Source organism: Pseudomonas sp. 7-41, assembly GCF_021233075.1.
Lineage (GTDB): Bacteria > Pseudomonadota > Gammaproteobacteria > Pseudomonadales > Pseudomonadaceae > Aquipseudomonas > Aquipseudomonas veronii.
Genome location: NZ_CP089551.1, coordinates 3678319 through 3792064, shown reverse-complemented (window position 1 = coordinate 3792064; position 113746 = coordinate 3678319). Strand labels below are relative to the sequence as shown.

Annotated in this window: 105 protein-coding genes, 1 tRNA gene and 2 pseudogenes (2 of these 108 running past the window's edge); 47 read left to right on the top strand and 61 right to left on the bottom strand. The window is 61.0% G+C overall.

Translation table 11 applies throughout. The annotated features are described in order from the left end of the window. The 4 genes from LQ249_RS16905 to LQ249_RS16890 all read right to left on the bottom strand — a co-directional run. Positions 1–670 carry the 5' portion of an SEL1-like repeat protein gene (locus tag LQ249_RS16905; protein WP_332840615.1) on the bottom strand. 527 nt of this gene lie to the left of the window's left edge, so only the first 670 of its 1197 coding nucleotides appear in the window; it begins with the start codon at positions 668–670; its stop codon lies off the left edge, out of view. A 195-nt stretch (positions 671–865) separates the two neighbouring features. Continuing rightward, positions 866–2149, bottom strand: a complete 1284-nt coding sequence (locus tag LQ249_RS16900) for an SEL1-like repeat protein (protein ID WP_232565692.1) — start codon at positions 2147–2149, stop codon at positions 866–868. After that, positions 2149–4050, bottom strand: a complete 1902-nt coding sequence (locus LQ249_RS16895) for a phospholipase D-like domain-containing protein (RefSeq protein WP_232565691.1) — start codon at positions 4048–4050, stop codon at positions 2149–2151. The genes LQ249_RS16900 and LQ249_RS16895 overlap by 1 nt, the downstream gene beginning before the upstream one ends. Further along, on the bottom strand, positions 4047–6755 hold the full coding sequence (locus LQ249_RS16890; protein ID WP_232565690.1) for a type VI secretion system Vgr family protein: 2709 nt from the start codon (positions 6753–6755) through the stop codon (positions 4047–4049). The genes LQ249_RS16895 and LQ249_RS16890 overlap by 4 nt, the downstream gene beginning before the upstream one ends. 352 nt (positions 6756–7107) lie before the next feature. Here LQ249_RS16890 and LQ249_RS16885 point away from each other — a divergent pair, with 352 nt between their 5' ends. Then, positions 7108–8511 (top strand): MFS transporter, encoded by a 1404-nt coding sequence (locus LQ249_RS16885; RefSeq protein WP_108524230.1) that lies wholly within the window; start codon positions 7108–7110, stop codon positions 8509–8511. Between the two features lie 33 nt (positions 8512–8544). Here the strand turns inward: LQ249_RS16885 and LQ249_RS16880 are convergent, their stop codons facing one another. Together LQ249_RS16880 and LQ249_RS16875 are read right to left on the bottom strand one after the other, a co-directional pair. After that, the gene (locus tag LQ249_RS16880; RefSeq protein WP_017846427.1) at positions 8545–9465 is read right to left on the bottom strand and encodes a bifunctional helix-turn-helix transcriptional regulator/GNAT family N-acetyltransferase; all 921 of its coding nucleotides are present in this window, start codon (positions 9463–9465) and stop codon (positions 8545–8547) included. A gap of 70 nt (positions 9466–9535) precedes the next feature. Continuing rightward, positions 9536–10372 (bottom strand): alpha/beta fold hydrolase, encoded by an 837-nt coding sequence (locus tag LQ249_RS16875; RefSeq protein WP_232565689.1) that lies wholly within the window; start codon positions 10370–10372, stop codon positions 9536–9538. 177 nt (positions 10373–10549) lie between these two features. Between LQ249_RS16875 and LQ249_RS16870 the strand changes: the two genes are divergently transcribed. Both LQ249_RS16870 and LQ249_RS16865 read left to right on the top strand, forming a co-directional pair. Next, a complete protein-coding gene (locus tag LQ249_RS16870) occupies positions 10550–11458 on the top strand; it encodes a LysR substrate-binding domain-containing protein (RefSeq protein WP_232565688.1) in 909 nt (302 codons plus the stop codon). Between the two features lie 94 nt (positions 11459–11552). After that, positions 11553–12032: an AAA family ATPase gene (locus LQ249_RS16865; RefSeq protein ID WP_046383619.1), complete on the top strand. Its 480-nt coding sequence runs from the start codon at positions 11553–11555 to the stop codon at positions 12030–12032. Between the two features lie 81 nt (positions 12033–12113). Here LQ249_RS16865 and LQ249_RS16860 read toward each other — a convergent pair whose 3' ends face one another. Then, a complete protein-coding gene (locus LQ249_RS16860; RefSeq protein ID WP_232565687.1) occupies positions 12114–16169 on the bottom strand; it encodes a bifunctional nitrate reductase/sulfite reductase flavoprotein subunit alpha in 4056 nt (1351 codons plus the stop codon). Positions 16170–16686: 517 nt separating this feature from the next. Between LQ249_RS16860 and nirB the strand changes: the two genes are divergently transcribed. Both nirB and nirD read left to right on the top strand, forming a co-directional pair. After that, positions 16687–19248: a nitrite reductase large subunit NirB gene (gene nirB, locus LQ249_RS16855; protein WP_017846423.1), complete on the top strand. Its 2562-nt coding sequence runs from the start codon at positions 16687–16689 to the stop codon at positions 19246–19248. Then, positions 19248–19610 (top strand): nitrite reductase small subunit NirD, encoded by a 363-nt coding sequence (gene nirD / locus LQ249_RS16850; protein WP_017846422.1) that lies wholly within the window; start codon positions 19248–19250, stop codon positions 19608–19610. Before nirB ends, nirD begins: the two co-directional genes overlap by 1 nt. 74 nt (positions 19611–19684) lie before the next feature. On the opposite strand, the gene LQ249_RS16845 is transcribed toward nirD, so the two are convergent. Both LQ249_RS16845 and LQ249_RS31810 read right to left on the bottom strand, forming a co-directional pair. After that, positions 19685–20725, bottom strand: coding sequence for a methyl-accepting chemotaxis protein (locus LQ249_RS16845; RefSeq protein WP_411221045.1), 1041 nt, complete (start codon positions 20723–20725; stop codon positions 19685–19687). A gap of 252 nt (positions 20726–20977) precedes the next feature. Beyond that, positions 20978–21166 (bottom strand): annotated as a pseudogene (locus LQ249_RS31810) (PAS domain-containing protein); the annotation flags it as partial. Between the two features lie 297 nt (positions 21167–21463). On the opposite strand from LQ249_RS31810, the gene LQ249_RS16840 reads away from it, so the two are divergent. Beyond that, positions 21464–23662: an OsmC domain/YcaO domain-containing protein gene (locus LQ249_RS16840; protein ID WP_126588531.1), complete on the top strand. Its 2199-nt coding sequence runs from the start codon at positions 21464–21466 to the stop codon at positions 23660–23662. Positions 23663–23702: 40 nt separating this feature from the next. Here LQ249_RS16840 and LQ249_RS16835 read toward each other — a convergent pair whose 3' ends face one another. Beyond that, the gene (locus tag LQ249_RS16835) at positions 23703–24869 is read right to left on the bottom strand and encodes a cystathionine gamma-synthase (RefSeq protein WP_057004614.1); all 1167 of its coding nucleotides are present in this window, start codon (positions 24867–24869) and stop codon (positions 23703–23705) included. After that, entirely contained in the window at positions 24866–26242 is a 1377-nt protein-coding gene (locus LQ249_RS16830) for a pyridoxal-phosphate dependent enzyme (protein WP_057004613.1), read from the bottom strand. The genes LQ249_RS16835 and LQ249_RS16830 overlap by 4 nt, the downstream gene beginning before the upstream one ends. A gap of 256 nt (positions 26243–26498) precedes the next feature. Here LQ249_RS16830 and atzF point away from each other — a divergent pair, with 256 nt between their 5' ends. Together atzF and LQ249_RS16820 are read left to right on the top strand one after the other, a co-directional pair. Then, complete coding sequence (gene atzF / locus LQ249_RS16825) at positions 26499–28295, top strand: allophanate hydrolase (protein ID WP_079443982.1); 1797 nt, start codon at positions 26499–26501, stop codon at positions 28293–28295. Positions 28296–28297: 2 nt separating this feature from the next. Then, positions 28298–29032 (top strand): GntR family transcriptional regulator, encoded by a 735-nt coding sequence (locus tag LQ249_RS16820; RefSeq protein ID WP_057004611.1) that lies wholly within the window; start codon positions 28298–28300, stop codon positions 29030–29032. On the opposite strand, the gene dapA is transcribed toward LQ249_RS16820, so the two are convergent. The 3 genes from dapA to LQ249_RS16805 all read right to left on the bottom strand — a co-directional run bounded on the left by dapA (position 29007) and on the right by LQ249_RS16805 (position 31843). Continuing rightward, positions 29007–29858, bottom strand: coding sequence for a 4-hydroxy-tetrahydrodipicolinate synthase (dapA, locus tag LQ249_RS16815; RefSeq protein WP_232565686.1), 852 nt, complete (start codon positions 29856–29858; stop codon positions 29007–29009). The genes LQ249_RS16820 and dapA overlap by 26 nt on opposite strands. 363 nt (positions 29859–30221) lie before the next feature. Further along, on the bottom strand, positions 30222–30704 hold the full coding sequence (locus LQ249_RS16810) for a VOC family protein (protein WP_017846413.1): 483 nt from the start codon (positions 30702–30704) through the stop codon (positions 30222–30224). A gap of 212 nt (positions 30705–30916) precedes the next feature. Next, on the bottom strand, positions 30917–31843 hold the full coding sequence (locus LQ249_RS16805; protein WP_232565685.1) for a LysR family transcriptional regulator: 927 nt from the start codon (positions 31841–31843) through the stop codon (positions 30917–30919). A gap of 143 nt (positions 31844–31986) precedes the next feature. On the opposite strand from LQ249_RS16805, the gene LQ249_RS16800 reads away from it, so the two are divergent. Further along, complete coding sequence (locus tag LQ249_RS16800) at positions 31987–32391, top strand: RidA family protein (protein WP_079443979.1); 405 nt, start codon at positions 31987–31989, stop codon at positions 32389–32391. Positions 32392–32467: 76 nt separating this feature from the next. Here LQ249_RS16800 and LQ249_RS16795 read toward each other — a convergent pair whose 3' ends face one another. After that, positions 32468–33634: an MFS transporter gene (locus tag LQ249_RS16795; RefSeq protein WP_017846410.1), complete on the bottom strand. Its 1167-nt coding sequence runs from the start codon at positions 33632–33634 to the stop codon at positions 32468–32470. A gap of 94 nt (positions 33635–33728) precedes the next feature. Here LQ249_RS16795 and LQ249_RS16790 point away from each other — a divergent pair, with 94 nt between their 5' ends. Further along, positions 33729–34622: a LysR family transcriptional regulator gene (locus LQ249_RS16790; protein WP_169865290.1), complete on the top strand. Its 894-nt coding sequence runs from the start codon at positions 33729–33731 to the stop codon at positions 34620–34622. 224 nt (positions 34623–34846) lie between these two features. On the opposite strand, the gene LQ249_RS16785 is transcribed toward LQ249_RS16790, so the two are convergent. From LQ249_RS16785 to LQ249_RS16770, 4 genes are all read right to left on the bottom strand, one after another. Beyond that, on the bottom strand, positions 34847–35230 hold the full coding sequence (locus LQ249_RS16785) for a hypothetical protein (protein ID WP_046486046.1): 384 nt from the start codon (positions 35228–35230) through the stop codon (positions 34847–34849). Further along, positions 35227–35439, bottom strand: coding sequence for a hypothetical protein (locus LQ249_RS16780; RefSeq protein WP_046486048.1), 213 nt, complete (start codon positions 35437–35439; stop codon positions 35227–35229). Before LQ249_RS16780 ends, LQ249_RS16785 begins: the two co-directional genes overlap by 4 nt. Before the next feature lie 364 nt (positions 35440–35803). Further along, positions 35804–37270, bottom strand: a complete 1467-nt coding sequence (locus LQ249_RS16775) for a DUF726 domain-containing protein (protein WP_057004607.1) — start codon at positions 37268–37270, stop codon at positions 35804–35806. 214 nt (positions 37271–37484) lie between these two features. After that, the gene (locus tag LQ249_RS16770) at positions 37485–38105 is read right to left on the bottom strand and encodes a LysE family translocator (RefSeq protein WP_046383605.1); all 621 of its coding nucleotides are present in this window, start codon (positions 38103–38105) and stop codon (positions 37485–37487) included. Positions 38106–38234: 129 nt separating this feature from the next. Between LQ249_RS16770 and LQ249_RS16765 the strand changes: the two genes are divergently transcribed. After that, positions 38235–38678 carry a hypothetical protein gene (locus LQ249_RS16765; protein WP_046383604.1) on the top strand — a complete coding sequence of 148 codons (444 nt, stop codon included), beginning with the start codon at positions 38235–38237 and terminating at the stop codon, positions 38676–38678. Between the two features lie 36 nt (positions 38679–38714). On the opposite strand, the gene LQ249_RS16760 is transcribed toward LQ249_RS16765, so the two are convergent. The 24 genes and pseudogenes from LQ249_RS16760 to LQ249_RS31530 form a co-directional block, all read right to left on the bottom strand. Continuing rightward, positions 38715–40871 (bottom strand): TonB-dependent siderophore receptor, encoded by a 2157-nt coding sequence (locus tag LQ249_RS16760; RefSeq protein WP_232565684.1) that lies wholly within the window; start codon positions 40869–40871, stop codon positions 38715–38717. A gap of 241 nt (positions 40872–41112) precedes the next feature. Beyond that, a complete protein-coding gene (locus LQ249_RS16755; RefSeq protein ID WP_232565683.1) occupies positions 41113–43671 on the bottom strand; it encodes an autotransporter family protein in 2559 nt (852 codons plus the stop codon). 244 nt (positions 43672–43915) lie between these two features. Then, entirely contained in the window at positions 43916–44677 is a 762-nt protein-coding gene (locus LQ249_RS16750) for a PIG-L deacetylase family protein (RefSeq protein WP_057004602.1), read from the bottom strand. A 203-nt stretch (positions 44678–44880) separates the two neighbouring features. Beyond that, positions 44881–45480 carry an SAM-dependent methyltransferase gene (locus tag LQ249_RS16745; protein WP_057004601.1) on the bottom strand — a complete coding sequence of 200 codons (600 nt, stop codon included), beginning with the start codon at positions 45478–45480 and terminating at the stop codon, positions 44881–44883. Next, positions 45477–46235 carry a PIG-L deacetylase family protein gene (locus LQ249_RS16740; RefSeq protein WP_017846399.1) on the bottom strand — a complete coding sequence of 253 codons (759 nt, stop codon included), beginning with the start codon at positions 46233–46235 and terminating at the stop codon, positions 45477–45479. The genes LQ249_RS16745 and LQ249_RS16740 overlap by 4 nt, the downstream gene beginning before the upstream one ends. Then, positions 46232–47230, bottom strand: coding sequence for a hypothetical protein (locus tag LQ249_RS16735; RefSeq protein WP_057004600.1), 999 nt, complete (start codon positions 47228–47230; stop codon positions 46232–46234). The genes LQ249_RS16740 and LQ249_RS16735 overlap by 4 nt, the downstream gene beginning before the upstream one ends. A 1-nt stretch (position 47231) precedes the next feature. After that, complete coding sequence (gene glgX / locus LQ249_RS16730) at positions 47232–49391, bottom strand: glycogen debranching protein GlgX (protein WP_046383598.1); 2160 nt, start codon at positions 49389–49391, stop codon at positions 47232–47234. 129 nt (positions 49392–49520) lie between these two features. Continuing rightward, positions 49521–49790: a DUF2934 domain-containing protein gene (locus tag LQ249_RS16725; protein ID WP_017846396.1), complete on the bottom strand. Its 270-nt coding sequence runs from the start codon at positions 49788–49790 to the stop codon at positions 49521–49523. A 23-nt stretch (positions 49791–49813) separates the two neighbouring features. Next, complete coding sequence (locus LQ249_RS16720; RefSeq protein ID WP_057004599.1) at positions 49814–52582, bottom strand: malto-oligosyltrehalose synthase; 2769 nt, start codon at positions 52580–52582, stop codon at positions 49814–49816. Continuing rightward, entirely contained in the window at positions 52579–54663 is a 2085-nt protein-coding gene (gene malQ / locus LQ249_RS16715; RefSeq protein ID WP_057004598.1) for a 4-alpha-glucanotransferase, read from the bottom strand. Before malQ ends, LQ249_RS16720 begins: the two co-directional genes overlap by 4 nt. Further along, positions 54660–56405 (bottom strand): malto-oligosyltrehalose trehalohydrolase, encoded by a 1746-nt coding sequence (treZ, locus tag LQ249_RS16710; RefSeq protein ID WP_046383594.1) that lies wholly within the window; start codon positions 56403–56405, stop codon positions 54660–54662. The genes malQ and treZ overlap by 4 nt, the downstream gene beginning before the upstream one ends. Before the next feature lie 19 nt (positions 56406–56424). Next, complete coding sequence (gene glgA, locus LQ249_RS16705) at positions 56425–57981, bottom strand: glycogen synthase GlgA (RefSeq protein WP_079443969.1); 1557 nt, start codon at positions 57979–57981, stop codon at positions 56425–56427. Between the two features lie 481 nt (positions 57982–58462). Then, positions 58463–59416, bottom strand: a complete 954-nt coding sequence (locus LQ249_RS16700; RefSeq protein WP_232565682.1) for a D-2-hydroxyacid dehydrogenase family protein — start codon at positions 59414–59416, stop codon at positions 58463–58465. Positions 59417–59442: 26 nt separating this feature from the next. Beyond that, positions 59443–60456, bottom strand: coding sequence for an alpha/beta fold hydrolase (locus LQ249_RS16695; RefSeq protein ID WP_108524214.1), 1014 nt, complete (start codon positions 60454–60456; stop codon positions 59443–59445). Positions 60457–60499: 43 nt separating this feature from the next. After that, complete coding sequence (locus LQ249_RS16690) at positions 60500–60943, bottom strand: YqaA family protein (protein WP_169865279.1); 444 nt, start codon at positions 60941–60943, stop codon at positions 60500–60502. Between the two features lie 3 nt (positions 60944–60946). Next, positions 60947–61393 carry a DUF411 domain-containing protein gene (locus LQ249_RS16685; RefSeq protein WP_126585608.1) on the bottom strand — a complete coding sequence of 149 codons (447 nt, stop codon included), beginning with the start codon at positions 61391–61393 and terminating at the stop codon, positions 60947–60949. Positions 61394–61500: 107 nt separating this feature from the next. Beyond that, the gene (locus LQ249_RS16680; protein ID WP_057004596.1) at positions 61501–62754 is read right to left on the bottom strand and encodes a ferredoxin reductase family protein; all 1254 of its coding nucleotides are present in this window, start codon (positions 62752–62754) and stop codon (positions 61501–61503) included. A gap of 151 nt (positions 62755–62905) precedes the next feature. Beyond that, a complete protein-coding gene (locus tag LQ249_RS16675; protein WP_232565681.1) occupies positions 62906–64231 on the bottom strand; it encodes an MFS transporter in 1326 nt (441 codons plus the stop codon). 82 nt (positions 64232–64313) lie between these two features. Beyond that, positions 64314–65507 carry an L-2-hydroxyglutarate oxidase gene (gene lhgO, locus LQ249_RS16670; protein WP_232565680.1) on the bottom strand — a complete coding sequence of 398 codons (1194 nt, stop codon included), beginning with the start codon at positions 65505–65507 and terminating at the stop codon, positions 64314–64316. A 112-nt stretch (positions 65508–65619) separates the two neighbouring features. After that, complete coding sequence (locus tag LQ249_RS16665) at positions 65620–66330, bottom strand: FadR/GntR family transcriptional regulator (RefSeq protein ID WP_232565679.1); 711 nt, start codon at positions 66328–66330, stop codon at positions 65620–65622. Positions 66331–66494: 164 nt separating this feature from the next. Continuing rightward, on the bottom strand, positions 66495–66956 hold the full coding sequence (locus LQ249_RS16660; protein WP_017846383.1) for an SRPBCC family protein: 462 nt from the start codon (positions 66954–66956) through the stop codon (positions 66495–66497). A gap of 90 nt (positions 66957–67046) precedes the next feature. Further along, a pseudogene (locus LQ249_RS16655) lies at positions 67047–67259 on the bottom strand (methyl-accepting chemotaxis protein); the annotation flags it as partial. 22 nt (positions 67260–67281) lie between these two features. Then, the gene (locus LQ249_RS16650) at positions 67282–69042 is read right to left on the bottom strand and encodes a M91 family zinc metallopeptidase (protein ID WP_232565678.1); all 1761 of its coding nucleotides are present in this window, start codon (positions 69040–69042) and stop codon (positions 67282–67284) included. A 6-nt stretch (positions 69043–69048) separates the two neighbouring features. Further along, positions 69049–69183: a hypothetical protein gene (locus LQ249_RS31530; RefSeq protein WP_017846380.1), complete on the bottom strand. Its 135-nt coding sequence runs from the start codon at positions 69181–69183 to the stop codon at positions 69049–69051. 172 nt (positions 69184–69355) lie between these two features. Between LQ249_RS31530 and LQ249_RS16645 the strand changes: the two genes are divergently transcribed. Further along, a complete protein-coding gene (locus tag LQ249_RS16645) occupies positions 69356–69550 on the top strand; it encodes a hypothetical protein (RefSeq protein WP_017846379.1) in 195 nt (64 codons plus the stop codon). Between the two features lie 14 nt (positions 69551–69564). Here the strand turns inward: LQ249_RS16645 and LQ249_RS16640 are convergent, their stop codons facing one another. Both LQ249_RS16640 and LQ249_RS16635 read right to left on the bottom strand, forming a co-directional pair. Next, entirely contained in the window at positions 69565–69945 is a 381-nt protein-coding gene (locus LQ249_RS16640) for a hypothetical protein (RefSeq protein ID WP_017846378.1), read from the bottom strand. Between the two features lie 166 nt (positions 69946–70111). Further along, a complete protein-coding gene (locus LQ249_RS16635; RefSeq protein WP_232565677.1) occupies positions 70112–73693 on the bottom strand; it encodes a membrane-targeted effector domain-containing toxin in 3582 nt (1193 codons plus the stop codon). 278 nt (positions 73694–73971) lie between these two features. On the opposite strand from LQ249_RS16635, the gene pvdQ reads away from it, so the two are divergent. Together pvdQ and LQ249_RS16625 are read left to right on the top strand one after the other, a co-directional pair. Beyond that, entirely contained in the window at positions 73972–76260 is a 2289-nt protein-coding gene (gene pvdQ / locus LQ249_RS16630; RefSeq protein ID WP_057004592.1) for a bifunctional acylase PvdQ, read from the top strand. A 214-nt stretch (positions 76261–76474) separates the two neighbouring features. After that, positions 76475–76548: transfer RNA gene (locus LQ249_RS16625), tRNA-Cys, on the top strand. Positions 76549–76704: 156 nt separating this feature from the next. Here LQ249_RS16625 and LQ249_RS16620 read toward each other — a convergent pair. The 15 genes from LQ249_RS16620 to LQ249_RS16550 all read right to left on the bottom strand — a co-directional run bounded on the left by LQ249_RS16620 (position 76705) and on the right by LQ249_RS16550 (position 86480). Then, on the bottom strand, positions 76705–77769 hold the full coding sequence (locus LQ249_RS16620) for a tyrosine-type recombinase/integrase (RefSeq protein WP_232565676.1): 1065 nt from the start codon (positions 77767–77769) through the stop codon (positions 76705–76707). Between the two features lie 3 nt (positions 77770–77772). Continuing rightward, positions 77773–78009 (bottom strand): DUF4224 domain-containing protein, encoded by a 237-nt coding sequence (locus LQ249_RS16615; protein WP_130138087.1) that lies wholly within the window; start codon positions 78007–78009, stop codon positions 77773–77775. Then, positions 78009–78863 carry a DNA adenine methylase gene (locus LQ249_RS16610; RefSeq protein ID WP_232565675.1) on the bottom strand — a complete coding sequence of 285 codons (855 nt, stop codon included), beginning with the start codon at positions 78861–78863 and terminating at the stop codon, positions 78009–78011. The genes LQ249_RS16615 and LQ249_RS16610 overlap by 1 nt, the downstream gene beginning before the upstream one ends. Continuing rightward, positions 78860–80941, bottom strand: coding sequence for a DNA cytosine methyltransferase (locus LQ249_RS16605; RefSeq protein ID WP_232565674.1), 2082 nt, complete (start codon positions 80939–80941; stop codon positions 78860–78862). The genes LQ249_RS16610 and LQ249_RS16605 overlap by 4 nt, the downstream gene beginning before the upstream one ends. After that, the gene (locus tag LQ249_RS16600; RefSeq protein WP_232565673.1) at positions 80938–81483 is read right to left on the bottom strand and encodes a phosphohydrolase; all 546 of its coding nucleotides are present in this window, start codon (positions 81481–81483) and stop codon (positions 80938–80940) included. Before LQ249_RS16600 ends, LQ249_RS16605 begins: the two co-directional genes overlap by 4 nt. Next, on the bottom strand, positions 81480–82415 hold the full coding sequence (locus LQ249_RS16595; protein ID WP_232565672.1) for a phosphohydrolase: 936 nt from the start codon (positions 82413–82415) through the stop codon (positions 81480–81482). Before LQ249_RS16595 ends, LQ249_RS16600 begins: the two co-directional genes overlap by 4 nt. Beyond that, the gene (locus LQ249_RS16590) at positions 82412–82762 is read right to left on the bottom strand and encodes a hypothetical protein (RefSeq protein ID WP_232565671.1); all 351 of its coding nucleotides are present in this window, start codon (positions 82760–82762) and stop codon (positions 82412–82414) included. The genes LQ249_RS16595 and LQ249_RS16590 overlap by 4 nt, the downstream gene beginning before the upstream one ends. A gap of 73 nt (positions 82763–82835) precedes the next feature. Beyond that, positions 82836–83645 (bottom strand): DUF2303 family protein, encoded by an 810-nt coding sequence (locus LQ249_RS16585; RefSeq protein WP_232565670.1) that lies wholly within the window; start codon positions 83643–83645, stop codon positions 82836–82838. 47 nt (positions 83646–83692) lie between these two features. After that, positions 83693–84040 (bottom strand): hypothetical protein, encoded by a 348-nt coding sequence (locus LQ249_RS16580; protein ID WP_170060867.1) that lies wholly within the window; start codon positions 84038–84040, stop codon positions 83693–83695. Positions 84041–84100: 60 nt separating this feature from the next. After that, positions 84101–84343 (bottom strand): pyocin activator PrtN family protein, encoded by a 243-nt coding sequence (locus LQ249_RS16575; protein ID WP_032888577.1) that lies wholly within the window; start codon positions 84341–84343, stop codon positions 84101–84103. Beyond that, positions 84340–84717: a hypothetical protein gene (locus tag LQ249_RS16570; RefSeq protein ID WP_232565669.1), complete on the bottom strand. Its 378-nt coding sequence runs from the start codon at positions 84715–84717 to the stop codon at positions 84340–84342. Before LQ249_RS16570 ends, LQ249_RS16575 begins: the two co-directional genes overlap by 4 nt. Beyond that, on the bottom strand, positions 84714–84989 hold the full coding sequence (locus LQ249_RS16565; protein WP_170060869.1) for a hypothetical protein: 276 nt from the start codon (positions 84987–84989) through the stop codon (positions 84714–84716). The genes LQ249_RS16570 and LQ249_RS16565 overlap by 4 nt, the downstream gene beginning before the upstream one ends. 11 nt (positions 84990–85000) lie before the next feature. Continuing rightward, positions 85001–85582: a deoxynucleotide monophosphate kinase family protein gene (locus tag LQ249_RS16560; protein ID WP_170060870.1), complete on the bottom strand. Its 582-nt coding sequence runs from the start codon at positions 85580–85582 to the stop codon at positions 85001–85003. Then, positions 85579–85779, bottom strand: a complete 201-nt coding sequence (locus tag LQ249_RS16555) for a hypothetical protein (protein ID WP_170060871.1) — start codon at positions 85777–85779, stop codon at positions 85579–85581. Before LQ249_RS16555 ends, LQ249_RS16560 begins: the two co-directional genes overlap by 4 nt. A 200-nt stretch (positions 85780–85979) precedes the next feature. Continuing rightward, positions 85980–86480 carry a helix-turn-helix domain-containing protein gene (locus tag LQ249_RS16550; protein ID WP_170060872.1) on the bottom strand — a complete coding sequence of 167 codons (501 nt, stop codon included), beginning with the start codon at positions 86478–86480 and terminating at the stop codon, positions 85980–85982. A 96-nt stretch (positions 86481–86576) separates the two neighbouring features. Here LQ249_RS16550 and LQ249_RS16545 point away from each other — a divergent pair, with 96 nt between their 5' ends. The 33 genes from LQ249_RS16545 to LQ249_RS16385 all read left to right on the top strand — a co-directional run bounded on the left by LQ249_RS16545 (position 86577) and on the right by LQ249_RS16385 (position 113345). After that, complete coding sequence (locus tag LQ249_RS16545; RefSeq protein ID WP_232565668.1) at positions 86577–86771, top strand: hypothetical protein; 195 nt, start codon at positions 86577–86579, stop codon at positions 86769–86771. A gap of 138 nt (positions 86772–86909) precedes the next feature. Continuing rightward, a complete protein-coding gene (locus LQ249_RS16540) occupies positions 86910–87398 on the top strand; it encodes a phage regulatory CII family protein (protein WP_167417083.1) in 489 nt (162 codons plus the stop codon). After that, entirely contained in the window at positions 87391–87594 is a 204-nt protein-coding gene (locus LQ249_RS16535; protein ID WP_232565667.1) for a TraR/DksA C4-type zinc finger protein, read from the top strand. Before LQ249_RS16540 ends, LQ249_RS16535 begins: the two co-directional genes overlap by 8 nt. Beyond that, positions 87591–90281 carry a bifunctional DNA primase/polymerase gene (locus LQ249_RS16530; RefSeq protein WP_232565666.1) on the top strand — a complete coding sequence of 897 codons (2691 nt, stop codon included), beginning with the start codon at positions 87591–87593 and terminating at the stop codon, positions 90279–90281. Before LQ249_RS16535 ends, LQ249_RS16530 begins: the two co-directional genes overlap by 4 nt. A gap of 328 nt (positions 90282–90609) precedes the next feature. Beyond that, a complete protein-coding gene (locus LQ249_RS16525; protein WP_232565665.1) occupies positions 90610–91098 on the top strand; it encodes a hypothetical protein in 489 nt (162 codons plus the stop codon). 259 nt (positions 91099–91357) lie between these two features. Then, positions 91358–91723: a putative holin gene (locus tag LQ249_RS16520; protein WP_056783444.1), complete on the top strand. Its 366-nt coding sequence runs from the start codon at positions 91358–91360 to the stop codon at positions 91721–91723. Further along, a complete protein-coding gene (locus LQ249_RS16515; RefSeq protein ID WP_170060878.1) occupies positions 91716–92006 on the top strand; it encodes a phage holin family protein in 291 nt (96 codons plus the stop codon). Before LQ249_RS16520 ends, LQ249_RS16515 begins: the two co-directional genes overlap by 8 nt. Continuing rightward, complete coding sequence (locus tag LQ249_RS16510) at positions 92006–92374, top strand: HNH endonuclease (RefSeq protein ID WP_232565664.1); 369 nt, start codon at positions 92006–92008, stop codon at positions 92372–92374. The genes LQ249_RS16515 and LQ249_RS16510 overlap by 1 nt, the downstream gene beginning before the upstream one ends. A gap of 152 nt (positions 92375–92526) precedes the next feature. Further along, a complete protein-coding gene (locus tag LQ249_RS16505) occupies positions 92527–93060 on the top strand; it encodes a phage terminase small subunit P27 family (RefSeq protein ID WP_232565663.1) in 534 nt (177 codons plus the stop codon). Beyond that, the gene (locus LQ249_RS16500; protein WP_232565662.1) at positions 93023–94846 is read left to right on the top strand and encodes a terminase large subunit; all 1824 of its coding nucleotides are present in this window, start codon (positions 93023–93025) and stop codon (positions 94844–94846) included. Before LQ249_RS16505 ends, LQ249_RS16500 begins: the two co-directional genes overlap by 38 nt. A 172-nt stretch (positions 94847–95018) precedes the next feature. Beyond that, positions 95019–96290 carry a phage portal protein gene (locus LQ249_RS16495; RefSeq protein ID WP_079443939.1) on the top strand — a complete coding sequence of 424 codons (1272 nt, stop codon included), beginning with the start codon at positions 95019–95021 and terminating at the stop codon, positions 96288–96290. After that, a complete protein-coding gene (locus LQ249_RS16490) occupies positions 96287–97231 on the top strand; it encodes a S49 family peptidase (RefSeq protein ID WP_232565661.1) in 945 nt (314 codons plus the stop codon). Before LQ249_RS16495 ends, LQ249_RS16490 begins: the two co-directional genes overlap by 4 nt. Positions 97232–97293: 62 nt before the next feature. Further along, positions 97294–98604 carry a phage major capsid protein gene (locus LQ249_RS16485; RefSeq protein ID WP_232565660.1) on the top strand — a complete coding sequence of 437 codons (1311 nt, stop codon included), beginning with the start codon at positions 97294–97296 and terminating at the stop codon, positions 98602–98604. A gap of 49 nt (positions 98605–98653) precedes the next feature. Next, complete coding sequence (locus tag LQ249_RS16480; RefSeq protein WP_232565659.1) at positions 98654–98977, top strand: hypothetical protein; 324 nt, start codon at positions 98654–98656, stop codon at positions 98975–98977. 3 nt (positions 98978–98980) lie between these two features. Then, the gene (locus LQ249_RS16475) at positions 98981–99532 is read left to right on the top strand and encodes a hypothetical protein (RefSeq protein ID WP_232565658.1); all 552 of its coding nucleotides are present in this window, start codon (positions 98981–98983) and stop codon (positions 99530–99532) included. Between the two features lie 2 nt (positions 99533–99534). Next, on the top strand, positions 99535–99897 hold the full coding sequence (locus LQ249_RS16470) for a phage head closure protein (RefSeq protein ID WP_126585634.1): 363 nt from the start codon (positions 99535–99537) through the stop codon (positions 99895–99897). Beyond that, positions 99890–100411: a hypothetical protein gene (locus tag LQ249_RS16465; RefSeq protein ID WP_232565657.1), complete on the top strand. Its 522-nt coding sequence runs from the start codon at positions 99890–99892 to the stop codon at positions 100409–100411. The genes LQ249_RS16470 and LQ249_RS16465 overlap by 8 nt, the downstream gene beginning before the upstream one ends. 57 nt (positions 100412–100468) lie before the next feature. Beyond that, positions 100469–101059, top strand: a complete 591-nt coding sequence (locus tag LQ249_RS16460) for a phage tail terminator protein (RefSeq protein ID WP_232565656.1) — start codon at positions 100469–100471, stop codon at positions 101057–101059. Then, complete coding sequence (locus LQ249_RS16455; RefSeq protein ID WP_232565655.1) at positions 101056–101238, top strand: DUF2635 domain-containing protein; 183 nt, start codon at positions 101056–101058, stop codon at positions 101236–101238. The genes LQ249_RS16460 and LQ249_RS16455 overlap by 4 nt, the downstream gene beginning before the upstream one ends. Beyond that, positions 101238–102734 carry a phage tail sheath subtilisin-like domain-containing protein gene (locus LQ249_RS16450; protein ID WP_232565654.1) on the top strand — a complete coding sequence of 499 codons (1497 nt, stop codon included), beginning with the start codon at positions 101238–101240 and terminating at the stop codon, positions 102732–102734. Before LQ249_RS16455 ends, LQ249_RS16450 begins: the two co-directional genes overlap by 1 nt. Before the next feature lie 59 nt (positions 102735–102793). Continuing rightward, positions 102794–103141: a phage tail tube protein gene (locus LQ249_RS16445; protein WP_079443929.1), complete on the top strand. Its 348-nt coding sequence runs from the start codon at positions 102794–102796 to the stop codon at positions 103139–103141. After that, a complete protein-coding gene (locus LQ249_RS16440; protein ID WP_079443928.1) occupies positions 103138–103434 on the top strand; it encodes a phage tail assembly protein in 297 nt (98 codons plus the stop codon). Before LQ249_RS16445 ends, LQ249_RS16440 begins: the two co-directional genes overlap by 4 nt. A gap of 130 nt (positions 103435–103564) precedes the next feature. Beyond that, the gene (locus LQ249_RS16435) at positions 103565–105688 is read left to right on the top strand and encodes a phage tail tape measure protein (RefSeq protein WP_232565653.1); all 2124 of its coding nucleotides are present in this window, start codon (positions 103565–103567) and stop codon (positions 105686–105688) included. Continuing rightward, positions 105685–106995 carry a DNA circularization protein gene (locus tag LQ249_RS16430; protein ID WP_232565652.1) on the top strand — a complete coding sequence of 437 codons (1311 nt, stop codon included), beginning with the start codon at positions 105685–105687 and terminating at the stop codon, positions 106993–106995. Before LQ249_RS16435 ends, LQ249_RS16430 begins: the two co-directional genes overlap by 4 nt. 3 nt (positions 106996–106998) lie before the next feature. Continuing rightward, the gene (locus LQ249_RS16425) at positions 106999–108114 is read left to right on the top strand and encodes a phage baseplate assembly protein (RefSeq protein WP_232565651.1); all 1116 of its coding nucleotides are present in this window, start codon (positions 106999–107001) and stop codon (positions 108112–108114) included. Beyond that, on the top strand, positions 108111–108623 hold the full coding sequence (locus LQ249_RS16420) for a phage baseplate assembly protein V (RefSeq protein WP_232565650.1): 513 nt from the start codon (positions 108111–108113) through the stop codon (positions 108621–108623). Before LQ249_RS16425 ends, LQ249_RS16420 begins: the two co-directional genes overlap by 4 nt. Continuing rightward, on the top strand, positions 108620–109018 hold the full coding sequence (locus LQ249_RS16415; RefSeq protein WP_232565649.1) for a phage GP46 family protein: 399 nt from the start codon (positions 108620–108622) through the stop codon (positions 109016–109018). Before LQ249_RS16420 ends, LQ249_RS16415 begins: the two co-directional genes overlap by 4 nt. Further along, positions 109008–110048, top strand: a complete 1041-nt coding sequence (locus LQ249_RS16410) for a baseplate J/gp47 family protein (RefSeq protein WP_232565648.1) — start codon at positions 109008–109010, stop codon at positions 110046–110048. The genes LQ249_RS16415 and LQ249_RS16410 overlap by 11 nt, the downstream gene beginning before the upstream one ends. Beyond that, positions 110036–110644, top strand: a complete 609-nt coding sequence (locus LQ249_RS16405; RefSeq protein ID WP_232565647.1) for a YmfQ family protein — start codon at positions 110036–110038, stop codon at positions 110642–110644. Before LQ249_RS16410 ends, LQ249_RS16405 begins: the two co-directional genes overlap by 13 nt. Then, positions 110644–111951 (top strand): hypothetical protein, encoded by a 1308-nt coding sequence (locus tag LQ249_RS16400; protein WP_232565646.1) that lies wholly within the window; start codon positions 110644–110646, stop codon positions 111949–111951. Before LQ249_RS16405 ends, LQ249_RS16400 begins: the two co-directional genes overlap by 1 nt. Continuing rightward, the gene (locus tag LQ249_RS16395) at positions 111951–112355 is read left to right on the top strand and encodes a tail fiber assembly protein (protein ID WP_232565645.1); all 405 of its coding nucleotides are present in this window, start codon (positions 111951–111953) and stop codon (positions 112353–112355) included. The genes LQ249_RS16400 and LQ249_RS16395 overlap by 1 nt, the downstream gene beginning before the upstream one ends. Before the next feature lie 58 nt (positions 112356–112413). Beyond that, complete coding sequence (locus LQ249_RS16390; protein WP_232565644.1) at positions 112414–112839, top strand: cell wall hydrolase; 426 nt, start codon at positions 112414–112416, stop codon at positions 112837–112839. Beyond that, on the top strand, positions 112839–113345 hold the full coding sequence (locus tag LQ249_RS16385) for a lysis system i-spanin subunit Rz (protein WP_232565643.1): 507 nt from the start codon (positions 112839–112841) through the stop codon (positions 113343–113345). The genes LQ249_RS16390 and LQ249_RS16385 overlap by 1 nt, the downstream gene beginning before the upstream one ends. Before the next feature lie 10 nt (positions 113346–113355). Here LQ249_RS16385 and LQ249_RS16380 read toward each other — a convergent pair whose 3' ends face one another. Further along, positions 113356–113746 carry the end of a hypothetical protein gene (locus tag LQ249_RS16380; RefSeq protein ID WP_232565642.1) on the bottom strand. The gene runs 425 nt beyond the window's last position, so 391 of the gene's 816 nt are visible here — the last part of the coding sequence; the start codon falls outside the window, past its right edge; the stop codon is at positions 113356–113358.

The following is a 113746-nucleotide window of genomic DNA, read 5'->3' as shown; positions in this document are numbered from 1 at the left end:
AGTACAGTCCATCGGTAGAAGGAGGACCAAGGAAGCCTTTACTCAAAAAAGATGCCGAGGTGTCATCTCCCGCAGCCACTCCCAATTGGAATGCCTCAAGTGCGCTCTGGTACTGGCCCAGTCCTTGAAGATTGACACCCAGGTCGGAAGCCGCATCACCATGTCCCTGCTCGGCGGCGCAACGGCGCATCTGGCGGGCGACCTCTGGGGCCATGTCGCTCGGTGCCAGCTTGTCACCCACAGAGTACTGAGCGTGGGCACTGCCCTGATCGGCCGCCTTGCGAAAATAGCGCAATGACATAGCCGTATCCTGCTTCAGTCCGGCAGAACCGTTCTTCAGGAAAACGCCGATAAAGTAATATCCCGTTGCCACGTTCACGTCGATCAGTTGCTGACTCAGGCGCAGGTGTTCGGCACCACTGAGCGTGAAGTGGCCGCGCATGGTGCCGTTTTGCAGGTTGATGTTGGCTTTGTAATGGCCATTCTCGGCAGCAATCCGGTACAGGCGCTCGATCTCGGCGTCGACGCTTTTGTCCTGCTTGAGCAGGTTGTTTTTCTGGAGCCAGCGAGCGTATTGAAACAGCTCATCGGCCTCGGCGGACGGCGAAGGAATTTGCTCGTGTACACAGGTAAAGGTCAGCTTGGTTTTGATCTCGGTCAGTGGGTTCACGGCAGGGTCCTGAGTAGGGTGAGTAGGGGCGCTGCCGTTATCGCAGGCAGCCAGCAGCAGGCTTGTCAGCAATAGGCGTCTGCGCATCAGTCAAGGTCCTTCACGATCTTTCCACCCTAATAATGTCGACGCGACCGATAGAGCCGTACCGCCGCCGGTTGTCTTGTCGCCGACGCGAAAGATGCCTTGCATGCCTCACCCCAACAGCCGCCATTCGATGCTTTCCTCATTGACTGTGATGATGTCGGGCAGCAAAAAACGCGGCTTGTGACTCTCAATCTGCAGGGTGGGCATGATCTCGTTCTTCTCGAAACGGCGGATCACGCCATCGCTGAGCCGCGCATAAACATCGCGACTCAGGCTGAATGCCCGCCAATAGCCAGTCTGGGGGCAGGCCTGGCCGCTGGTGCAGGTCGGTTCGGGGTAGCTGGCCTTGATGAACGCGGGGGAGTCGGGTGTGGGTCTGCCGGTTGCAGGTTCAAGGAGTTTGGCTTTGGCCAACTGCTGGATCAGCGCTTCGCTGGGCTTTTTTGGCGGAACATTAGCCAGGCGTGCTTCCAGCCATTGCAGTTTGCCGTCCCAGGTGGGGAGTTTGGCGGGGGGTAGGGGGAGGATGTCGTTGATTTCGGGGACTTTGGGGGCGGCATAGGAGTAGTTTGCGAGAATTCGCCAGATTTTCTCATAGCGTTCGGCGCGCTCAAGGTCCTCCTGCTGGCCGAGGTAGTCCAATTTATCGGAGGGAGGAGGACCACGGAAGCCATCTTCCAACCAACCCGCAGAGGTTTCATCACCCGCCATCACGCCCAATTGAAATGCCTCAAGTGCCTCCTGGTACTGATCATTGCTTTGAAGGTTTACGCCCAGAGCGCCAGCGGCCTTACCATTGCCCTGTTCTGCTGCACAGCGGCGCATTTGCCGAGCAACGTCCGGCGCGATGTCAATCGGCGCCAGTATGTCCCCCACTTCGTATTGGGCTTGCGCGCTGCCCTGATCGGCGGCCTTACGAAAGTAACGCAATGACATGGCCGTATCCTGCTTCAGCCCAGCCGAGCCGCTTTTCAGAAAGAGGCCGATAAAGTAGTACCCCGTCGCCACATTCGCGTCGATCAGTTGCTGACTCAGGCGCAGGTGTTCGTCGCCACTGAGCGTGAAGTGGCCGCGCATGGTGCCGTTTTGCAGGTTGATGTTGGCTTTGTAATGGCCATTCTCGGCAGCAATCCGGTACAGGCGCTCGATCTCGGCGTCGACGCTTTTGTCCTGCTTGAGCAGGTTGTTTTTCTGGAGCCAGCGAGCGTATTGGAACAGCTCATCGGCCTCGGCGGACGGCGAAGGAATTTGCTCGTGTACACAGGTAAAGGCCAGCTTGGCTTTGATCTCGGTCAGTGGGTTCACGAAAGTGTCCTGGGTCGGGTGAGTAGGGGCGCTGCCGTTATCGCAGGCGGCCAGCAGCAGGCTTGTCAGCAATAGGAATCCGCGCATCAGTCGAGGTCCTGAAGGGTCTTTTCGTCGTAGTAAAACTCGACGATCGGAGCGTATGGCGTCAGTTTTTGCGATTGGCGATCTTTGTTCTTATTGATGATCTTCTGCCAAGCCTTGAATGCTTTCGCGACATCATCCTGCGCCCCCCTCCCATCCGTATGCAGATCCCACAACCGTCGCCGCAACGCCCGCGTCACACTCATCCACTCATGCGCAATGTTCAGCTCGCTATCCACCTGCATGCTGCGCGTGTTGATATTCGCCGAGCCGTGGGTGGTGAACACGTCATTGACGATCATCAGCTTGGAATGGATGTACACCGGCATCCACTGCTGCCCCGCCGGCGAATCAGGCGCGACCAGTGAGCACACGTGGATTTTCAGGCCTGGGCGCGACTCTGGTTCAAGCGTGCTTTGCTCAATCGCCGCGATCTGGGCTTTGAGAGCTATCTGTCGAGACGCATTGTTTCTGGCGGCGTCCCGTTGGGCTTCACGGGCCTTATCGCTTATCTCGCCACCCCCCAGTGCGTCGGTCAGGCTGGTCAACGTGAGCAAGGCTTGTCGCTCAAGCAGTTCAGCCAAGGTCGGCGTCTGCGCGTTGGCTTGGGCTTTGGCCTGTTCAATGCGCTGCAACTTGGTGATTTCAGGAATGGTATCGCCGCGTCCGAGGCTTTCGAGCATGCGCTGGGTGTTCAAGCTCCCCGGCCCCACGCCGTCTGGGCTGGCATTGGTGATTACAAACAGGTGTAAATTTCCATGCAGGCCCGGATCACGCCCAGCGCCGGTTTGGACTTCGGCCGCCGCTTTGATGGCCTCGGCCAATGGCGGCCAGCGAAAGTACTGGTTCTCGATGTAGATGAATTGGGTCGCGTTGTTGACCGCCTTCAGGTAGATCTTTTCGATATCGCGCTTGCCGTCTTGTGCCTGGGTACGCACGATTTGGGCCAGCTGGCGGGTGACGCCGGGGGCGCATTGCAGTTGGGGTGCCACCGCCATCGCTTTGCGCGATGCGAGCAGGTCTTCGCCGGTTTCCTTGCGCCAGGCGGTGGCGAAGTTATGGTGCAGGTGCTCCAGAATCGGCCCGCTGATCTGGCTGGAAATATCCTGGCGTGGTGTGTTGCCACGCGGCCCGCGATTGGGTGCAGGCTTGCTGCCCTCGGTGCGGTTCAGTGCTGAGTGCTTGTCGGTGTCCCAGTACTCGTCGAGCATGTTGTGGCCCATGACAAAACCAACGGCGCGGTCTGTCTGTTCATAGTCGATCAGGACGGTCTTCTGATGGTGGGTCGCAGTGCTGGCCAGCACGCCCAACGTGCTGAGGCTGAGCTGTGGGTCGAGGCTTTTGTATTTGGCCTGATAGGCAATTTCAGCCCGTTCATACATGCTGAAACCGCGGCCGACAAACACCGGCACATTACGAGCCACTCGGATCGCGGGCGCTAAGTGATCGGCGAATGCACATCGGGAAAACCATTTCCGATCTTCGGTATATTGGTCAGCGGTGGAGCTCTGCATCGCCCGATCCTTGATACGAAGCGGTCCTTTACCGGGAAGGTTGGCCTCGCCCCCTGCGCCCGCAGCATTGAACGGCATCTCCCAACCGAGCACCCGAACCTCGATCCCTTTCCCGGCTTTGGTCATCAGCAGTTCGCCAATGCTTGGGGCACTGCCATCGCGGATAAAGTACATCGACGGTTGAAACCCCCAGCAGATGATGTCGATGGTTTTAGTGGCTTGGGCGATAGCCAGATGCACGGCCTCGAAGGCTTCTTCACCGTTGATCAGCGGCTTATAGGTGGCTTTCGCAGGAGGGTACTCGGTGTTCGGCACGTACCAGGGCGCGGAGCAGGTCACCTGCTGTGTGTGTTGCAGGGCGACGGGGGCGACGATATCGGGTTCAGTCATGAAGTTTTCCCTTCCTGGTCATTGATCACGGCGGCATACAGGGCACGGTGATCCGTGTGCGATGTGGGTTGGCTCACCTCGGTGTCGGCTCGCGAGAGGTGGTTGTGCATGCCGCCATTGGCCAGGTGTGCTTGTTCGGCATTGCGATAGTCAGTAGGCACCGGGATCTGGTAGCTCACCCCGTTGGCTAACACCATTCGGTACTGCTGCGTCACGACCGCGTGGTCGATCGACACTTGCCCGGACTTGTCCAATACGCCGTGATTGAGCACTGCACCATCGGCGTAGAGCGTGTAGGGCATGCCTGCCCAGCCTTGATCAGGGGCATTGGGGGTTTGCGGCACGTTGAACCGCAGCGCTTGTTTGAACAGGCTTTGTGGGTACTCCGGATCTGCGGCTTTCTGGCTGGCTGGACCGAGGGCTTCGAAGTACGCCGATTTGATCAGGTAGTCGCCCAGGGTCCCTGACTCGATGCTGCTCGCATCGAGGGTGATGTAGCTGCCGCCGGCATTCAGGGTGATTTTCTGCTTCGCGACGATACGGATTTCATCTTCGCTGCTGATGATCTCCAAACCATGGCGGGCCATCAGTTGCAGCGCGTCGTTTTGTGCCTGGATCTTTACCGGGCCCTGGTTGGCGATCAATTGGATGCCCAGCTTGCGCACGAACAGGCTTACCCCTTGTCCCACGCCGATGAACAGGCGCTTGACCACACTGATATCCGCCTCGGCTCCGGCGTTGATCATCAGGTTGTCCTGAGCGGCCAATTGCAGGTGCTGGCCGCTGGTTACGGCAACGCCTTGGGGGGCGCTGAGCAATACGACCGAGGCCTTGAGTTGATCGAGCTGGTCTCGCATCAATTTTAGTTGCGCTTGCACATCCGCTGGACCTGCGTTGGCGGCCTGGGCATCGGTCGATAATCCTTCCAACTGGTCACTCGCCTGTTGCAACCGGCCCAGCGAGGCGCTCATTTCCAGCATGTGTCCCTGAGCCTTGGGTTGTGCGTCGGCACTGATCAAGATCCCACTGCCGGCACGAATGGCGGCATGCCCATCAGTCCGCAACTCCGCGCCCTGGCCTCGCGGTTGGCGCTTGGCATCAACCAAATGCCCCAGGTTGAGCTGGCTCTTACCACTGTGCTCAGTACTGAGCTTCACGTGTTCTTGCCCTCGCGTGTCGTCCATGCGCAATTTGTTATTGGCGGGGGTGCGCAAGACGTTGCGTTTGTAGTTGCGCAAGGTCACATGGTCAGGATGCTGGCTGTCGTGCAGGGCATGGGCGATGTAGGGCCGGTCGGGGTCGCCTTGTTCAAAGGCGATCGCCACTTCGGTGCCGGGGATCAACGGCAGGTGCAAGCCGTGGGTGTCGCCGGCGTAGGGCCTGGCCAGGCGCAGCCAGAGGCTTTCTTCGCCGGGTTTCCAGGTGTCGCGGTCGAACAGGAAATTGACCTTGTAGCGGCCTTCGATGTCGATGTGGCCGTAGGGGTCGTGCTCCTGCGGGCTGGTGACGCGGGCCGGGACGGTGCCGGCGATCCGAGGTTTTGGCGGCAGTGCTGGGCGAAAGCACACGGTTTCCGAGTAGGGAATGGCTTCAAAGTTGATTTCAAAACTGCGATCGCGGGCGGCGTGGGTGGTCAGTTGCGTGATCACCGCGCCGGGAGCGAAGGCCTGCGGCGCGCCGCCGGAGATGTTCAGGACCTGGCCGGGCGCCAGGGCGGCGCTACTGCTGACGCCGCTGAGTCGGGTCTGGCCGTTGAGGTAACGCTCGTGACGCAGGCGAGCATAGAAGTAGCCACTTTCGCTTTGCAGGTCTTCGTCATGGGCGTATCGGTCGCCCATCCCCGTGTACGCTTCGGCGTAGTGATAAGCCTCGCCGTAGGTACCGCTGGCGCCACGCGTTTGGTCGATCTCGCCATTCAGGTGAGCGTTGGCCACGCGGTGATGGTAGGTGCGGATGTTGACGCGTTTTTCCACCACGTGGTGGCTCGATTGCAGGCCCCACGTGCTGTCTTTTCCGCTGCTGCTGAGCCCGGATTGCGGACGGTAGGCCAGCTCGACATCGAACGTGTAATGACGCTGGTCGTCGTGAAATTCCACCACGTCGATGTTCAACCGCTCATCGTGGGTGAAGCGATACCAGATGCCCACATCGGCCAATAAGCGCGAGATAAAGGCCAGGTCGCTTTCGCCATATTGCATGACCTGTTCGCGCCTGGGGTATTCGCGCACCAGCTTGAAGAGGAAGTCCTGGCCTTCAAAGTCGTGGCGGCTGCGCAGGATGCTTTCGACGATCTGCGGGACAGATTGGTGTTGATAAATGCGGAACTGGCGGCCTCGCCCAAGCAGGGCCAGGCGCGGTTGCAGAGTGATTTCGTAGCGGGCTTCATCAACGGAGCCGGACAGGCGTTTGAAGCCGGTGACCACGCCGTGCAAGACACGCAGCGGTTCGCTCGAGGGCACGCTCAGGCCGCGAAAGGGCGGAGGCTGCGGCGCCCCGTACAGACTGAAGCAGGCGTTTTGGCCGAGCATCTTTTCAGCGGCAATGTCGCCGTCGGTGCTGGTGAATTCCACAGCATAGTTGAACGGTTGGCTCAGGCCTTCTGTGCCCTCGAAGGCCAGGACGTCGAGCGGCTCGTCAACATCGCGGACAGTGAGCGTGTGCCGACGATGGTCGAAGAAAACGCTCGGTAATACGCTGGAAGCCATTCCTTTTACTCCTAGGCGCGAAAGCCCGAAGAGTAAAGATTTGGTCTCGGTGATTAATGTCGGAAGATTCGCCTTTACGAGACAGCCACTTCCTGAACGTGTTTTTGCGCTCCCGCTCACACAGGGAATGCGGCGTGCTCGACGATGTCCTCAGTGAGGCGCCGAACTTGGCGATTTGGCGTGTCATCCTACAACCATGGTTTTCATGGTCAGCGCTGTATCCGCAGAACACCAAGATAAACGGCAATCTTTCAGATTGACAGCGCAGAGGTCGCCCGCTATAAAAGTCACAGTTGTACGACGACATATGACGTTACATATGTCTTATCTAACAAAAATAAAAAGTGATGCCATGAACTTGAACGAGCCCATCAACGCCCATCGCGTGGGCCAAGCGGTAGGCAACTATCGCTGGACCATCTGCGCGATGCTGTTCTTCGCCACCACCGTCAACTACCTCGACCGCCAGGTGCTCAGCCTGTTGGCGCCACAGTTGTCCACGCAATTTGGCTGGAGCAACACCGATTACGCGAACATTGCGGCGGTGTTCCAGTTTGTCTATGCGATTTCCATGCTGTTCGCCGGGCGGTTCGTCGACAAGATCGGCACCAAGGCGGCCTATGTCGTGGCAATCGGCATCTGGTCCACCGGCGCCATCATGCATGCGTTCGCGGTGCCGATGGGCGAGGGGATCGCGGCCGTGAGCGGCGCGATTGGCCTGGCGGTGATTCCGGTGTCGATCGCGGGCTTTATGCTGGCCCGTGCGGTACTGGCGATCGGCGAGGCGGGCAACTTCCCGATTGCGATCAAGGCCACCGCCGAGTACTTCCCCAAGAAAGAACGCTCGCTGGCCACCGGCATTTTCAACTCGGGCGCCAACGTCGGCGCGATCCTGGCGCCGATCTGTGTGCCGCTGATCGCCGGGGTGTGGGGCTGGGAAGCGGCGTTCATGATCATCGGCATGCTCGGCTTCATCTGGGTCGCGGTGTGGGCCGCGCTGTATGAAAAGCCCGATCAGCAAAAACGCCTGTCGGCCGAGGAACTGGCCTACATCCGCAGCGATCAGACGGTCCAGCCGTTCACCGCGCAGGCTGCAGGCGCGGCGTCGCAAAAAGTCTCATGGTTCAAGCTGCTGACCTATCGCCAGACCTGGGCCTTTGCCTTCGGCAAGTTCATGACTGACGGCGTGTGGTGGTTTTTCCTGTTCTGGCTGCCGACTTATCTGTCGGCGCAGTACGGCATGAAAGGCGCCGATATCGTCATGCCGCTGGCGGTGCTGTACAGCATGACCATGGTCGGCAGCATCGGCGGCGGCTGGTTCCCCAGCTACTTCATGGCGCGTGGTGATGCGCCCTACGACGGCCGCATGAAAGCCATGTTGGTCATCGCGCTGTTCCCGCTGGTGGTGCTGCTGGCGCAACCGTTGGGCTACATCAGCTTCTGGGTGCCGGTGTTGCTGATCGGCGTGGGAGCGTCGGCGCACCAGGCGTGGTCGTGCAATATCTTCACTACCGTGTCCGACATGTTCCCGCAGAAAACCGTGGCCTCGGTGGTCGGTATCGGCGGCATGGCCGGTGGCCTGGGCGGGGTGGTGATGACCAAGGTCGGCGGCTGGGTGTTTGACTACTACAAGTCCATCGGCGATATCCACACCGGCTACATGATCATGTTCGCGATCTGTGCGCTGGCGTACCTGGTGGCCTGGAGCGTGATGAAGACGCTCGTGCCGCGCCACAAAGAAATCACCGATCTGTAAACCGGGCGGGGCTTGAGTCGCGCCAGCCCCGCATCACAACGCACGCGCCCAGGTCTGGCTGACCAATGGCTTGCCGAAACTGAGGGTGGGCTCTTCTTCAACCAGCTCAAAACCGGCTTTCTGGTAGAGCCTGCGTGCGTCGGTGAGGGCGCTCATGGTCCACAGCATCATGCGCGTGTACCCGGCATGTCGGGCAAAGCGCAGGCATTCGTCCACCAGGCGCTGGCCGATGCCCAGGCCCCGCGCACTCGCGTCGACGTAGAGCATGCGCAACTTAGCGGTGCTGTCGTCATGGCGCACGACGAACACTGAGCCCACCACCGCGCCGTCTTTCTCCGCGATCCAGCAGCGCTCACGGGTCGGGTCGAACTCGCGCAGGTACTTGGCGACAATCTCCGCCACCAACGCTTCGAACTCCCAATTCCATTGGTATTCTCGCGCATACAGTGCCGATTGCTGCTGCACCACCAGGCCCATATCGCCAGGTTGGGGGTCGCGCAACACGTAGTTCGGCGTGCTGCCTTGCAGCAACGTCTGAATGCGCTGCATGGCTGCGGTCAATTGCTGTTGTTGCGGCTCGGGCAAGGCACTCAATAAGGCCATGACTTCTTGCTGGGTTTTCTCTTCCAGCGGAGCCAGGACTGACCGGCCGAGGTCGCTGAGGTGCAGTTGCACCGCGCGCGCATCGGTGATCGAGCGGACTTTCTGGATCAAGCCCTTCTTCTCTAGCCCGCTTATCAACCGGCTCAAATAACCCGCGTCGAGACTGAGCATCTGACACAAGTCGGCGCTGGTCAGGTCGCCACGCGAGGACAGTTCGTACATCACCCGGATTTCGGTGAGGGAGAAGTCGCTTTGCAGCAGGTGTTCCTGCAGCACGCCGATCTGGTGCGTATAGAAACGGTTGAAGCCGCGCACGATACCGGCGCGCTGCACAAGCAGGGGAGTGGACATGATGTGCGCTCTAATAGTTGCCTTGGGCAATTATATTGTTGCCTTAGGCAATCATGTCAATATGTTTAATTCAGCCGAACAGCACCTTCATCAGCGCGGCAACGATGGCTTCCGGTGCGTCTTCCTGCACCAGATGCCCCGCGTGCGGGACGCGAATGCAGGTCGGCTCCGCCAGCCGGCTCGCGAGTGCATCGCCTTGCGCCACGGCGAGCCACTGATCTTCCTCGCCCCACAGCAGCGTCACCGGGCAGCGGATCTCGGCGAGTCGCTGTTCGATCGCGTCGGTGTAGCGTTGATCCATCTGTGCGATCTGTCGATAAAAGGCCATCTGGCCTGTTTCGCCGGTCCACGGTGCGACATAGGTTTGCAGTACGTCGGCCGGCAGTGGCTTGAAGGCGGCACCTTGGATGTAGGCGCGCACAATTGCCTCGTGGATATATGCCGGTGCTTCGCTGAACGCCGATTCGTGCAGGCGCACGTGCTGGATCAACGGGGAGCCCCAGGGCGCCATCGCGACGGGATCGACCAAGGTCAGGCTGGCGTAGTTGTAGCCATCCAGCAGATGGGCGCGCAGCGCCGTGGCACCGCCGAAGTCGTGGGCGAGCATGTGCGGGCGGTCCAGTTGCCAATGCTTGAGCAGCGCCGTGAGCAGGGTGTTTTGCATGCCGAGGGAGACGTCCTGGCCGGAGGCTTTTTCCGACTGGCCGTAGCCGAGCAGGTCGTAATAGAACACGCGACACCGTTGGGCGAACAACGGCGCAATACGCCGCCAGACCTGGGACGAGAAGGGCGTGCCGTGAACCATCACCAGCGCCGGTCCCGCCGTGCCGATGTGCCCCCAGCGCACGGCCTGGCCGTGGAAATCAAAGGTGTCGGGTAATGCAATGGCGTCACGCGCGATGGTCATCGATGAATCTCCTGTGAGGATGATGCGAACGGTTATGAACACGCCGCCCTACACCGGCGAATGTTGAGGAGTGCGCAGCGGTCATCAGGCTTATCCATGAGGCCGTGCCTGCATGGTGCATAACCCCGATGCTGTGCTACAAACGAGTTCTCGGCCCTGAATGCATAACTTCAAATTATGAATATGTTCGGCAAAACCTTACCGCCGCTCGCCAGCTTGTTGCCCTTCGAGGCGGCGGCGCGCCTGGAGAGTTTCTCCAGGGCCGCCGATGAGCTGCACATCACCCAGGCCGCCGTCAGCCGGCAGATCCGCGGGCTTGAGGACAACGTCGGGGTGAAGCTGTTCTGCCGGCGCAATCGCGCGGTGTTTCTCACGCAAGAGGGGCGTGAACTGGCGCAGGTGGTCAGCCAGGCACTGCTCAGCATCAGCGAGAAGGCCGCCGCTCTGCGTGCGACGCCCCAGCGCAACCGTGTGGTCCTGCTCTGTCAGTTGTGCGAAGCGTTTTACTGGCTGATGCCGCGCCTGTCGAGCTTCCACCAGCAATACCCGGCCATCGAAATCCAAGTGGTGACGTCCACCCGGCCACTCGCCGAATTCAATGACCACTTCGATGTGGCCCTGCAAAGTACGCGGCGCGCCAGCGGGCCGCATGCGTTGATGTTCTCTGCCGCCGACGAGGTGTTCCCGGTGTGCAGCCCGGCCTACCTGAGTGCGGAACGACCGCTGCACCTCAGCGAGCTGCAGCCCTGTACGTTTTTGCACCACAGCTCCGAGCCGCCCCATTTGATGGAGTGGAACAGCTGGTTGCAGGTGTTCGGTCAGACGTTGGCCAGCGACGCGCGCAGCGCCACGTTCGACAGCTACCCGCTAATGCTCCAGGCCGCTGTCGAAGGGCATGGGATCGCCATGGGCTGGCGGCGCACCGCGAGCCGGCTGATTGAAAGCGGGGCGCTGGTAAGGCCGTGTGTCGAGAGCGTGCATTTACCGCAGGCGCTCTCGGTCTACCGACAGCAGGGCGGCGGCAACCGCCCCGAGGTGATGGCGCTGTTGGCCTGGCTTGAGGCGCAGTTGCAGAATCAGGGCTGACGGGAGCGAAACCGCTTGCGCCAACCATGTGGCAATGTAAGCGTTCTACGCGTATTTCAAACATCCTTCGACAGCGAAAACGGAGCCTTTCCTTATGCCCACCCTGCACCTGCTGTGCGGCAAGATCGCCTCGGGCAAGTCGACGCTTGCCAAGGCGCTCGTCAGTGAACACGCCGCCATCTTGCTCAGCGAAGACCTGTGGCTGGCACAACTCTATCCCGGTGAAATACTCGCGGTGGCCGATTACGTGCGCTGCGCCCAACGCATTCGCGGGGTCCTGGGGCCGCTGGTGATCGATCTGCTGCAGTCGGGCGTCAACGTGGTGCTGGACTTCCCGGCGAACACCCTGGCCAGTCGCGAGTGGTTGCGTGGCCTGGCCCAGGCCGCACAGGTGGAACATCGCCTGCACTATCTGGAGCTGGATGACGACACCTGCCGCAGCCGCCTGCATGCTCGCAATGCCCAGGGTGAGCATGACTTTGCCGCGACCGATGCCGAGTTCGAACTGATCACCCGCCACTTCTGTGTGCCGAGTGAGGACGAGGGCTTGGTCATTGAGGTCCATCGCCCATGAGCATGGAATGGCCAGCGGGATTTCAGCGCTGATGTCATCGGTCACGCCGACACTGACGCGGCGTGACCGTTCTGTCACGGCTCAGTAGACATCGCGCAAGTAACGCTTCTGCTCACTCATCCGCCGCCAGTAATCGACGGCGCTCTCGACGCCCAGCCCGCCGTGGCGATGGGCAACCTGGCGCAGCGCCTGGTCGACATCCTTGGCCATGTGGCTGGCATCCCCGCAGATATACAACTGCGCGCCTTCCTGCAGCCAGCGCCACAGCTCGGCGCCGTGTTCGCGGATGCGATCCTGCACGTAGATCTTCTGCGCCTGGTCGCGGGAAAACGCCAGACTCAGGTGGCTGAGCAAACCGTCGCGCTGCATGCCCTGCAGTTCATCCTGGTAGTAAAAATCGCTCGCCGCATGTTGCTCACCGAAAAACAGCCAGTTGCGGCCCTGATGCCCCAGGGCCCGACGTTCCTGCAAAAACGCGCGGAAGGGCGCCACGCCGGTGCCGGGGCCGATCATGATGATCGGCACATCGCCGTCGGCGGGAAGCCGGAAGTGCTTGGAGGGCTGCACGAACACCGGCACTTCGCCGTTGCCGGCACGGTCGGCGAGGAAGGTGGACGACACCCCCTTGCGCTTGCCGTAGCGCACGGCCGCCACGGTGAGGTGGACTTCACGCGGGTACGCCTTGGCGCTGGACGCGATCGAATACAAGCGCGGTTGCAGGCGCTTGAGCGTGCCGAGCAGTTCGTCCGCCGAGCAGTCGACGGGGTATTCGTGCAGCACGTCCGCCAGTTGCCGGCCCCACAGCCAATCTTTCAGTTCGGCTTTGCGCTCAGGTTCGAGCAGGTGTTTCAGGCCTGGCTTGGCGCTGCGTGCGGCAATGAAGGCCAGGGTCTCGCTGTTGGGCCGGGCAATTTCAAAGTGCTCGGTCAGGGCCTGGTGCAGCGGCACGTCGCCGAGTCTGTCGATGTTTACGCAGGTACTGGAACCCAGGCGCGTCAGCTCGAGCAGCTCGCTGACCAGTTCCGGGCAGTTGCGTGGCATCACTCCCAGGGCGTCGCCGGCTTCGTAGGTCAGCGCGGAGTCCGCCAGGTCCAGGGAGAACTGGCGGGTTTCCTTGTGCGGGCTTTGCTGGTTCAGGTGCAGGTTGAGCAGCAACCGTGACGCATGAGGCTTGGATTTGCCGCTCGGCGTGGCGAGCGCGACGGGCGTTGCCGGGCTGAGGGTGTGTAGGAACTGTGTGAACCAGGCATCGGCGCGCTCTTCGAATTCGGTATCGCAGTCGACGCGCTCCAGCAGGCGCGTGGCGCCCAATTCGAGCAGGCGCCGGTCGAGTTGTTTGCCGTGCTGGCAGAACTGGTCGTAGTTGGGATCGCCCAACGCCAGTACCGCGAAGCGCAGCGACTCCAGGCGGGTTTCGGCGAGGGTCAGGCTGTGCCAGAAACCTTCGCCGTTGTCCGGCGGGTCGCCGTCGCCGAAGGTGCTGCTGATCAGCGCGAGGTTCTGCGTGTGCGCCAGTTTGCTCGCGGGGAAGTCCGCCATCGCGCTCAGCTCCACCGCGATGCCGCCGGCGCGCAGGCGTTGGGCAAAGCGCTCGGCCAAGGCTTCGGCGTTGCCGGTTTGCGAGGCCCACAGCAAGGTGACGGCCGGGGTGTCGGCAGCGGGCGCCGGTGCCACGGCGCTGGCCTCGGTGCGGCTGAACAAGCCGCCCAACAGGCCGTCCAGCCACAGCCGCGCGTCCCTGGCCACGGGCGCATTCGCCGGCAGTGTCGGAACACCGCTGGCCTGGCGCGCAGCACTGGATTGCAGGCCACTGAGAAAACCGGCGAGGTAGGTACGCTCATTGTCGCTCAATGACGGCGACGGCAGGTTGCGGATGCCGACCAGGTCGGCGAAGGCGTCGAGGCGCGACATGGCGAGTTCCTCTGTTAAGGGGGAAACGGGGTGGGCGGCCGGTGCCGATACATCGAGGAACTGGTGCTCGATCAGCTCGACCCGTTGCAGGGCGACCGCACAGAACTTGAACTCGGGCTGCAACGAAATCGGGTCGACCGCGTCATGGGTCACGGCGTTGATCGCCAGGTTGTCGCCGAACACATCGTTCCAGTGAAACGGCGCAAAACAGTTGCCCGCCCGCACACGGTCGCTGATCACCGCAGGCAGCACGGCGCGGCCGCGTCGTGAGCGTACCTCGACCGGGTCTTTGTGCTTGATGCCCAGGCTGGCGGCGTCGTCGGGGTGGATTTCCACGAAAGGGCCGGGGTTGAGTTTGTTCAGCGTGGCGACCTTGCCGGTCTTGGTCAGGGTGTGCCACTGGTGTTGCAGGCGGCCGGTGTTGAGCACGAACGGGAACGCTTCATCGGGCATTTCCGCCGGGGACAGGTGCGGGCGCGGGAAAAACCGGGCTTTGCCGTGTTCGGTGGCGAAAACGATCGTCGGCTGGCGGCCGTCGGCGTCGGTCTTGAGGGGCTGGTTGATGCCGTTGTTCAAGTAGCGGATCGGGTTGCGCTCTGCGGCCTCAATCGACGCGCACGGCCATTGCAGCGGTCGTTCGCGCAGGCGCGCATAGCTGGCGCCGCGAATGTCGTAGCCGGTGGCGGGGTTCCAGGCGCGCTTGATCTCGTCGAACACCTCGGCGGCGGACGCATACGTGAAGGCGTCGGCGAAGCCCATTTCGCACGCGACCCTGGCGATGATCTGCCAGTCGGCCAGCGACTCGCCGGGTGGCTCCACGGCTTTTTGCATCAGGGTCAGGTTGCGCTCGGAGTTGATCATCACCCCTTCGGCTTCGGCCCACAGCGCGCCGGGCAAGAGGATGTCGGCGTAGCGATTGGTCTCGGTATCGAGGAACGCATCCTGGGTGATCACCAGTTCGGCGCTTTGCAGCGCTTCGATCACGGTCTGGCGATTGGGCGCGCTGGCCACCGGGTTGGTGCAGATGATCCAGCAGGCTTTGATCTGCCCGGCCGCTATTTGTTCGAACATGCCCACGGTGCCACTGCCGGCCTGGCGCGGCAGGCTGTCGGCGGGCAGGTTCCACAGTGCTTCGATAAATGCGCGGTCGGCGTCGACCAGCACCGAGCGCTGCCCAGGCAGGCCGGGGCCCATGTAGCCCATTTCACGACCGCCCATGGCGTTGGGTTGCCCGGTCAGGGAGAACGGCCCGCTGCCGGGGCGGCAGATCGCGCCGGTGGCCAGGTGCAGGTTGCACAGCGCGTTGGTGTTCCAGGTGCCGTGGGTGCTTTGGTTGAGGCCCATGGTCCAGCAGCTCATCCACTCGGCGGCCTGGCCGATCCAGTCGGCGGCTTGGCGGATGTCGGCTTCGGCCAGTCCGGTCAGTTCGGCGACCCGCTGCGGCGGGTAGTCTTCCAGAAAGCCGGGCATGGCCTCCCAGCCTTCGGTGAACGCGGCGATAAAGGCCGGGTCGGTGTGCCCGTTTTTCACCAGCAGGTGCAGCAAACCGTTGAGCAGCGCGAGGTCGGTGCCCGGCTTGATCGGCAGGAACAGGTTGGCCTTGTCGGCCGTGGCGCTGCGCCGCGGGTCGACCACGATCAGTCTGGCGCCGGCCTTGACCCGGTCCATCATGCGCAGGAACAGGATCGGGTGACAGTCGGCCATGTTGGCGCCGATCACGAAGAACAGGTCGGCGCGGTCGAAGTCTTCATACGAGCCGGGCGGCCCGTCGGCACCGAGGGAGAGTTTGTAGCCGCTGCCGGCGCTGGCCATGCACAGGCGTGAGTTGGATTCGATATGCGCGGTCCGCACAAAGCCCTTGGCCAATTTGTTGATCAGGTACTGGGCTTCCAGCGACATCTGCCCGGACACGTAGAACGCCAGGGCGTCCGGGCCATCGCGGTCGAGGATGGCGCGCAAGCGGCCGGCGGTCTCGCTGATGGCCTTGTCCATGCCGATCCGCACCGGGTCATGCTCCCGCGCCTGGCGCAGGTAGGCGTTTTCCATGCGGCCGGACTCGGCGATGGCTTGCCCGCAGGTGGTGCCTTTGGTGCAGAGCCGGCCGGCGTTGGTGGGGTGGGCCTTGTCGCCGATCACCTTGACCACGCGGTTGTGCTCGACCTGCATGACGATGCCGCAGCCCACGCCACAATAAGGACACACGCTGCGTACACTTTGGTTTGCCATCGGTAACCCTCGGATCATTTCTGCCACCCATAAAAAAACGCCCTGCAACCCTCCGTTGGAAACGGGGATTACACGGCGCCTTTGTCGTGAGTGGCAGTCTGCGTTGACTGCTTGGTATGCGTATTCCTAGCAAGTCACGCGCCAGGTTTTTCACAAGCCGCTGTGACGGGCCTGGTTGCCCCCAGCGCGGGCCCGTCACGCGCAGAAATGCACTTTTATGACGCCGGAGCGCACCAGTTGGAGGCACAACCAGCGGTGTCTGGCAGGGTTGAGCACCGTTTGCAGCCTTTGCGACGGGCATGGCGGCTGGTTGGCACAGAGCCTGCAAGCACACTGTACAACCCACCTCGGTCAACGACGATCGACAGGCCATACAGGTCATGGGCACCAGCGGTAGAACCGGCGAAGACGTCCGGATCGACCCCGCATCAGAACAGGCAAAGGCGCCTGGAACCGCAAGGTTTCAGGCGTTTTTTTTTGCTTTTTAAACCGTGATGAGCTTTGTCGGGTGCTTGATATGAATTCCACTCTCGCCAGTCTGAAACAGCTGAAAACCCTGATCGTCGTCGGCAATGGCATGGTCGGCCATCATTGTGTGGCGCAACTGATCGAGCGCGGCGCCCTGGAGCACTATCGCCTGCATGTGTTCAGCGAAGAGCCGATGCGTGCCTATGACCGCGTGCATTTGTCCGAATACTTCACTGGCCGTGATGCCGAGTCGCTGGCGTTGTCGCACGCTTCGCTGTACCAGACGCCGGGCGTGACCCTGCACCTGGGGGCGCCGGTACTGGAAATCGACCGCGCCCGCCGTGAGGTGATCACCGCCACAGGCAGCGTGGCGTATGACAAATTGGTCCTGGCGACCGGCTCTTATCCGTTTGTGCCGCCGATCGACGGCGCGCAAGGCGATTCGCGGCTGGTCTACCGCACCCTTGAAGACCTCGATGCCATCCGTGGCGCCGCCGCGAATGCGCGGCGTGGCGTGGTGGTCGGCGGTGGCCTGCTCGGCCTGGAAGCCGCCAACGCCCTGAAAAGCCTGGGCCTTGAAGCCCATGTGGTGGAGTTCGCGCCGCGCTTGATGCCGGTGCAACTGGATGACTTCGGCGGGCTGGCGCTCAAGGCGCAGATCGAGCGCCTGGGCGTGGGCGTGCATTTGTCTCGCGCCACCCAATCGATCAGCGCGGGCGAGCAGTACCGCTATCGCATGAACTTTGCCAATGACGAGTTTCTGGAAACCGACCTGATCGTGTTCTCCGCCGGCATCCGCGCCCAGGACGCACTGGCCCGCCAGGCCGGCCTGGAGATCGGCCCGCGCGGCGGGGTGGTGATCAATGATGAATGCCTGAGCAGCGACCCGGACATCTACGCGATCGGCGAGTGTGCGTCGTGGAACGGCAGCCTGTTCGGCCTGGTCGCGCCGGGTTATCAGATGGCCCGAGGGGTGGCCGCCCTGTTGTGCGGGCAGACCGCCGAGCCCTTTGTCGGCGCGGACATGTCGACCAAACTCAAACTGCTGGGGGTGGACGTGGGTTCCATCGGCGACGCCCATGCACACACCCCCGGTGCGCGCAGCTACCAGTTCATCGACGAGGCCAGCGCCAGCTACCGGCGCCTGGTGGTGGACGCCAGCGGCAAGCAGGTGATCGGCGCGGTGCTGGTCGGCGACAACAGCTACTACGACACCTTGCTGCAGTACATGCAGAACGGCATTGCGTTGCCATCCGAACCGGCCGGCCTGATCTTGCCGTCGTCCGCCGGCGCACCGAGCCTCGGCCCTGGCGCGTTGCCGGAGTCGGCCACCGTCTGCTCCTGCCATAACGTCACCAAAGGTTCGATTTGCGCGGCCATCGACAGCGGTTGCGCCGACCTTGGCCTGCTCAAGGCGCAGACCAAGGCCTGCACCGGTTGCGGCGGCTGCGCCGGTTTGCTCAAGCAGGTGTTCGAGCATGAACTGGTCGCCCGTGGCGTCAGCGTCGACAAGAGCTTGTGCGAACACTTCGCCTACACCCGCCAGGAGTTGTATGCCCTGGTACGCGTGGAAGGGGTGATCACCTTCGAAGAGTTGCTGGCCAAGCACGGCCGTGGCCACACCGGTTGCGATGTATGCAAACCGGCGGTGGGCTCGATCCTCGCATCGTGCTGGAACCAACCGATCATGGACGCCTCGCTGGTGCCGTTGCAGGACACCAACGACACGTTCATGGCCAATATGCAGAAGAACGGCACCTATTCGGTGGTGCCGCGTATTCCGGGCGGCGAAATCACCGCAGAAAAACTCATCGCCATCGGTGTGGTCGCGCAGAAATACCAGCTCTACACCAAGATCACCGGCGGCCAGCGTATCGACCTGTTTGGCGCGCAATTGCATGAGTTGCCGGACATCTGGGCCGAGCTGATCGACGCCGGGTTTGAAACCGGGCACGCCTACGGCAAATCCACGCGCACGGTGAAGTCGTGCGTCGGCAGCACCTGGTGCCGCTACGGTGTGCAGGACAGCGTGAAAATGGCGCTGCTGATCGAGGACCGCTACAAGGGCCTGCGTTCGCCGCACAAGCTCAAGTTCGCGGTGTCCGGCTGCACCCGCGAATGCGCCGAAGCGCAAAGCAAAGACGTCGGTGTGATCGCCACCGAGAAGGGCTGGAACCTCTACATCGCCGGTAACGGCGGCATGCGCCCACGCCACGCCGAGCTGTTCGCGACCGACCTGGATGACGCCACGCTGATCCGCTACATCGACCGCTTCCTGATGTTCTACATCCGCACGGCCGACAAATTGCAACGCACCTCGGTGTGGCGTGAAAGCCTGGAAGGCGGCCTGGATTTCCTCAAGGACGTGATCCTCGACGACAGCCTGGGCCTGGGCGCCGAACTCGAAGCGCAAATGCAACTGGTGGTCGACCGGTACGAATGCGAATGGGCCAATGCCCTCAAAGACCCGGAAAAACTCAAACGCTTCCGCACCTTCGTCAACGACAAACGCCCGGATCCGGACATCCATTTTGTCCACGAACGCGGCCAGCGCCGGCCGATCATGGCCGCCGAACTCAACCTGATTCCCGTCATCGAGGAGCTTGCCTGATGAGCCAGTCCAACACTTTGCGTAACCTTGCCACCTGGAAAAGCGTGTGCAGCGAAAGCGACCTGGTGAACAATTCCGGCGTGGTGGTGTGGTACGACGGCGCACAAGTCGCGCTGTTCTACCTGCCGGACGCGCCGGACCAGACCCTCTACGCCATCGACAACCATGACCCGGAATCCGGCGCGAACGTGATCGGCCGCGGGCTGGTCGGCAGTATCAAGGGCGATCTGGTGGTGGCTGCGCCGATCTACAAACAGCATTACCGTCTGGCGGACGGCCAATGCCTGGAGGCACCGCAGCAGCGCTTGCGGGTATGGCCGGTGCGGTTGAATGCGGGGGTGGTGGAGTTGGGGGTGAGTTGAGGCGAGGTCGGCCGAAGGCGCCCATCCTCCAGCTGCCTGCGGCATGTGGAGAATGGGCGCGTGCATATCCGCCGTCAGCGGTTGAAACGTTCAACCAGTGCGTATTGGGTGGACGCGGTGTGGGTCAGTTCCTTGCTCAGGTCCGCGGATTGATGGGCCTGGACCGACGTCTGGTCGGCCAGTTCGGCGATGGTGGTGATGTTGCGGCTGATCTCTTCGGCCACCGCGCTTTGTTCTTCGGTGGCGGCGGCGATCTGGGTGGTCATCTCGGTGATGTGGGACACCGCTTCGCTGATGCCGACCAGCGCCTGGTCGGCCTCAAGCACCCGGGCCACGCCTTCCTGCGCCTGGCGCTGGCCGTGTTCCATGCTTTGTACAGCGTTGCTGGACGATGCCTGGAGCTTGGTGATCAAGTCATGGATCTGGGTGGTGGAGTGCGACGTGCGTTGCGCCAATTGGCGGACTTCGTCGGCGACTACGGCAAAGCCGCGGCCCATATCCCCGGCACGCGCCGCCTCGATCGCGGCGTTGAGGGCCAGCAGGTTGGTCTGGTCGGCGATGCCTTTGATCACGTCGACGACAGTGCCGATTTCGTCGCTGTCGCGGGCCAACTGCGCCACGGTGACACCGGTTTCGCCGACCACGGCGGAGAGGCGCTCGATGGCTTCGCGGGTATCGCGGGCCACCTCGCGGCCACGCCCGGTCAGCACGTTGGCTTGCTGGGTAGCATCCGCGGTGCGCTGCACATGGCTGGCGACTTCCTGGGTGGTTGCGGCCATCTGGTTGACGGCGGCCGAGACCTGCTCGGTTTCGACGCGTTGACGGTCAAGGCCGGTCGAGCTGGCCGTGGCCAGTCGGTTGGATTGCCCGGCCAGCGCGTTGAGCTGCTCGGCACTGTCCTGCAGGCGGGTGAGGCAGGTCTTCAACCGGGCGTTCTGGCTGAGGAACGCGGTTTCCAGGCGACCCTGGGGGCCGTGTTCATCGCTGTACATCTGCGCAATCAGCGCATCCGAGGTCGACGGTTCGACGCCCGAAAGCAAGCGTAACGTTGCACGCCGACGCACCTGCGCGCCGATCATGCTCACGGGCACCGCAACGGCTACCGCCACGGCCATGGCCAGCGGCGCACTGAGGAACAGCCCGCCCACGGCACCGGCAAGCCCGGTGGCGACGTAGGGCACGCTGTCGAATAACGTCGACAGCCAACTGTCCCGGCGCGAAACCGCCGATTTGTCCTGGCTCAAACGCCGGTAAAGCGCCTGGGCACGTCGGATCTCATCGGCGCTCGGCTTGACCCGTACCGACTCGAAGCCCACCACGCGGCTGCCTTCGAAGATCGGTGTGACGTAAGCATTGACCCAATAATGGTCGCCGTTTTTCGAGCGATTCTTGACGATACCCATCCACGGCAGGCCTTGCTTGAGCGCGCACCACATATGGGAAAAAACGGCTGACGGGACGTCGGGATGGCGCACGATATTCTGCGGGGCGCCGATCAACTCGGCGCGTTCAAAACCGCTGATATCGACAAAAGCATCGTTGCAGTAAGTGATCATCCCTTTAACATCGGTTGCGGAGATGAGCTTCTGCGAAGGCGCGAGCGAAATCTCGCGCTGTGTCACGGGTTGGTTATTGCGCATTCGACTACTCCCAGAATTGCCTGTAGGACATCGGCACCCGTTCAGATAAGTTGAAGACTGTTTGTCTGACAATCTCAAACAGCAACATTGCAGCGGTCGAAATCAGGTATTCAGCCCTGTCAGTTGGCGGCCGAAACGCGAAAGCACAAGACTTCAAACGCAAATGCCGGATAATGGCGGCCAATTTGAAGTTCGCTATTTTGGTAATCCCGTATGGAAATTAAGGTTAACTTTCTCGACAACCTTCGACTTGAAGCCAAGTTCGATGACTTCACGGTGATCGCCGATCAACCGATTCGCTATAAAGGCGACGGGTCGGCGCCGGGGCCATTCGATTACTTCCTGGCTTCGTCGGCATTGTGTGCGGCGTACTTCGTGAAGTTGTACTGCGAGACACGCAATATCCCCACGGACAATATCCGGTTGTCGCAGAACAACATTGTCGACCCGGAAAACCGCTACAACCAGATTTTCAAGATCCAGGTGGAGTTGCCGGCAGATATCTCCGACAAGGATCGCCAAGGCATCCTGCGCTCCATTGACCGTTGCACGGTGAAGAAAGTGGTACAGGCCGGCCCTGAGTTCGTGATCGAAGAGGTGGAAAACCTCGACGCCGACGCCCAGGCCCTGTTGATGCCCAATTCCACTTCCGAGGCGGGCACCTACATCGTGGGCAAGGACCTGCCGCTGGAGCAGACCATCGCCAACATGTCGGGCATCCTGGCCGGCCTGGGCATGAAGATCGAGATCGCCTCGTGGCGCAATATCGTGCCGAACGTGTGGTCGCTGCATATCCGCGATGCCCATTCGCCGATGTGCTTCACCAACGGCAAGGGCGCGACCAAGGAAAGCGCTTTGGCCTCGGCGTTGGGCGAGTTCATCGAGCGCCTCAACTGCAACTTCTTCTATAACGATCAGTTCTGGGGCGAAGAACTGGCCAATGCGCCGTTCGTGCATTACCCGGACGAGCGCTGGTTCCAGCCTGGGCGCAAGGATGAACTGCCAGCGGAAATCCTCGACGCCTACTGCCTGAACATCTACAACCGCGACGGCGAGTTGCGTGGCTCGCACCTGTTCGACACCAACTCGGGCAATGAAGACCGCGGGATTGTGGCACTGCCGTTTGTGCGCCAGTCGGACGGCGAGGTGGTGTATTTCCCGTCCAACCTGATCGAAAACCTGTACCTGAGCAACGGCATGAGCGCCGGCAACACCCTGGCCGAAGCCCAGGTGCAGTGCCTGTCGGAGATCTTCGAGCGGGCGGTCAAGCGTGAAATCATCGAAGGTGAATTTGCCCTGCCGGATGTGCCGGCTGACGTGCTGGCCAAGTACCCGAGTATTCTGGCCGGGATCCAGGGGCTGGAAGCCCAGGGCTTCCCGGTGCTGGTCAAGGATGCCTCGCTGGGCGGCGAGTTCCCGGTGATGTGCGTGACCTTGATGAACCCGCGTACCGGCGGTGTGTTTGCCTCGTTCGGCGCGCACCCGAGCCTGGAAGTGGCACTGGAACGCAGCCTGACTGAATTACTCCAAGGCCGCAGTTTCGAAGGCCTGAACGATCTGCCGCAGCCGACGTTCGAAGGTCACGCGGTGACCGAGCCGAACAACTTCGTCGAGCACTTTATCGACTCCAGCGGCGTGGTCTCGTGGCGCTTCTTCAGTGCCCGCTCGGATTACGAATTCGTCGAGTGGGACTTCTCCGGCCAGGGCGAAAACTCCAACGCCGAAGAAGCCGCGACGCTGTTCGGCATTCTCGAGAACATGGGCAAGGAATCGTACATGGCGGTGTATGAGCACCTCGGTGCCACCGCCTGCCGCATCCTGGTGCCGGACTACTCGGAAATCTATCCGGTGGACGACCTGATCTGGGACAACACCAACAAAGCCCTGTTTTTCCGCGCCGACATCCTCAACCTGCATCGCCTGGATGACGCGCAACTCAAGGCCCTGGCCGAACGCCTGGTGGAAAGCGAACTGGACGACTACACCGATATCACTACCTTGATCGGCATCGAGTTCGACGACAACACCGCCTGGGGCCAACTGACCATCCTCGAATTGAAGCTGCTGATCTACCTCGCCCTGCAACAGTACGAGGAAGCGAAGGAAGCGGTGGAAATGTTCCTGCAGTACAACGACAACACCGTCGAGCGCGGCCTGTTCTACCAGGCGGTGAACGCGGTGCTGGAGATGGAACTGGATGAAGACCTGGAATTGGCGGACTACGAGGCCAACTTCCGGCGGATGTTCGGTAACGAGCGGATGGATGCGGTGATCGGCTCGGTCAACGGCAGCGTGCGCTTTTATGGGTTGACGCCGACCAGCATGAAGCTGGAAGGGCTGGACCGGCATCTGCGCTTGATCGAGAGCTATAAAAAACTGCACAGCGCGCGGGCCAACGTCACCCTGGCCTGACGCGGTACCCAGTGTGGGAGGGGGCAAGCCCCCTCCCACATTAGATATAGGCCAAGGCTTGCGCGAGGTCTGCGCGCAAGTCCTCCACATCTTCAACCCCCACCGACAACCGCACCAACCCATCGCCAATGCCCAATTGCGCCCGCGTCGCTGCCGGGATGCTGGCATGGGTCATGATCGCCGGGTGTTCGATCAGGCTTTCCACGCCGCCAAGGCTTTCGGCCAGGGCGAAGAGTTTGACGTGTTCCAGGAAACGCCTGGCGCCGGCCAGGTCGCTGTTCAATACCACCGAAATCATCCCGCCAAACCCGCGCATCTGCCGACGTGCCAGGGCGTGCTGGGGGTGCGAGACCAGGCCCGGGTAGTGAACCCGCGCCACCTGCGGTTGGTGTTCGAGCCAGCTCGCCAGGTCCAGTGCATTGCTGCAATGGCGCTCCATGCGCAGGGCCAGGGTTTTCACGCCGCGCAGGGTCAGGAAGGCGTCGAACGGCCCGGCGATGGCGCCGACCGAGTTCTGCAGGAAGCCCAGGCGCTCGGCCAGTTCGGGGTTGTCACCGACAATTGCGATGCCGCCGATCACGTCGGAGTGGCCATTGAGGTATTTGGTGGTGGAATGCACCACGATGTCGCAACCCAGCTCCAGCGGGCGCTGGATCCACGGGCTGGCGAAGGTGTTGTCGGCCACGCAGAGGATGCCGCGGGCGCGGCAGATGCGCGCGATGGCGCTGAGGTCGGTCAGGCTCAGCAGCGGGTTGCTGGGCGTCTCGACCCAGACCATGCGCGTGTCGTCCTGCAACGCGGCTTCAAACGCTTGCACATCGCTCAAGTCGACATAACTGAAACGATGCCCGGCGCTGCGTTGGCGCACCTTGTCGAACAGGCGGAAGGTGCCGCCATACAGGTCGTTGCCGGAGACGACATGGCTGCCGGCATCCAGCAACTCCAGCACGGTGGAAATCGCCGCCAGCCCCGAGGCAAAGGCAAACGCCTGGCGGCCGCCTTCCAGGTCGGCCACGCAGCGCTCCAGGGCGAACCGCGTGGGGTTGTGGGAGCGGCCATAGTCGAAGCCCTTGTGTACGCCGGGGCTGTCTTGCCGGTAGGTGGAATTGGCGTAGATCGGCGGCATCAGCGCGCCGGTGGTCGGGTCGGGGGATTGCCCGGCGTGGATCACACGGGTGGCAAACGCGCTTTTATCGGGCTGACTCATGCAAGGGATCTCCGCAGGTGATTGAGCAGGTCGACACGGGTGATCAGGCCATGGAAGCCCGACGCGTCGGCGATGATGGCGACCAGGCCGCGATCCAGCTCCGCCTGCAACTCGGCGAGGCTGGCGCTGGGGTCGAGGGTGTGCAGGGTTTCGGTCATGGCGCTGGCGACGATCATGGAAAAGTCCGCGGCGTCGTGGTGCAGGCCCAGCAGGATGTCGGATTCGTCGATCACACCCACCAGTGCCTGGCCATTCACCAGCACCGGCAATTGCGAGACATCGGCCAGGCGCATGCGCTGGAAGGCGGTGAGCAGGGTGTCGTCGGGGCTGACGCTGATCACGCGGCCGTCTTCAAAGCGCCGGGCGATCAGGTCGCGCAGGTCGCCGTAGTGCTTGTAGTGCAGCAAGCCCGCGTCGCTCATCCATTGGTCGTTGTAGACCTTCGACAGGTAGCGCGTGCCGGTGTCGCAGACGAAGCTGACCACGCGCTTGGGCGCGGTCTGTGCGCGGCAGTAGCGCAAGGCTGCGGCGAGCAGGGTGCCGGTGGACGAGCCGCCGAGAATGCCTTCGGCCTTGAGCAACTGGCGGGCGTGGTCGAAGCTCTCTTCATCGCTGATGGAATAGGCGTGGCGCACGCTGGACAGGTCGGCAATCGAGGGGACGAAGTCTTCGCCGATGCCTTCCACGGCCCAGGAACCCGGGGTGACCAGGGTGCCACTGCGGCTGTACTCGGCCATCACCGAACCGACGGGGTCGGCCAGCACCATCTCCAGCGCCGGCTGCACCCGCTTGAAGAAGCGCGTCAGCCCGGTGAGCGTGCCGGCCGAACCGACACCGACCACAATCGCGTCGAGGTCATGCTCGGTCTGCGCCCAGAGCTCCGGCGCGGTGCTGGTTTCGTGGGCGAGCGGGTTGGCCGGGTTATTGAACTGGTCGGCGAAGAACGAGCCCGGGATGTCCTTGGCCAGGCGCGCGGCCACGTCCTGATAGTACTCGGGGTGGCCCTTGCCGACATCGGAGCGGGTGATATGCACTTCGGCGCCCATGGCCTTGAGGTGCAGCACCTTTTCGGTGGACATCTTGTCGGGCACCACCAGCACCACCCGGTAGCCTTTCGCCCGGCCCACCAGCGCCAGGCCCAGCCCGGTGTTGCCGGCGGTGGCTTCGACAATCGTGCCGCCGACGCGCAGACGGCCGTCGCGCTCGGCGGCGTCGATCATGGCCAGGCCGATGCGATCCTTGATCGAGCCGCCGGGGTTTTGCGATTCGAGCTTGAGAAACAGCGTGCAGGGGCCGGTGTCGAAGCGGCTGATCCGCACCAGCGGAGTGTTGCCGATCAGTTCAAGCACGGCGGGGCGGGCAAGCGTGGGCATGTCGTCACCTGGGTGTAGGGTGGGGGGACAGCAAACGGCAAAGCGTGGCTTGGAACATAGGCCGCTATTGCACGGGTCGCAACTGCGCGGTCGGCCGGCTGTCTTTTTTTGGCGCATGAGCGAAGGCTCGGTGCGCCATCGGTGGGCAGTCTTGCCGCGCCGCCTGGGCGCGAACCCGCGCAATCGTTGGGTGTGCGCAGCTGGCCTGGGGTTTGCTAGAAACAAATCCAAACTTGGATACAAGATGGAGACCCTTATGCAGAGTGTTATCGGCTGGACCCTCGGCGAATGGCGTGAGGCCTATCGCAACGGGACGATCACCCCGGACATCGTGCTGACCCTGGCCGCGCAACACGCCGCCGCCGACAACGCCTGGATCGCGCGCGCGCGGCCTGAACAACTGACGGCGCAGTTGGCGCAATTGAGCGAGCGGCTGGCGGCGGTCGGTGGCGATATGACCCAGTTGCCGTTGTATGGCGTGCCGTTTGCGATCAAGGACAACATCGACGCGGCCGGTTGGGAGACCACGGCGGCGTGTCCGGAATTTGCCTACGCCCCGGCGTCGGATGCGAGCGTCGTCGCCAAGCTGCGTGCGGCCGGTGCGATCCTGATGGGCAAGACCAACCTCGATCAGTTCGCCACCGGCCTGGTGGGCACCCGCTCGCCGTATGGCGCGGTGGCCAACAGCTTCAATCCGGCGTATGTCAGCGGCGGTTCCAGCTCCGGTTCCGCTTCGGTGGTCGCCCGGGGTTTGGTGGCGTTCTCCCTGGGCACCGACACCGCCGGCTCCGGTCGGGTGCCGGCGGGGTTCAACAACATCGTCGGGTTAAAACCCAGCAAAGGCCGCCTGTCCAATACCGGCCTGGTGCCTGCGTGCCGCACGGTGGATTGCATCTCGGTGTTTGCCCTGACCGTGGAAGACGCTGAATCCGTGGCGCAAGTGGCCGAAGGCTACGACGCGAGCGACGCCTATTCCCGCGCCAACCCCCATACCGCGCCGGTGGCGGTGGGGCGTGCGATCAAACTCGCCATTCCGGCGACCCTGGAGTTCTTCGGCGATACCCAGAACCAGGCCGTATTCGAGCAGGCCGTCGAGCGCTTCAAGGCGTTGGGTGCGCAGATCACCCCGGTGGATTTCAGCCCGTTCAAGGCGCTGGCGGACCAGTTGTATTTCGGCCCATGGGTCGCCGAGCGCACGGTCGCCCTGCACAGCATGCTTGAACAGCAGCCGGACGCGATCAACCCGGTGGTGCGGGGCATCGTCGAAAACGGGCTTGAGTACAGCGCCTGCGACGCCTACAAAGCCGAATACCTGCGCGCCGACCTGAGCCGGCGCATCAACGACACGCTGGCGGGCTTCGACGCATTGCTGGTGCCGACCTCGCCGACGATTCGCACCCAGGCCGAGATGGCGCTGGAGCCGGTGCGCTACAACTCGCAATTCGGCTATTACACCAACTTCACCAACCTGGCGGACCTGTGCGCGCTGGCGCTGCCCGCCGGCTTGCGCGCAGATGGCTTGCCCAGCGGCATCACCTTGTTGGCGCCGGCCTGGCACGACACGGCCCTGGCCCACTTGGGCAAGCGCTGGCAAGCCGGCCTCGGCCTGCCGCTGGGCGCCACTGCGCGCGAGTTGCCCGCACCGGCCGCACCAACCCCCGCGCCCGGCAGCGTGCGCCTGGCGGTGGTCGGCGCACACCTGAGCGGCATGCCGCTGAATTTCCAACTGACCACGCGCAATGCGGTGCTGGTGGAGCAAACGCTGACCGCCGACAGCTATCGACTCTACGCGCTACCGGGCACCGTGCCGCCCAAGCCTGGGCTGGCCAGGGCGGACAGTGGCCGCTCGATCATCGTCGAGCTGTGGGACATGCCCATCGCCCGCTTTGGCGAGTTCGTCGCCGAAGTCCCCGCACCGCTGGGCATTGGCAACCTGAGCCTGACCGACGGGCGCAGCGTCAAAGGCTTTATCTGCGAACCCTGGGCCCTGGCCGATGCGCTCGACATCACCGAATTCGGCGGCTGGCGCGCCTTTATCGCGAGCCGGGGCTAAGCATGCCGGGCTCAACCCTGAAAAATCCCAAGGCGCGCCCCGACAGCCTGGCCGAACGCATCTACGCGCAGCTCAAGGCGGATATCTTCGACTTTCGCCTGCTGCCGGGCGACCGCTTCAGCGAAGGCGAAGTGGCCGAGCGCATGAACGTCAGTCGCACCCCGGTGCGTCAGGCGCTCTATCGTCTGGAGAAGGAAGGTTACCTGGAGGTGTACTTCCGCAGTGGCTGGCAGGTGAAACCGTTCGACTTCACCTACTTCGAAGAGCTGTATGACCTGCGGATCATTCTGGAACTGGCGGCGGTCAACCGTTTATGCCTGATGGATGAACCGCGCCCTGCGCTGTTGCAAGGGTTACAGGCGATCTGGCAGGTGGAGGAGGGCGAACGCCAGCAGGACACCCAGGAGGTGTCCGCGCTGGACGAGCGCTTTCACTGCGCCCTGGTGGAAGCCACCGGCAACCGCGAAATGGCGCGCATGCACTACGCCATTACGGAAAAAATCCGCATCATCCGCCGGCTCGACTTTACCCAGGCATCGCGGATCGCAGCGACCTACGAAGAACACGCGCAGATACTCGACGCTATCCTGCAACGGCGCGGTGAAGAGGCGCAGCAGCTGCTCAAGCGGCATATTGAACTGAGCAAGCAGCAGGTGCGCAACATCACGTTGCACCGGTTGCAGGTGGCGCGGGACACTCAATCAACCGGCTTCACAGCAACGCTTGCAGACGGCTGACGGTGGCATCGCCGGCCCGCTGCATCGGTGCGCGCAATTCACTGCCGATCAGCCCCTGCAAGGCCAGCGCCGCCTTGACCGGTGCCGGGTTGGGCTCCATAAACAACGTATCGATCAACGGCAGCAACTGGAAAAACGTCTGCCGCGCCTCGCTCAACTGGTTATCCCGCACCTGCTGCCACAGCGCCACGAACTGCTCGGTGTGTACATGTGCCGACGCTGCGATCGCCCCAGTGGCGCCAAGGCACAACGCGTTAAAGATCTGGATGTCCTCGCCACACAGCACATCCACCGCCCCACTGGCCAGCAGCGCCAGGGTATTGCCCAGGTTGCCGCCACAGTCCTTGACCGCGACGATGCGCGGATGGGCGACGATGTTCAGCAGCGTCGCCTGTTCGAAGGTCGCGCCGGTGCGATAGGGAATGTCATAGAGAATGATCGGCACACCGGAGGCATCGGCCACCGTGCGGAAGAACGCTTCAAGGCCGCTCTGGGACGGACGGATATAGCTGGGCGCCGGCACCAACAGCCCGGCCACCGGGCGTTTGAGGATTTCGCCCTGGAACTGCAACAGTTCAATCTGGTTATATCCCGCCAGGCCCATCACCACGCGGTGCGCCGGCATCCACTGCAACACCGCATCCAGCACCGCCAGTTGTTCCTGGCGGCTCAACGCTGCGGCTTCGCCCGTGGTGGTGCAGACCATGATCCCGGCCACGTGCTTTTCCAGCAGATGCTCAACCAGCCGGCGCAAGCCGATAAAGTCGATGGCGCCGTCCTGAAACGGCGTGACCACGGGAACCCAGATACCTTGAAACGCTGACATGCACTCTCTCCTGATGATTGACCGATTAAGTCACCGTCAGAAGGGCAGAAGGAATTGTGCAAGGGCAGGGTGTCCGTCGCGCTCAATGTCCTGTCAGCTCATCTGACGGGACAGCGCGCCCCGGTCACATGAGCGACTGTTTCTTCGATTTGAGGGCGCGCGCAACGCAACCTTGCGCCTTGGCGATCAAGCCAATGACGGAAAGGTTAACGAAAGACGTTGCAAGCATGAGCTGACACACCCTGAATGAGGGCTCCATCTTCAGGGGGTGTGAGTAAATGTGTCAAGCCCTGCGTAGTTACCGGCAGGTTGCACGGCCCAGGCACTTGAACAGTGCCTGGGCGGTGAAACGATCGTTGTCGGTCAGGGATTAGCCACTGCGGCCTCAATCGCGGCAATGTCGATCTTGGTCATGGTCATCATCGCCTCGAAGGCTCGCTTGGCCGTCGCCGGGTCGGCATGGGTCACGGCGGCCGACAACACACGCGGCGTGATCTGCCACGACAGGCCCCACTTGTCCTTGCACCAACCGCAGGCACTGGCCTGGCCACCGTTGTCGATGATGGCGTTCCACAGCCGATCAGTCTCGGCCTGGTCATCGGTAGCCACCTGAAAGGAAAACGCCTCGGTGTGCGGGAATGCCGGACCACCATTCAGGCCGAGACACGGGATGCCCAGCACGGTGAACTCGACGGTCAGAATGTCGCCCTGTTTACCTGCGGGATAATCCCCCGGCGCGCGGTGTAACGCTTTCACCGCACTGTCCGGGAAGGTCTTGGCATAAAACGTCGCAGCGTCCAGGGCGGTGCCGTTGTACCAGAGGCACAGGGTGTTTTTGTTGTTCATGTTCGGTCTCCACGGTGAATGGGTGTGTGGAGTTTAGATCAGGGTGAAGGGCGGATGCGGTGTTGCGAACCGAGTACCGCGGCTTCGCCGACAGAGGCCGCATACAAAATCAGCATGCTGGGGCCAGCAACACCCACGACTCTCTCAAGCAGATCGTCAAGGACGAAGAACGCGCAGATGAGCAAAACGTCTGCGCGCGCCCAACGCCACCGTCACGAACCAAGTCGCTCGTTGACAGGCGCATGCTGCGCCATCAGCTGCGCGACCCAATCGATGAACACGCGCACCTTGATGCTGATATGCCGGTTCGGCGGAAATGCCACGTAGATCGGCATCGGATCGAGACGCCAGTCCTTGAACAGGGGCACCAATTCGCCGCGTGCTTCGTAGGTCGTGGACATGTACTTGGGCAGCCAAAGCACACCCAGCCCGGCCAGGCCGGCCGCGAGGTAGGCGTTGCCATCGTCGACTGCCAGCGCATAGCGGCCTTTGACCTGGAGGCTCTCAGCGTGGTTGCGCATGGAGTAGGGCAGGGCTTTACCGGTGCGCGCCCACAAGAAGCCGACGATACGGTGTTGCGAATCTTCCAGCTCCCGCGGATGCGCGGGGATACCGACGCGGGCCAGGTAGCTCGGTGCGGCGAAAACGCCAAGCTGGAGGTCGCCAACCTTCCGGGCCATCAGCGACTGATCCTTTATCTCGCCGCCGCGCACCACGCAATCGATGTTCTCACCGATCATATCCACGATCCGGTCGCTGACGCCCATGTCGATCTGGATGTCCGGGTAGCGCAGGTAAAACTCGGGCAATGCGGGGACTAGAATCATGCTGGCCAGCGGGCTTGGCACATCCACTCGTAATCGCCCCCTGGGCAGTGTCGAGGCGCCGGACAGGCTGGTCTCGGCGTCGTCCATGTCGGCCAGCAGCCGTAACACTCGCTCGTAATAGACTGCACCGTCGGCCGTGACGTTGACTTTGCGCGTGGTGCGGTTAAGCAATTTAACCCGCAACCGTGCCTCCAACTGCTGTACCAGTTGTGTCACGGTGGTCTTGCTCATGTGCAGTGTTTCGGCCGCTTTGGTGAAGCTGCCAGCTTCCACCACGCGAGCAAACGCCTGCATCGCATCAAAACGGTCCATTGCTAACCCCCGCTCTCGATTGGATTGTTTGGATTTTACAAACAGTGCTGGCTAAGGTTGCGTGTTTATCGCCCAGGTACAAGTCCATACAGTCTCTGCATCGTTAGTTCCGGGTCGGCTTTGACCCATTGATGGAGGCACCTATGACGCAGCGTGATGTTGTTTTTCCACCTGGACGCCAGGCGCTTTACGAGCGCAATCGCTATTCGCCGGCGATCAAGTCCAATGGTTTTTTATTTGTGTCGGGGCAAGTCGGCAGTCGCGAAGACGGCTCGCCCGAACCCGATCTGGAGGCCCAGGTCCGACGCGCGTTCACCAACCTGAATGCAATCCTGGTCGCTGCCGGTTGCACCTTCGACGATGTGATTGACGTCACCGTCTTCATCGTCGATCCCGAGTCGACGTTCGAGACGATCTGGAAGGTTGTGCCGGAGTTCTGGGGCCGGGCGCCACACCCGACGCTGACCGGCGTGGGTGTCACGTGGCTGTATGGTTACCAGTTCGAGATCAAGGTGATTGCCAAGCTGCCGGAAGGCACCGGGGGATGATCTGGCCAGTGATTACGCAAGGGCGCGGTACCGAAAGCGGTTCATCCTGAACCGTTGGGCTGTGACAGCGCGCACGTCACACTGCCGCAGTTGCAAGTGTTCTGGAACGCCAGGCAAAAGCCAACACCATCAGCAGCCCCAGCCCCGCCATTGCTGCCCCGGCCAGGGAAATCGCCGGATAACCCAGCCCGGCATTGATCACCGCTCCGCCCAGTGCCGCACCAATCGCGTTGCCTAAGTTGAAGGCGCCGATGTTCACCGCCGAGGCCAGATTGGGCGCGTCCTTGGCCGCTTCCATGACGCGCATCTGCAGCGGCGGCACCAGGGCGAAGCTGGCGATACCCCATATCAGGATGGCAACGGCGGCCGGCAGCGGCCAACGCATCAGTACGGTGAACGCGAGCAAGACGAGAATGAGCACGCTCAGCGAAACGATCAGGGTGCGATCTATCGAGCGGTCGGCGGCCTTGCCGCCCCACATGTTGCCCAGCGTCAACCCCACACCGAACAGCACCAGCATGGCGGTGATGTAGGCGGTGGACGCGTGGGTCTCGCTGCTGAGGATCGGCGCGATGTAGGTGAAGACGGTAAACATTGCCCCCGAGCCGACGACAGTGAGGGCCAGCGCCCCCAGCACCGGGCCACGGCCCAATACCCGAATTTCGGCCAGTACACCGCCGCTTTGCGGCGCCGGCAGGTTGGGCAGGGCGAACCATAACGCAGCCATGGCCACCACACCGAGGCCGGTAATCCCCCAGAATGCGCTGCGCCAGCCGAACAGTTCGCCGAACCAGGCGGCCAGCGGCACACCGCCGATGGTCGCCAGGGTCAGGCCCATGAACATGGCCGCAACCGCTCCGGCACGTTTCTGCGGGGCAACCACGCTGGCGGCGACGATGGCGCCGACGCCAAAGAACGCGCCGTGGTTCAGTGAGGTCACCACCCTGGCGACCATGAGGCTGTAGTAATCGGTCGCCAGGGCTGACATCAGATTCCCCAGGGTGAAAATCGCCATGAGTCCGATCAGCAGATAGCGCCGTGGAATCCTGCCGGTGGTCAGGGTCATCAGCGGCGCGCCGAGCAGTACGCCCAGGGCGTATGCACTGACCAACAGACCTGCGGCGGGAATGGAAACACCGAGATCCGCCGCGATGCCCGGCAACATGCCCATGGGGGCGAACTCGGTAACGCCGATGCCAAAGGCACCCATGGCGAGTGCGACAAGTGGTGGATTGATACGCATGGAAGGCTCCTTATCTATGCCGCCAATGCTACGATTCAGCCTTTTCAGGCGGTAGATAGCATTTTTGGCAATCACCTTTGCGTAAGGGGCACAAATGGACTTCAACGGCAGATCGGGTGAAATGGGCGTGTTCGTCAGCGTGGCGCAGGAAGGCAGCCTGTCGGCCGCCGCGCGGACATTGGGGCTGACACCCTCGGCGGTCAGTCGGATCATCGCCCGTACTGAACAGCGTCTTGGTACTCGGCTGCTGTTGCGCACCACCCGATCGCTCACCTTCACCGCCGAGGGCGAGGCGTTCCTGCGCGGCGCCCGGCGCATCCTGGCCGACATGGCCGAGGTCGAAGAAGCCATCGCCGACCAGGGCGTCCCAAGGGGGCGATTGCGCGTCAGCGCCGCGCTTGGTCATGGGCGGCTGGCGATCGTGCCCTTGGTGGCGGCATTCAGCGCGCGCTACCCGAACATCGTCGTCGACCTCACCCTCGGCGACGAAGTGGTCGACATTCTCGGCGGCCAGGCCGACGTGGCGGTACGCTTTGGTTATCTGCCCGACAGCCCGCTGACCGCACGCAGGATCGGCGCCACCGGCCAGGTAGTGGTGGCATCGCCCGCGTATCTGCAGCGCCACGGCATCCCCCTGGAACCGGAGGATCTACTGCGGCACAACTGCCTACGCTTCAACTTCCGACGTGCCGAACCCAACTGGCCATTCATCCGCGACGGAAAAGCGTTTTCCCTGAAGGTCAGCGGCAACATCGAATGCAGCAGTGGCGAAGCGCTGGCCCAACTCGCGCGAGTAGGTGCCGGCATTGCGCGTATCGGCGAATTCAGCGTGAGCGAGGACCTGCAGCGTGGCGATCTGATACCGCTGCTGGAAACCTGGAACCCCGGCGACGAGGAACCGATTCATGCGGTGTTCGTGGGTGGCTCGGCAATGCCGGCGCGGGTGCGGTTGTTCGTGGACTTCCTGCTGGAATATCATCGGATGTAGGTGCTGGCGTTAGCTGATCCTTGCGGGTACTCGCGCGATGCTGTTTGCATTAAGCAAATAGTGACCAACACCCGAATCCAAACTCATTCGAGTGCTAATAGAATGTTGCGCAGCAGCTGACGAAGTACCGAACATGAATTGTATTCGACCGCCGAGCAATAAACTTATTGGCTCGGAAGTGGTCGTTTTGGGTGAAGTGCCGGGGCCAACTGCGAAGCACTGTTTTAGCTGCGCTTAAGCGTGACTTTGTTGTCCGATTCACTCACTATCTTATAGTTGCCTCTTAACTTTTTTAACACACTAAGGCTTCTCACCGAAACGGCCATGGATATAGCCGCCGAAGTTGCTGCGGCCCCTAGAACGCTGAGGGCTCCGCCTGACCCGGCAACCGCTGCGAAGCCAGCAACCGGTGTGGCAACACCACCCGTACCGACGGTGGCTATGACGCCATAAAAGACTATGCATATAGAACCAATGGCCACAGCCCATGCAACCGTGCCGGTAGCCTTTATCCGAATGGTTTTTTTTGCAAGATCGCCTTCAATCACGATGGTGTCTTCATTGCGGTTTACCGCGTCGGCTAGTTCTTTCTCTGTCGTTACGCTCATTGCTTGTCCTTCGTTTTTTTATTACCGGCAATAATGAACCCGATGATTAAAAAAAGAATAATGATCGGTGGAAAAGCTACGCACAAAGCAATTGCGCCAAGTAGCAGCAGCCCGCCGATTATCACCCCTACCATTTCCCCTAAAAGTGGAAGCAATAGCTTGAACATAACGACGGCTAAAATAATTCCGGCTATTACGACAATAATCATGTGCGGCCTTATGTGGGTTGTGTTGGTTTTTAGAATATGTTTGTCGGGTCTGCACTAAAGGCCGTACCCCGGAATGATCCGGAAAGCGTCGATTGAGCATCCATGTCCGTCGCGTGAGTTGCTGATCTTCCAGTTTGAAATCCCATCGCGATCCTGCGTACTTTGCTTGTCTGATACTTGGTTGGGCTTCTAAAATCCCCCTTCGCACGCTCAGGTTGTCGGCTGTCGCCCACCATTCTTTAGTTTTAAGGCATCCCTGCCAGTCATTCCCAATCCCCTCAATGATTAATGATCTGCACTTCGCGGTACTCAAGTAACAGTTTGAGGTGTCGAGGGCGAGGCACAGCCATTGAGCACGCTAGGGTTAGAGCAGCCCTTCGTTATTCAGCTTCAAGCGCGCATAGAAGAGAATCGCAACCGCGGGAATCAAGGCCGAGTAGCCGGGCTTGACTGCACTTTTCAGGTTCGTAACCGCCGCCTTGATGCGCTCGGTCGAAACCAGATGAGTGAGGGAGGGCAGTCGCGTTGCAGATGCCAGCGTTAGCTCCTTGTTCTTACTGGTCAGCGTTGAGTGCGCCTTGCGATACACAGGGGCCGGTGCGCTAGGGGTCGAGAAGTAAGACGTAACGGTCAGGCTTGCCGCCAACGCATCGACCTGCTCAAAGTAAGCTTTCTCGGACATGACCTCCAAATGCTGGGCAATGTCGTGTTTTGACGCGAGTACATGACCCTCACCGAAAGAAGAGTGGAAGCATTTGCTGATGAGCAACCCCTCCATCTCAATCACCCGAGCACAATCGTGCAACTCGTCTACCAGGTCGTAGTGTTCTGTCAGCATGAGCAGGATCTGTAGATACTTGAGACCGCGTCTACGCGCCAGGTTGGCCAAGCAGTGGCCGCCCAGTAGTTGGAATTCCTTGGTCAGCAGATACAGTGAATGGTCGGTCTCAAGGGTCGTCCAACTGCTGCTACGCAGGTGCTTGGCGACTTGATTGCGGATTCGATCGCTGGTCAGTTCGAGCAGGTCATAAATGAAATGGTCGGTCACGACCGGATCGGGATTCTTGATGATCAGTTGGGGCTGATTCGACGCCGGCAGGCCACTTTTGTAGCCATGGAAGCCTGATGCCCTGAGTACTTGCTCCAGACGCGGCCAATAGTCTGTATGACCGAAGGACTCCATCCGAACGTTTTTGCAGTTACCGATTGGCTGGCGACCCGCGCTGCTTTCGCCCATATTCAACCGCAGAACGTCGTCATCTTTTGAGTAAGCATTGTACAGCCTGCAGTTTGTGCGCTTGCGGATGGCTCGAGCCTCGTCTCCCGACAATTCGGCAGCCGCCGCCATCAACAACACATCGCCAATTTCAAGATCGTGATCAGTTGGCCTGTCGAGTAGATCGAGTAGCGCACTCACGACGACCCGCCCGCCGAGCGAGTGCCCGACCAGATTGACCTTCGACACGTAGGGGTGATGTTTGAGCAGGTAGCCCTCAAGTTGCGAGAGCAGTGTCTTGCCCATGGCGGTGGCGCGCTTGCGGCTGGTGTTGAAGTGGACGGCGCGATCGGCCACTGCTGCCGCGGTACCCGCGAAGATGTTCAACCGAGCCATTGCCGCCACGCTACTGCTGGATAACTTATCGAACTGGCTCCAATGACCGGAAGGCCAGAACGCAAAGATGTTGATGCACTCGTGGAGGGATGACGGGATACATTTGCTCAGCGCGCACCGGTCTTCTATATCGTGGCCGGCTGAGTAGCCGTGGATAAAGATGTTGGCGACCTCGCCGGAGCGGTGGGGCAGGGTCAAGAACTTGAAGTTGTGGCTCACGCGACGTCCTTGTAGCAAATCGTAGATGAGCGAATGGTGGCATTTGGCTATTGCTGTTGTAAACGGATGTTTAGGTACAAAGGCGCGGGGCTAGACCTCTACTCAGTAGGGCCTGAACGTGGCTTGCTGCTTATTCGTCCCGAAAACGCGGTGTTAGCAACCCATGAGGCCGACAGGCAACACCGCGCGTATCCCGCCGCCTTGAGAACGCCATTCAAGCCCTCCGCGCCATCAGCAACACCGTCGCCGCCGCAGACAACAACCCCGCGCAGCAGCGATTGAACAACCGCTTGCCCCGTGGCTCGGCGAACCAGCGGCGCATGTGCAGGCCCATATAGGCGTAGAGGCTGATGGCGATCCATTCCAGCACCAGGAACAGTGCGCCGAGCAGGGCGAACTGTGGGGTGATGGGCTGGCCGGGCACCACGAACTGCGGGAGAAAGGCGGTGAAGATCAGGATGGCTTTCGGGTTGCCCGCCGCTACCAGAAACTCCTGACGCGCCAACGCCCATGTTCCTACCTTGGCCGTAACCGATTCGCTCTGCGCCTGCGGATCGGCCCGCCACAGTTGCAACGCCAGATAGAACAGATACGCCGCACCGACGATCTTGATCGCGTAGAACAACAACTCCGACGTTTGCAGCACCACCGCCAACCCGGCGGAGGCGAGGGCGATCATGCCGGCGAAGGCGAGCAGGCGGCCGATGCCGGCGAGGCAGGCAGTGCGGTAGCCGTAGCGCGTGGCGTTGCTGACGGACAGCAGGTTGTTGGGACCGGGTGCCATGTTCAGGGCGAAGCAGGCGGGTAGGAAGAGGGCGAGGGTGGTGAGGTCCATGGCGGTTCCGGGTTCTGGCGGGGAGGGTCGAGGATAAAGGGGCTTGAGGGGGGAAGACAATCCAAGTCCTAAAGTTTGCCCCCTTGACGTCGATAACCGCTGTGAACCACTCAATCATGGACCGATGAAATGGTACTTACCCTCAGTTCTACCTATATCCCGTCCGCCAATACCCACCTTACGCCTGCCGACCAGATACTCGTGGCCAAGCCTCTGACGGACCTCGCGAAGGATGCCGTGGCCAGCGCCGGCCCGGCGGCTGTCTACCATCCCAGCGCAGACGCTGAACCAATGCAGTCGCTGGAGGCTATCGATACGTGGGTCGGCCGCTCGGCATCACGAGCGCTTCCTCGGATCATCGAGATCGCCAAAGGCGCGCAAAGCGTGCTGAACGCCACGTTCAAGACATTCCAATCAACGCTCGCGGCGACTTATCCGGATTTGGCCGGCACGAAATATGGCTTTACGGTGGAGGCCGATGGCGCGTTGAAGGTGCTCAATGAAGCCGGTCAGCTCAGCAGTTCGCAGAGCACGGATGAAACCCGTGTTCGTGCGTCTTTTGCGCCTGCCTGAAGATCGAGAACGGCTACCCGAGCGGCCTCATCAGCGTCAGAAACTGTACTTCGCCGTTACCCCAAAGCTGCGCGGGTTGCCGTAGGTGTCGGTGGAGCCCCAGATCGGGCTGTTGCCGATCGCCGAGTAGTAGGTGCGGTCGAAGATGTTGTTGGCGTTCACTTGCAGGTCCAGGTGCTGGTTCACTTGGTAACCGGCCATCATGTCCGCCACCGCGTAGCTGCCTTGCTCCAGGCGATAGCTGCCGTTGGTGAGGGCGATGTCGTTGTACATGCGGCTCTGCCAGTAGACGTTGCCACCGATGCGCAGTTTTTCCAGCGGGCCCTGGAAGCGGTAGGACGTGGTGAGTTTGAACAGGCGTTCCGGTGTATCGGAGCTGAAGCGCTGGTTGTCATTGGCCGGGTCGCTGTCCTTGATGAAATGCGCGCGGGTGTAGGTGAAGCCGCCGCCGACTTGCCAGTTTTCGGTGAGGGCGCCTTGCAGTTCCAGGTCGATGCCCTGGCTGCGCACCAGGCCGGCGGCTGCGTAGCAGGTGAGCACCGGGCAACCAGCCTGGGTGGCGGCGGTGGTGGCGCGGTTTTTCTGGTCGATCTGGAACACCGCCAGGCTGGCGTTGAGCGCACCGTTGAAATATTCGCCCTTGATGCCGACTTCGTAGTTTTCGCCCACGATCGGTTCCAGCACCTTGCCCGAGAGGTCCTTGCTGCTTTGCGGGTTGAAGATGTCGGTGTAGCTGGCGTAGACCGAGTGGTGCTCGTCGAGGTCGTAGATCACCCCAGCGTAGCGCGTCAGGTTGCGGGTGACTTTGTAGTCGCCGTCCTGGCTTTGGCGGTCGTCATAGTCGTACCAGTCCAAGCGTGCGCCGAGGATCACCTTGAGCGGGTCGGCCAGGTTGAGGCGCGTGGTCAGGTAGACGCCGTCCTGGGTGGTGAGGGTGTGGGTTTTGCCGTTGCGCTGGAAGTCGGGTTTGGCGCCGTTGAGCGGGTAATTGGTGTCGTAAGGGCTGTATTCCTTGGAGGTGGCGTCGTAGATGCGTTTGCTGGTGCCGACCACCACTTCGTGGGTGCGGCCGAAGGCGTCGACCGGGCCGCTGGCGAAGGTGTCGAAGGCGTACTGTTTGTCGTCCTGATGCGACTGGTAGGCGGTGCGCGCCAGCTCGGTCTGGTAGCGCGATTGGTAACTGCCGGTGAACACGCCGTCCAACTGCGACGCGGAGCCGGCGACGTTGAGTTTCCAGCCATTGTCGAAGCGGTGCTGGACGTCGCCGAATACAGTGTTGATCGTCAGCTCCTTGTTTTCCCAGTCGCTGCCGGGGTTGGTGGAGCGGGGCAGGTTCAGGTGATGGCCATCGGTGCCGATGGGCAGGCCGCCCCAGAAGAAGTTGGTCTGGTCTTCCTGCCGGGAGAAACCGAGGGTGGCAGTGGTGTCTTCGCTGAGGTCGGCTTCGCTGATCGCGTAGAACAGGCCGTGGTCGCTGGTTTCGTTGTCGCGGAAGCTGTTGGCGTCGCGGTACGAGCCGACGACGCGGCCGCGCAGGGTGCCGCTGTCGTTCAAGGCGCTGGAAGCATCGAGCTCCATGCGATAGTCATCCCAACTGCCGGCCGCGCCAGTGATCGACACCTGCGGCGTAGCGGTGGGGCGCTTGCGCACGAAGTTGATCGCCGCCGAAGGGTTGCCGGCGCCGGTGACCAGGCCGGTCGCGCCGCGGATCACTTCGACCCGGTCGAACATCGCCAGGTTGGGCTGCACGCTGTTGGCGTAGCCCGAGTAGGCGCTGGGCAGACCATCGAACATCATGTTGTCGATGTCGAAGCCGCGCGAGCTGTAGGTCTGCCGGCCGGGGCCGCTGGACTGGCTGAGGAACAGGCCGGGGGTGTTCTTGACCACATCGTTGACGCTGGTCATGGCCTGGTCGTCCATGCGCTGGCGGGTGATCACGGTCACGGCCTGCGGGGTTTCGCGCATGGTCAGCGGCAACTTGGTGGCTGTGGCCATAGCACCGGTGGTGTAGGACTGGGTGCCTTCGGTGGTCTCGCCGAGTGCCTGGCCGCTGATCTCGGTGGCGCCCAGTTCAAGCGGTGCCGCGGCCTTTTCGGTATCGGCCGCCAGCGTTGTCTGGGTGCCGCTGAGGCAGATGGCCAATGCCAATAGGCTGGGTGAAAAACGCGTACCGACAGGTTGTTGAACGGACATGAATCTGAGCCTCCCCCGAGCGCCATCCATGGCGAATAATAAACGTATTGATAATTATTCGCGTGAGTGTGGCAGATTGAATCCGCGCAAAAAAGACTTGGGGGAGAATTACTTAACAAATTTTTCACATCTGTCGGGGGGACAGATCACCCTCCCAGCGCGAAATCATCCGCCGCTGCGTGGGCTCGCGGGTGCCAATGGGCTGGCGCTCAAATCGACGGCACCGCGAAAAAAATCGCCGTCAGAATTCCATTCGCAGGCCCACGGTGCCTTGTCGGCCGTTGAGCATCTGACTGTCCAGGTTGCGGTTATAGCCGACTTCGCTGTACAGGCTGACGCCCTTGGCCACTTCCAGCGTGGCGCCCAGACTCAGGCCCAGGGTGGTGGATTTCTGTTCGGTGTCGATGTCTGTCACATGGTTAAAGGTGACGGTGTTCTGCCCGGCGGCGCTGTGCCAGATATTGGCCCGCGCGTAGGGCTGCAACGGCAGGCCACGGACCTGATAGTCGCCGCGCAGGCGTATGCCCAGGCGCGTGGTGACGTTGGTGTCGGCGTTGTAGGCCACGTCGGAGATGCCATCGTTCTGACTGTCCAGTTTGGTTCGGCTCAGGATCAATTGAGCCTGCGGTTCAACCACCCAATCGGCGGTCATCTGGAACGGCCTGCCGACCTCGACGGATGCGGCGACGTTGTGTCCACGGGTTTTCATCTTCACCCCACGGTCCGATTCGTTATTGCCATCGAAACGGGTGCCCATCAGCACCAGATCGAGGTAGGCCTGGTTGGCGCCGATCAGTGTCCAGTAAACGCCCAAGCTGTCACCGCGCAAGGTGGTGTTGCCAGCGGCCTTGTCTTGCCAGCCGCCGTTGAAGCCTTTCACGTCACCTTTCAAGCGACTGTGGCCGACGAAGAAGCCGACTCGCTGCACCGCGCCGTTGGCGGTAGCGCTCGCGTACACGTCGGTACCGATCTGGAAGGCGGAGATCGAACTGTCCAGCGTCGGGCTCACCGTGCCGGCAAAGCTCTGGCGGCTGCTGTTGCCATACACACGCCCCCAACCGGCAGGAAACGCACCGGCCTGCTGTTGTTGGCGCTGATCGCCCATGCGTTCGTGATAGGTGCCGAGCATGGCCTGTACGATTTGTTGCGCGGCAGGAAACAACACCGCGTAGATCGGTACTTCCGGGCGATAGATCGGGATCGGCGTGAGGCCCGGATTGGTCGGCAGTTCAGGGGTGCCCACCACCGGTTCGGGGAGCGGCGTCACCGGGCCCGGCAGCGGCGCCACCGGCACTGAAGAGCGCAGGTAGTAGTTTTCGCCCGTGCCCGCGTTGTCGCCCCCTTTGAACAGGTAGTAGTCGAAGGCGCCTGCGGAAACCCGGTTTGCCAGGGTGAACTGGGTGCCGGCGCCGCTGGCGCCGTTGATTGCGCGGACCACCTGGATGCCGTCCTGCACGGTTTCGGCCCCCGGCCCGGCGAGATTGGTCACGCTGATAGCGGTGGTGCCGCTGATCTGGCCCGTGCCGATCACCAGCAAATCGCTGGGTGAGCCGTCGCTGCCCAAGACGCTTTGCAAGGCGAGTCGGCCAGCGTTGCCGTTGTAGTTCCCGTTCACCGTCAGGGTGTCGGTGGCGCTGGTACTGCCGGTGGTCATGTCGATCAGGCCGCCGTTGTTCAAGGTGACGGATTGGCCGGCGGTAAAGGGGTCGATCGAACCGTTGGTGACAGTCAATTTGCTCGAACCGTCGAGGCTCATGATGCCGCTGCCGGTTGCGCTGTCGCCCAGCACGAAGGCACCGCCCAGCTTGAGGTCCGAGCCGTTATCCAGCAGCACCTGTTCCCAGCCGGTATAGCGTGCGGGGACGTCGGTCTGGGTGTTGTCGAATGTGAGCGTGTCGTTACCCAGGCCACCATCCACCAAGGGGTTGGAGGACAGCGACGTTTCGTTGAGGTTTTTCAGCAGCGCGGTGTCGTCGTCGGCGCCCATGACGATCAAGCCGTTGACCTTGCCGCCATCGTGCCAGATCAACTGGTCCTTGCCGAAACTGGCGAGGATTTGCCCGTTGACCGTGCCGCCGCTGACTTCAATCAAGTCATCGCCGCCGCTGGTGCTGATGTTGCCGCCGATGTAACTGGTGCCCGAGACGAGAATATGGTCATTGCCGAACCCGGTGACCAGATTGCCCAGGATGGTGCCGCCTTGCATGTCGAACACGTTGTTATCGAGCTTCATATCGACCCGGCCAATGGTGCCGCTTCTCATCGTGGCTCGGTCGCCATCTTCAAACGCCCCGGTGATGACCCCGCCGCTCATGTTGAAGGTGTCCAGGCCATCGCCCTGGGCCAGGGACGCGATGGTGCCGCCGCTCATGGCAAAGCTGTCGATGCCGCCGCCTTGGCTTATTGCCCCCGCCTGCCCACCGGTGATCTGTACCACATCCGCGCCTGCGCCTTGGGTGACCGAACCGGTGACGGTGCCCAGGTTGAGGCGGAAAATATTCGCGCCGTCGCCTTGGTTCAGCGCACCGTTGAGCGCCGCCGTCGGCCCGTTCACGTCCACCAGGTCGTTACCCGCACCAAAGGTGACATTGCCGTTGATGGCGCCGCTGCCGCTGATATTCAGGGTGTTGTTGCCACCGGTGTCGGTAAACCCCGGTGCCGAGGCACTGTCGCAGGTGGAGATATCGTCGCCGGCGCTGTTGTTGATCGTGCATGCGCCATAAGAGGGGAGTGGCCACGCCGTCACGGCGATGATTGAGCTGATGCCCAGGTACAACAAAGAAGATGTTGGTGCGCGCATGACCCGTCCTCGTTCGAAGGGAACATCTCCCGGCACCTGGACAAGCAGGTGCGTTCGGACCATGGCAACAACGAACGATACGGATCAGGGAGTACCGGTTACCCGATTCTGAAAACATCGGCCAATGCAAAGGGTTGGCATGGCTTTCTCGACTGCGCCTTAAGCAGTGCAGGTTTTTTGCACCTTAGTCGCACATCAAACGGGCCGCCACTGTCAGAAATAACAGGTATAGACGAGTGGATTTCTAGACGAACACGATCTCATAGGGCTCGCGCATCCGCTCCAGCAACACCTGGGCGAGCATCGGCGCGAGCCCGATCTCCGGGTCTCCGGCCAGTTGGCTGGCATAGGCATGGGCCGCATGCAGCTTGCGCGCCACGCTCCAGGTGTCGAGGCGCACCTTGCGCGCACGCTGCCAGGGGATCATCGAACCTTCGCGCGCCGTCCAATGCCAGGCCCAGATCGGCAGCTCATACAGACGTGCCCCGACCAGGCTGCATGCCTTGGCGCTGGCACGGCCGACGGCGTCGTGGTCGGCGTTGCCGTCGTTGCGCCAGGTGCTGAAGACCACATCGCCGGGCTGCAGATATCGGGCGATGAGTTGGCTCATGGGGTGTTCGCTGGCGGCCAGCGCGTCATCGCGAAAGCCGCCGCGAATCCACTTCAGGCTGTGCAGCGGCATGCCCAGCCGGCGCAGCGCTTCGACGCTTTCCTGGGGCCGCACCACGCTCAAGCGCCTCGCCGGCCAGACATTCGAGCCGGGGTGGCTGGCGCTGCCGTCGGTGATGGAAATCAACAGCATCGGGTGTTCGAGGGTGCTCAGCCGTTGCAGCAAACCGCCACAGGCCAACACTTCATCGCCGGGGTGGGGCGCGACGATGACCACTCGCGCACCCGCAGGCACCAGCGAGTGAGGATGAATGGCGGGGATTTGCGCCAACTGCGGGGCACTGTTCCAGATCTGCGCTGGACCGCGGCGGCTTTCGCTGAGGGAGGCGGGTTTCATGGCGGGCACGTCCTTGTCAATTGATGCTGGGTCGTAGCCCGTGGACGGGACGACGCTCTTTTTAGTCGCCGCAGGCTCCGCTGCAGCGATTGCTCGGCATTTCAATCCTGGATTGCCAGCAAGGCGTCCTCAGCATAGACAAGGATTCGCTGCTTTCACATCTTGTAACTTCGATTTTTTTTAACGGGCCCGTTTCAGGCCGCTCAACGCAGGCCCTCATGGGTGGCGACCGACGTACCGTCGCGGCTCCAGAGGTCGAGCAGGAAGTCACTGTCGTGGTGCCGCGCAACACACGGCATGGCCAGCCGTTGCTCGAGCAGCGCGTGCACTTGGGCGGCGGTTTGCGGGCAGCCGTCGATCGGCGCGCGCCAGTGACAGGCCAGCAGTTGACCGTCGTCGCTCAGCGCGGCGAGGGCGCAGTCGATCAGGCGGGTGAGGTCATCGGCGTCGAGGTAGTAACACAGCTCGCTCAGCACGATCAGGTCGAAGCGGCCGTCAGGCCACTGTGCGGGCAGGCGACTCTGCTGCACCTGGGCATGGGGAAATCCCATCAGACGTGTCTTGGCCAGGGCCACTGCTGCGGCCGCGGTATCGCAGCACACCAGGCGGTCACAACGCGGCGCCAGTTCGACGCTCAGTTCACCATTGGCGCAGCCGGGCTCAAAAATCGCGGCGTAACGCGGGCGGGTCAACAGCGCCAAGGTCAGCGCGCGCTTGCGCTGCTCGTACCAGCGTTGACGGAAGGCCCAAGGGTCATCGTTGTCGGCGAACAGCCGATCAAAATACGGTGTCGCCACGCTCATACAAACACCACTTCAAAAGGCTGCAGCAAACGCTCGACGACATACGGTGCCAGCACCGGCGGCAAGCCGATCTGCGGATCGCCCTCCAATTGGCTGGCGAACGCGTGGATGGCATGGCGCTTGCGCGCGACGACTTGGCAACTCAGCGGGAGTTTGCGCGCGCGATGCCACGGTACCTGGCTGTCTTCCGGGGTTGCCCAGTGCCAGGTCCACACGGGCAACTCGTACAGGGTCGCGCCGACCGCCAGTGCGGCACTGGCACTGGCGCGGCCGACGGCTTCATGGTCGCAGTGGCCGTCTTCGCGCCAGGTGGTGAACACCACGTCCCTGGGTTTGAGGTGGCGCTCAATGAACGCGGCCAACTGCGCTTCGCGGGCGGCGACCTGGCTGTCGGTAAACCCGGCGCGCAGCCACTTCAACCGGTGCAGCGGCAAGCCGAGGCGGTGCAAGGCCTGGGCCGACTCCTGCGGGCGCACCACGCTGAGGCGCTCCACCGACCAGCGCCGCGAACCGGGGTGACTGGCGCTGCCATCGGTGACGGAGATCAACTGGATCGCCCGACCCAGCGCGGCCAAGCCTTGCAACAGGCCGCCGCAGCCCAGCACTTCATCGTCCGGGTGCGGTGCGATGATCACTGCGCGATGCCCTTCGGGTACCAACTGTTCGACGCTGATCGGCGCCAGTTCGGCCATGTGGGACGAGGTCTGCCACTGATGCAGCGACGTGCCCTGGCCCACGATCGGATTGGCTTTCATAACTGCCACCTCCCAGGTGGCTCGGCGGCAACCTGTTCACCGAGGGCGGCCAGGTCACGCTCGGCATGGCTTTGACGTACATACACCGGCAGGTCCGCCATCAGTTGGGCAAAGTGCGGATCTTTGCAAAAAGGCCCCGCACCGGCGGCGCGACCGACGTGGCGCATGACCTGTTCAACCGTGTCTTCGAGAGACGCGCGTACCTGTTGGGCCAGTTGCCTGGCATCGGCCAGCGGGGCGCGGTCGATCTGCCGCGCACTGGCGCGCAGCACGCAGGCGGCACTGTTCAAGGCGCTGTCGACCGCGCCGAGGTGGGCCAGGGCATGCGGTTCCGCACGCCTGTTGCACTGCTCGCGCAGCACTTCAGCCAGGCGTTGCGCCGCGCCATACCAGCACGCTGCGATACCGACGGCGCCTTGCCAGAAGCCGGGGCGGGCGAGGTAGTCGCCGGGACTGCCGATGGCAATCCCGCTGGCCGCCTCGAACAGGACATCGACACTGCCGGTGGCCGCCATGCCTACCGCCTGCCACCCCTCATCGGTCACGCAGATGCCGGGCTGGCCCATCTCCACTGCGACCAATTGCTGGCGATCCTCCTCGTCCCAGGCCGTCAACAACCCATGGCTGACCACCGCCGCCCCCGAACACCAGGCTTTACGCCCCTGCAGCACCAGACGATGGCCGTTGCGCCGCGCCCGCACCCTGGCCGTCGGCGGTTCTGCCGCCCACATGCCCCAGAGGCTGCCCTCCGGCGGCAAGGGGCTGCGCAGCTCGGCAATGATTGCCAAGGCATCGGTGTGACCTTCGAACAACTTGCACAAGCGCAGGTCGTGTCCGGCGACCTGGGCCAAGCGGCTGAACCGTTCGAGGGTCTGGCCGCTGCCGGGGAGCGGCAGGCGGTCCAGCCCCTCGGCCTGCAGCGCCTTCAAGGCCGCGCCCAGGGCCTGCGTGTCCGCATAGCCTTGGTAGCCTTGAAGGAATCCATGCAGGCCCATGTCACACCTCTTCGTCGTGCTGCAGTTCAAACAGCAGCAGCGAGCGCCCGGTGACCGCGTACTCATGGTGGAAATCAAAGCGTTCCTGCCCGCGTATCGTCGTGTCATGGGTGTCGAGCATGCAGGTCCAGAACTGGCCTTCCGGCACGGGGGGCAGGCGGAAATTGACCAAGTCGTGATGGGCGTTGACCACCAGCAACAACGTGGCATCGCCACCCGGACGGCGAATCCCGGTCTCCTGGGCGCGGCCATCCATCAGCATGCCCAGGCAACGGCCGTGACTGTCTTCCCACTGTTCGGTGCTCATCTCGTTGCCATCCGGCGCGAGCCAGGTGACGTCCTTCACGCCGATGTCTTCGTTGTAGTCGCCCACCAGGAAGCGGCCACGGCGCAGGATCGGGTACGTCATGCGCAGTTTGATCACGCGCTTGACGAACTTGAGCAGCGCCTTGCCGTCATCGTCCAGCTCCCAGTTGACCCAGCCGATCTCGCTGTCCTGGCAGTAGGCGTTGTTGTTGCCGTGCTGGGTGCGCGCGAACTCATCCCCGGCCACCAGCATCGGCGTGCCTTGGGCGAGCAGCAGGGTGGCGAAGAAGTTGCGCATCTGGCGCAGGCGCAGGGCGTTGATTTCCGGGTCGTCGGTGGGGCCTTCGACGCCATGGTTCCAGGACAGGTTGTTGTTGCTGCCATCCTGATTGTTTTCGTCGTTGGCTTCGTTGTGCTTGTCGTTGTACGACACCAGGTCATGCAGGGTGAAACCGTCGTGGGCGGTGATGAAGTTCACTGAGCTGTAAGGCCGGCGGCCACGGTGGTTGAACATCTCGCCGGATGCGGTCATGCGCCCGGCGAAGTCCGCCAGCTGGCCGTCATCGCCTTTCCAGAAGGCGCGCACGGTGTCGCGGAAGCGGTCGTTCCATTCCACCCAGCCCGGCGGGAAGTTGCCCACCTGATAGCCGCCGGGGCCGCAGTCCCAGGGTTCGGCGATGAGTTTCAACTGGCGCAGCACCGGGTCTTGACGGCAGGCGACGAGGAAACTGTGGCGCTCGTCGAACCCGTCACGATAACGGCCGAGGATGGTCGCCAGGTCGAAGCGGAAACCGTCGACGTGCATCTCGGTGGCCCAGTAACGCAGGGAGTCGGTGACCATCTGCAGCACGCACGGGTGGCTCAGGTCGAGGGTGTTGCCGGTGCCGGAGTCGTTGATATAGAAGCGCTTGTCGTCCGGCATCAGGCGGTAGTAGGAAGCGTTGTCGATGCCGCGCATGGACAGGGTCGGGCCGCGCTCGTTGCCTTCGGCGGTGTGGTTGTAGACCACGTCGAGAATCACTTCCAGCTTGGCTTCGTGCAGGTGCGCGACCATCTCCTTGAACTCGGCGATCTTGCCGCTGGCCAGGTAGCGCGGGTCCGGGGCGAAGAAGGCGATGCTGTTGTAGCCCCAGTAGTTGGTCATGCCTTTTTCCAGCAAATGCTGGTCGTTGACAAAGGCGTGTACCGGCAACAGTTCCACGGAAGAAATACCCAACTGGCGGATGTGCTTGAGCAGATCGTCTTCCATCAGCCCGGCGCAGGTGCCGCGCACGGCCTCGCCGACCGAGGGGTGACGCATGCTGATGCCGCGCAGGTGGGTTTCATAAATGATTGTGCGGTCCCATGGCACGCGCACCGGTTGGTCGTCGCCCCAGGTGTGCGCCGGGTCGATGACCTTGCACTTGGGCACGAAGGGCGCACTGTCGCGTTCGTCGAAACTGAGGTCGTCGTCGGGGTGGCCGATGGTGTAGCCAAACAGCGCCTCGGACCATTTGAGCTCGCCCACCAGCTGTTTGGCGTAGGGGTCGATCAGCAATTTGTGGTGGTTGAAACGGTGGCCGTTGGCCGGGTCATACGCGCCGTACACACGGTAGCCGTAAATCAGCCCGGGGTGGGCGTCGGGCAAGTAGCCGTGGAAGATTTCATCGGTGTATTCGGGGAGTTCGATACGTTCCAGTTCGACCACGCCAGCGTCGTCGAACAGGCATAACTCGACTTTGGTAGCGTTGGCCGAGAACAGGGCAAAGTTGACACCCAGGCCGTCCCAGGTCGCCCCCAGGGGGAAGGGCAAACCTTCGCGAATCCGCGATGGTTCGTGGGCCGGGGGGGCCTGTTTTTTATCGGCTTTGCTCATTGTGTTGCTCCTGCATGGGGCTTTTTTCGGGCCGAACGTAGCCCTGCTGACGAGGGGTCAGCTAATAATCGGGCAAGTGGCTGACCTCCGGCCGGGGTTGCCGGCCGGAGGTTCATGACGGCACAGGGCTTACGGCTTGGGCTTTTTTGTGGCCGCCGGCTTTTTAGCCGCCGGCGTGGCCGGTTTGCCTGCGGCCGCTGCCGGCGGCTTGGCTTTTGCTGCCGGCTTGGGCGCGGTTTTCGGTTTGGCGGCGGGTTTGGGCTTGCTGGGTGTCAGCGCTTCGGCTTCTGCCAACTTGCGGGCCATTTCCCAATGGCGCGCATCCTGACCTTGCGGCTTGCCCTCCGATTCCCAGATCTGATACGCGAATTCGCGAACACGTTTGTCTTCAGTACTCATCACAATGTTCCTCGCAGAAAATTTCAGCTTGATTGATCATCAGGATCGATAAAGACGTTGACCGGGAAATCCCCCAGCGCAGTGCTGATCAACAGCTCCTTGTCTGGTGTGACTGCGCGTGTATGAAAAAGTCCCTTCCAGTTTTCGGTTGGCGCGGCGAACGGTAATTTCACTCGGGTATCGCCCCAAACCCGCGCATTGACCTGGGGATGCACACCGTTTTCCAGCAGGCGATAGGGCCAGCGCGGCACCACCACCAGTGCGCGTTTGCCCTGGTATTCGCGGCAGAACGCGACCACGTGCTCGGCGTGTCGACCGACCACGTCCAGGGGCGTGTAGCTGCCCCGATGGAACAGTTCAGGATCGGCCTTGCGCAAGGCCAGCACCTGGGCGATCAAGGCTTGTTTGATACGCCCGTCCCGCCAGTTGAACAACAGCTTGCCGATGTCCGGTGGGGTATCCAGCGCGTGCTGCCGTGCGTTGAAATCCACCGGGCGGCGGTTGTCCGGGTCGACCAGGCTGAAGTCCCAGAACTCATTGCCCTGGTACAGGTCCGGCACACCCGGCACCGTGACTCGAAGCAAGGATTGCGCCAGCCCATTGAGCGCGCCAGCGGGGGCAATCGCTTGGGCGGCGGCGCCGATGGCGGTGCGCAGTGCGCGGCCTGCGTCGCTGAGCAGCAGGCGCGTGAGAAACGTTTCCACGCCCTGTTCGTAAGCCTCGTTGGGCGCGCTCCAACTGCTCTGCAACTTGGCTTCGCGCAGGGCCTTTTGTTGCCATTGCCAGAGGCGTTGTTGATAGGCTTCGAGTGCCGGCCGGTCGTCCAGGTGCAGGTCCAGCGGCCAACTGCCGAGCAGTACCTGATAGAGGATCAACTCATCGCCTGCCGATGGGCTGCTGGCGTCGTTGCGCAACGGCGCGGCGAGGCGGCGCCAATGCGTCACCTGTTCGGCATACCACCCTGCGCACTCACTCAACACGGCGAGGCGGGCGCGGCTGTCTTCACCGCGTTTGTGGTCGTGGGTGGCGGTGGCCAGCAGGTTGTCGGGGAACGCCTGCAAGCGCTGCTGATTGGCCGCGTGAAAATCGGCCAGCGGTGCGCTGAACTGTTCGGTACTGAAGCCCACGTCGTTGCGCGACAGCAACACCGCCGAGCGATAGAACGCGGTGTCTTCCACGGCTTTGGCGGCGGCCGGCGAGGTCAATTGCTGGAAGCGCACGCAGGCGTGCTTGAGCAGCTTGCGCTCGCGGCCGAGCGGGCGATTGCGCCACGGTTGGCCGCCCAACCATTTTTCCAGGTTGTCCAGCACCGGCCAGTCGCCTTCGCTCAAGGTGCTGCGCGCGCCCGCCAGGGCTTGCAGGAAAAACGTGTCGTCGCGTTCGCTGCGGCCACAGGCGCTGATGTAGGTGCGGTACACCGGGAAATGCACGATCAGTTCCTGCAGGGCGCGGCGGATCGCGCCGAGGGTCAGGTCGCGGCTCATCACGTCGTCGCGGGCCACTTGCAGCAAGGCCTGGGCCACGCTTTCGAAGTCGCCGGCAAGAGAACCGTTGAGGATCTGCCGGCGCGCCAGCCAGGCTTCTTCGATAAAGGCCGACGGCCGTTCGCTGTGCCGGGTCCACAGCTCGGCCAGCGTTGCGAAGCCTTGCGGGCGGTGTTGCAGCAGCGACAGCTGGTTCATGAATTCGTAGCCGGTGGTGCCGTCCACCTGCCAGTCCTCGCGCAGGGTTTCGCCTTCGCCGAGGATTTTTTCGACGAAAATTGGCAGGTGACGCTCGGGCGACAGCGTATCGACCCGCCGCCGCAGCTTGCGGCAATACCCGCGTGGGTCGGCCAGCCCGTCGATATGGTCGATGCGCAGGCCATCGACCAGCCCCTGGCTGATCAACTCGAAGATCTTGCCGTGGGTGGCTTCGAACACGGCACTGCGTTCTACGCGCAGGCCGCCCAGATCGTTGACATCGAAGAAGCGCCGCCAGTTGATATCGTCCGCCGCGGTGCGCCAACTGGCCAGGCGATAGGCCTGTTGCTCCAACAGCCCGTGCAGGCGCTGGAACCCGTCGGGCTGGCGTGCGTCGAAGGTGCCCAGCCGCTGTTCGATGGCCTGCCGCACGGCGTTGTCGGTGGCGCGTTCGGCCAGGGCTTGTTTGAGCCAGGCCGCTTCGGCGTAGGCATCGCTCTGGTAGGCGAGGGTGCTGAAGCGGTCGGCGAGGGGCTTGAGCAGTTCATCGGCGCCCAGAATCGTCGCGTAATCTTGTGGGCAGATCGGGAAGCGGTGTTCGTAGTGCTCGACGGAAAAACTGCCGTGCGCGGCGTCGAAGTGCAGGGTCAACGTGCCGGTTTGCAGGGCTTCGCCGTAGTCGCTGGCGAGGAACGGCATGAGCAATTGGCCCTTGAGCAGCGGGTCGGGCGAGTGCCATTGAATGTCGAAGAATTCGCAGTAGGGACTCAACCGGCCCCATTCCAGCAGGTCGAGCCACCAGGGGTTGTCGGCGCCGCCCACGGCCATGTGGTTGGACACGATATCGAGGATCAGCCCCATGTCGTGTTGGCGCAGGGCGGCCACCAGGCGGCGCAACGCCGCTTCGCCGCCCAGCTCCGGGTTGACGGTGGTGGGGTCGACCACGTCATAGCCATGCATGGAACCTGCGCGGGCACTGAGCAGCGGTGAGGCATACAAATGGCTGATGCCCAGCTGGGCAAAGTACGGCACCAGAGCCACCGCGTCATCGAGGGTGAACCCTTTATGAAACTGCAGGCGCTGGCTGGCGCGCAGGGGCAGAGCCTTCATCGGTCACGCTCATGGGCTTGATTGCGTGCCACCGCCAGCAGTTCCAGGCGGCGCGCGGCACCCGCATTGTCGAGCAGGCTCGCCGCCTCGCCTGGCAGGCGGCGGCGCCAATTGGGGTGGGTGTCGATGGTGCCGGGCAGGTTGGCTTGTTCTTCGAGGCCCAAGGCATCTTCCAGCGGCAGCAGCACCAGCGGCGCGCGGGTGTGGCCGAGGTAGCGCACGCTGGCATCGATCATGTGGTCGGTTTCATTGCGCACTTCATCGACGAAGTTCTGCGGGTCCTGGCTCAAGGCCTGGCGCAGTGCCTGGCGTTCGCGCAGGCGGTGCTCGCGCCATTGCTCCGTGGTGGGCGCATCGATCAGGCCGAGCTGGACGTTCCAGTCGATGTCGCGGCTGTGCCACCAGCCATTGAGGGTTGGCAGGTCGTGGGTGCTGGTGGTGGCCAGGGCGTTGTCCGGCCAGTCGAGGATCGGCTTGAATTGGCCATCATGACCTTGTTCGAACAGCAGCACGCGCATGCCCAGAATCGAGCGGCCGATGAGTTTGTCGCGCAGGCCGTCGGGCACGGTGCCGAGGTCTTCGCCGAGGACGATGGCCTGGTGGCGGTGCGATTCCAGCGCCAGCAGACGCAACAGATCGTCCACCGGGTAATACAGGTAGGCGCCGTCCTGGGGCGAGGCATCCATGGGCATTACCCACAGGCGTTGCAGGCCCATCACATGGTCGATACGCAAGCCGCCGGCATGGGCGAAATTGGCCCGCAGCATCTCGATAAACGCACGGAAGCCGTGGCGCTTGAGGCCTTCCGGAGCGAAGGCGGAGATGCCCCAGCCTTGGCCGGCGCGGTTGAGAATGTCCGGCGGCGCGCCGACGGTCAGGCCGGCGAGCAATTCATCCTGGCGGCTCCAGGCCTGGCTGCCGCCACCGTCGGCGCCGACGGCCAGGTCGGCGATCAGGCCGATGCTCATGCCACTGCCACGGGCGGCTTGTTGGGCGCGTTCCAGGCAGCGCGCGATCAGCCATTGGCCGAAGGCGTAGAAGCCGATGTCGTCGCGGTTTTCCTCGGCGAAGCGCAGGAGTGCCGGGCTTTGCGGGCTGCGCCATTGCTCTGGCCAATGGCGCCAGTCGAGGTCTTCGCCAGCGGCGGCGCGCGCGGCCTGGACCGCTTCGAAACGGCAGTGGTTCTCCAGGGCTTCACCGCCCGCTTGGCGGAAACTGAGGAAGTCGGCGTGTTGCGGGTGTTGACCGTGGCGGAAGTCGTCGTACAGGGCACGCAACAGGCGGTGTTTGGCCTTGGCTGCGGTGGGCCAGTCGATCAGGGTGTGTTGTTCGAGGGTGTGCAGCTCGTCGGCCAGACCGCAGGCCTCGATGGCATTGCGCACCTGGCGCTCACCCAGGATGCAGCCGGGCGATGCGTACAGGCTATTGAGAAACAGACGGCTCGACGGCGAGTACGGGCTGTAGCGCTCGGGGTCGGCGCTGAACATCGCGTGCATCGGGCTGATCGCCAGGGCGTCGGCACCGCGTTCGGCGGCCGAGCGGGCCAGGTGTTCCAGCGCCAGGGTGTCGCCGAACCCGCCGTCGCCGAGGCGGCGCAGGGCGTACAACTGGGCGCTCAGGCCCCAGGCACGTGGGGTTTGACTGTCGACGGCATCGGCGACGCTGTAGCAGTGACGAGGGGCCACGGCCAGGGTGAAGGCCTGGTCGGCGATATGCACTTGGTGGTAGCCGAGGGCGATCACGCCGGGCAGTACCGCGTTGCCGTCGAGGCGTAATTCGAGGACTTCGCCCTCCTCGAGGCTGACCCGGCAGACGGTGTCGGGCGCGAAGTAGCGCGCCAGGTCCAGGCCTTCGCCACTGTCGACGGTGAGCAAGGGCGGCAGGTGCTTGTCCTGTTGCACTTGCTCCAGGTCTCGCAGGCTGGCGTCAATCTCGGCATCGCTGTCGGCCGGGTGGCCCAGGCCTTTGAGGACGGCGCGCAGGGCGTCCGGTTTGACACGTTGCGGGCGGCCGTTTGCGTCGATCCAATCGACCGCCAGGCCCGCTCGGCCGGCGAGGATTTCCAGGTTCGCTTCGCTCAAGGGTGCTCTCCAACAGGGGATAGGGTAACGCGTGCGCTGAAGGGCGCCAGGTGCGCGTGGTCATGCGCCGGCGTTTGGAACAGCACATGCTGCGCAGCGGGGTGATCCAGGGCCGTGGCACTCAGGTTCAGGTCGATCTGTAACAGGCTGCCGTTGCCCAGGCGCCAACGCGCACTGACGGCGCGATCTGCCAGCACCCGCGCACCGAGGGCCACGCTGCCAGGCAGGTGCGGCACGATATGCTGGTGGCGCAGGCGCAGCAGGTGGCGATAGAACTCGGTGTGTTCGTTGGCGGCGAATGACGGCGCCGATTGCTCGAAGGTCGGCAGCGCGTTGGGATCGGGAATCCGCTCGCGCCGCTCGGGGTCGTGGAACGCGGCGAAATCGGCGAATTCATTGCGACGTCCTTCGCGTACCGCTTCAGCCAGTTCGCCATGGTGGTCAGTGAAAAACAGAAACGGCTCGCTGGCGTTGACTTCATCGCCCATGAATAGCAACGGGATCATCGGCGACATCAGTAGCAAGGTGGTCGCCGCCTTCAGCGCCTGGGGCGAACACAGTTGGTGCAGGCGTTCGCCGAGGGCGCGGTTGCCGATCTGGTCGTGGTTCTGCAAGAACGCGACGAAGGCGGTGGGCGGCAAGCCGCTGCTGGGTTCGCCGCGTGCATGCCCGTGGCGCGTGGTGTGGCCTTGGTAGACAAAGCCGTCGCTGAGGCAACGTGCGAGTTTGGCGGTAGGCGCTTGGGCAAAGTCGCTGTAGTAGGCATCGGTTTCGCCGGTCAGCAGCACATGCAATACGTTGTGGAAGTCGTCGTTCCATTGCGCATCGAAATCGTGTTTCAGCAGGCTGGCCTGGTTCAGTTCGTTTTCCAGCACCAGCCAAACATGACGGCCGATGTCGACCTGCTGGCGCACCCGGTGCGCCAGTTCCCGCAGGAAACCGGGGTTGTCGATGGCGTGTACCGCATCCAGGCGCAGGCCGTCGAAGCGGTAGTCGAGCAGCCACATCAGGGCGTTGTCCAGAAAGAAGTCCCGCACTTCACGCCGCTCGAAGTCGATGCCGGCGCCCCATGGCGTATGTACATCTTGCTGGAAGAAGTCTTTGGCGTACTGGCCCAGGTAGTTGCCATCGGGGCCGAAGTGGTTGTAGACCACGTCGAGCAAGACCGCGAGCCCGTGTTCATGGGCGCTGTCGATCAGATGCTTGAGCTGTTCGGGGCTGCCGTAGGCGGCGTGCGGCGCGTAGGGCAGCACGCCGTCGTAGCCCCAATTGCGCTCGCCGGGGAATTGCGCCAGGGGCATCAACTCAATCGCGGTAACGCCCAGTTCGGCCAGGCGTGGCAGGTGCTGCTCGACGGCTGCGAAGCCGCCCAGCGCGCCGACATGCAGTTCGTAGATCACCGCTTCATGCCAGGGGCGGCCCTGCCATGGGTGGTGTCGCCATTCATAGGCGAGCGGGTCGACCACCAGGCTCCAGCCATGCACGTCCGAGGCCTGGGCCCTGGATGCGGGATCGGGGACATCCATTTCCCCATCGATGTTGTAGCGGTAGCGCGTGCCTGCGGGGCACTTTATCTCCGTTTCGAACCAGCCATTTGCCTGGGGCAGCATGGCGACCGAGCGGCCATCTTGCAATTCAACGCTGACATAAAACGCGTCTGGCGCCCACAAGGCGAAACGCGTGTGTTGCGCGTCCAGCATGATTGCGCCGTGGGGCCAGGTTTCCAGAGTCCGTAACGGCATCTATGAAGACCTCCCTTGATTATTTAGTCGATTTCCCCAGCGCCTTGGCCACCAGTTGTTCATACAGTTCGGCATAGGGTTCGACCGCCTGGCACCAGTTGAACGGTTGGGTCATCGCCCGGCAGCGCATGGCGTTGAGCAGGCCTGGGTAGGCGAACACTTTGAACGCACGGTTCAGGGCTTCGCGGTAGCTGTCCACGGTGGACTCGTTGAACAGAAACCCGGTGACGCCGTCTTCGATGGTGTCCGCCAGGCCGCCGGTGTTGCGCGCCACCGGCAGCGAGCCGAAGCGCTGCGCGTACATCTGGCTCAAGCCGCACGGTTCATAGCGCGACGGCATCAGCAGGAAGTCGCTGCCGGCAAACATGCGACGGGCGTCGGTTTCGTTGAAGCCGATGCGTACACCGACCTGGCCCGGGAAACGCAGCGCCAGTTCGCGCATGGCCTGTTCTTCTTCCGGCTCGCCACGACCGATGATCGCGATCTGGCCGCCGTTCTCGACGATAAAGCTGGCGACCGCTTCGGTCAGGTCCAGGCCTTTTTGATAGACCAGCCGCGAGACCACGGCGAACAGCGGTCCGGTGGAGTCATGCAGGCCAAACAGGTTGCGCACGTGGGCGGCGTTGACTGCCTTGCCTTCCCAATCGCCGATATTGAAGTTGTGGGTCAGGTGCGTGTCGGTGGAGGCTTCCCAGCTTTCATCGATGCCGTTGGGAATGCCGCTGAGCAAGCCTTGCTGGGTCTTGCTGGCGAGAAAGCCGTCCAGGCCGCAGCCGAATTCCGGGGTGGTGATTTCCTGGGCGTAGGTGGCGCTCACGGTGGTGATGTGGCTGGAGTAGGCCATCCCCGCCTTGAGGAACGACATCTTGCCGTAGAACTCCATGCCTTCCTGTTGCAGCGCATGGGGCGGAATGCCCAGCTCCGGCGTGGAGGCCAGGCTGACCACGCCCTGGTATGCCAGGTTGTGGATGGTGAACAGGGTCGGTGTGCGTGACCCACGCCAGTGCATATAGGCAGGGGCTAGGCCGGCGGGCCAGTCGTGGGCATGCACCAGGTCCGGGCACCAGTGGATCTGGGCGAGGTTGGCGGCCATGTCGGCAGCGGCCAGGCCCAGGCGCGCGAAGCGGATGTGGTTATCCGGCCAGTCGCGGCCGTTGTTGGCGCCATAGGGCGTGCCTTCGCGCTCGTACAGTTCGGGGCAGATCAGTACGTAGATAACCAGGCCATCCTTGAGGTCCATGCGCCCGATCTTGCATGGCGGCAGCGCGGCGTGGCCACCCAGTTCGCCGATGATATGGATCGGGTTGTCGCTTTCCATCACCTGCGGGTAACCGGGGATCAGCACGCGCACATCGTGCAAGTGCCCCATGGCGCGGGGCAGGGCGGCGGAAACATCGCCTAGGCCGCCGGTCTTGACCAGGTCGGCAAATTCGGAAGTGACGAACAAGACTTTCTTTCGATTGGGGTTATGACTCACGACCGGCCGCACAGCATTGGGCAGATCGACCAACGATGTTGGCCCCCCTGCCGATTTACTAAAACGCTCTCCCTGAGTTTCTACTGCGGCACTGATCATAGTTCTCTCCCACATGTTGGTTGGCTGGTGGCCCGCTGCCACTAGCTCCGAAGACCGCTTCCTGCGGCCAGACGCACAAGCGCTATACAAACTGGCAAGGCTTGTGCCAGTTGCACGGTTAGCTGAAATAGATTGGATGGACGGGCATTCGGTCTGAACCGCTTATGCACGCCTTACCCTAAACCTGACCTACGGCAGAGTTTGAAAGTTTCGATTTTTTGCGGGGCTTTTGTTTTTGAACGGACCCATCGAGCTTGAGTCTAGGACAAATCCTAAAGACTGTAGGGTTTATGTGGAAATTTTGTAGGACAAAAAAACTTGTAACGATATGCGACGTTGGAAAGCGGTGTGGGCGCGTGGCGATCGGTGGATAGCGCGTGGCGAGGGCGCGCGGTCCGGTTGGTGGGCTGGCGCCCCGCTTCAGGGGCGTTTCGGGAGCAGGCGCCTCGTCACCGCAGTGCGCGTGCGCTGAATTGGTGCGTCAGCCGAGCACGCGAATGGGCGTGCCCGCGGCCCAAGCCTGGATATCGGCAATCATCTGCTGATAGAACTGCCGGTAATTCTGCTCGCTGACATACCCGACGTGGGGAGTGGCCAGTACGTTTGGCAAGCGGCGCAACGGATGATCGACCGGCAGTGGCTCCTCGGCATACACATCCAGCGCTGCTCCCGCCAGGCGGCCGTTGCTCAAGGCCTCCAGCAGCGCCGGTTCGTCCACGATCGGCCCGCGTGCCGTATTGACCAGGCGTGCCGTCGGCTTCATCCAGCCGAGCGCCTCGGCATCCACCAGCCCACGGCTACGCTCGCTGAGGACCAGGTGGATGGTGAGAATATCGGCCTGTGCGAACAAGTCGCGCTTGCTGACCCACGTCACCCCGGATTCCGCCGCGCGTTGCTGTGTAAGGTTTTCACTCCAGGCAATCACCCGCATCCCGAACACCTGGGCAAATTGCGCGACCTTCTGGCCAATGCTGCCCAGCCCCAGGATCCCCAGGGTCTGGCCATGCAGGTCGCCGCCCAGGCCTACCTGCCAGTGGCCGGCGCGCAGGGAATTGGCTTCGGCCAGCAAGTTGCGCGTGGACGCCATGATCAACGCCCACGTCAGCTCCGGTGCCGCGTGTTTATAGCTGTCGGTGCCGCACACCTGGATACCCAGGGCTTTGGCGGCGGCAAGGTCGATGGCGGCGTTGCGCATGCCACCGGTCACCAGCAGCTTGAGGTTGGGCAGTCCTTGCAGCAAAGGGCTATCGAAGGTCGAACGTTCGCGCATCACGCAGATCACATCGAAGCCTTTCAGGCGCTCGACCATCGTGGCGGTATCCGCCGGGTAATCATGCAGAAAATGCACCTGGCCGAGCGCCGCCAGGGCTGACCAGTCAACCACATCACGGGCGACGTCCTGCCAATCATCAATGACTGCAATCTGTAGCGACATACGCGGGCGCCTCTTATAACGTTGGATTAAAGGTGGTCGAGCCCCTGCAGCAAGGCCTTGTGGAACTGCGCCGGTTCTTCCATCTGCGGTGCGTGGCCCAGGCCGGGGAATTCCACCAGGGTGGCGCGGGGGATCAACTTGGCTACCTGTTTACCCAGCACCGCGTAGTGCCCGATCTTTGCCTTCACCGCCGGCGGCGCGAGGTCTTTGCCGATGGCGGTGGTGTCGCTGGTGCCGATCAGCAACAGCGTGGGCACCTGCAGGTCCTTGAACTCGTAGTACACCGGCTGGGTGAAGATCATGTCGTAAATCAGCGCCGAGTTCCATGCCACCTGGGTGTGGCCGGGGCCTTTGTTCATGCCGGCGAGCATCTGTACCCAGCGCTCGTATTCGGGCTTCCAGTGGCCGGCGTAGTAGGTGTCGCGCTCGTAGCTGCGGATGCCGTCGGCGCTCACCTGCAATTCGCGTTCGTACCATTGGTCGACGCTGCGATAAGGCACGCCGAGGGCTTTCCAGTCTTCCAGGCCGATCGGGTTGACCAGCGCCAGTTGCTCGGTTTGCTCTGGGTACAGCAGCGCGTAGCGGGTGGCGAGCATGCCGCCGGTGGAGTGGCCGAGCAGGGTGACCTTCTGAATGCCGAGTTTTTCCAGCAGTTGGTGGGTATTGATCGCCAGTTGCTGGAAGCTGTACTGGTAGCTGTCGGGCTTGCTCGAGGTGCAGAAGCCGATCTGGTCGGGTGCGATCACGCGGTAACCGGCGTCGCTCAGCGCCTTGATCGAACCCTCCCATGTGGCGCCGCAGAAGTTCTTGCCGTGCAGCAGCACCACGCTGCGACCGTTGGCTGTGCCGCTGGCCGGGATGTCCATGTAGCCCATGTGCAGGGATTTGCCCTGGGACTGAAAGCGGAACTGTTGAACCGGATAAGGGTATTGGAAACCCTGCAGTTCAGGCCCGTAGCTGGGGCCTTCGGTGGCGGCGAATACGGGCGCTGCGCCGGCGGCGAGCAGGCCGGCAACGCAAAAGGTGCGCAGTAGAGGCATGGCGGGGCTCCGAGTGGGGAGCTCGGATGCTGTTTGCAGGCGATTAAGTGGGGATTAACACCCAGTGCAGGGTCAGCGCGGCCAGCACGCCATAACGCACGCCCTTGGCCAGGGTCACCAGCAGCAAAAAGCGCCACAGCGGTTCGCGCATCACCCCGGCGATCAAGGTCAGCGGGTCGCCGATGATCGGCACCCAACTGAGCAATAACGTCCAATGCCCCCAGCGTTCGTAGTGGCGGCGCGCCTTGTCGAGTTGCCGGGCGTTGACCGGAAACCAGCGCCGTGCCTTGAAGTGCTCGATCGAGCGCCCCAGCAGCCAATTGACCAGCGAGCCGAGCACGTTGCCCAGCGTCGCAATGCCCAGCAGCCACCACAGGTTGTAATGCCCGCTGAGCAGCAGGCCCACCAGCACGGCTTCCGATTGCAAGGGCAGGAGGGTGGCGGCGCCGAATGCCGCAAAAAACAGCCCCAGGTAACCCGTCAGCATCGATCAGTGTGCCGGGTAGTCGGCTACCACCACATCTTTACCGTCGCGGGTCAGGCCGATGACTTGGTAGGCGTCGCCGTGGCCGTCCATTTCCATGCCGGGCGAACCCATGGGCATGCCCGGCGCGGCGATACCGAGCAGATCATCGCGCTTGCGCAGCGCCAACACGTGCTCGGCGGGTACGTGACCTTCGATGAACTTGCCGTCGATCACGGCGGTATGGCACGAGCCCAGGCGCGGCGCAACGCCGAGGCGTTGTTTGACCGCGCTCATATCGGCTTCAACGTGATCATTGACCTTGAAACCGTGGCTTTCCAGATGGCGGATCCATTGTTTGCAGCAGCCGCAGTTGGCGTCGCGGTGTACGTCGATGGGGATCAGCTCGGCCGCCTGGGCCAGGCCGGTGGTCAACAGGGCTGAAAGCAGGGCCAGTCGCAATGGGGTTTTCATGGGGCGTCTCGCAAGTCAGAGAAGGTTGTGGGATGGGCGCTATCATGCCAGTTTACGTCCACCGCCAAACCCCCTTCAGGTGCTGGGTTGACCTGCGTCCCGTGGTTTCAGCGAAACTCGAACCGTTCGCTGTGCAGGTTGGCCGGTGGAATCCGGTGGGCGTTCATCAGCTCGCGAACCTTGACCAGCAAGCCTTTGGGGCCGCAGAAGCTGATATGCACTTTGTCGGGGTCGGTCTCGGCCACGGCTTGGCGCAGGGTGTCGGCCAAGCGTTCGAGGCCGCCGGCATTACTGACGAATTGCGCACCTCGTAAGCGGGCCATGGTCTGCACCTGTTCGGCCGGCGGGAAGGCGCGCGCGGGCGTAAAGCAATAGACCAGCGTGGCTTTGTCGAAGTCTTTGGCGGCAGGGTCTTGCAGCCAGGAAATAAACGGCGAAATACCCACGCCGGCGCCGATCCAGATTTCCCGTTCTGCCTGCACGGCACGCTTGAAGCGCCCGTAAGGCGCATACAGATCGGCGCGCATGCCGACCTTGGCGCAGTCTGCCAGGGCGTTGGTGTAATCCCCCAACCCTCTGATCATGAACGCAATCTGCCCGTTTTCACGGTTAGCGCTGGCGATCGTGAAGGGGTGCGGCTCGCGCAACCCTTTGACCTGCATGGCCAGGAACGCGAATTGCCCGGCCTTGAAGTCAAACCCTTTGTGAATTGGCGCCAGTGTCAAATGCAACGCGCCGTTGGCGCGGTTGACGGCCGTCACCCGGTATTCGCCGGCACGCCCAACCCAGGGGTAAAGCACCAATTTATAGAGGGCTCCGATGACGCCCAGGCTGCAGCACAAGGTCAACCAGACGCCCGATGGCGCGGTCAGGGTGATTGGCGATTTGAAACTCAGCCCGTGCAGGATCACGATCAGGAACAGCGGGCCAGACAACTTGTGCCACCAGCGCCAGACGTTGTAAGGAATGTTGCGGTTCAACGCCAACAGCACGATCAGGCCCAGCGCCACGTAGCTCAGTTGACGGACGAGGCGCGTCCAGTATTTGGGCAGCTCCAGGATGGGCACGCTGTTCCACACATCCAGGTTAGCTTTGAACACAAAGTGATACGTGGCGAACACCAGCGCCCAGATGCCCAACCACTTGTGTACTTCATAGACGCGATCCAGGCCGCCAAACACGTTCTCCACCACCGACCAGCGACTGGCCAGTACACAGGACGCCGCCATGTACACCAGCGCGCAAGTGCCGAGCAGCAAACTGAGGGTCGCTGAGGTCAGCCACGTCTTGACCGGTATATCCATGAGTAACGTCAACGTCGTGATCAGGAAGAGGACGACGAGGCAGTGACGGGTTTTCAACGGGTGCTCCTAGGGTTTCTTCGGGGGAGTGAATACTCATCTCACATTTTTAGGTTACCCGGTTACGTGAAGAGCGGCCTTGACGTCGGTCATGCGCAAGGGCACAGGCCATGGCCTGGCCCCCGCGCTGAAGTCGACCGAGGTTTTTCGCTCAGTTCTTGAAGGTCGAGTGTTTACGGCCCTGGTCGCACAGGGCGAACACCACCACCAGCAGTGCCGCGATCGCGAGGATAATCACCACCCCGCCTGTGGCGTGGGTCGGTGACGCGGCCACCAGGGACAAGGCTCCCAGCGGTGCCAGGCCGCCGGCGATAGCGGTACCGATTTCGCGGCCGGTGCCGAAGCCCGAGGAACGCGTCTGGGTCGGGAATTGACGGCTTAAGAACGAGCCCTGGGGCGCGAACATCATGGGAGCGAGCAGGCCGGTGCCGACGCCGATGGCAATGTAGATCATCAGGCTGTCGCCAGTGTCGAGCAGGGCCAGGAACGGGTAGGCAAAAAACAGCGAGCAGACGCCGCCGAGTACCAGCACTTTTTTGCTGCTCCATTTGTCGCACAGCCAGCCGAAGCACGGCACCGCGACGATGGCGATCAGGCTGGCAATGGTCACCGACAGCGACGTGACGTGCACATCGACGCCTTTGAATTGAGTCAGGTAGGCCAGCGAAAACGTCTTGAAGATATAGCTTAGGGCGTTGTAGCCAATGGCTACGAAGAACACCACCGCCAACCCCTTGAGATCGTTCTTGAACAGCGCTTTGAGCGGCGAAGGCTTGGCGACCTTGGGTGCCTGGCTCAGCTCCTTGAACTCCGGGGTTTCCGGAATGCTGTTGCGCACCCACAGGCCGACGCCCACCAACGCGATACTGCAGATGAACGGGATACGCCAGCCGCCTGCCAGCATGAAGTCGTTGCCATTGATGGTCAGCAGGTACACGGTCAATGACGACAGGAGCAGGCCCAGGTTCAGGCCCAACGCCGGCCAGGCGCCCTGGCTGCCGCGCTTGCCTTCCGACGCGTGCTCGTAGGAAGTAACCGCCGCGCCCGACAACTCGGCCCCGGCGCCCAGGCCCTGGATGATCCGGATGAACACCAGGATGATCGGCGCCCAGATGCCGATGGAGGCATAGCTGGGGATCAGGCCGATCAGCGTGGTACACACGCCCATCATGCAGAAGGTCAATACCAGCACCTGTTTGCGGCCGAACTTGTCGCCCAGGTAGCCGAACAGAATGCCGCCGAAGGGTCGGGCGATAAAGCCGATGGCGAAGGTGGAAAAGGCCATGAGCGAGGCGGTTTTCGGATCACTGTTGTCGAAGAAGATCTTCGAGAACACGATGGCCGCCATGGTGGCGTACAGGTAAAAGTCGTACCACTCCAGCATCGATCCGAAGATCGTGGCGGCGGCGACTTTGCGCAGGCGTTTTTTGCTTTGTGCCGGCGTTTCCGGGGCAGCGGTATGCGGTGTTGCCGTCATTCTGTACTTCCTTCTGAGTCATTATATTTATTGTCAAAGTGACGCTTGTGGCGATGGCCCGGGAAGGGCCGGGGATGCGGTGTCAGCCGGGTGTGAACATGCGATCGGCGATCATTTCGCCGATGGGAATCGCCGAGGTGGCGGCGGGTGAGGGCGCGTTGCAGACATGGAGCATGCGGGGCGTCTGGGCGAACAGAAAGTCGTGGACCAGGCTGCCGTCGCGCATCACGGCCTGGGCGCGGATGCCTGCTTCGTAGGGCAGCAGATCTTCGCGGTTCAACGACGGGCAGTACTTGCGGCATTGCTCCAGGTAGCCGGACTTGAACAGTGAGTTTTTCATCTCGACGCTGCCCGAACCCAGGTTCTGCCAGAGGGTTTTCCAGAAACCGGGGAAGCTGGCGTACTGCGCCACGTCGCGCCAGTTGATCGAGAACTTGCGGTAGTTCTCCCGGCCCAGGCCCAGCACGGCGTTGGGGCCGACCGTGATGCTGCCGTCGATCATCCGCGTCAGGTGCACGCCGAGGAACGGCAGTTCCGGGTCCGGAATCGGGTAGATCAGGTGGTTGACGAGGTTGTTCTTCGAGGCCGGCAGGCGGAAGTACTCGCCGCGAAAGGGGATGATCTGGTGGTCGATCTTGACCCCGGCCATCGTCGCCAGCCGATCCGACTGCAGGCCGGCGCAGACCACCAGGTGCCTGGCTTGCCACGCTTCGCCGCGGGTGTTGACGGTGACCTTGTCGGTGTCTTCCGAAATGGCGGTGACGGTGCGCTCCAGGCAGATCTCACCGCCTTGTCGGCGAATCACCTGGGCCATGGTTTCGCAGACTTCGCGGTAATCGACAATGCCGGTCGCATCGAGAAACAAGCCGCCCAGACCGATGATGTTGGGCTCGCGCTGGCGCAGTTGGTCGGCGTCCAGGCGTTCGACATTCAGCTCATTCAACTGCGAGCGCGCATAAAGTGCCTCCATGCGCTGCATTTCCAGGGGCGTGGAGGCCACCAGCAACTTGCCGCACACCTCGAACTTGATCCCGTGTTCGCGGCAAAACCGTTTGGTGGCCTCGGCGCCGCGTTTACACAGATCGGCCTTGAGGCTGCCGGGGGCGTAGTAGATGCCAGCGTGAATCACCCCACTGTTATGCCCGGTCTGGTGCTTGGCCAGCGAGGCTTCTTTTTCCAGGATCACCAGTGAGGCGTTGGGCTGGCGTTTGAGCAGCTCCATCGCAGTGGCCAGGCCGACGATGCCACCGCCGATGATGCAGAAATCGTAAATCATGGTTTGGAGTACCTAAGGGCTGCACATTTCAGTCTGCTTATCAGGTTGTCAGACTAATGTTTTTGTTAAAAAAATGGCGTGCCTGAGGCACGCTGCACAAAGCTTGGATCATTCAATTCGTGGCAGGCAGCTCAAGTTGCAGGCGTTTGGCCGCTGCGCGCAGGTGCGCTTCGGCATTGGCTGCGGCCGCTTGGGCATCACCGTCGGCGATGGCCTGGTAAAGCGCCTGGTGTTCCTGGGTGGCGTCGGCCGAGCCACTGGCAAAACGCGACGCCGAGTTTTCCCAGGCGGTTTTGCGCGCACTGGCCAACTGGCTGCGCAGAAAGTCGTGGAAGGCGACAAAGTAGTCATTCTTGCTGGCTTCGGCGATGGCGCGATGAAACTCGACATCGGCGAGGGCGGCGGCCTCGAAGTCGGCGCGCTGGTCGTGCATTTCCTGCAGCGCCTTCTGCATGCGCTGCAGGTCGTCGGGATCACGGCGTTGGGCGGCGATCGAGGCGGCCTGGGTTTCGATCCACAGGCGCACTTCGAACATCTGCGCCAGGTCCGGACGACGACCGTTTTTTTCCGGGAAGCGAAACACCGTGCCCGCAGGGGTTTGCGAGATAAATGAGCCCAGGCCACGCTTGGCTGTCAGCACACCATCGGCCTTGAGTTGGGCAATCGCTTCGCGCACCACCGAGCGGCTGACGTTCAGTTGTTCAGCCAGTTGCTGTTCAGTGGGCAAACGCGACTCGGGCGCCAATTGGCCAGAATCGATTTCGGCGCGGATGGCGCTGACGACCCGTACAACGAGCGAGTCAGGGCGCTGGAGCTCAAGCATGGAAAAAACCTTGGTAGTCAGGTTGTCAGACAATAGAGGTTACGCTTTTGCCTTGTCAAGATGTTGCCGGAGATGTTTGCAGGCTGTCCGGTCGTTGGGTCGATAGGCTCGCCGTCGAGACTAAGGCGCATCGCGGCCGTGCGGAAGCTCGACGGTATGTTGGCTCATTCGACGAAGGCGGGGTTTTCCAAGCGTTGCTTGAGCTGGTCCAGCGCAACCGTGGACAGCTCCACCATGCGCTCGTGCAAGCCGGCCAGTTGCAGTTCGGTTTCATAGGTCAACACGCGCTTGAACAGCGTGCCGTCACGACAGGCGTGCAGGCTGTAGTGAATCGAGCCGTCGACGGCCAGGGAGGTGAATACCGCCTTGAATTCTTCCGGCGGCCGGGCGATCTGCACGCGGTAACTCATCGGCACCCGCACGCCCAGCAGGTCGATCACCTCGGTAAAGCGCGTGCCGGCGGAGAGTGAACCGGTGGTGCCGGTGTCGGCACTGAGGGAGGTCGGGTGCCATTCGTGCCAGCGATCGGGCTGGGTTACATAGTTGTAGACAGCCTCGATAGGCGCTTGGATAAAGCGTTCCTGACTGATCCGCTCCAGGCGGACCGACTGCTCGACAGCGCGCATGGAACACCTCCTGTGTGGTGAAACTCTGCACCCGGAGCTGTCAGGATAGACCTACTCCCATGCATTGCACGGGAGTGTCTCATTAATTTATCACTGCACCTTGAAGCGGCTCATCAGCGCGATCACCCAGGCATTGGCGTTGAGCAGGCTTTGCGTATTGGTTTCAGTGGCATGGCCGCTTTGCACCCGCTCTTCGACCATATGTCGGATATGGACCATGCTGCGGTTGATCCACTCGGTCACAGCGCTTTGCTGCTCGGCAGCCGTGGCGTTCTGGGTGCTGAGGTTGTTGATATGGCTGACCGGCTGGCGTGTGAAGGGTGTACTAGAGACCGTCCCCCTGAGCACTGAGATCAAATCGGTAACTTTTCCTAAGCGGTTTACCCATTTCTTCGAGCAGACCGTTCTCAGTGAAGGGTTTTGGATTAATGGTGCTTGGTGGCGTGGCGGGGTCGTTATCGAGGTCAAAAGGTTCTGCATCGCTGGGCAGGCCAACGACTTGGTGTTCTAAATGCGGGACGACGTCCGTTCTGCCTGATTCCCGACGTTGGGTACTCTCACCCGCCAGGAACGTGCCGGTGGCGCCATTGTAGGCATGCCCAATCTCGTGAAAGAGGCCGTTTACGGGAAACCCTGTAAAGGTACCGTCAGCTCGCTCCCGGGTAGACTGGGGGTCATAAAAAATGTGGGCACTATTGGCGCCCAAACCGGCCACACCATTTTGGATGATTCCCTGCTCCGATGGGGTGAGAGCTTCGTATGCCTCAGGTGTCAGCTCGTCCTGATCAGTTCTCCAGAAAATGTATGACGTGTTGCCCGAGTCACCTCGTTCGATGGTGACTTTGCCGCCGTTCAGCACGGCGAGTTCATCCATTTTGGCAAGGGTCTGTTGGCCTAGCGGCGAACTGCGCAGGAATTCGAGGTCGTCGGTTACCCGTTGTTTGAACTCCAGGTGCCCGTCTTTCACGATGAACGCCTGCTCGCCGGCGTTGCTGGGTTTGACCTCGGTGAAAGCCGAGCCTTGGGTACGGTCGAAATGATCACTGGCGTTGGCGTAGATACGGTCCTTGCGCTGATTATTCAAAATGGTGTCGTGGCCTTTCCCTGTATAGAAGGTGGTACGGTCGCGCCCTATAAGAAGGTCATCGTCATTGCCGCCATGTGAAACCGTATGCCCGCTGCCTGAGACGAGTACATCTTCGTTGTCGCCACCGTCCAGATAACTCTGCTTGGTGGCGGGACCGTCGCCGGCAATGAGCAGGTCCATGCCCTTATTGCCATACATCACGGCATGGCCGCTTCCCCCAAGGATGGTGTCGTCGCCGTCATTGCCCTCGGCATAGCCGAGACCACTGCCCAGTTGCAGGAAGTCCTTGCCGTTCCCGCCATAGAGTCTGCTCCGGCCTCCGCCTGCCCGGATGTAGTCGTTGCCATCGCCCCCTTCAACGTCAACACGAAGCTTGACGTCATCGTCGATTATTACCGTGTCATCGCCCCCTTGGGTTTCGATCCAGAGGTGCTGCTCCGGGCCCTGTTTTTCTTTGATGTCGAAAAAATAGGGCTTGTCGTTGATCAGGATTTGCAGCTTGTCGCCGGGCCAACTGCGTACATGGATACGGTCCGAATGGTTACCGCTTTCCACTAAAAGCCAACTGCTCTTAATCTCCGGCTTTTCGGGGTCCGATGTATCCCAGTCAATGAGTCGACTGATTGTCACGTCGCCGTCAGTGTGCAGCGGGTGTTTTCTGCGGTTACTGTCGTCTGGCGTCAGATCGGATGGGGGATCGTAAGGCGAGGGTTTATCGCGAGGGGCAGGTTGTGGCGTGTGGGTATGAGTGGCTGCGAAATAAACGAGAGGAAATAGCATCGGCGGGGCCTTCACATTCAATGAGGTGAGCATCTGATTGCGCATCAGGGCTGCCCATTCCGTGGTGGGTTGGCTGAAAGTGTTCCGCAGGATGGCGAGAAGCTTGGTGCAAAATGTTTCGTGCCGGCGGTGATCGGCGGGCCAAACGCGCCCTTTGAAGGCAGGTGGATAAGCGACGGCTTGAGCGGTCTCGCTCTGCGCAGGGAGAGCGAGACGCACGTGTGATCAGCGGTGGTAGTAACCCGGGCCGCCACCGTAGTAACGGTGGTCATGCCAGCCACCACCGTGTGGGAAAATGATGCAGCCGCTCATGCTCAGGATGATCAACAAGGGAATCAGCAGTGTGATTCGACGGAACATTTCAAAATCCTCTAGGGTACTCATAGATTGAATCAGGCGACGGGCAAGCCAAAGTTTTTCATCGCCTGTAACATGAGACCCTGCCGACCCGATTCCATCCCCTCCAGCGGGTATGTATTTGGCATGTTCGGCGATACAAAGTGGATACATTCTCAAGGTTCAGGAACCCGTCATGACGCAAAAGCAACGTTTGAAATACTCGATTCTGATCTCCCTGGTCGTACTGGGGACGATGTTTGGCCTGTCCTACTTGCAGAACACCGGGGTTATCAGCGAAAAAACGTTCCAGTACATCGCCATTGCGGTGGCGGTCACCGTGGTCGTGATCAACGGTGTGATGCGGCGCAAGGTCAAGCCCAACTTCTGATTCAGCTGCGTGGGTCAGGCGCGGCCTTCGAGTACTTTGGCAGCCTCTTCATGGAGGCTGTAGCTTTTGTCGGCATTGAGGGTGATCACGCCCTCGCTGCACAGGCGCTTGAGTACCTCGCGCACGCTGAGAAACGACAACGGGATGCCCAGCTCCAGCAAATGGCTGTGTACCCCGCGTACCCCAAGGGTGCGCTGGTTGTCGGCGGCGGTGAGGAGGGCGTCGATGACCTTCAGCCGGATCAGGCTGGTGCGCAAACCAAAACACTTGAGCAAATGGCGGATGCGCTGATTGCCGTGCTGTTCAGGTGCGCTGCCGAACGCTTGGGCGCCTCTGCCATGAGCGGCCTCGGCGGTCGGTGAATGTCCGTCCGTGGGCAGTTGCGAGTTGTACATGCAAAAAACTCCTTATCAGAGCCTGATCAGGAAAATGATGGCGCTGTTACCTAATAAGACGAACGAGCGATGCAAATCATGAAGTGCCGGATGTAGAAAATTTGTCGGTATCCGCTTTGTCACATTGCAATCGCTCTGGATAGACGTCTTCTAGCTGCTGTTCCCGTCACACCGGCCACACTTCGCCGGCGAAAATCTGCAGGTCGCCGGTCAAGTCATCCGCAGGGGTGAGGGTGCCCGAGGGGCCGGGGCGTGGGTCCGCCGAGCGAACGCCGTAGTTAACGCGTCCGGCTCTTCCATACACGGCGATGCCGGTGGCGCCGGTCAATTCGGAGAGGCCCAGAACATTCTGGGTGGTATTGAGATGATGGCGCCCTACCAGGGCAACCCACTTGTCATCGCCTGCGTGTTGCTCGATGGTGCGGGTGGCGTAGTAGTTGAACTCTTCGAGTCGTCGTTTGGCCTGCGCAGGTGTCTTGATGGGGCCGCCGAACAGGTGGCGTTCGTCGTTGTGCCGCGTCAGGTAAAAATGGTCAAGCGGTACGATTTCGATCCCGTTGTCTTCGAATTTCTTCAACAGTTCGCCCAGGGTCGGGCGTTGGTTGGGAGGGCGGTATATGAGCCCGATCCGGCCCATGCCATCGTCTTTCCAGCGCATGATTTTGTCGTACACCAGGCCTTCGACGAATAGCTTTTTTACCTTGTTCTGAACAAACACATCGACGTTGTCATACAAAGTTCGGAAAGCCGCCAAGCTGCTGTGGGATTCGCCGAATACCAGGCCAGGCGCCGTGCGAAAAGCATCGGCAATCACATCGCTCGTTTTCTTTGGCGCGGGAATGTTTGGAAACTCGGGGCGGGGGGGCAGCCCGTTTGCGGCCATGTGCGTATAAAAATCGCGCATTTCCTGGGCGAATTTCTCATGGGTTGCCTGCTTTCTGCTGGGGGTGAAATGGCCCTCGATGGGGCGGCCACGAATGCTGCTCACGTACTCGGCGTCGGGCAAATGGTCGATTTTACGCACCGGCTCGACTGGCAGCCCAGCCGGCGGTTGACTGAGTGGCGGACGTGACGGTCGGCTCAGCGGGTTGAAGCGATGATCGCGAGCCGATCGCCCCGGGTGTTGGGCAGTGGGTGAGGGCGGCATCAGCGTATGGACAGGGGTGAATGCGTCGAGTGCGGGCCCATAAGGCTGCATGGCGTCTGAATCGAAGGCATACCATTTACCGTGTTGGCGTATGGCCGAGCCTTCCACTTGCTGCGTACCCACCTGTAAAACGCCTGTTGCGGCGGCCTCGTAACGTTGGCTGGCGATGACCAGCGACTGGCCGTTGGCAGTGCCGCGCAGCTTGCGGATGCCTTGCGCGCTGGCGCTGATGCCATCCGTGACAAGTCTGCCTGCACCCACCGCCAGGTCAACGCTGCCACTCAACGGGTTGAAGGCGTTGAGTGCGGTGACCCCGAGGATTTTGCCGCCGCGCGCCAAGGCACCCAGGGTTGAACCCGCGTTTGTCACTGCCTTGCCGAGCTTTGCGGTAGCGCCCAACCCGGCCGTCACAAAGCCAAATATATCCAGCGCCAGGTCAATCGCGCCGTCCTTGTAGTGACCGTTGCGCAAGTGGGTGATGGCCGAGCGGAGGGGGATCAGGTTCAATAATGCGTCCGTTGTTGAACTCACCCATTCGCGTCGCGCCTCGTCCGGGGTTTCGCCTGCGGCGTATTGCTTGACGGCAGGCTCATCAAACCCCAACGCCTTGATCAGTGCGTCGGCGATGTAGTGGGTTCGCGGACTTTGGAACGTGTTGAAGGTGGGGTATTGCGGTTCCTTTTCTTCGGCGTCGTAGTTGTGGGTTGAGCGATTGGGATGAAACGCTTCGATTTTGTTGACTTCGTCCGACACGTATTGGTGGGGCCGGCTGATCCTGCCCTGGTCAACCTTGGAGATGCTGCCGGTTGTGGTATCGAATTCGTATGTCTGATGGCTGTTTTGATATTCGCTGTGTACGAGGATCTTTGGGCTGGTGTGGAAGAGCTTGTCTTGGGCGAAAGGAATCAAGCTGGTGCGGTAGTCGTTTTCCTTGAAAAAACTGATTTTTCCATAATTGAGGCGTGTTCGATCGGCCAACGGCAGGCGGTCAATGGCACTGATGAGTGAGTATTTTTTTACCTGTTTGATAGTGTCCAGCGCGTTGGTAAATGCCGTGTCGAACACCTGCGGGATATTGAAAGACGGGCTTCGGGTGAACTGCGCAAACGCCTCAAGATCGATGTCGGCGCGCGCGCCTCTGACCAGCCAGCTCTGCGCGTCGATTTCCAGCCTCTGCTGAGTGATGTCGAGCATCGAATAGGCTTGGCTGAAGCGCGGGGCCTTGGGGTCGTTGGATTTATAGTTGATGTGCAACACGCGATCCTCAAAGTCATCGCGTTCGCCGAAGGTGGCTTTCAGCAGATCCAGCGCCATCTGTTTGCGGCTGGGCAGTGTCGCGCCGACTTCTTTGGACGCGGCGCTCAATTCGCTGTGTTGGGTATTGAAGGCTTCGCGGGTGTACTCGATTTCTGCGTTGTTGTACGCCGCATCGTCTTTGGCGTAGAGAAAACCGTTCACCACGCCCCAATCGATCAAGGCGGCCTTCTGCGCCGCTTCACCCGCCGGTGCTATTGAGTCGGCATGGCGCATGACTTCGGCAAAATCCATGTGCATTGCCTTGCCGGGTGCCTGGGCTTCAATCGCAGCCACGGCGATGCACAAGTTGGCCCATGCCTGGCTGCCGTACACCACCGTGGCGGGAATATCCTTGACCAGATATTGCGGCGCCACCCGTGCCAGCAGCAACCTGGCGCCGAGATCCGCGCTAGCGAGGGAAGTCTTGCCGCTGTCGCTCAGGTGTTTGGCCAGTGCGCTGATCATACTGGCTGGCGACATGCCCCAGTGACTGTCGGCAGCGAGGTTGAAGCCCGCGACGGTATTTCTGCCAGGCTGTTCGATGGATTCGGGGTCCAGCCCCAAGTGGATCGCGCTCAGTACATAGTCGTTTGCGCTGGTATCGGTCGCGATGCCGCCGACCTTGGCCTGTATCGCCTGGCCCAGCTCCTGCGCCTTGGGGGTATCGAGGAGTTTCTCCAACGCCTTGGCCGGGTCCTGTAGCTCGGTACCGGATAGCGGATTACCTTCCAGCAGATACCCCAATGCTCCGCGCCGAGGGTCGAAAAGGGGCAGGCCCGGCAGTTTCTCGGTGTTGTCGGCAACGACGTCGCGCACCACGCGCTGGTGTTCCACGCTCAGCGGCAATGCCCAACTGAGCCCGCCGCCCAAGTTGCCCAATGGGTGCGACAACGAATGATTGATCAGTGCGTCGGCCATGTCGAAAAGGTCTTCACGCGTGGCCGGAATGTACGTGCCGTGGTGTGCGATGAAACGCTCAAGGCTGATTTTCTGCGGCGATTGATGCTGAAGCGCCGAGTCTGGATCGACGTCCATCAGGGTTTCTTGCAGTGCGCGCAGCACTGCTTCGGCGCTGGCTTGCGGTGCCAGTGACTGGGCGGCCTGCTTGAGTTGGCGGGCGAGCGTTTGCAGGTTGCGCCTGTGCGCCAATGCGGTTTTGAGGGCCTGGCGGTTGTCATTGCTGTCGACTTCTTGCTCTGTAGGCGGGTCTTCGACCGGAGCCATGTCGTCGGTCGCTAAAGCCGTGGGCAACAGCGGGTAAACAGGTTGCTGGGACGAGCCGGAGGTTAGGGTGACGGATGTCATGCTGAGTACCTTCTTTCACACGGTGAGGCAGTCCTTGCCGACGAACGCCTTTGTATGAAGGCGCTCGTTTGGGTGTTGAAAGCAGGTGCTTGTGTTCCGCTTGCGGGCGGTGCGGGTTGTCAGTATGTGTAACGGAGGCCATCGGCACTTGGACTGGTCACCCTCGTAGCGCAGAAAATGACGCGGCCGCATTCGTACCTAAATTATTCGCGGGCTTTTGCGTTCTTACGTTGGGGTGATTGCCCTGTGAGGCGGTTTAATCTGACGGTGGGGTCTGCGTGATTATTTGTAACGGGTTGTCCAGGGTGTGTGTGACGGCGCTATTGCTGGGCGTGAGCCTGGCCGCATCCGCGCACGAGGCGGTGGTGCAGGCGGCGGCGGACATCCGACGCACCAGTTTCGGTGTGCCCCATATCCGCGCCAGTGATGAGCGCGGTCTGGGCTTCGGCATCGGTTACGCCTATGCCCAGGACAATCTGTGCCTGCTGGCCAACGAGGTGGTTACGGTGAGCGGAGAGCGCGCCAGGTTCTTTGGCCCTGAACAATCGACCCTGGAGGAGCGCAACAACGTTACCAGCGATGTGTTCTTTGCCTGGCTGAATACGCCAGAGGCGGTAGCCTCGTTCTGGGCGGCGCAGAGCCCACCGATCCAGCAGCGTATCGAAGGGTACGTCGCCGGCTACAACCGTTATCTGACAGAGCAGGGCGCTCCGGCCCAGTGCCAGGCGGCGTGGGTACGGCCGATTACGCCGCAGGATGTGATCAAGCTGACGCGCAGGCTGCTGGTGGAAGGCGGCGTCGGCCAATTCGCCGAAGCCCTTGTCGGCGCGACGCCGCCCAACACCACCGCCCATCGGCAGGGCGACGCCAAGGCCTTTGAGCTGGCCGCTGCGCATCAACAGCGTTTCACTCTGGACCGAGGCAGCAACGCCGTCGCCGTGGGCCGTGACCGCTCATTCAACGGGCGTGGCATGCTGCTGGCCAATCCGCATTTCCCCTGGATCGGCGGCATGCGCTTTTATGAGATGCACCTGACCATCCCTGGTCAACTGGATGTAATGGGCGCTGCACTGCCGGGCTTGCCGCTGGTGAATATCGGCTTTAACCAGCATGTGGCCTGGACCCATACCGTCGACACGTCCAAGCATTTCACCGTGTATCGCCTGACCCTCGATCCCAAGGATGCCACGCGCTACCTGCTGGACGGTAAATCCATCCCGCTGGATAAAGCCACGCTGACGGTGCAAGTCAAACAAGCCGATGGCAGCCTCAAAGAGCAGGCGCATACCGTCTACCGTTCGCAATTCGGCCCGGTGGTGCAATGGCCTGGCAAGCTCGATTGGGACAACCGTTACGCCTTCAGCCTGCGCGATGCCAACCTGGGCAACGACCGCGTGCTGCAACAGTGGTACGCGATGAATCGCGCCGGCAGCGTCAAGGAGCTGCAAACCGCGGTACACACCCTGCAAGGCATCCCGTGGGTCAATACCCTGGCTGCGGATGACCAGGGGCAGAGCCTGTTCATGAACCTGTCGGTGGTGCCCAACGTCAACGCGGCCAAACTCGCGCAATGCAGTGACCCACGGGCCGGCCTGCAATTGATCGTGCTCGACGGTGCCCGCAGCGCCTGCGCCTGGGACGTCGACCCGCGCGCTGCCCAAGCCGGGATCTTCGCGGCCGACCAGTTGCCGCAACTGGAACGTACCGACTACGTGCAGCATTCCAACGATTCGGCCTGGATGGTCAACCCCAAGGCGCCCCTCACCGGTTTTTCCCCAGTCATCAGCCAGGACAACACTGGCCTCGGCCCCCGCGCACGTTTCGCCGTGCAACGCCTGCAGTCGTTGGACAACCGGCCGATCAGCGTTGCCGACCTGCAAAACATGGTGATGGACAACCAGGTCTACCTCGCCAGCCAGGTGATGCCCGATTTGCTCGAATTCTGCGCCAAGCACCTCGGCGCCGACACCGCCACGCTGCAACCGCTGTGCGCCAGCCTGCAAACCTGGGACCAGCGCGCCAACCTCGACAGCGGCCTGGGCCTGGTGCATTTCATCAACCTGATGCAACACCTGCAGCACAGCCCTGACGCCTGGCGTGTCGCCTTCGACCCGGCCCAACCCCTCACCACCCCACGCGGCCTGGCCATCGAGCGAGCGCCCGTCGCCAAGGCCCTGCGCGAAGCCATGCTGGCCTCGACCGTCGAGGCCGGCCAACTCGGGCTCACCGCCAACAGCCGCTGGGGCGACCTACAAGTCTCCGGCCAGACCCCAATCCACGGCGGCCCGCAACAGCTTGGCATCTACAACGCCATGCAAACCGTGCCCCGCGCCGATGGCAAACGCGAAGTGGTCAGCGGCAGCAGCTACCTGCAAATCGTCACCTTCGACGCCAACGGCCCCCGCGCCCAAGGCTTACTGACATTCTCCCTGTCCAGCAACCCTGCATCGAAATACGCAAAGGACCAGACACACGCATTCTCCGAAAAAAACCTCCGCCCGCTGCCCTTCAGCGAAGCGCAGATCAAGGCCGATCCGCAGTACCAATCGCAGGTCATCAAAGAGTAGGGCGCGCACGCAACCCCTTGATGCCAGGGCAGAATATTTTTTGAAATCAAGGGGTTGCAGGCAAAAGCAAATGAGTACATAATGGCGCCCATCGAACGCAATGAAGCATTAAAAACTTCAATGTATTCAATGAGTTAGAGTAGAGGCACGCTTTACATAGCCCACTCAAGTTTGTATGCGGTGAGTGCCAGCAACCAGGGTACTGATCGTTTGAGGCCGAGTAGCAAAATGGTTATGCAGCGGATTGCAAATCCGCCTACGCCGGTTCGATTCCGACCTCGGCCTCCACTCTTAAAGCCCCGTAGATCAATGGTCTACGGGGTTTTTTAATGCCTGCGATTTAGGAACCGTTCCGCAACTTTTGGCATTCGTTCCGCAACCCCCTGCGGTTTCGGTCGCATTCGGGGAGCGGAACGGCACCTGGTAGCGTCGTTATGCGGCGGGTTATTTCGTGGGTTTTACAATCTCACCAACGCGTCGATAGACCTTCTTGGTCATCTCTTCGGTTGTGTGTCCAAGCAGGCGGCTGGCGTGTGTCAGCTCGATCTCGCTCGCAGCTTTCGGGCGGATGTCCTTGAACTGGAATTGGCGGATCAGCACTGCCAGGTCGCCGTCTCCGGCGGCGCCGGCTTTGATGGCAGCTTTTTCGCGTGCTTCGTCCCAGCGGTTGCGGAGCATCTGCTGGCTCATCCGAAGGCCGGCTGTGTTGGTGATCAGCCTCGATGTTTTTATACCGTTGAGGGCACGGCGTTCCTGCAGGTCATTGATAAAGGCGCTCAGCCCAGACTGAACACCTTCCTCCTCCAGTCGTAGGCGTAGCTTCTTCGCTGTCTTGCCTTGTTTGACCATCAGGAACTCGGCGTCCAAATCAGTGGTCGCCACTTTCAGCACGTCGGCGGGGCGCTGGCCAGTCAAGTAGGCAAGGTCCATAGCGTCCTTGAGTTCCTGTACGGCGGCGTCGTACACGGCATTCCATACGATATCGCCGGCGTAATAGTCCCGTGGGGTCTCTTTGTTGCGTCGTACACCGAAGCAAGGGTTTGCGTTGTTGGTCAGGCCCCACTCGCGTGCGATCGTGAACATGTGTGACAGCAGCGCGATTTCCCGATTGGCCCTGACCTTTGCCGTCCTGGCATCCCGGTACTGCGCGACCACCTGGGGGGTTATCGAATCAATGGGGGCTTTCTCAAAGGCTTTCCTAAGTTGTTTGAGTTCCTTCATGTTGTCGGACTGGGTGCGTATCCCCTTGGTCGGGATGATCTCTTTCACGTACCTGTCGAACAAAGAGCCCAGCAGGTGGCTGGGCTTCGGTGGCGCTCGACGCTCCAGCCTGGCCCATTCCACTTTGGCCTGGTCGAGGTCGGCGCCCAGGGGGATTTCTTTGCGTTTGCCCTGGGCGTCTCTGCCGTTGTAGTAATAACTGATCCACGTCTTACCGCTCTTGCGCTTGTGGCATCGTCGGATCATCCGTGGGGGTAGGTCCCGGTTGGCTGTTGATTTCTGGCGCATTGATCAGCTCACGTTTGCCAGGTCGAGCGTCCAGGTTTCGGCCGCAGGGTTCACCGCAGAGGGCGTGACGCCCGCCAGTTTCATTCGGGCATACACCCGGCCCACAATCGGGCGGCGGGCGCCGGTCAGGACATGTTCCCAGTGGTTATCGATCAACCACTGGATTTGTTTCGACGGGATCTGATAACCGGTGATGGTGGCCAGCTCTTCGTCGGTCAGAGTTTCGCTTTGAAATTCCATCATGCCGTTGCTCCAAGTTGTAAGCCTGACCGATGTAGGGCATTCATGCATGCAGGGTTCAGCCACAAGCATTCCTGCCTGCTGCTGGTCCCTCGGCCGGCAGATATCCGCGCGCTGGTGCTGTTCATTGACCACCCTATGAGCAGCTCGCGGTAGATCTCACTGTCGTACCCAGAGAGTGCAATCATTCCCTTTGCCTCAAGGAGCGTGCCAATCAACTCGCGGTGGTCCGCGTCGGTCATTTCGTGGCGGTAATAGCGCCCGGACACGGCGTTCTTGTAACGCGTGCCATGCATGTATGGCGGGTCTACGTAGTGCAGCGTGCCGGAATCGTCGTGGGCCTTGATCACCTCGATCGCGGGACGGTTCTCAATCAGCACGCCTGCCAGGCGTTGACCGATCACGGCGATCTGTTCCGGGTATTTGGTCCATAGGGATTGGGCCGTCCCGTATTTGCGCTTGGTATCGATGCGAAATCCGGTGATGCCCTTGGTTGCGCCTGCGGATCCGAAGCCCATCTGGGCGCGGATGATAGTTCGCCGGGCGCGTTCGATCTGGTTGTCAGTGGGTTGCCATGCCAGTTCAAACTCTTCGCGCGAGTAGGGAGTTAGCACGAGCAGCTCGGCCAATGCGTTGCGCGATTGCTCGGCCTGGAACACGCGGAACAGGTTGACGATATCGCCATCCATGTCGTTGTAGACCTCGGCATAGCTGCGGCTTTTCTGCATCAGAACGCCGGCGGCGCCGCCGAATGATTCCACGTAGCAGGTGTGCGCGGGAAAGTGCTGCAGAACCCAGGGGGCAAGCCGAAACTTACCGCCGTGGTAGCGGATGACGGGGGTTGTGATAGTCATGCTGCCTCCCGCTGTTGCATGGTGATTTGCCATGGGTCATTCGCCATCGCCAGCGCACACATAGGCGGCGGGCTGACACTGTTCCCGCACATATGCACCTGCTGGGTGATATTGAACGGCTTGCCGTCGGCGCCGTGGCTGATGATGTAGCCCGCGGGGAAGCCCTGGGCCTTGTACAGCTCTGGCGGCTTGAGCATCCGCAGGCAGATGTCGACGATCACGTAGGGCGTGCCCTTCACCATTACCGTGACCAGGGCCAGCCGGTCCTTGGTGGTGATGGTCGGCGACGGCGCATCGCAGGCGCTGGTGTTCTCGGTGCCGTAGTAGCTGATCAGGAACGCAGCTACCCGGAGGGCTCCGGCTTCGTGTTCTGGCGATAGCGTGAGCGACACCAGGGAACTTTTACCGCCGCCGCCGGCGGTGGTGGTCGGCGCCGGATCATCCAGGCCCTGGCCCACGCTGCCACCGAATGCCCGCTCCATGAACGCGCTGACCAACCCGTGGTGCTGTCCACCGGCGCTGACGGTGTGCAGCGGGTCGCTCAGGTCGCGCGCATCACAGTTGCCGCGCAAGTGCACCAGGTTCGCCACTGCCAATTGCTGCTGACTGCCGGTGTTGGTAACCGTGGTCATCGGCTCGCACATGTCCTTTGCGTGCGTGGTGTTGAACCCGCCGTTCGCCTGGATCATCACCGCGGCGCTGACGGCCTGGCCGCCGCCGCTGGCAGTGATGGTGCCGATCGGGCCGCAGATGTCGTTCACCCCATGTGAGCGGCGTTTGTTTGCGCCAGAGCCTTCGCCGTGCCCGGCCTGGACGATGCAAGCCGATGCAACTGCGCGGTGGCTGCGAGTCATGAGTGTGCCGATCGGCTGGTCCGCTGATACGGGGTGCCCTGCATACACAGGCCCGCCAGCGCCAACCATCACAGGACTGATCAGCGTCAGTTCGCCACGATTTGCGCAGGTCACCGTAGGCAGCGGGTCGAGCGGGTCGTTGATCCGGTCGCTGCCTTGGTGAGTTGCCGGCGCGATCACCGGGCTGACCACGGAGAAGGCGCCACCCTTTGGATAGGAGGTGATTGTGCGCAGCGGCTCATCGGCAGACTGCACCGACTCACCCGACCAGTTCGCAATCGGCACAATGAAAGGTGCTGGGTTGTCGATGACGAACTTCTTCATGCCCTTGGCGACCCGGCGCAACGTTGCGTCGGCCAGGTCCTTCTTGCGTCCAAAAATGCTTTTGCCCAGGTCCGTGAAGTCGATGCAGTCCGCGGCGGTTTTCCACTTCTGCTGGCCCTTGGTGGGGTTCTTGGCGTGTGTTGGCTCCGGCCATACGATCGGCTGGCCATCGCACCGGGCAATCATGAACAGGCGCGCCCGGCTGGTCGGTGCACCGAAGTCGCATGCCCTGATTACCTTCCACTCGACGACGTAACCCATCCCTTCCAGCAGCGCCACGAATCGGCGCCAAGTGCGTCCGCGCTGTTTCGGATCAGGGACCAGGAACTGGTTCGATACCGGCACTTGCTCCCCAGGTGCTGCGATTCGGTTGGTGGTCTTTCCCTTCTTGGTCGGGTGTGGCACCTGGTCCAAGGTCAGCACCCGCCCGGTGGCTTTGTCACGCTTGGCGATCAATCGGCCCCACTGCAGGATCTGTTTCACGTTCTCCAGGCTGATTACCCGGGGCCGCTTCTTTCCTCCCCACTTGAGGCCGATCCACGACAGGTTGCGGATCTCGCGCTTGCGCGGTTGTCCGCCAGCAGCCTGGCTGTGGTGCGTGCAGTCCGGAGACATGTGGAACCAGCCCACGGCCTTGCCGCCGCACTCGGTGTCGGGGTCGCCTTCAAACACATCGGTCGTGTAGTGCACCGCGCCGGGGTGGTTGATGGTGTGCATGCTGATAGCGTTGGGGTTGTGATTCTTCGCGACATTGACAGGGCGACCCAGGCCCATCTCTAGGCCGGTACCGGCGCCGCCACCGCCGCAGAAGAAGTCCACGACGATTTCATCGTCTTGGGCGTTGAAGCCCAGGCCGTATTGGGTTTTGAAGTCGAACGGTTGTTTCTTAAGTGAGGTCATGCCGATAACCTCCGGCGGTGAGAGCTCTGCATTGACGCCATCAATTGCGAGAAGAACATCATTGATGCGGATTCGGCCGAAAACGGGATGATGGTCTCCTTCATCGGCTGGACGCCGCGTAGGCAATCCCATTCGCCGGGGTGCTCTGGCATTAGGTCGCGGCGTTCGGTGGCCAGGGCGACCATATCGGCCTGTTTCACGCAGGCTGGCAGGTCGATCTGGATGTCGAACCGCTCGCACACGGCGAGCCAGATCTGATTCTCGACGTACTGGTATTCAGGCATTACGGCCTTGAGCGGGCGTGTCATGTCACCGATGTAGGCTTCGGTCGCGTCGTGCAGTAGCGCCACCAGCTGGTGCTCGGTGGGTACCAGGCTGGCAACAATCAAGCTGTGTTGCGCCACGCTGTAATGAGCGCGTGTGTGCCCGTTGAATCGGCACAAGCGCGACAGGGCGTGAGCGATATCCACCGGCTTGATCATGGATGCGGTTGGGCGCAGCAGGTCGAACTGCTGGCCGCTTTGGGTGAGGCTCCAAGTCATGCTGCACCTCCAGTGGTGGTCGCGCCGGCCAGTTCATGGTCAAACGAAACGCGAAACCCTGCGGCATTTCGGTGGCCGCCGCCGCCGTATTGGCCGGCGATCTCTGACACATCCATACCGTCATCCGTGCTGCGAAGGCTGAACGAGCGACCGCTCGGTGTATCCCAGTAGCAGGCGGCAAATGGCTCGCCCTGGGCCATTAAGGCGCCTGCGTCACTTGTCAATGTGTAGGGCAGGCTGGCAGCGGGTACGTCGTACCCGCCGATCATCAGGCGACGCTTCGTTACGGCAACCAGTTCGGCCACATCCTTATGATGTTTGCGCTCGATCGCGGCACCGTCTGAGCGCAGGGTCTGGACGTCGGTAGCCATCAGCTGATCCCAGACTTCGAAGTCATACGGGTAGCTAAAGAGGTTGGCTTGAATCTCTCGGGTGCCGTCCAGCTTGAACAGCCACAGGTCTCGATCTTCGATGTGGCGCAGCAGTTGCGGCGGCTCTTGCCCTGGAAAGTAATGATCCCAGGCGAGCATTGCGCCGCTGCGGTTCATATCAAAGCAGCAGGCAATTGCTGGGCAGTTTTTATTTCGAGCAAATTTGAGAGCTGTTTTCCAGCCGAGCAATTGGGGGCCAGCGTCCTGGTAAGCATCGTGTTCGACGCCGGCGTGGAATTGTTCGAAACGCACCAGGTCATCGGCCGCACTTTTGTGGTGGTCGAGCACGATGATGCTGTTGGCGGAGACGGCGAGCGCCCGAAGCACGTCGTACTTGTAGCTGAAATCGACGATGACAACGTCTTTCCCGGTCACGTCTGGCGGCTCTTGACCGTAAATCCCCGGAATGAATTCGACATCGTTACCGAGGGCTTTGCGAACAACCCATGCGGCGCCGAATCCGTCTGCGCAGTTGCCGTGGTAGATGCAGATTTTTTTCATGCTGCATTCTCCGCGTTGAGTGGCGCTGGATATGCCGCTAACCACATCTTCGCGGCGAAGGCGGTCAGCTGTCGGCGCTGTTTGTTCACCCTGGCGACCATGATTTCTGTGCCAGGGAACGCCTGCCAGGTCTCAACGGCAAGCCCAAGTGAAGTAGTGATCCTGGTCATCAGTTCATGGTCGGCAATGGTGCAGGCTGGCGAAGCGGCATGCTGCTCGCGTGCCAGGTTAACGCCACGATCAAAGCCGCGGGCGTATGCTTTCTTGCCTGCTTTGATCAGAAAGAAAGCGGTCGCAATCCAGCCCACGAGCAGGCCGGCGACGATAATGTAGGTTTCGATTTGCATGTGCTGTATGCCTCGTTAGAGCCCGCCGCCGGACAGTTTTGGTGAGAGGACGGCGGCGGGGTGTTGCAGGTTGTTAACCCAGGTTGAAAGTGCCGATCGTCAAGGTCGCGGAACCGCCGACTTCTTTTTGAACGACTTGTTTGAACTCTTGCGCCAGGTCTTCGCGCAGCTGAGCTTCGCCAATCCAGCGCAGGCGGAGTGCGGGCTTATCGCCGCCAGTCAGCACGGCTACGCGCAAGCGGATGGTGCGTGCGATCAGCCCTTCGTAAGGGGCCACAGTGAACAGGAATTCAGCCGGCAGACCTTCGGACGACTTGGCCTCGATCTGGTCCATCGCCGAACGGGAAGCGCTCATGTCGCCAACTACGTGTTCGCTCTTGCGCGCTTGTTCGATGCTAATGGAGCGAATCGCGCCGGCAGCCTTGCGCAGGTCAATCTCTTTGTCGTCAGCGTCCAGGGCTTTCAGGTTCGGTGCCCAGTCCTCGATCCAGTCGCTAAGATCCTTCTGGGCGTGCTGGCGTTGTGCTGCACATTCAAGTGCGAGGAACGCAGCAGTCTTTTTCAGGCCGAGGGTTGCGGTGTAGTCACCATGGCCCGGCTCCGTTGCGGTGCCGAGGTTGAAGTACACGGTACAGGCCATCGAGTCACCGTCTACAAAGCCCGCGACTGCTGGACCTTTGGCGGCGATCACATAGTCCGCAAAGTCTTTCAACGAGTGGGTGGCCAGCGAGCCACGGAAGCGGCTGCGCAGCTCCTGAAACTTTTCAATACTGTGGATCTTGACGTCGGCCGGCAGCGCCAGAACTGGCGTGAAGGTGCCCAACGATTTGGCGTGGGCGAGCAGGGCGGTGTCTTGAATGAGTTGAATTGCACGAGCTTCCATTGGATCTATTCCTGTTTTGGTGAGAGGTATGGAGCGGTGAAGCGTTACTACTTGGCGTGAATCGGTGCGTCTTCGCGAGAAAACATCTGATCGGCATGAGGTGTTTCGGGGAACAGCGTAAGACAGCCGCCCGAGCCGACATGCATAGGCGTGTCGAGGGTGGTGTCTTCGCTGCGGCTGCCGCGCTTGGTCGGTACCTTGTAGGCGAGCTTGTGGTTGACGGTGACCTGATGGCTGTCGGCGATCTGCTTCATGGTGAAGGTGAGCGTGACCGTGCCGACCTTCTTGTTGTCGACGACACCGGCCGCGACTTCCGAGAGGGCGTGACCGATTTGACTGGCGAAGACGCCGGCATTGAGTTCGCCAATAAACTCGGCGGTGTTGGTAGCTTTCATGTGCTGTGCCTCATTGGTGAGTTGCTGTTTGTCCCTGGTCGGCAGGGGCTACCGTTTGAATCAGGCCGCTTGCTTCGTCGCTTGGGCGTCGAGGTAGTCGGCCAGGTCGTGCAGGTAAACGACTGGCTTGGCTCGGGCCGAGCAGTGCAGGCGCTTGACCACTAGGGCGATCCGACCGGCCTTGATTTCGCTCAGCAGGTAGCGGTCGGTGCGGATGTGCGTAAAGTACTGTTCACGTACAGCGGTCAAGGTTGGGCACGGCGTGGCGAACTGGCGCCGGAGTTGTTCCAGGGTGGTGGTCACGCGCGCTCCTCCCCATGCCCCTCCTTTCGGGGCACCAGCTTGAGGCGGATCAGTTCGGCGAGACCTTCTTTGCTCTTGCCCTTGGCCGCTGCCAGGACGTTGCCCTCGGCGTCTGCGACGACGGCGCCGTATGGGTATTCCGGGCACTTCACCGGGGTCACGTAGGCGACTTGACCGTCAGAAATCACTGCGTCGACGCAGCGGAACACTTCGGCCAACTCGACCGACACGCAGGGCAATGACTCCAGCAGCGCGACAGCTTCGGCCGAGGCGCCAATCAGCGTGGCGCGGCTGATCACCGTTGGGTGGTTGAGGTGCATCGGCACCAGTTTCAAGGCGCCTACAGCGGAATTGATGGCGTTCGGCGTCTTCATGCTGCTGCGTCCTTCTTGGTGATGGAGATGTCCAGCTTCTTGGCGATCCACTCAACACCCGCTTCCTTGACCATTACTACGGAGTAGTGGGTGTAGTTGCAGAGTGTTGGATTCCAGCGGCTGCGCGGGTCGGAAAACAGGTAGCCGCGCTCGCGGTGAGCTGCGGCCAGGTCGCCGGATGAATTGATCACGCCGAGTTCCCGCAACCTGGTGCGGAAGGCGCGGGGCTTGAGCCCGAGCAAAGCGGCTGTTTGATCCAGGGTGCGGTTCATGGCTGCTGGCCTCAGGCTGAGAGCTGATCGGCGCGCTGGTGGCGCTCGCGAATCATGAGGAACACCTCGTCCAGCGAGCGCAGGAACTCATCAACTGTGCCGTTGTTGCGCAGGATCAGATCGTTCTGGCGAACGGTTACCCCGGCCTCGCTGATGTGTGGGCTCACCGCTTGCGCGGCGTTGCGGCCGATGTGGATGACGGTGCCGCCCCGGCGTCGAATGAGGTGGGCCTCATTTTCGAAGCGCACGTCGCTGACGACGAAACCGATTACCGCGCCCAACGCCTTCATCATGTAGTCGAGGTTCTGTTCGGCGAGCTTCACCCAGACATCTGGGTGCACGGTGTTGCGTGCCCACTCGGTGCCCATCGACTGCATCAGTTGGCGCGGCGAACGTTCCAGCCAGGCCAGTGGCTGCTCCTTGCGGTCGCCTTCGAAGTCTGAAGGGTCGAGGTTGAAAATCGCCATCAGCCCATCGCGGAGCGGATCAGCGAATGCGTAGTGCTCCAGCAGGTAAGTGCCAACCAGGTGCTCGGCGGCGGTCGACTTGCCGGAGCGGGCACGGCCAGTGAGGCCAATCAGAAGAGGCTTCATGCTGCGTCGCCTCCCCATGGGCCCTGGTCATCGCTGGCAACCGCTGCAGGGGCGCGTGCAACGGTGGCGCGACCCAGATTGACGATGACCAGAAGGCCGGTGCTGCGCTGGATACGTTCTACGGCGGCGGGGCTGGTTGCCGCCGCCGGGTGAAGGTAGACCGGGCAGCGGGTGTTGCTGTGCTGTGTCGTTTGCATGGTTCGTACTCTTTGGTGAGAGGAGTACGAGCGAGGCTATACATACGTTTCGATTCAGTCAATACGTTAGCGAATAAAATATACGTTTCGGAATGGTTGTGGGTCTTGACTCTTTTGGAGGGGGTTAAGGCGGGCAGTTAGTAGGTGGCAGTTTTGGCGGGCCGCGCAGGGTTTCGTGAGTGAATTATGACGTCTAATATTTACTTCGCCGGGCCGACAAATAGGAATTTCAGTTCAGAGAGGCGATACGTGCTGATCAGTTCGATAAGCTCAGGTTGGTCGTCGTAGATCTCGTAAACGTATTGCTGGATGAAACCTTGGAGAGCTTGAACGAGCAGCTTTTCTTGCTCAAGAGACGTAAAGGTTTTACTCCCTACATCGTCGACAACCTTAATTTCCAGCTTGGTTCTTGGCTTGTTTGCCTTGCTGGGCGGGCGTTTGGCCGCGATAGCAACGCTGTCGTCATTGGTGTTTATCGATTCTCGAGGTATGAGTACTGAGTCCTGCCTACCGGTCCATAACCAGGTTGCGGTGACGGACAGCGCCTTGGCTATCTTTTCGACATTCTGCTGTCGTGGGCTCTGCGACTCGCCCGACATTATGCGATGAATGGTCGGTTGCGGAACGCCTGAGAGGCGCCCGAGTTCCGTTTGCGATAGACCAAGTTCGGTCATGCGGTCGGCTATTCGTTTGCGAAGCATCTGGGCACCCTCATTAAAAATACACGACCGTATTCTATTGCATGGGTGTATACGTGTGCGTATGATTCGAAACGAATAAACGCATTGGCAGCCACGATGAATATCCAACAAATGCTGAAAGAGCTTCTGAGCCGAGGACATACCCAGCGCGGTATTGCCGTCCAGATTGGCACCACACAGCCAACCATTTTTCGGGCTGTCAATGGTGCGGACGTTAGATACGAATTGGGCAAAGCCATTGAGAATTTTTATACGCAGGAAGTCGAGTCAGATCGATTGAAAAGCGCATAAAGGGTGCCGGTCTGGGGCCTCTCACCAAAGATCCCCCAGACCGGCTACGACGACACACAGCACATGCACATCGGTCGTGGTCGTAGGATAGGGCGTGCCCGTTTCTATGGCTAGGCCGTAAATGGAGTATTTACGGTTATGAGTCGAACAGATCAATCACCGGCCGCAGGGCCGGTTCTTTCTCTCCGCAAAGCGATCTACCGCGCGGCCCATGATTACCGGGGCGGCGTGACTGCTTTGGCACTTGATATGGTGCTCGATTACGACAGCCTGCAGAAGAAGGTCAAGCACGACGAAGAGCGGCGCTGGCTGGACCCTGATGAGCTGGAAGAGGTGATCAGGCTGACCGGCGATCCTTGCTTGCTGGACGCGCTGGTCAGGCCGGCCGGAGCGGTTTGGTACAAGCCAATCCCGGTACCAGCAACTGCTGATGCATTGAAGGCTGTCGGCAAGATGCTTGAGGAGTCGGGCCAGTTCGTGGCCTGCATGCACGACGGCGCCGCCGACAACATCTGGGAGCCCCATGAAGTGCTTTTGCTGGAGCAGCGGGGTATGGACGTTATCCGTGAGGTGCTGGGCATCATGGCTGGTGCCCGCAAGGCGATGGAGGGCGCTGATCATGTCTGATGATATCGATATTGCCAACGATGCCGCCGAGTACTTCCGCCAGCTCGCATTGGCGAGCCGTCCGCGCCCGACATGCTCCGTCAGCGCGCAATTCTGTGAGGATTGCGATGACCCTATCCCGTTACTTCGTCAACAGACGATCCAGGGTTGTGCTACCTGCGTCAGTTGTCAGGGGTTGCGGGAGCGGCGGCGATGAGTGAGCAATCCACCAGCACAGCGATAGCGTCCTGGGCTCGCCGCTACATCGAAACCTTTAACCTTGCCCTGGTCCCAATTGACCCGGGCGAAAAGGCGCCGAAGGGCATGGGCTGGAACAAGCCAGGTGGTTACATCACCGACCCGGCTGCCGCCGAGGCATTCTGGCAACGCAATCCTAATCACAACCTGGGCGTAGTGCTCGGGCCAAGCCGTGTTTGCTCATTGGACGTTGACGATGTGCAGTGGACGCGGTTTGTGTTGTTCGATCAGATGGGCCTCGATCTGGATGCGATGGCGGTGGTCTATCCGACCATCGTTGGCAATCCTCTACGGTTCCGCGTGCTGTTCAAAATGCCAGATGACATCGAGCTGACGCGCCACTCGCTTTCCTGGCCCAATGAGAATGACCCTGATGGATCGATTCACAAGGCGTTGATGGCTCGGGCGAAGGCGGCGAAAGAGCAGGGCGATACTGCTGATGAGGCCGCAGCGAAAGCCGAGGCTGAGGAATATAAACGCTTCACGGTGTTTGAGTTGCGTGCGGGCCTGGTGCAGGACGTATTCCCGCCATCGATCCATCCGGGTACTGGCAAGCCGTACATCTGGCGTACTCCGCCGAATGCTGCTGATGGTCTGCCGGTGCTTACCAACGAGCTTTTGAACATTTGGCAGAATTGGGACGTCTTCAAGCGCAACGCCGAGGCTGCGTGCCCTTGGGCGCCGAAACCGAAGAAGCCCGCCGCGAAACCTATCAAGCGTGCTCCAGCTGCTGACGGCAAACCCTCGGTGATTGATGAGTTCAACCGGTGCCACGATGTGGAAGAGCTGTTGCGCGCCCACGATTACATCAAGCGCGGTAACAAATGGCTGTATCCACACAGCAGCACCGGGCTACCAGGTGTTACGGTCACCGACCGCAAGGTCTATTCGCACCACGGCGCGGATCCGCTGGCCAACGGTCACCAGAATGACGCGTTTGAGGTGTTTTGCCTGCTGGACCACGATGGCGACCAGTCGAAGGCAGTGAAGGACGCCGCTCGGATGTTGGGTATGCAGCACGCCTCGCGCCCAGCACCACAAGATCTTCCCCCAGCCCCATCGGCGGATGCCAGCGAGCAGGACTCCAGCGCGCCGCCAAGTGAGGCCGCTCCTGCTGCTGACGGGGGAGCGGGGGAGGTGCTGACCTATGAACAAGTACTGCGGCGTTACGTGCTGGTCGAAGGCACCACGCAAGTGTGGGATCTCGACAAAGCGCGGGTGATGAAGAAAACTGCGTTTGAGGCTCGCGTCGGTAAGCCATTGGCGAAACAGTGGGTAGACGACACCACCAAAAAGCTGATCTCGGATGACAAGGTCAAAGAGATCGAGCAAGCCCGCAAGATGGCTGGCAAGAAGGGTGGGGCGCTGAACCTGGAGCCGATTGAACGGTACGTGTACATCGACGGTACCAAGGACGTTTGGGACAGGGAAAAGAAGCGGCGGGTTGCCGAAGGCGCGGTCAAGATGGCCCTCGGTGATATGTACGGTATGTGGTTGAACAGCCCGGAGCGACGCGTGGTCGACGTGGAGAACATCGTGTTCGACCCGACGATGACCAAGGATCCCAATATTTACATCAACACGTTCGACGGGCTGCCCATGGAGCCGGCGCGCGACGATGCCGCGTGCGAGAACCTGCGGTGGTTGATTTCATTCCTGTGCAACCACGACCAGTCGTCACGCGATTGGCTGGTGAAGTGGTTGGCGTACCCATTGCAGCACCTGGGCGCGAAGATGGATACGGCGGTGCTGGCCCACTCGACCATGGAGGGCTCGGGCAAAAGCCTGTTGTTCGCCGATGCGTTCGGTTTGCTCTATGGGCAATACGCGGCCACGGTCGGGCAGACTCAGCTCGAAAGCAACTTCAACGCCTGGCAAAGCCGCAAGTTATGGGCGGTGTTTGAAGAGGTCGTGAGCCGTGATCAGCGCTACAACCAGGTGGGCAAGATCAAGCACCTAGTGACCGGCAAAACGGTTCGGATGGAATCGAAGTTCATCAACGGTTGGGAGGAAGCCAACCACATGAACGCCGCGTTCCTCAGCAACGAGATTATGCCCTGGCCGATCGCGCCCAGTGACCGGCGAATGTTGGTGCTCTGGCCGATGGAGACTCTTCCGGTCGAGCGCCAGAAGGCAGTCGGGCGAGAGCTGGAGAATGGGGGCGTCGCGGCGCTGTACGCGTGGTTGTTGTCCGTTGACCTGGGCGACTTCGACCAGCGCACCAGGCCGCCCAGCACTGATGCGCGTGAGCGGTTGGTGGCACTGAGTCGAGCCAGCTGGCAGACTTTCCTGTTCCTCTGGCAATACGGCGAGCTTGGGCGTGATATGTGGGGCGCCTGTTTGTCCACCGATCTCTATGCGATGTTTCTGGAGTGGTGCCACCGCAACAAAGAGCACGTGATGAGCCAGACGAAGTTCTCGTTGTTCATCAGTTCGGAGGTGGACAAGACCCGAGCCATCCCCTGGACCGACGGCAGCAACCGCAAGTTCGGTGCGTTCTTCTTTCCGCGCGACGAGCAGGCTTCCCAGCCCCCATCACTCAGGTCGGCAGACCTGGGCAAGGCAGTGGTTGCATGGCGGGCTGCGGCGCGCCTGTCGGGCTGGAGCGTCGACAACTGGGACCACATCAAGGCGGCTGCAGCATGAGTCGGACTAAAAGTGTGTTGGGTGTGTCGGGTGTGTGTTGGGTTGGTTTTCGATACCCCACACAATTTCAAGCCTTCTATTTCGCGGCTTTCCGCCTTGTGTGTTGGGTGTGTTGGGTTTGGCTTCGCGCACGCGCATGGGCGACGTTATTTGAATCCATGGCAGCAAGATTTTTTTCTTATGCGAGAACCGTTAAACCCAACACACCCAACACACTCAACACATTTGATTTAAAGCTATTGAATTTAAAGGGTTTTAGGTGTGTTGGGTTTGTGTTGGGTATGGCGTTTTTTGTGTCGGGTTGGGTTTGGGTCGTGGGAGCTGGGCGATGATCGAAGAAATCGAAGAACTGATGCAGCATTGGGGTAACCAGTTCAACCAGGTAGGTGACGGCGGTGGTCTTGGTAGCCCGATGGCGACAATTATGGAGTGGGGCGGCTCTGCCCCTCGTGGCACTCCGGGATCTCGCGATTTGATGATGGCAACAGGCGGTGGGATGGATCACGCAGCATCGGAGGTCGCTGCGGCACTTGCGCAACTTGAGCGGCAGTCGGAAAAAGGGGAGGTGCTCGCGAGGCTGGCGCGTAATCGTTATCTACCTCGCCCTGCGTGGTCGGTACGCTCTCAGTTGCCCTTGCTGGGCTTGGGTGATGATGCGGATCGGACGTATAGAAACTGGGTCCACGCTTTGCACCAGCAGGTGCAGCTGATTTTGACCGTGCGTAGTGCGCCAGGTCGTGCGCGAAATATGCGGGTGAAGTCGCCGGCGACCGATCTGATGCGGGCGTCTACGGTGGGTCGTGTCAGGTCGTGCTGATCGCCGTTCGTCTGGAGCAGTTACCTCAAAGTTGCGTCAAAGTGAGTCAAAGGTGCGCCGAGCAGTTCAACCGAAAAACACTCCTTTCCGGTTTTTCCGGAGAGGGGTAAAAAGTCCCCACGATATGGAATTTGCGCCTCGGCGCTGACCTCGCACGTGCTGTGCAGCTTTACCCGGTTTCCCTAGACCGGTCACTTAACCCCGCTTCGGCGGGGTTTTCTTTTTCTGCCCGATGGGTGTCTGCAATGGAGTTATCAGCATGGGCGAGCCAGCGAGCACGGCTGCAACTGTTGTCGTGGCCGGCGGTGCCGGTGCTGCTGTAACTGGGTTACTGACAGGTATTGATGGGCTCGCCGTGATCGGTGCTCTTGCCGGTGCCCTGGTGTTCTTCACCACCACCGAGGAGTTGCCTGTGTGGAAGCGGGTTGTCTTCCTGCTGGTCTCGTTCGTGATGGGCTATCTGTTTGCCCCGGGCATGGCTGAGCTGGAGCTGTGGGGCACTCGCCCGTTCAAGTACTCCGGCCCGGCAGCGTTCGGTGCATCGGTACTGGTGGTCACCGTTGCGCTCGCCATTATCAAACGTCGGGGTCTCGATGCTGAACAGCAGGGGAGGCAGGATGGATAGTCACCTGATGCAGGAAGTCCTAACCCAGGCAACGTTCTGGTTGTGTGTGGCGTTGTTCGTTCGCCTGTTCACCTTCCGACGCCGTGGCGCACGCTTCCGTCGAGACATGAGCTGCCTTGCCTGGTTGGTGATGGTGGCTTCTGGTGCGGTGATCGTTTACATCGGCAAGGGCCAACTGATCATGCCGCGCAACTCGTGGCCTCTGGTGGTACTGCTGGCCGTGTTCGTTGGGTCGGTGTGCCAGAGTTCGGGCAATCTGGCCCGGGTGTGGAGAGTTGGCTGATGAGCAAGGTGTCGGATGATCGGCGGGGCAGCAGCACTCAGCGTGGTTACGGATACAAGTGGCAGAAGTCTCGCGACGGCCACCTGCGGGAACATCCGTATTGCACCATGTGCTCGTCGGAGCATCGGCCCGTTGCCGCGATAATCGTCGACCACAAGATCCCGCCCAAGCTGAAAGAGGCTAAGGACAGCGGAGACCCGGTGCGGCTCAAAGCTGCATGGAAGCTGTTCTGGAATCCGGCGAACTGGGCGAGCCTCTGTAAGTTCTGCCACGACTCGACGAAGCAGCGGATGGAGCGGACCGGCACGGTCCCTGGCTGCAACGCTGACGGCCGTCCGGTGGATCCAGGGCATCACTGGAATCGGTGACCTCGGCCCGAAAACGCACCAAAAAAGCGCGCCCCGGAGGGTAGGGGGGGTGAAAAACCTTTTTGCGAATTTCTTCTAGACCGCTCGCCCCCCGTCGTGTGCAACGTCGGGATAAATGAGGGAGGGGGGGTATCAACAAAGTAGGGGTATTTATGGCCGGAAACGGAAACTCAGGTCGCCCTGGAACGCCGGCGGCGCTGAAATTACTGCAAGGAAATCGAGGTCGCGAAAATGTTAGCGACCTTCTGGCGCAGGTCGCGGCGCCGGCGGTACCGGTCGGCGCGCCGCCGATGCCGGACGTGCTTTCGGCTGATGCAATTGCCGAGTGGGAGCAGTTGGTCCCGGCGCTGATTTCGCTGGGCATCGTTTCTAAATTGGATTCGATGGCGCTGGCGACCTACTGCCAGGCGACCGCCGATTGGCGCCGGTACCAGCGGCTGATCACGAAGCGCAACGCCGCTTCTGATGATGACCTGGGCGGCGACATCCAGACCTTCAAAACCGGCGCGCAGCAAATGCACGTCCTTCGCCAACTCGCGAACGACGCCGAAAAGCGCGCCAACGCCGCCGGGGCTCAGTTCGGCCTGTCGCCTATGTCCCGGCGCAATCTGAAAACGTCGCCGGCGCCGCAAGGTGAGCTATTCCCCAATGAGCAACGAGACGCCGCAGACAAGTACTTCAACTGATGATCGCGTCAGCGCGTTTGCCCTGGCGGTGTTGGCTGGCGATATTGTCGCTGGCCCTGATGTCCGCAATGCCTGCAAGCGGCACCTGCAAGACCTCAAACACGGGCCAGCGCGTGGCTTGATTTGGGATCTGAGCAAGGCCAGCCGAGCCATAGGTTTTTTCGAAGAGGTGCTTTGCCTCAACGGCGGTGACTACGAAGGGATGCCGTTCCTGCTGGCTCCGTGGCAAGCCTTTGTCATCGGCAGTCTGTTCGGCTGGATGACGATGGACGGGTTCCGCCGCTTCCGTCTGGGCTACATCGAAACCGGTAAGGGCTCGGGAAAAAGCCCGCTGGTGGCTGGTATTGGCCTGTATGGCTTGGTGTCTGACGGAGAGCAGCGCGCCGAGATCTACGCCGCTGCAACCAAGCGCGACCAGGCCATGATCCTATTTCGTGACGCCGTGTCGATGGTCGACATGTCCACCAAACTCCGCACGCGCCTGGTGCAGTCGGGGCGCGACGAAAAGGTGTGGAACCTGTTCTACCCGAACACCAATTCGTTCTTCCGGCCGATCAGTGCCGACGAAGGTAAGTCCGGTCCACGGCCACACATCGGCTTGCTCGATGAGGTGCACGAACACAAAACCGCTGCCACCGTGAACATGATGCGCGCCGGGACCAAGAACCGCCGCAAGGCCATGGTGGTGATGATCACCAACAGCGGCTCCGACAAGAAAACGGTATGCGGTCAGTATCACGACCTGGGCGTGCGGATCTGCGCGGGCATTGAGGATGACGACAGCTTCTTTGCCTTCATCTGTTCGCTCGATGAGGGCGACGACCCGTTCAAAGACGAAAGTTGCTGGGCGAAGGTCAACCCATCGCTGGATCACATCGCAGAAGGCCAGGTCGATGGTATCCCGGGTCGTAAGTACTTGCGTGAGCAGGTGAAGGCGGCAAGGGGGTTGCCAGCTCAAGAGTCGGTGGTACGGCGCCTAAACTTCTGTGAGTGGACCCAGGCCGATGCACCATGGATATCGTGGGCGGTTTGGAAGCAGGCGGAAGAGCGTGTGCCGATGCGGATGTTGCGCAACCGGCGCTGTGTCGGGGGCCTCGACCTGGCAAGTACCACCGACCTGACGGCGTTCGTTCTGCTGTTCTGGCCGGCGCCGCACGATCCGCACTGGCGGGTGCTGCCGTACTTCTGGATCCCGGACGACGATCTGCAAGGCCGTGAGGACCGTGACAAGGTGCCTTATGCGATGTGGGTCAAACACGGACATCTTGAAACAACGCCTGGTCGAGCCATCAGCAAGCTGCATGTGTTGCGGCGCCTGGTGACGATAACCACGTACTTCGGCGTAGAGCGCATCGCCTATGACCGTTGGCGGATCGAAGACCTGCTGCAGCTCATGTCCGAATACGACATTACGCTGCCCGAGATGGTGGGGTTCGGCCAGGGCTTCAAGGACATGGGGCCAGCCGTTGATGAGTTCGAGCGTCGGCTACTGGGTCTTGCTCCCGAGGAAGAGGGCGAGGGTGTCATTGACCTCGATCCCACTGAGTGGGAACTGGTCGAAAGCGAGACGGTAGAAACCCTGCGGCATGACGGCAACCCGGTAATGACCTGGAACGCTGGCAACGCGGTGATCGTTTCTGACCCAGCCAACAACCGGAAAGCCGACAAGGCAAAGGCGACCGGCCGCATCGACGGTATCGTCGCCGCCATCATGGCCACCGGCATCAGCGGCAAAGCTGCCGGCGCAGGTGGCACATCCATCTACGATGAAGGGGTCGGTATATGAAATTGGTCATCCTATCCTGGCTATCCGGCCTGCTGGGCTTCTGCCTGTTGGTCGGCGGCGTGGCGATGGTCCACGTGCCTGCCGCGTGTGTAGTGGCGGGGGTTGGGCTAATGGCCTGGTCCCGGCTGGCGGATCGAGCAGCTGCTGCAATGAAACCCAAAGGAGGTTGAGCATGTTCTTTTCTAGCGTGCTCGGCGAAGGGCGCGGCAACCTCACTGAAACGGGGAGCGGCTTCTGGCGCGGCCTGATCGGTAGTGGACGCAATAGCACCGGGGTGAAGGTCACACCGGAGTCAGCCCTGGGGCTGCCGATCCTGCAAAACTGCGTCACGCTGCTGGCTGAGACCATGGGGCAGTTGCCCTGCGAGATGTACAAACGGTTGGACAAAGGCCAGCGCGAAGCGGCTATCAACCACCCGGCGTATGACGTGCTTCGGTACCAGCCGAACGGCTTCCAGACTCCGTATGAATTCATGGAATGCATGCAGGGCGCCGCTGGCTTGCGCGGCAACGGTTACAGCTTCATCGACCGGCGGGACGATGGCAACGTTGTGGCGCTTTGGCCGCTGCGCAACGATAAGGTGCAGGTGCTCAAGGGTGGCGACATGCTGCCGTACTACCGGATCGGCGGGGGGGAAGCTCTACCTATGCGGATGGTCCACCACGTTCGGTGGTTCAGCACGAACCACTACGTCGGGCTTTCGCCGATTGAGGTGCATGCCGAATCCCTCGGGCTTGCCCAGGCCGTAAGGCAGTACACGGGCAAGAGCTTCGCCAACGGCGTGACCGTCTCCGGCGTGATCGAGCGGCCGCGTGAAGCACCCGCGATTAAGGATCAGAGCAGCATCGACAAGATCGTCGATCAGTGGGGCCAGAAGTTCGGCGGCATGGACAACGCCAAGAAGGTGGCCTTGCTGCAAGAGGGCATGACCTTCAAGCCCGTCTCCATGAACAACGTGGATGCCGAGGTGCTGGGTATCCTCAAAACCACCGGTACCGATATCGCCCGGATCTACAAGATTCCATTGCCCATGGTCAACGATCTGGAGAAGTCGAACTACAACACCCTCGAGCAACTGATGATTCAGTTCGTGGTGTTCGCGTTGCTACCGTGGGTCAAGCGTCACGAACAGTCGATGATGCGCGACTTCCTGTTGCCTGCCGATCGGCGCAACTACTTCATCGAGTTCAACCTTTCCGGGTTGCTACGTGGTGACCAGAAGAGCCGCTACGAAGCCTATGCCATTGGACGGCAGTGGGGCTGGCTGAGTGCCAACGATATCCGTCGCCTGGAGAACATGCCACCGGTGACGGGCGGTGACATCTATATGCAGCCGCTGAACATGGTTGACGCGGGCAAGAGCGGCGCCGACTTGACCAACCCTGCGGTGCGCGCGCAGCTCGAAATGCAGCACGCACAAATTGAGAGGATTCTGGCGCAATGAAAAACTATCTGAGAGCCTCTAGCCTGCTGTTCAACCAGCCGCTGTTGGTGATGCCTGATATGTTGGACCTGGGCGTTCGCTGGGCCAACCAGGTGATGAGCTTGAACATCGTCAACATCGGTGGTCAGGGCGCTCCCGGCCTGTGGTCGGATGACGGAATGGACCGCATCGCGCAGCGTGAAGAAGAACGTCGTACCGCAATCGCCCGCTCCGGTATCGAGGTGATTCCGGTCAGCGGCGTGTTGGTCAGTCGCGGCAGCCATATCGGTATGTGCGAAACAATGACCAGCTATGAACAACTGCGTGCGCAAATTCGCAATGCGGTTGCTGACCCAATGGTCGAGCGGATCGTGCTGGACATCGACAGCCCCGGCGGTTCTGCCGTGGGGGCTTTCGAACTGGCGGCGGATATCCGCGCTATGGCCCAGCAGAAGCCGATTACCGGCATCGTCAACTTCATGGCCTACAGCGGAGGCTATCTGCTCGGCTCAGCTTGTACCGAACTGGTGGTGAGTCAGACCAGTGGTGTCGGTTCCATCGGCGTTATCGCAAGCCACATGGACCGCTCCAAGATGGAAGAGGGCATGGGCGTCAAGGTAACCACGGTATTCGCCGGGGCCCACAAAAACGATCTCAGCCCTCACGAGCCCTTGAGCGATCAGTCGCTCAAGTACCTCAACGACGTGGTGCAGGAGAGTTACCAGCTCTTCGTTAACGCCGTCGCCGAATACCGGGGGCTGTCCGTACAACAGGTCATGGCAACCGAGGCCGGGCTTTACCGTGGCCAGGCCGGCATCAGCGCCGGGCTGGCTGACCGAATGCAGAGTCCGCAACAGGCCGTTGATGATCTTTCCCATTCTGTCGCGGTCAGCCGGGCGAGCCGCCAGGGTGGCCGGATCGCGGTTCGCGCCGCTGCACTGAATCTTCAAACACTGAGCTGACCGCGTTCGCGGCACTCGTCGAAGCCCGCCTTGTGCGGGTTTTTTAATGCCCAGGAGGCACCATGTCCCTTGTACTTCAAATGCGTAGCGAACGCGCCAAACTCGTTGAGCAGGTCCAGGCCCTGGCCCAGATCGAGTCGGGCGGCGGTAATCTGACCGTCGAGCAACTGTCGCAGTTTGCGCAGTTGGAAACGCAGATCAACGAAATGACCGCGAAGATTACTCGCGCTGAAAGCGCCGAGCGTATTGCGGCAGCTGCTGCAGTGCCTGTCGAGGAAAGCGCGCAGGGCAACAAAGGCTCCCCAACCCACATCAGCGTTCACAGCGAACCAACGAAGCCGGGTGTTGCGATGGCGCAAATGGTGCGCCTGATGGTCCAGGCCGGTGGCAATCAGCACGTCGCTGCTGAAATGGCAAAGACGGGCGGTTACGGCGCCGATGTGCATATGGCCCTTTCCACTGTGACCCCGGGCTCCGGTGGTGTGCTGGTGCCCGAGAATTTCAGTACTAGTGTTATCGAATCGCTGCGGCCTAAGTCCGTGGTGCGCAAGATGGGCGCCATCAGCCTCCCGCTGAACAATGGCAACCTGACCATGCCCCGCGTGCTGGGCAACACTCAGGTGACCTACCTGGGCACCGAGGAAGACATTGCGATCACCGATATGCAGTTCGGTGACCTCAAGCTGTCCGCCAAGAAGGCGGCTGCGATCGTGCCGATCTCCAATGACCTGTTGGCGTATGCGGGCGTTAACCCGCGCATCGACTCCCAGGTCAGCAGCGATCTGGCGGTCAGCATGGGTCTGTCGGAAGATCTTCACTTCATCCGCGGCGCTGGCACTGGCTCGTTGCCGAAGGGCCTGCGCTACTGGGCCCTGCCTGGCAACGTGATGGGTGCGCCTGCTGGTGCAACGCTCGCCATTGTCGACCTGTACCTGGGCGGCATGATGCTGCGCCTGGAAGGGGCCAACGTGGACCTGGCTGGCTGTGGCTGGATCATGGCGCCACGCATCATCCGTTGGCTGCAATCGCTGCGCGACGGCAATGGCAACAAGGCTTACCCAGAAATCGACGGCGGTATGTTGAAGGGCTATCCAGTGGCACTGACCACTCAAGTGCCGGTCAACCTGGGCGCTGGCGGTAACGAGTCCGAGATCTACTTCGTGAACTTCGCCGACTGCTACATCGGTGAAGACACCACGCTGGCGATTGCGATCAGCACCGAGGCTTCCTACAAGGATGGCGCCGGTAACACCGTCAGCGCGTTCCAGCGTGATCAGACCCTGATCCGCGTGATCAGCAAACATGACTTCGGCCCGCGTCACGTCGAGTCGATTTCCGTGGGCACCGGTATTACTTGGGGCGCCGGTATGTAATCCCCTGGCCCTGCCTTTGGTGGGGCCAACTACTTGAGCAGGCAACAATATGACCGATATGAAAATCGTCACCTTCAAGAAGGAATGGCGCGGCTACGCGATCGGGGAAACCGCGGGCTTTGATCCTGCTGCTGCGGATGCGCTGATCGATGCGGGCCGGGCAAGACTTTATGTGGAAAAAGCTTCCACTGAAAAGGTAGTCACCCCGCCTGCCCGCAAGAAGGGTGCCGGCAAAAAGAATGCGGCCCAAAAGCCCGCTGATCAGCAGCCAGTAGATCCGCCGGAAGAAGAGCCGCCAGAGCAGGCGCCGCCGGAAAATCCGGCGGAACAGCAGGAAGAGGGCGGAACCGAAGAACGCGACGAGAAGCCGTAAGTCATGGCCCGTCGAATTGAGTACTTCGGTGAGCCGGTCCTGACGCTCGACCAGGTGGCATTTCAGTGTCGTGTTGAGCCGGAGGACATGGCGCCGGAACTGATCGAGCAAATCATCATCCCTGGCGTCACCACTCAATGCGAGTCGAAAACGGGCGCAGCAATTCGCGGTGCTGTTTACGAAGAAGAGTGGCCCGCAGACCGGCAGAGCGGGCATGCCCTCGATGTTGGCCAGGCAAGCGAAATTGTGTCGGTATTCTCCCAGCAGGCCAGCGGTAGCTGGGTGGAGCAGGGTGGGCCGTTTGACCTGCGCCAGGACCAGCGGGAAAGCTTCCTGTACTTCCCTGCAGTTCGTCCCGCTGGCCGGCTCCGCATCCGCTACAGGGCGGGGTTAGATATTGACCTTCACCCCGGCGTGCGCAATTGGCTGTTGATGGCAGCGGCGACAATTTACCGGTACCCAGAAGTGTTCCTGGTGGGGCACACGCTGGCCGAGTTGCCCTCAATGTTCCTTGATCACCTGGTGGCAGATATCACCGTGCCGCCGAGGTTCTAACTATGGCAATGCTTGAGCCCAGTGCCGGCGAGTTGGACCGGCGTATCACGCTGAGGTTGCGGTCTGACATCCCTGCGTCTGATCTGGGTCTCGACTCGCTGTTCACCGATCAGAAAAAACGGTGGGCAAAAATCGAGCCGGTCGGGACTGCGGTCTACGCCAACGGAGTTCAGACCGATGTGAAGATCACCCATCGTGTGACCCTTTACTACCTCAAAGGCATGAGCGATGCACATGAGGTCGTGCACGGTGGTTCGATTTACCGGGTGCGTCGGGTGGCCGATATGAACGGCGGTCACCGCTTCACGTTGCTGGAGGTCGAAGAGCTGGGCGCGGCCCAGGCGGGAGGCGGTATCTATGGCTAACTCAGTTGGCGTTGACGGTTACATTCATATCGAAGGCTTCGAAAAATTCGAACGCGAAGCCTTCGACAAGAAGAAGATCCGTGCGGCCATGCGCAAGGCCGGCAAGCTGGTGCGGCAACGGGCGCAGATGAACATCGCCCTGGCCCGAGGCCAAGACAGCTACCCCCTGAACCGGACTGGCGCGTTGCTGGGTTCGATCAACTTCAAGGTTTCCCGGTCTGGCTTCATGGTCAAGGTCGCGCCTTACAAGACCGGCGCCATGAAAGATTATTACCCGGCGTACCTGCACTACGGTGTGCGCCAGGGCAGCCGTATCAAGAAGTTGGCGCCCGGTGAAGGACGCGGCAAAAGCAACCGTCGGCGAAGTGGTGCAAGGGCGGTGTTGGTCGAAGCGCGTAAAAGCAATGGATGGCGGATTGAACCGCGCGCCAACTACATGTCCGACGCCCTGCAGGATTCCGGCTCGGAAGTTCGGGCGATCTTGAGCCGGGCTTTTGCTGATGCTCTCGGATAGGGCGCTCATCTCCCATAGATAGACCGGCCCGCGGCCCTTTACACCTGGACTTTCTCTATGCGAGTTACCCCAATCGTTGCACAACTACGCCAGTACTGCCCAGGCTTCGCAGGCCGTGTTGCAGGCGGCATTGATTTTGAAGCCGTGGCGGCAAGCGCCAAGCTCAGTCGGCCTTCTGCCTATGTAATTCCCGTCGGCGACAAGGCCGGTGCGAACGCGATCCAAACCGGCGTCCAGCAGGACATCAGCGACAAGTTCGACGTGGTGCTGGTCCTCGACACCCACGACGACCGCGGTCAGGAGGCCGCCGACCTGGTGCACGTTTTCCGCGCCGAGTTATGGCGTGCCCTCATCGGCTGGAAGCCTGGGCCGGAATACGACCTGATCGAGTACGAAGGCGGTGAGCTGATCTCGATCAACCGCAACCGCACGATCTACCGGTTTACGTTCGCCTCTGACTTCCAGCTGGGGCGCAACACCTCGGCCGAGCCCGCCGAGACCTGGCACGAGTATGAGCTTGACGGCTTGCCACCGTTCACCGGCATGACCATCAACATGGACTGCATCGACCCGGCAGACCCCAACTTGCAATCCCCCGGCCCGGATGGGCGTATCGAAGCGAAATTCTCAGGAGACGTAACACCATGACCAAGCGCATCACCGTGGTGCCGGCCGCTGGCCGGGCCGTACCTGATCCTGAGGCGGGCGACCTGTTGCCGGCAGCGGGGCGGGAAGTTCCAGACAACGCCTGGTGGCGCCGCCGGCTGGCGGATGGCGACGTTACAACCAAGGCCGTGAAAGCGGCGAAACCAGAGGGGGCAAAATAATGTCCATCGGATTCAGCAACATCCCGGCAGACCTGCGTGTTCCGCTGTTCTATGCGGAGATGGATAACTCGGCGGCGAACAGTGCGTCGTCGACCATGCGCCGGCTCATTGTCGGCCAGGTCAACGACACTGCCGTCAGTGACGATATCGGCTCCCTGGTGCTGGTGCCTAGTATGGCTCTGGCCAAGACTATTGGCGGTCAAGGTTCGATGCTGGCTGCAATGTACGAAGCCTGGCGCAAGACTGATCCCGTGGGTGAGGTCTGGTGTTTGCCGCTGCTGGCAACCGAAGGTGCAGTATCCAGTGCGACCGTGACGCTCGCGGGCGTGGCTACTGAGGCTGGGTTGCTGAACCTGTATGTGGGCGGTGTGCGCGTGCAGGCCACCGTCGTGAGTGCTGCCACTGCTGCCCAGGCGGCGTCGGCTCTCGCTGTGCGTATCAATGCTACCCCAGATCTGCCGGTGACTGCCGTTGCGGCAGAAGCCGTTGTCACGCTCACCTGTAAATGGAAGGGGGAAAGCGGCAACGACATCAGCTTGCAGCTCAATCGGTTGGGCAAGACCAACGGTGAAGTTATCCCGGCGGGGCTTACCGCCACGGTCACAGCGATGGCGGGCGGTGTTGGAGCGCCTGATCAGGTAGAGGCGTTGGCCGCCCTGGGCGACGAGCCCTTCGAATTCATCTGCATGCCTTGGTCTGACACCGCCAGCCTCAATGCCTGGAAGGCTGCGATGGATGACAGTGTGGGGCGCTGGAGCTGGGCCAAGCAGTTGTTTGGCCACGTCTACAGCGCCAAGCGTGGCACCCTCGGTACGCTGGTCGCGGCGGGCCAGGCGCGCAACGACCAACACATGACCATCCAGGCCATGGAAGTCGGCGTGCCGCAGCCGTTCTGGGTGCAGGCTGCATCGTTTGCGGCGCGTACATCGGTATTTATCTCGGCAGATGCCAGCCGTCCAACCCAGAGCGGTAGTTTGTCTGGGCTGGATCCGGCGCCGGCGAGCGAGCGGTTTACCCTAACTGAGCGTCAATCGCTGCTCAGTTACGGGATTGCAACGGCTTACTTTGAAGGCGGTAACGTGCGGATCCAGCGCGCTATCACGACCTACCAGAAGAATGCTTACGGCCAGTCGGATAACTCCTACCTGGACAGCGAGACGATGCATCAATCGGCGTTCATCATCCGCCGACTGCAAGGTGTGATCACCAGCAAGTACGGTCGGCACAAGCTGGCAAATGACGGTACCCGCTTCGGCGCCGGCGCGCCCATCGTGACGCCGAGCACAATCCGCGGTGAACTGATCGCCCAGTACGCCAAGCTGGAGTTGGAAGGCCACGTCGAAAACGCTGAGCTGTTCGCCCAACACTTGATCGTTGAGCGCGACGGCAACGACCCCAGCCGGGTAAACGTGCTGTTCCCGCCGGACTATATCAACGGTCTACGCGTCTTCGCGTTGCTCAACCAGTTCCGCCTGCAGTACGACGCTGCGGCTTAACGTCGACCTTGAACACCCAGCCCGCCACGCGCGGGCATTTTTATGCGCGGAGATAAACCATGGGACAAAAAGTAGCGGGCACGGCCTACGTCAAAGTAGACGGTTCCCAGTTGACGATCACCGGCGGCTGTGAAGCGCCGTTGATGGAGGTCAAGCGCGAGACGGTGGTACCGGGCTTCTACAAGGAAGAAGACTTGGCGCCGTGGGTCAAGGTCACTGCGGTGCATACCTCGGACCTGGACATCAAGAAACTGGTCAATGGTACGGACATGACGGTGACTGTCGAGTTCAAGAACGGCAAGGTCTACGTGTTGGCTGGCGCCTACCTCGTCGACGAGCCTAGTTCCAAGGGTGACGACGGCACCATTGAGCTGCAATTTGATGGCATCAAGGGGACATGGCAATGAGTGATCCGATCAAGCTGGAGCAGCCGATTGAGGCTCATGGCGAGCAGCTCACTGAGCTGACTTTGCGTCGGCCTACGGTGCAGGAAGTCAGGGCAATCAAGGCGATGCCTTACAAGCTCGACAAGAATGAAGATGTTTCCTTGGACATGGATGTTGTTGCCAAATACATCGCGGTTTGTGCGGGTATTCCACCGTCGTCGGTCAACCAACTGGACCTCTCAGACCTCAACTCTTTGGCTTGGGTGGTCTTTAGTTTTTTCACGACGTCGGCGTCACCTCAGCCGAAGACCTGATAGCCGTTAGTTACGACCTGGCCTGGTACTGGAGGGTCGACCCGGAACAGATGATGTCCAGATCGCTGGACCTCATCATCGAGTCGCAGGACCAGGCGCTGCGAATAAATGCATACCGGCAGGAACAATAATGGCGGACAAATTTCAGCTCAAGGCGTTAATCACTGGCGTCGACAAGTTGTCGCCAAAGTTAGCTGGCATTCAGAAGAACGTGGGCTCGTTCAGGAAAAACCTTGAAAAAACCGGCCTCGGAAAAATTGGAATAAAGGATCTAGTGACCGGCGGGGCGATGGCTGCGCCGTTTGCTGTCGGGATCAAATCAGCTGTTGCCTTTGAATCCGAGATGGCGAACGTCAACAAGGTTGTCGACTTCAAAACCCCTGAGCAATTCAAGCAAATGGGTGATGACATATCCCGTATGTCGGAAGTACTGCCAATGGCTGCCGGCGATATCGCCAAGATTGTCGCAGCCGGTGGCCAGGCAGGTTTTGCACAAAACGAACTGCTTGGGTTCGCGGAGGCAGCGGTCAAGATGGGCATTGCCTTTGATCAGACCGCCGACCAAAGCGGCGACATGATGGCAACGTGGCGGACATCATTCAAGATGACCCAGGGCGAAGTGACTGATCTCGCTGATCGGATCAACTACCTGGGCAACACTGGGCCGGCGAACACCAAGAAAATCTCTGACATCGTGACCCGGATCGGCCCTCTCGGTGAGATTGCCGGTCTCGCATCAGGTCAGATCGCGGCGCTGGGTGCAACGATGGCAGGGGTGGGGGTCGAACAGGAAGTTGCGGCTACTGGCATCAAGAATTTCATGTTGTCGATGACCAAGGGGGCGTCCGCGACCAAGGCTCAATCGCAGGCGTTCAAGTCCATTCGCCTTGATTCCAAGCAGGTCGCGAAGTCGATGCAGACGGATGCGCAGGGCACGATCCTGAATATCCTTGAACGTATCGGCAAGGTCGATGCTGCTTCACGTGTTGGCTTGTTGACTCAGTTGTTCGGTTCTGAGTCGGTAACCTCGATTGCGTCGCTGCTCACAAATCTTGATTTGCTCAAGGGTAACTTGAACAAAGTGGGGGATTCGACTCTGTACGCAGGATCTATGCAAAAGGAGTATGCCTCCCGCGCTGCAACAACAGAGAACAATCTCGGGCTTCTTCGCAACGCCACTAGTAACGTCTCAAAGGCGATTGGCAATGCTCTTCTGCCTGCACTCAACGGCGTAGTCGATGTCGTGCGGCCATTGGTGGTTCAGTTTTCGAAGTTGATAGAGGCCAATCCCGATGTCGTCCGTGGTGTCGCCGCTGCGGGCATTGCGTTTACCGCGCTACGGCTTGGGATCGTCTCGACCATCGTGGCGACCAAACTGTTGTCGTTCGCCATGAAAGCCAACCCCATAGGACTTGCCGCCACCGGCATTGCCCTGGCGGCGGGGCTGATCGTGTCGAACTGGTCCGCCATTGCGCCATACTTCAACGCGATGTGGGACAAGATCCGAGGTCCTACGCTGGCCGCGTGGGAGGTGTTCAAAACCTTCGCTTCGTATACGCCGATTGGACTTATTGTCGCCAACTGGGGGCCGCTGACGGAGTTCTTCAAGGCGTTGTGGGGCGTGGTGGTTGCTTTGTCGACGCCGGTGATGGACTTTCTTAAAACCATGTTCGATTGGTCACCCCTTGGCTACATCGTCAAAAACTGGGAGCCGATCAGCGCTTGGTTCCAGAGCCTCTGGGAAAAACTGCGACCGATCATTGAGCCGATGATGAAGTTCTTCGGTGGTGGCGAGGGCGGTGACGGTCTAATTAAAACCGCCACGGCTAAGGCTAATAATTTTGCCGAGGCGCAGCGGTTACGCAATGCGGGAGAGGGCGGTGGCACTGGTGAGTTCCTGCAGGTGAATGCTGCAGAGATAGTTCGCAATCAGCAGACGCTGCGCAACGTCACCCAGGGCGGTGCGGATGTTTCGAAGTTGCTGCGCCGCCCTGATCGGTCCACACCTGGCAGCGTACTCACGTCCGGGTCGCCGGTCTCGCTGCTGGCCCGGCCGGGGCAATTGGCAGCACCAGGGAGCGTGCCGCAGCAAGCCGCCCAGAACAACCGCACGCAGTTGAACGGTGAAATGAACATCCGGTTCACCGACGCCCCACCCGGGTTACGGGTGGATCCACCGAAAACCAATCAGCCCGGCCTGAGCGTCAAGCCCAGCGTGGGATATCGCACCGTGGGCTCTGGAGGATCGCAGTGACAAAGACCTGGCGCGATGACCTGCTGCCTGCGTCGTTCAGGGGAATCAAATTCCTGATCGAGCAGGCAGCGGTACCGGTTGGCCGCAAAGGCCAGTTGCACGAATACCCCCAGCGGGATGAGCCGTTCTTTGAGTCCCTGGGCAAGCAATCCCAGGTGCACAAGGTGAGCGCCTACGTCATTGGCGACGACTGTTTTGAGCGGCGGGATAAGCTGCTGGAAGCGCTTGAGAAAGAAGGCCCGGGCGAGCTGGTGCACCCCTGGCTCGGCCGGATGTTGGTCGATGTCGGCGAGTGCGACCTGACCCATAGCCGTACTGAGGGGGGCATGGCTCGCCTTGAGCTGACTTTCTACCCCAGCAAACCCCGCAAGTTTCCCACCGGCACTGCGAACACCCAGCAACAGGTGGTCAAGTCATCGGAAAGCCTGCTGGGCTCGGCGCTTCGCCGTTACAAGGCCGCGATGGCAGTAGTGGATAAGGCCAGGATCAACCTGATCGGCTTGCGCAACGGTTTGTCGAATGTGTACACGATCATTCAGCGGCAGTTCGCACCGTTCCTGGGGATTTTCACCAACCTCAGCGGTTTTATCCAGTCGCTGGTGAATTCGCCTTCGGCGCTCAGTGCGTTGTTTTCCAGCTACTTCAGCGACTTCTCTACCTCGGGCTTGTTCCGTACCGGGGTGAACCGCACCAGCAGCTCCACCGAGCAGGCCGGCAATGCAGCCGGCACGGTGACGGCGCCCAGCTACCGCAGCTCGGTCGCGGTGGCGTCACAGCACGTCGAGGCGGTGACCAGTATCAACACCATTCCGCAGGCCAGTGGAGCTGATACCACCGCAGCGGCGCAGGCGGTGGCGAACCTGGTGCAGGATTCGCTGCTGGTACAGGTGGCGCTGATCATCAGCGAGATGCCGGTGGCTACGCAGCCGGTGTCGGTGGAATCCACGCCGTCGATTGATCACCAGGCGGTGCAGCCAGTCGAGCGCCCGGAGGTTCCAGTGGCTGACGATGTGATCGAGCTACGCGATGCGCTGAGCGAGGCCATCTGGGAGGCGTCCCTGAAGGCCGATCCGGAGCATTACCAGGCGCTCAATACGCTGCGTCAGGCGTTGATCAAACACCTGACCGCTGTAGCGGCCTCAGGCGTGCGCCTGGTGAACATCACGCCCGCTGAAACCCTGCCGGCGCTGGTCTTGGCCTACCGTCGATTTGGTGATGCCACACGGGCCGGCGAGGTGGTGCAGCGCAACCGCATTCAACACCCGGGCTTCGTGCCAGCGGTACCGCTGAAAATCGCTCAGGAGTAACCCATGCTCGATACCGCAAACGCCGTCAGCCTGACCGTTGACGGCCTGGATTATGGCGGCTGGAAATCGGTGGAGATCTCGGCGGGGCTGGAGCGCCAGGCCCGTGACTTCAACCTGAGCATCACCTGGCGCTGGCCTGGGCAAACCGTTTCGATACCCATCCGCCAGGGTGCCAAGTGCCAAGTGCGAATCGGTGGGGATTTGATCCTCACCGGTTGGGTGTTCTCCACGCCGATCAGCTACGACGATAAGCAAATCACTTTGTCGATCGCCGGCCGCTCGTTGACCGCCGACCTGGTGGACTGCGCGGCGGTGAACAAGCCGGGGCAATGGAAAAATCAAGGTGTGCTCAGCATCGTAAAAGCTCTGGCAGCGCCCTATGGGCTGGCCGTGCGCAGCGAGATTCCGGAAACGGGCAAGCTGTCAGACCATACGATCGAGCCCGGGGAAACGGCTTTTGAGTCCATTGATCGGTTGCTGACTCTGTTCCGTGTGTTCTCCACCGATGACGCCAAGGGGATGGTGGTACTCGCTAAACCGGGAAGTGAGGGTAGGGCGATGGACGCACTCCAGCTCGGCAAGAATGTGCTGGCAGGCAACACGCAGTTGGACTTTTCCACTGTGTTCTCGGAATACCAGGTACTTGGGCAGCGCAGTGGCACCGATGACGACTTCGGCGAAAAGACGGCAGAGGTGTCTGCCTCGGTCAGCGATGATCGGACCACACGTAAGCGCGTGTTGATCATCCACGAAAGCGGCCAGATGACGACCACGCTGGCCCAGAGCAGAGCCAACTGGGAGCGCGGTCAGCGCATGGGCAAAGCCTTGAGTACCACCTACAAGGTGCAGGGCTGGAGGCAGTCGAACGGCGCGCTGTGGCGTCACAACATGCTGGTGCGCGTCGTCGATCCAGTGATCGGCTTTGACCGCGACATGCTGATTGCCGAGGTCACTTATTCCCTGGGACCCGAAGGCACGATCACCACCATGGTGGTGGGCCCGCCGGATGGGTTTGAACCTGAACCCCATGACCCGCACAAGAACAGAAAACTCAAGAAGGGCGGCAAGGCCGACAACTTCGAATACCTGCTGCCCGCTGATTGGAAACCCACCGAATGAGCCTACTCAACCGAATGCTGGTGCGCGGTACCGTCGTCCTGGTGGATTCGGCCAGGAAGCTCCAAGCCTTGCAGATGCGCCTCACCGCCGGAGAGGTCAAGGATAGCCTTGAGCACTTCGAACCCTACGGCTTTACCAGCAACCCGTTGGCCGGGGCCGAGGGCATTGCTGCCTTCGTTGGTGGTGATCGATCCCACGGCGTGCTGCTGGTGGTCGCTGATCGCCGGTACCGGATTCAGGAATTGAAACCGGGCGAGGTGGCCATCTACACGGACGAAGGCGACAAGGTGCACTTCAAGCGGGGCCGCATCATCGATATCGAAACCGAGACCCTGAACATCAAGGCCAGTACGGCGGTGAACATCGATACACCGGTGATCAATCAGACCGGCCAAATCAAATCGGATGGCGATCAAGTCGCGGGGGGTATTAGCCAGATCAATCACCCACACGGCGGTGTTTCGCGCGGCAATGATCAGTCCGGGCCGCCGGTAGGGGGTGGCGGATGACCATCGAGCCAAGCCTTGAAACCTCACTGATACGCGCTGTGGTGATCAGCTTGTTCACATGGCGGCGTGCTGCCACGGATGACCCGGTGGACGACGATGAGCGTTTTGGCTGGTGGGGTGACAGCTACCCCACCATTGCCGATGACCGGATCGGCTCCAGGCTGTGGCTGTTGCGCCGCGTGAAACTCACGGCGGATACCCAGCGTGACGCCGAGTTCTACGCACGCGAAGCACTGCAATGGTTGCTCGATGACAACCAGGTGCTGGAGGTCGAGGTGGTCAGCGAGCGCGCCGACAGCTACCGCCTGAACCTGCAAGTGATCCTTACCGTTTTTACGGGCGCCCGCCTGAAAATCAACTCAAGCCAACTGTGGCAGGTGATCTATGCCGTTTGAAACTCCGTCACTTCCCGTGCTGGTCAGCCGCACGCAGAGCGACCTGGCTGGTGACGCGCTTCGCCGCTCGGATGCCCAGGTGCTTGCCAGGGCGTTAAGTGGTGCTGCGTATGGTTTGTATGGATACCTGGATTGGATCGTAGAGCAAATCCTGCCCGACACTGCTGATGAAGAGACATTGGAGCGGATCGCCAGCCTGAGGCTAAACCAGCCTCGCAAGGCGGCTCAGCCGGCGTCAGGTCAGGTTAGTTTCACTGCGGCCGCACTCGCCGTCGTGGATGTCGACGCTGTGCTACAGGCCGGTGATGGCCGGACCTACAAAGTCACTACGGGCAAGACGACAGTGGCCGGTACAAATAGTGTCTCCATTGAAGCCGTAGACGCCGGGGTAATGGGGAATGCCGATCCTGGATTGGTACTGACCCCTGTCCAGCCTATTGAGGGAGTCGCTATTACGTTCACGGTGCTACCGCCCGGATTGATCGGCGGCATTGCCCTGGAAAGCCTTGAGTCACTGAGAGCACGGGTGGTGCGCTCCTACCGTGTGGTTCCTCACGGTGGTTCTAAGGACGACTACGAGACCTGGGCTTTGGAGTGTGCCGGAGTAACTCGGGCCTGGTGCCGCCGAAACTACATGGGACCCGGCACTGTTGCGGTATTTTTCATGCGTGACGGTGATGCTGATCCGATTCCTGATGCGGCCCAGCTGACCGAAGTGCGGGAATACATCGAGCCCTTGCGTCCTGTCACGGCTGAGCTGTATGTGATTGCTCCCGTGTCGGCACCGGTGACATACCGTATCCGCCTGACGCCGGATACCGGCCCTGTCCGCGCCGCTGTTCAGGCGCAACTGATCGACCTCCACAGTCGTGAAGCTGGACTAGGGGATGCTTTGTTGCTGACCCATATCGCCGAGGCTATTAGCAGCTCTACGGGCGAGACTGACCACAAGCTCTTAGCTCCGGTAGCCGATGTCCCGGCTGCTGCAAATCAGCTCCTGACATTTGGGGGGGTCACATGGTTGGCTTAAGAGACGCCACGCAATATCAAACACAGCTACGGACTCTTTTGCCGGCCGGTCCAGCATGGGACCCGGAGTTGGTTCCCGAGTTAGAAAAGATCCTGTTGGGAGTATCCCAAGAGCTTGCTCGAATTGACGTTCGGGCATTTGACTTGATCAACGAGATGGACCCGTTGGGCGTAAATGAACTCGTGCCTGAGTGGGAGCGCGTCATGGGGTTGCCTGACCCATGTATGGGTGACAGTCCGGCGTTTGAAGATCGCCGGCTGGCGGTGCGTCAACGCTTGGTAGCGGTCGGGGGGCAGAGCCGCGCTTACTTCATCGATATTGCCATTCGACAAGGCTATCCGTCCGCAGGTATCACCGAACGGCGAGCCCCTCGATTCGGGCGCTCACGATTCGGGGCGGCGCACTTCGGTACCTGGGCAGCACAGTTCATGTGGACGCTTAACTCGGGCCCGAGGCGACGTCTGGGGCGACGATTTGGTGCCAGTTTTTGGGGGGAGCGGTTTGGGGCGAATCCTAGTGGCGCGCTTGAATGCGTTATTCGTCGTAGCTCCCCGGGGCACACATTGGAATTTATTGATTATGGGGTTGATGACTGATGGACTTTCCTAAAAGCGTGCCCAATATTGGTTTAGTCAACGGGCGATTTGTAGATGAAAATACCGCGACGGGTCAACCAGGATCGCTTATCCCATCGGTGTGGGGAAACTCGGTTACTCTCGAAATATTAAGTGTGTTGTCGGCAGGTGGAATCATCCCCGACGAGACAAAAACCAATCAGTTGGCTCTCGCAATAAGTAAAATTGTTGCTGGTGGCGTCACGTGGGGGGACATTAAAGAAAAACCAACTACTTTAGAGGGAGCTGGAATAACCAATGGCACTCCCTCGAATGCTGTTTCCAGCGACTATAGCAATTTAAACAAAACTGCTTTGTACTTTCTTGGGAATGGGAGTACTGCTAATGCCCCGCCCGGTTTCTCAGGGTCTGGTGCTATTAATCACCTTTTATCTGATTATGCGTTTACTCTCGCGTACAGCTTGGCTACTGACGCAGTATCTTTTCGCAGGAAAACCCCTGCGGGATTTGGAGAGTGGCGCACCATTTGGCACTCAGCTAATTTTGACCCGTCTTCAAAAGCTAACTTGGCCGGTCCTGTATTTACTGGCGTGCCTACAGCTCCTACAGGCGCTGCCGGATCGAATAATACTCAGATCGCTAACTGCGCCTTCACATGGATCGCGATCAATACTTACGCTACAACAGTAACGCTAGCGCTTTCGGGTAAAGCCGACAAAGCTACTAACTTGTCAGGGTACGGATTGATACCAGCTACAGTGGCTGAGGTAGCGGCTGGTTCCGATAATGACAAGCCGGTTACGGCGTTAGGTTTAACAGGGCAGGACCCTTGGGCGTTGCAACCAATTGGTGTGCCGATTCCTTTATTTGACAACATTGCACCAAGTTCAACGCCGCCACGGAATAAGGCTTATCGTTATATCACTCTTACCGCCGGCGATAGTTATAATTCCGGTGTGTTGATTAGTGAGGCAGTAGCAGGGGTGGCGCCGCTTGTCGTGGCAACTGCGGTAATTAATTTGGCGGGCAGTCCAGTCAATGGAAAAACTGTAAGCCTGATCAATACGGAGCAGCGTGTACTCAGGGGTTCGGCCACGCCTGGGATTCTGCTTCAGGACGCACTGCAAAATATCACGGGCGGATTGTCAGTGGCATCAGTAGGCGGGGCGACGGGTTCTTTCACCTTCACAAACGAGGGTAGCGCCGCTGTGTTCAACGGAGGCAATAATCGTGGGGCTGTTCAGTTTGATGCCTCCAGGGTTGCACGCACGGACATAGAAACCCGAGCAAAGTCGGTAGGCGTTACTTATTACTTGAGGATTAAATAATGCCATTTGCTGCGTTTAACAGAATCGCGCAGGATTCGTTTTCGGGATCCATAGAGATCACGGAAGAACAATACCTGGAGGGTTTAAACGGGTTAACGAGCGGGATGGAAGTAATTGTTGAGGGTGGATTTCGAGTAGCCGCCCCGATCCCGCCCGGGCCGGAACCGATTCCGGAGCCCACTACGGAGGAGCTTGTCCAGATGGTTTTGGCGCAGCGTGACCAGCTGCTGACCGTTGCCGCGATACGAATAGCGCCATTGGCAGACGCAGTAGATTTGGGGGAGGCGAGCGAGGCAGAAGTGGCCTTATTGAAAAAGTGGAAGCAATACCGGGTGTCGCTCAATCGGATCGATCAACAGGACGGTTTTCCGCAAAGCATCGAGTGGCCAGAAATCCCCGCCTGATAGATCTGAAACCCCAAATGCCGCCACAGAGCGGCTATTTTTTTGCTTGGAGAAAAGTATGACCGTGACAGAAAAAGAGCGGGACACCCTGGCGCGTACGCTGTGGGGTGAGGCCCGCGGCGAAGGACTGGCCGGGCAGATCGCAGTGGCCTGGACCATTCGCAACCGCGTATTCGATGGCAAGGCGAACTCATGGTGGGGGGAGGGCTACGCGGGCGTGTGCCTGAAGCCTTGGCAGTTCAGCTGCTGGAACCAGAACGATCCGAACTACGCGTACCTCAGCGGCGCCAAAGCGATTCCGGCCCCGCAATTTGCCCAGGCCCAGCGCGCGGCTGACCAGGTGATCGCCGGCACAGTTGCTGACCCTACCGGCGGTGCTACGCATTACTACGCGACCACAATGCCGAAGGCTCCGGCGTGGGCAGCTAAGGCCAAGCAGACGCTGCGCCTCGGACATCACGTTTTTTTCAAGGACGTACCGTGATGACACCAGGACAGATTCTGGCGGCAATCCTGCTGGCGATGGCAATTAGCGCCGCCAGTATCTGGAAGGTGCAAGACTGGCGCTACGGCGGAAAGCTGGCAACGCAGGCCGGCCAGTTCCAGACGGACCTGGGGATGATAAGCGCCGTGGCCGCCAAGCAAGCACGCGACGACACCGGCCGGCGACTTACCCTGGAGCGGCAACTCGCCGGCCAAGACCAAGAACACTCCCGAGAGTTATCCGATGCCCAACGTAATCAGGCTCGCCTGCGCGATCAGCTTGCCACTGCTGATGTGCGGCTGTCAGTCCTTCTTGACGCCACGGATTCAGCCAGTGGCTGTAACGTGCCTTCCGCCACCGGCACCGTCGGCGTGGTTCATGCAGCCCGTCGAGCCCAACTTGACCCGGCGCATGCTCAACGAATTATCGCCATCAGTGACACCGGTGACCAAGGACTAATCGCTCTACGGGCTTGTCAAACTTATGTGAAAGAGCTACAAAAATAGTGACGACGGGCTATGGTAACAATGGAATAAGTTTATAAACATAATTTGAGTCGTGTTGCATTCCACAGAAAATAGTCATCGATTTTGTGGTTTCTTCTGTGCTGAGCTCTATTTTTTGTTTATTAAAAACAACTGCGGTCTCTGATGGCCAGATTTTTATAACTCGGCTATTTTTTGAGTTTGATTTTGTTATTCGATTTATGCTTGAGTCTTCATGGCTTAGAATGTGGATTGTGATATGGCCGATCATAAAAGTTGTAGATCGAATGTTGGGTTTAATTTGCTCGGCAATGTATCGGGTTAGATGTAAGTATGTTCTGTGCCAAGCCACCACGCCGCTTTGGGCGCAGTGCCCTAGCCATACTCTTACGTTGGGGGGAGGGGACTTGTAAGCATATAAA

Bases quoted from the DNA above. Each gene is read 5' to 3' on its own strand.
- LQ249_RS16420 (WP_232565650.1), top strand. From the start codon at position 108,111: ATGAGCCTACTCAACCGAATGCTGGTGCGCGGTACCGTCGTCCTGGTG.
- LQ249_RS16570 (WP_232565669.1), bottom strand. From the start codon at position 84,717: ATGAAGACGCCGAACGCCATCAATTCCGCTGTAGGCGCCTTGAAACTG.
- LQ249_RS16700 (WP_232565682.1), bottom strand. From the start codon at position 59,416: ATGTCGCTACAGATTGCAGTCATTGATGATTGGCAGGACGTCGCCCGT.
- LQ249_RS16840 (WP_126588531.1), top strand. From the start codon at position 21,464: ATGGAAATTAAGGTTAACTTTCTCGACAACCTTCGACTTGAAGCCAAG.
- LQ249_RS16755 (WP_232565683.1), bottom strand. From the start codon at position 43,671: ATGCGCGCACCAACATCTTCTTTGTTGTACCTGGGCATCAGCTCAATC.
- lhgO (WP_232565680.1), bottom strand. From the start codon at position 65,507: ATGATTTACGATTTCTGCATCATCGGCGGTGGCATCGTCGGCCTGGCC.
- LQ249_RS16540 (WP_167417083.1), top strand. From the start codon at position 86,910: ATGAGTCGAACAGATCAATCACCGGCCGCAGGGCCGGTTCTTTCTCTC.
- LQ249_RS16765 (WP_046383604.1), top strand. From the start codon at position 38,235: ATGGTACTTACCCTCAGTTCTACCTATATCCCGTCCGCCAATACCCAC.
- LQ249_RS16760 (WP_232565684.1), bottom strand. From the start codon at position 40,871: ATGTCCGTTCAACAACCTGTCGGTACGCGTTTTTCACCCAGCCTATTG.
- LQ249_RS16545 (WP_232565668.1), top strand. From the start codon at position 86,577: ATGAATATCCAACAAATGCTGAAAGAGCTTCTGAGCCGAGGACATACC.
- LQ249_RS16530 (WP_232565666.1), top strand. From the start codon at position 87,591: ATGAGTGAGCAATCCACCAGCACAGCGATAGCGTCCTGGGCTCGCCGC.
- LQ249_RS16735 (WP_057004600.1), bottom strand. From the start codon at position 47,230: ATGGGCCTGCATGGATTCCTTCAAGGCTACCAAGGCTATGCGGACACG.
- LQ249_RS16870 (WP_232565688.1), top strand. From the start codon at position 10,550: ATGAATATGTTCGGCAAAACCTTACCGCCGCTCGCCAGCTTGTTGCCC.
- LQ249_RS16565 (WP_170060869.1), bottom strand. From the start codon at position 84,989: ATGAACCGCACCCTGGATCAAACAGCCGCTTTGCTCGGGCTCAAGCCC.
- LQ249_RS16750 (WP_057004602.1), bottom strand. From the start codon at position 44,677: ATGAAACCCGCCTCCCTCAGCGAAAGCCGCCGCGGTCCAGCGCAGATC.
- LQ249_RS16425 (WP_232565651.1), top strand. From the start codon at position 106,999: ATGCTCGATACCGCAAACGCCGTCAGCCTGACCGTTGACGGCCTGGAT.
- LQ249_RS16880 (WP_017846427.1), bottom strand. From the start codon at position 9,465: ATGTCCACTCCCCTGCTTGTGCAGCGCGCCGGTATCGTGCGCGGCTTC.
- LQ249_RS16460 (WP_232565656.1), top strand. From the start codon at position 100,469: ATGCGAGTTACCCCAATCGTTGCACAACTACGCCAGTACTGCCCAGGC.
- LQ249_RS16790 (WP_169865290.1), top strand. From the start codon at position 33,729: ATGGACTTCAACGGCAGATCGGGTGAAATGGGCGTGTTCGTCAGCGTG.
- LQ249_RS16725 (WP_017846396.1), bottom strand. From the start codon at position 49,790: ATGAGTACTGAAGACAAACGTGTTCGCGAATTCGCGTATCAGATCTGG.
- LQ249_RS16505 (WP_232565663.1), top strand. From the start codon at position 92,527: ATGGCCGGAAACGGAAACTCAGGTCGCCCTGGAACGCCGGCGGCGCTG.
- LQ249_RS16415 (WP_232565649.1), top strand. From the start codon at position 108,620: ATGACCATCGAGCCAAGCCTTGAAACCTCACTGATACGCGCTGTGGTG.
- LQ249_RS16875 (WP_232565689.1), bottom strand. From the start codon at position 10,372: ATGACCATCGCGCGTGACGCCATTGCATTACCCGACACCTTTGATTTC.
- LQ249_RS16820 (WP_057004611.1), top strand. From the start codon at position 28,298: ATGCCGGGCTCAACCCTGAAAAATCCCAAGGCGCGCCCCGACAGCCTG.
- LQ249_RS16410 (WP_232565648.1), top strand. From the start codon at position 109,008: ATGCCGTTTGAAACTCCGTCACTTCCCGTGCTGGTCAGCCGCACGCAG.
- atzF (WP_079443982.1), top strand. From the start codon at position 26,499: ATGCAGAGTGTTATCGGCTGGACCCTCGGCGAATGGCGTGAGGCCTAT.
- LQ249_RS16795 (WP_017846410.1), bottom strand. From the start codon at position 33,634: ATGCGTATCAATCCACCACTTGTCGCACTCGCCATGGGTGCCTTTGGC.
- LQ249_RS16390 (WP_232565644.1), top strand. From the start codon at position 112,414: ATGACCGTGACAGAAAAAGAGCGGGACACCCTGGCGCGTACGCTGTGG.
- LQ249_RS16810 (WP_017846413.1), bottom strand. From the start codon at position 30,704: ATGAACAACAAAAACACCCTGTGCCTCTGGTACAACGGCACCGCCCTG.
- LQ249_RS16485 (WP_232565660.1), top strand. From the start codon at position 97,294: ATGTCCCTTGTACTTCAAATGCGTAGCGAACGCGCCAAACTCGTTGAG.
- LQ249_RS16495 (WP_079443939.1), top strand. From the start codon at position 95,019: ATGTTCTTTTCTAGCGTGCTCGGCGAAGGGCGCGGCAACCTCACTGAA.
- LQ249_RS16745 (WP_057004601.1), bottom strand. From the start codon at position 45,480: ATGAGCGTGGCGACACCGTATTTTGATCGGCTGTTCGCCGACAACGAT.
- LQ249_RS16510 (WP_232565664.1), top strand. From the start codon at position 92,006: ATGAGCAAGGTGTCGGATGATCGGCGGGGCAGCAGCACTCAGCGTGGT.
- LQ249_RS16660 (WP_017846383.1), bottom strand. From the start codon at position 66,956: ATGCGCGCTGTCGAGCAGTCGGTCCGCCTGGAGCGGATCAGTCAGGAA.
- LQ249_RS16435 (WP_232565653.1), top strand. From the start codon at position 103,565: ATGGCGGACAAATTTCAGCTCAAGGCGTTAATCACTGGCGTCGACAAG.
- LQ249_RS16675 (WP_232565681.1), bottom strand. From the start codon at position 64,231: ATGACGGCAACACCGCATACCGCTGCCCCGGAAACGCCGGCACAAAGC.
- LQ249_RS16580 (WP_170060867.1), bottom strand. From the start codon at position 84,040: ATGAAAGCTACCAACACCGCCGAGTTTATTGGCGAACTCAATGCCGGC.
- LQ249_RS16595 (WP_232565672.1), bottom strand. From the start codon at position 82,415: ATGAAAAAAATCTGCATCTACCACGGCAACTGCGCAGACGGATTCGGC.
- LQ249_RS16695 (WP_108524214.1), bottom strand. From the start codon at position 60,456: ATGCCTCTACTGCGCACCTTTTGCGTTGCCGGCCTGCTCGCCGCCGGC.
- LQ249_RS16885 (WP_108524230.1), top strand. From the start codon at position 7,108: ATGAACTTGAACGAGCCCATCAACGCCCATCGCGTGGGCCAAGCGGTA.
- LQ249_RS16450 (WP_232565654.1), top strand. From the start codon at position 101,238: ATGTCCATCGGATTCAGCAACATCCCGGCAGACCTGCGTGTTCCGCTG.
- LQ249_RS16865 (WP_046383619.1), top strand. From the start codon at position 11,553: ATGCCCACCCTGCACCTGCTGTGCGGCAAGATCGCCTCGGGCAAGTCG.
- LQ249_RS16645 (WP_017846379.1), top strand. From the start codon at position 69,356: ATGACGCAAAAGCAACGTTTGAAATACTCGATTCTGATCTCCCTGGTC.
- LQ249_RS16890 (WP_232565690.1), bottom strand. From the start codon at position 6,755: ATGGCTTCCAGCGTATTACCGAGCGTTTTCTTCGACCATCGTCGGCAC.
- LQ249_RS16500 (WP_232565662.1), top strand. From the start codon at position 93,023: ATGAGCAACGAGACGCCGCAGACAAGTACTTCAACTGATGATCGCGTC.
- LQ249_RS16900 (WP_232565692.1), bottom strand. From the start codon at position 2,149: ATGCGCGGATTCCTATTGCTGACAAGCCTGCTGCTGGCCGCCTGCGAT.
- LQ249_RS16475 (WP_232565658.1), top strand. From the start codon at position 98,981: ATGGCCCGTCGAATTGAGTACTTCGGTGAGCCGGTCCTGACGCTCGAC.
- LQ249_RS16555 (WP_170060871.1), bottom strand. From the start codon at position 85,779: ATGCAAACGACACAGCACAGCAACACCCGCTGCCCGGTCTACCTTCAC.
- LQ249_RS16385 (WP_232565643.1), top strand. From the start codon at position 112,839: ATGACACCAGGACAGATTCTGGCGGCAATCCTGCTGGCGATGGCAATT.
- LQ249_RS16835 (WP_057004614.1), bottom strand. From the start codon at position 24,869: ATGAGTCAGCCCGATAAAAGCGCGTTTGCCACCCGTGTGATCCACGCC.
- LQ249_RS16605 (WP_232565674.1), bottom strand. From the start codon at position 80,941: ATGACCTCACTTAAGAAACAACCGTTCGACTTCAAAACCCAATACGGC.
- LQ249_RS16560 (WP_170060870.1), bottom strand. From the start codon at position 85,582: ATGAAGCCTCTTCTGATTGGCCTCACTGGCCGTGCCCGCTCCGGCAAG.
- LQ249_RS16845 (WP_411221045.1), bottom strand. From the start codon at position 20,725: ATGGCCGTGGCGGTAGCCGTTGCGGTGCCCGTGAGCATGATCGGCGCG.
- LQ249_RS16895 (WP_232565691.1), bottom strand. From the start codon at position 4,050: ATGACTGAACCCGATATCGTCGCCCCCGTCGCCCTGCAACACACACAG.
- treZ (WP_046383594.1), bottom strand. From the start codon at position 56,405: ATGCCGTTACGGACTCTGGAAACCTGGCCCCACGGCGCAATCATGCTG.
- LQ249_RS16830 (WP_057004613.1), bottom strand. From the start codon at position 26,242: ATGCCCACGCTTGCCCGCCCCGCCGTGCTTGAACTGATCGGCAACACT.
- LQ249_RS16860 (WP_232565687.1), bottom strand. From the start codon at position 16,169: ATGGCAAACCAAAGTGTACGCAGCGTGTGTCCTTATTGTGGCGTGGGC.
- LQ249_RS16445 (WP_079443929.1), top strand. From the start codon at position 102,794: ATGGGACAAAAAGTAGCGGGCACGGCCTACGTCAAAGTAGACGGTTCC.
- LQ249_RS16550 (WP_170060872.1), bottom strand. From the start codon at position 86,480: ATGCTTCGCAAACGAATAGCCGACCGCATGACCGAACTTGGTCTATCG.
- LQ249_RS16585 (WP_232565670.1), bottom strand. From the start codon at position 83,645: ATGGAAGCTCGTGCAATTCAACTCATTCAAGACACCGCCCTGCTCGCC.
- LQ249_RS16685 (WP_126585608.1), bottom strand. From the start codon at position 61,393: ATGAAAACCCCATTGCGACTGGCCCTGCTTTCAGCCCTGTTGACCACC.
- LQ249_RS16395 (WP_232565645.1), top strand. From the start codon at position 111,951: ATGCCATTTGCTGCGTTTAACAGAATCGCGCAGGATTCGTTTTCGGGA.
- LQ249_RS16590 (WP_232565671.1), bottom strand. From the start codon at position 82,762: ATGCAAATCGAAACCTACATTATCGTCGCCGGCCTGCTCGTGGGCTGG.
- LQ249_RS16470 (WP_126585634.1), top strand. From the start codon at position 99,535: ATGGCAATGCTTGAGCCCAGTGCCGGCGAGTTGGACCGGCGTATCACG.
- LQ249_RS16535 (WP_232565667.1), top strand. From the start codon at position 87,391: ATGTCTGATGATATCGATATTGCCAACGATGCCGCCGAGTACTTCCGC.
- LQ249_RS16490 (WP_232565661.1), top strand. From the start codon at position 96,287: ATGAAAAACTATCTGAGAGCCTCTAGCCTGCTGTTCAACCAGCCGCTG.
- LQ249_RS16455 (WP_232565655.1), top strand. From the start codon at position 101,056: ATGACCAAGCGCATCACCGTGGTGCCGGCCGCTGGCCGGGCCGTACCT.
- LQ249_RS31530 (WP_017846380.1), bottom strand. From the start codon at position 69,183: ATGTTCCGTCGAATCACACTGCTGATTCCCTTGTTGATCATCCTGAGC.
- LQ249_RS16525 (WP_232565665.1), top strand. From the start codon at position 90,610: ATGATCGAAGAAATCGAAGAACTGATGCAGCATTGGGGTAACCAGTTC.
- LQ249_RS16690 (WP_169865279.1), bottom strand. From the start codon at position 60,943: ATGCTGACGGGTTACCTGGGGCTGTTTTTTGCGGCATTCGGCGCCGCC.
- LQ249_RS16800 (WP_079443979.1), top strand. From the start codon at position 31,987: ATGACGCAGCGTGATGTTGTTTTTCCACCTGGACGCCAGGCGCTTTAC.
- LQ249_RS16805 (WP_232565685.1), bottom strand. From the start codon at position 31,843: ATGGACCGTTTTGATGCGATGCAGGCGTTTGCTCGCGTGGTGGAAGCT.
- glgX (WP_046383598.1), bottom strand. From the start codon at position 49,391: ATGAGCAAAGCCGATAAAAAACAGGCCCCCCCGGCCCACGAACCATCG.
- dapA (WP_232565686.1), bottom strand. From the start codon at position 29,858: ATGTCAGCGTTTCAAGGTATCTGGGTTCCCGTGGTCACGCCGTTTCAG.
- LQ249_RS16740 (WP_017846399.1), bottom strand. From the start codon at position 46,235: ATGAAAGCCAATCCGATCGTGGGCCAGGGCACGTCGCTGCATCAGTGG.
- nirB (WP_017846423.1), top strand. From the start codon at position 16,687: ATGAATTCCACTCTCGCCAGTCTGAAACAGCTGAAAACCCTGATCGTC.
- LQ249_RS16465 (WP_232565657.1), top strand. From the start codon at position 99,890: ATGGCTAACTCAGTTGGCGTTGACGGTTACATTCATATCGAAGGCTTC.
- LQ249_RS16520 (WP_056783444.1), top strand. From the start codon at position 91,358: ATGGGCGAGCCAGCGAGCACGGCTGCAACTGTTGTCGTGGCCGGCGGT.
- LQ249_RS16720 (WP_057004599.1), bottom strand. From the start codon at position 52,582: ATGAAGGCTCTGCCCCTGCGCGCCAGCCAGCGCCTGCAGTTTCATAAA.
- LQ249_RS16405 (WP_232565647.1), top strand. From the start codon at position 110,036: ATGGTTGGCTTAAGAGACGCCACGCAATATCAAACACAGCTACGGACT.
- LQ249_RS16515 (WP_170060878.1), top strand. From the start codon at position 91,716: ATGGATAGTCACCTGATGCAGGAAGTCCTAACCCAGGCAACGTTCTGG.
- LQ249_RS16665 (WP_232565679.1), bottom strand. From the start codon at position 66,330: ATGCTTGAGCTCCAGCGCCCTGACTCGCTCGTTGTACGGGTCGTCAGC.
- nirD (WP_017846422.1), top strand. From the start codon at position 19,248: ATGAGCCAGTCCAACACTTTGCGTAACCTTGCCACCTGGAAAAGCGTG.
- LQ249_RS16610 (WP_232565675.1), bottom strand. From the start codon at position 78,863: ATGACTATCACAACCCCCGTCATCCGCTACCACGGCGGTAAGTTTCGG.
- LQ249_RS16440 (WP_079443928.1), top strand. From the start codon at position 103,138: ATGAGTGATCCGATCAAGCTGGAGCAGCCGATTGAGGCTCATGGCGAG.
- LQ249_RS16635 (WP_232565677.1), bottom strand. From the start codon at position 73,693: ATGACATCCGTCACCCTAACCTCCGGCTCGTCCCAGCAACCTGTTTAC.
- LQ249_RS16400 (WP_232565646.1), top strand. From the start codon at position 110,644: ATGGACTTTCCTAAAAGCGTGCCCAATATTGGTTTAGTCAACGGGCGA.
- LQ249_RS16615 (WP_130138087.1), bottom strand. From the start codon at position 78,009: ATGGAATTTCAAAGCGAAACTCTGACCGACGAAGAGCTGGCCACCATC.
- LQ249_RS16640 (WP_017846378.1), bottom strand. From the start codon at position 69,945: ATGTACAACTCGCAACTGCCCACGGACGGACATTCACCGACCGCCGAG.
- LQ249_RS16780 (WP_046486048.1), bottom strand. From the start codon at position 35,439: ATGATTATTGTCGTAATAGCCGGAATTATTTTAGCCGTCGTTATGTTC.
- LQ249_RS16600 (WP_232565673.1), bottom strand. From the start codon at position 81,483: ATGACTTGGAGCCTCACCCAAAGCGGCCAGCAGTTCGACCTGCTGCGC.
- glgA (WP_079443969.1), bottom strand. From the start codon at position 57,981: ATGATCAGTGCCGCAGTAGAAACTCAGGGAGAGCGTTTTAGTAAATCG.
- LQ249_RS16770 (WP_046383605.1), bottom strand. From the start codon at position 38,105: ATGGACCTCACCACCCTCGCCCTCTTCCTACCCGCCTGCTTCGCCCTG.
- LQ249_RS16480 (WP_232565659.1), top strand. From the start codon at position 98,654: ATGACCGATATGAAAATCGTCACCTTCAAGAAGGAATGGCGCGGCTAC.
- LQ249_RS16620 (WP_232565676.1), bottom strand. From the start codon at position 77,769: ATGCGCCAGAAATCAACAGCCAACCGGGACCTACCCCCACGGATGATC.
- LQ249_RS16785 (WP_046486046.1), bottom strand. From the start codon at position 35,230: ATGAGCGTAACGACAGAGAAAGAACTAGCCGACGCGGTAAACCGCAAT.